Origin of the sequence: Serratia sp. 201 (genome assembly GCF_037027545.1) — a bacterium.
Taxonomy (GTDB): domain Bacteria; phylum Pseudomonadota; class Gammaproteobacteria; order Enterobacterales; family Enterobacteriaceae; genus Serratia; species Serratia bockelmannii.
Genome location: NZ_JAXCHC010000004.1, coordinates 171,567 through 286,212 on the forward strand (window position 1 = coordinate 171,567; position 114,646 = coordinate 286,212).

General features: G+C 58.4%; 104 protein-coding genes and 3 tRNA genes (2 of these 107 only partly in view). 52 read left to right on the forward strand and 55 right to left on the reverse strand.

What is annotated here, in order from left to right:
* Positions 1-1,079, forward strand: partial view of a UDP-N-acetylmuramate:L-alanyl-gamma-D-glutamyl-meso-diaminopimelate ligase gene (gene mpl / locus WA302_RS19590; RefSeq protein WP_033636810.1) — the 3' portion only. It extends 301 nt beyond the left edge of the window; the window shows 1,079 of its 1,380 coding nt (coding positions 302-1,380); its start codon lies beyond the left edge, outside the window; its stop codon occupies positions 1,077-1,079.
* Positions 1,080-1,276: 197 nt separating this feature from the next.
* On the opposite strand, the gene yhcN (WA302_RS19595) is transcribed toward mpl, so the two are convergent.
* The 3 genes from yhcN (WA302_RS19595) to argR all read right to left on the reverse strand — a co-directional run bounded on the left by yhcN (WA302_RS19595) (position 1,277) and on the right by argR (position 2,798).
* A complete protein-coding gene (gene yhcN / locus WA302_RS19595) occupies positions 1,277-1,540 on the reverse strand; it encodes a peroxide/acid stress response protein YhcN (protein WP_025305042.1) in 264 nt (87 codons plus the stop codon).
* Between the two features lie 120 nt (positions 1,541-1,660).
* Complete coding sequence (gene yhcN / locus WA302_RS19600) at positions 1,661-1,924, reverse strand: peroxide/acid stress response protein YhcN (protein ID WP_025305043.1); 264 nt, start codon at positions 1,922-1,924, stop codon at positions 1,661-1,663.
* A 403-nt stretch (positions 1,925-2,327) separates the two neighbouring features.
* Complete coding sequence (gene argR, locus WA302_RS19605; protein ID WP_016929335.1) at positions 2,328-2,798, reverse strand: transcriptional regulator ArgR; 471 nt, start codon at positions 2,796-2,798, stop codon at positions 2,328-2,330.
* Positions 2,799-3,262: 464 nt separating this feature from the next.
* Here argR and mdh point away from each other — a divergent pair, with 464 nt between their 5' ends.
* A complete protein-coding gene (mdh, locus tag WA302_RS19610) occupies positions 3,263-4,201 on the forward strand; it encodes a malate dehydrogenase (protein ID WP_004933569.1) in 939 nt (312 codons plus the stop codon).
* 66 nt (positions 4,202-4,267) lie between these two features.
* Here the strand turns inward: mdh and WA302_RS19615 are convergent, their stop codons facing one another.
* Positions 4,268-4,528, reverse strand: coding sequence for a helix-turn-helix domain-containing protein (locus tag WA302_RS19615; RefSeq protein ID WP_004933567.1), 261 nt, complete (start codon positions 4,526-4,528; stop codon positions 4,268-4,270).
* Between the two features lie 180 nt (positions 4,529-4,708).
* Between WA302_RS19615 and WA302_RS19620 the strand changes: the two genes are divergently transcribed.
* Positions 4,709-5,065 (forward strand): DNA-binding protein, encoded by a 357-nt coding sequence (locus tag WA302_RS19620; RefSeq protein WP_025305044.1) that lies wholly within the window; start codon positions 4,709-4,711, stop codon positions 5,063-5,065.
* A 50-nt stretch (positions 5,066-5,115) separates the two neighbouring features.
* On the opposite strand, the gene ispB is transcribed toward WA302_RS19620, so the two are convergent.
* Positions 5,116-6,087 (reverse strand): octaprenyl diphosphate synthase, encoded by a 972-nt coding sequence (ispB, locus tag WA302_RS19625; protein ID WP_025305045.1) that lies wholly within the window; start codon positions 6,085-6,087, stop codon positions 5,116-5,118.
* Positions 6,088-6,357: 270 nt separating this feature from the next.
* Between ispB and rplU the strand changes: the two genes are divergently transcribed.
* From rplU to cgtA, 4 genes are all read left to right on the forward strand, one after another.
* Positions 6,358-6,669, forward strand: a complete 312-nt coding sequence (gene rplU / locus WA302_RS19630; RefSeq protein ID WP_004933561.1) for a 50S ribosomal protein L21 — start codon at positions 6,358-6,360, stop codon at positions 6,667-6,669.
* Between the two features lie 17 nt (positions 6,670-6,686).
* Positions 6,687-6,944, forward strand: coding sequence for a 50S ribosomal protein L27 (gene rpmA / locus WA302_RS19635; RefSeq protein ID WP_004933559.1), 258 nt, complete (start codon positions 6,687-6,689; stop codon positions 6,942-6,944).
* A gap of 105 nt (positions 6,945-7,049) precedes the next feature.
* On the forward strand, positions 7,050-8,021 hold the full coding sequence (locus WA302_RS19640; RefSeq protein ID WP_261456578.1) for a DMT family transporter: 972 nt from the start codon (positions 7,050-7,052) through the stop codon (positions 8,019-8,021).
* 16 nt (positions 8,022-8,037) lie between these two features.
* Positions 8,038-9,210 (forward strand): Obg family GTPase CgtA, encoded by a 1,173-nt coding sequence (gene cgtA, locus WA302_RS19645; protein ID WP_025305047.1) that lies wholly within the window; start codon positions 8,038-8,040, stop codon positions 9,208-9,210.
* A 36-nt stretch (positions 9,211-9,246) separates the two neighbouring features.
* Here the strand turns inward: cgtA and pmrB are convergent, their stop codons facing one another.
* From pmrB to dacB, 3 genes are read right to left on the reverse strand one after another with little or no spacing between them, the layout of a single operon-like run.
* Positions 9,247-10,308: a two-component system sensor histidine kinase PmrB gene (gene pmrB, locus WA302_RS19650; protein ID WP_025305048.1), complete on the reverse strand. Its 1,062-nt coding sequence runs from the start codon at positions 10,306-10,308 to the stop codon at positions 9,247-9,249.
* Complete coding sequence (pmrA, locus tag WA302_RS19655) at positions 10,305-10,967, reverse strand: two-component system response regulator PmrA (protein ID WP_025305049.1); 663 nt, start codon at positions 10,965-10,967, stop codon at positions 10,305-10,307. The genes pmrB and pmrA overlap by 4 nt, the downstream gene beginning before the upstream one ends.
* Positions 10,968-10,975: 8 nt before the next feature.
* Positions 10,976-12,409 carry a serine-type D-Ala-D-Ala carboxypeptidase gene (dacB, locus tag WA302_RS19660; RefSeq protein ID WP_025305050.1) on the reverse strand — a complete coding sequence of 478 codons (1,434 nt, stop codon included), beginning with the start codon at positions 12,407-12,409 and terminating at the stop codon, positions 10,976-10,978.
* 256 nt (positions 12,410-12,665) lie between these two features.
* Here dacB and greA point away from each other — a divergent pair, with 256 nt between their 5' ends.
* Complete coding sequence (gene greA / locus WA302_RS19665) at positions 12,666-13,142, forward strand: transcription elongation factor GreA (protein ID WP_025305051.1); 477 nt, start codon at positions 12,666-12,668, stop codon at positions 13,140-13,142.
* 112 nt (positions 13,143-13,254) lie between these two features.
* On the opposite strand, the gene yhbY is transcribed toward greA, so the two are convergent.
* Positions 13,255-13,548 (reverse strand): ribosome assembly RNA-binding protein YhbY, encoded by a 294-nt coding sequence (yhbY, locus tag WA302_RS19670; RefSeq protein ID WP_004933536.1) that lies wholly within the window; start codon positions 13,546-13,548, stop codon positions 13,255-13,257.
* 143 nt (positions 13,549-13,691) lie between these two features.
* On the opposite strand from yhbY, the gene rlmE reads away from it, so the two are divergent.
* The 19 genes from rlmE to yedF all read left to right on the forward strand — a co-directional run bounded on the left by rlmE (position 13,692) and on the right by yedF (position 33,267).
* Positions 13,692-14,321 (forward strand): 23S rRNA (uridine(2552)-2'-O)-methyltransferase RlmE, encoded by a 630-nt coding sequence (gene rlmE / locus WA302_RS19675; protein WP_004933533.1) that lies wholly within the window; start codon positions 13,692-13,694, stop codon positions 14,319-14,321.
* A 56-nt stretch (positions 14,322-14,377) separates the two neighbouring features.
* On the forward strand, positions 14,378-16,309 hold the full coding sequence (gene ftsH / locus WA302_RS19680) for an ATP-dependent zinc metalloprotease FtsH (protein ID WP_004933529.1): 1,932 nt from the start codon (positions 14,378-14,380) through the stop codon (positions 16,307-16,309).
* A 92-nt stretch (positions 16,310-16,401) separates the two neighbouring features.
* A complete protein-coding gene (gene folP / locus WA302_RS19685; RefSeq protein WP_025305052.1) occupies positions 16,402-17,238 on the forward strand; it encodes a dihydropteroate synthase in 837 nt (278 codons plus the stop codon).
* Between the two features lie 4 nt (positions 17,239-17,242).
* Positions 17,243-18,580, forward strand: a complete 1,338-nt coding sequence (gene glmM, locus WA302_RS19690; RefSeq protein WP_025305053.1) for a phosphoglucosamine mutase — start codon at positions 17,243-17,245, stop codon at positions 18,578-18,580.
* Positions 18,581-18,800: 220 nt separating this feature from the next.
* Positions 18,801-19,136 carry a preprotein translocase subunit SecG gene (secG, locus tag WA302_RS19695; RefSeq protein WP_004933519.1) on the forward strand — a complete coding sequence of 112 codons (336 nt, stop codon included), beginning with the start codon at positions 18,801-18,803 and terminating at the stop codon, positions 19,134-19,136.
* A gap of 69 nt (positions 19,137-19,205) precedes the next feature.
* Positions 19,206-19,292 (forward strand) — tRNA-Leu (locus WA302_RS19700).
* Between the two features lie 60 nt (positions 19,293-19,352).
* A tRNA-Met gene (locus tag WA302_RS19705) sits at positions 19,353-19,429 on the forward strand.
* A gap of 217 nt (positions 19,430-19,646) precedes the next feature.
* Complete coding sequence (gene rimP, locus WA302_RS19710; RefSeq protein WP_004933515.1) at positions 19,647-20,099, forward strand: ribosome maturation factor RimP; 453 nt, start codon at positions 19,647-19,649, stop codon at positions 20,097-20,099.
* A 21-nt stretch (positions 20,100-20,120) separates the two neighbouring features.
* Complete coding sequence (nusA, locus tag WA302_RS19715; RefSeq protein ID WP_019453340.1) at positions 20,121-21,629, forward strand: transcription termination factor NusA; 1,509 nt, start codon at positions 20,121-20,123, stop codon at positions 21,627-21,629.
* Between the two features lie 23 nt (positions 21,630-21,652).
* Positions 21,653-24,340 carry a translation initiation factor IF-2 gene (gene infB, locus WA302_RS19720; RefSeq protein ID WP_004933511.1) on the forward strand — a complete coding sequence of 896 codons (2,688 nt, stop codon included), beginning with the start codon at positions 21,653-21,655 and terminating at the stop codon, positions 24,338-24,340.
* A 70-nt stretch (positions 24,341-24,410) separates the two neighbouring features.
* Positions 24,411-24,821: a 30S ribosome-binding factor RbfA gene (rbfA, locus tag WA302_RS19725; RefSeq protein WP_004933508.1), complete on the forward strand. Its 411-nt coding sequence runs from the start codon at positions 24,411-24,413 to the stop codon at positions 24,819-24,821.
* Entirely contained in the window at positions 24,821-25,765 is a 945-nt protein-coding gene (truB, locus tag WA302_RS19730; RefSeq protein WP_025305054.1) for a tRNA pseudouridine(55) synthase TruB, read from the forward strand. The genes rbfA and truB overlap by 1 nt, the downstream gene beginning before the upstream one ends.
* A 124-nt stretch (positions 25,766-25,889) precedes the next feature.
* Positions 25,890-26,159, forward strand: a complete 270-nt coding sequence (gene rpsO / locus WA302_RS19735) for a 30S ribosomal protein S15 (protein ID WP_004933502.1) — start codon at positions 25,890-25,892, stop codon at positions 26,157-26,159.
* Between the two features lie 256 nt (positions 26,160-26,415).
* Positions 26,416-28,533, forward strand: a complete 2,118-nt coding sequence (gene pnp / locus WA302_RS19740; protein ID WP_025305055.1) for a polyribonucleotide nucleotidyltransferase — start codon at positions 26,416-26,418, stop codon at positions 28,531-28,533.
* Between the two features lie 128 nt (positions 28,534-28,661).
* Positions 28,662-29,546 (forward strand): lipoprotein NlpI, encoded by an 885-nt coding sequence (gene nlpI / locus WA302_RS19745; protein ID WP_025305056.1) that lies wholly within the window; start codon positions 28,662-28,664, stop codon positions 29,544-29,546.
* Between the two features lie 122 nt (positions 29,547-29,668).
* Positions 29,669-29,743 (forward strand): protein YrbN, encoded by a 75-nt coding sequence (gene yrbN / locus WA302_RS25345; RefSeq protein WP_223182019.1) that lies wholly within the window; start codon positions 29,669-29,671, stop codon positions 29,741-29,743.
* Positions 29,733-31,670, forward strand: coding sequence for a DEAD/DEAH family ATP-dependent RNA helicase (locus WA302_RS19750; protein ID WP_025305057.1), 1,938 nt, complete (start codon positions 29,733-29,735; stop codon positions 31,668-31,670). The genes yrbN and WA302_RS19750 overlap by 11 nt, the downstream gene beginning before the upstream one ends.
* Positions 31,671-31,816: 146 nt before the next feature.
* A complete protein-coding gene (gene yedE / locus WA302_RS19755) occupies positions 31,817-33,031 on the forward strand; it encodes a selenium metabolism membrane protein YedE/FdhT (protein ID WP_049208590.1) in 1,215 nt (404 codons plus the stop codon).
* Entirely contained in the window at positions 33,028-33,267 is a 240-nt protein-coding gene (gene yedF, locus WA302_RS19760) for a sulfurtransferase-like selenium metabolism protein YedF (protein WP_033641662.1), read from the forward strand. Before yedE ends, yedF begins: the two co-directional genes overlap by 4 nt.
* A gap of 38 nt (positions 33,268-33,305) precedes the next feature.
* On the opposite strand, the gene WA302_RS19765 is transcribed toward yedF, so the two are convergent.
* Positions 33,306-34,319 (reverse strand): luciferase-like monooxygenase, encoded by a 1,014-nt coding sequence (locus WA302_RS19765; RefSeq protein WP_025305059.1) that lies wholly within the window; start codon positions 34,317-34,319, stop codon positions 33,306-33,308.
* Between the two features lie 231 nt (positions 34,320-34,550).
* On the opposite strand from WA302_RS19765, the gene WA302_RS19770 reads away from it, so the two are divergent.
* Genes WA302_RS19770 through WA302_RS19780 form a run of 3 tightly spaced genes read left to right on the forward strand, consistent with a single transcriptional unit; the run spans position 34,551 to position 37,797 of the window.
* Positions 34,551-35,522 (forward strand): HlyD family secretion protein, encoded by a 972-nt coding sequence (locus WA302_RS19770; protein WP_025305060.1) that lies wholly within the window; start codon positions 34,551-34,553, stop codon positions 35,520-35,522.
* Positions 35,504-36,658 carry an ABC transporter permease gene (locus tag WA302_RS19775; RefSeq protein ID WP_025305061.1) on the forward strand — a complete coding sequence of 385 codons (1,155 nt, stop codon included), beginning with the start codon at positions 35,504-35,506 and terminating at the stop codon, positions 36,656-36,658. Before WA302_RS19770 ends, WA302_RS19775 begins: the two co-directional genes overlap by 19 nt.
* Positions 36,655-37,797, forward strand: coding sequence for an ABC transporter permease (locus WA302_RS19780; protein ID WP_049203336.1), 1,143 nt, complete (start codon positions 36,655-36,657; stop codon positions 37,795-37,797). The genes WA302_RS19775 and WA302_RS19780 overlap by 4 nt, the downstream gene beginning before the upstream one ends.
* Positions 37,798-37,832: 35 nt before the next feature.
* Here the strand turns inward: WA302_RS19780 and WA302_RS19785 are convergent, their stop codons facing one another.
* Both WA302_RS19785 and ubiU read right to left on the reverse strand, forming a co-directional pair.
* The gene (locus WA302_RS19785; protein WP_099817053.1) at positions 37,833-38,711 is read right to left on the reverse strand and encodes a U32 family peptidase; all 879 of its coding nucleotides are present in this window, start codon (positions 38,709-38,711) and stop codon (positions 37,833-37,835) included.
* An 11-nt stretch (positions 38,712-38,722) separates the two neighbouring features.
* The gene (gene ubiU / locus WA302_RS19790) at positions 38,723-39,718 is read right to left on the reverse strand and encodes a ubiquinone anaerobic biosynthesis protein UbiU (protein WP_025305081.1); all 996 of its coding nucleotides are present in this window, start codon (positions 39,716-39,718) and stop codon (positions 38,723-38,725) included.
* A 258-nt stretch (positions 39,719-39,976) separates the two neighbouring features.
* Here ubiU and ubiT point away from each other — a divergent pair, with 258 nt between their 5' ends.
* Positions 39,977-40,498 carry a ubiquinone anaerobic biosynthesis accessory factor UbiT gene (gene ubiT / locus WA302_RS19795; RefSeq protein WP_025305082.1) on the forward strand — a complete coding sequence of 174 codons (522 nt, stop codon included), beginning with the start codon at positions 39,977-39,979 and terminating at the stop codon, positions 40,496-40,498.
* The gene (locus WA302_RS19800) at positions 40,492-40,995 is read left to right on the forward strand and encodes a GNAT family N-acetyltransferase (protein WP_025305083.1); all 504 of its coding nucleotides are present in this window, start codon (positions 40,492-40,494) and stop codon (positions 40,993-40,995) included. The genes ubiT and WA302_RS19800 overlap by 7 nt, the downstream gene beginning before the upstream one ends.
* Here the strand turns inward: WA302_RS19800 and WA302_RS19805 are convergent.
* The 4 genes from WA302_RS19805 to speFL form a co-directional block, all read right to left on the reverse strand.
* Positions 40,982-41,287, reverse strand: coding sequence for a GIY-YIG nuclease family protein (locus tag WA302_RS19805; RefSeq protein ID WP_139319749.1), 306 nt, complete (start codon positions 41,285-41,287; stop codon positions 40,982-40,984). The two genes, WA302_RS19800 and WA302_RS19805, sit on opposite strands and share 14 nt — an antisense overlap.
* Before the next feature lie 86 nt (positions 41,288-41,373).
* On the reverse strand, positions 41,374-42,690 hold the full coding sequence (gene potE, locus WA302_RS19810; protein ID WP_025305085.1) for a putrescine-ornithine antiporter: 1,317 nt from the start codon (positions 42,688-42,690) through the stop codon (positions 41,374-41,376).
* Positions 42,691-42,752: 62 nt separating this feature from the next.
* Positions 42,753-44,915: an ornithine decarboxylase SpeF gene (gene speF, locus WA302_RS19815; protein WP_261456576.1), complete on the reverse strand. Its 2,163-nt coding sequence runs from the start codon at positions 44,913-44,915 to the stop codon at positions 42,753-42,755.
* Between the two features lie 272 nt (positions 44,916-45,187).
* A complete protein-coding gene (gene speFL / locus WA302_RS19820) occupies positions 45,188-45,292 on the reverse strand; it encodes a leader peptide SpeFL (RefSeq protein ID WP_004933443.1) in 105 nt (34 codons plus the stop codon).
* Between the two features lie 433 nt (positions 45,293-45,725).
* Here speFL and WA302_RS19825 point away from each other — a divergent pair, with 433 nt between their 5' ends.
* Together WA302_RS19825 and WA302_RS19830 are read left to right on the forward strand one after the other, a co-directional pair.
* Positions 45,726-46,166 carry a YhbP family protein gene (locus WA302_RS19825; protein ID WP_141997100.1) on the forward strand — a complete coding sequence of 147 codons (441 nt, stop codon included), beginning with the start codon at positions 45,726-45,728 and terminating at the stop codon, positions 46,164-46,166.
* A 30-nt stretch (positions 46,167-46,196) separates the two neighbouring features.
* The gene (locus tag WA302_RS19830; protein WP_261456575.1) at positions 46,197-46,829 is read left to right on the forward strand and encodes an NAD(P)H-binding protein; all 633 of its coding nucleotides are present in this window, start codon (positions 46,197-46,199) and stop codon (positions 46,827-46,829) included.
* Here WA302_RS19830 and phnP read toward each other — a convergent pair.
* From phnP to phnF, 11 genes are read right to left on the reverse strand one after another with little or no spacing between them, the layout of a single operon-like run.
* A complete protein-coding gene (gene phnP, locus WA302_RS19835; protein ID WP_197837280.1) occupies positions 46,786-47,568 on the reverse strand; it encodes a phosphonate metabolism protein PhnP in 783 nt (260 codons plus the stop codon). The two genes, WA302_RS19830 and phnP, sit on opposite strands and share 44 nt — an antisense overlap.
* Before the next feature lie 13 nt (positions 47,569-47,581).
* Positions 47,582-48,184 carry a DapH/DapD/GlmU-related protein gene (locus WA302_RS19840; RefSeq protein ID WP_049294737.1) on the reverse strand — a complete coding sequence of 201 codons (603 nt, stop codon included), beginning with the start codon at positions 48,182-48,184 and terminating at the stop codon, positions 47,582-47,584.
* Complete coding sequence (gene phnN, locus WA302_RS19845; protein ID WP_261456574.1) at positions 48,181-48,750, reverse strand: ribose 1,5-bisphosphokinase; 570 nt, start codon at positions 48,748-48,750, stop codon at positions 48,181-48,183. Before phnN ends, WA302_RS19840 begins: the two co-directional genes overlap by 4 nt.
* Positions 48,750-49,886: an alpha-D-ribose 1-methylphosphonate 5-triphosphate diphosphatase gene (phnM, locus tag WA302_RS19850; RefSeq protein WP_336064699.1), complete on the reverse strand. Its 1,137-nt coding sequence runs from the start codon at positions 49,884-49,886 to the stop codon at positions 48,750-48,752. The genes phnN and phnM overlap by 1 nt, the downstream gene beginning before the upstream one ends.
* Positions 49,886-50,590: a phosphonate C-P lyase system protein PhnL gene (gene phnL, locus WA302_RS19855; protein ID WP_336064700.1), complete on the reverse strand. Its 705-nt coding sequence runs from the start codon at positions 50,588-50,590 to the stop codon at positions 49,886-49,888. Before phnL ends, phnM begins: the two co-directional genes overlap by 1 nt.
* Before the next feature lie 16 nt (positions 50,591-50,606).
* Complete coding sequence (gene phnK, locus WA302_RS19860) at positions 50,607-51,395, reverse strand: phosphonate C-P lyase system protein PhnK (protein WP_038879071.1); 789 nt, start codon at positions 51,393-51,395, stop codon at positions 50,607-50,609.
* The gene (locus WA302_RS19865; RefSeq protein ID WP_019453317.1) at positions 51,395-52,255 is read right to left on the reverse strand and encodes an alpha-D-ribose 1-methylphosphonate 5-phosphate C-P-lyase PhnJ; all 861 of its coding nucleotides are present in this window, start codon (positions 52,253-52,255) and stop codon (positions 51,395-51,397) included. The genes phnK and WA302_RS19865 overlap by 1 nt, the downstream gene beginning before the upstream one ends.
* Entirely contained in the window at positions 52,248-53,333 is a 1,086-nt protein-coding gene (locus WA302_RS19870; protein WP_060448240.1) for a carbon-phosphorus lyase complex subunit PhnI, read from the reverse strand. The genes WA302_RS19865 and WA302_RS19870 overlap by 8 nt, the downstream gene beginning before the upstream one ends.
* Positions 53,333-53,914: a phosphonate C-P lyase system protein PhnH gene (gene phnH / locus WA302_RS19875; RefSeq protein WP_336064701.1), complete on the reverse strand. Its 582-nt coding sequence runs from the start codon at positions 53,912-53,914 to the stop codon at positions 53,333-53,335. Before phnH ends, WA302_RS19870 begins: the two co-directional genes overlap by 1 nt.
* Positions 53,915-53,917: 3 nt before the next feature.
* Positions 53,918-54,361 carry a phosphonate C-P lyase system protein PhnG gene (gene phnG, locus WA302_RS19880; RefSeq protein ID WP_016929298.1) on the reverse strand — a complete coding sequence of 148 codons (444 nt, stop codon included), beginning with the start codon at positions 54,359-54,361 and terminating at the stop codon, positions 53,918-53,920.
* A complete protein-coding gene (gene phnF, locus WA302_RS19885) occupies positions 54,362-55,090 on the reverse strand; it encodes a phosphonate metabolism transcriptional regulator PhnF (RefSeq protein WP_049208807.1) in 729 nt (242 codons plus the stop codon).
* A 227-nt stretch (positions 55,091-55,317) separates the two neighbouring features.
* Between phnF and WA302_RS19890 the strand changes: the two genes are divergently transcribed.
* The 4 genes from WA302_RS19890 (at position 55,318) to WA302_RS19905 (ending at position 62,624) form a co-directional block, all read left to right on the forward strand.
* Positions 55,318-56,373 carry a permease gene (locus tag WA302_RS19890; RefSeq protein WP_336064702.1) on the forward strand — a complete coding sequence of 352 codons (1,056 nt, stop codon included), beginning with the start codon at positions 55,318-55,320 and terminating at the stop codon, positions 56,371-56,373.
* A gap of 44 nt (positions 56,374-56,417) precedes the next feature.
* Entirely contained in the window at positions 56,418-56,657 is a 240-nt protein-coding gene (locus WA302_RS19895; protein ID WP_323712004.1) for a hypothetical protein, read from the forward strand.
* 273 nt (positions 56,658-56,930) lie between these two features.
* A complete protein-coding gene (locus WA302_RS19900) occupies positions 56,931-61,001 on the forward strand; it encodes an NACHT domain-containing protein (RefSeq protein ID WP_336064703.1) in 4,071 nt (1,356 codons plus the stop codon).
* Positions 61,002-61,013: 12 nt separating this feature from the next.
* Positions 61,014-62,624 (forward strand): LA2681 family HEPN domain-containing protein, encoded by a 1,611-nt coding sequence (locus WA302_RS19905; RefSeq protein WP_336064704.1) that lies wholly within the window; start codon positions 61,014-61,016, stop codon positions 62,622-62,624.
* 183 nt (positions 62,625-62,807) lie between these two features.
* Here WA302_RS19905 and nrdG read toward each other — a convergent pair whose 3' ends face one another.
* The 3 genes from nrdG to WA302_RS19920 form a co-directional block, all read right to left on the reverse strand.
* Entirely contained in the window at positions 62,808-63,272 is a 465-nt protein-coding gene (nrdG, locus tag WA302_RS19910) for an anaerobic ribonucleoside-triphosphate reductase-activating protein (RefSeq protein WP_060448235.1), read from the reverse strand.
* Between the two features lie 168 nt (positions 63,273-63,440).
* On the reverse strand, positions 63,441-65,579 hold the full coding sequence (gene nrdD / locus WA302_RS19915; protein WP_336064705.1) for an anaerobic ribonucleoside-triphosphate reductase: 2,139 nt from the start codon (positions 65,577-65,579) through the stop codon (positions 63,441-63,443).
* A gap of 244 nt (positions 65,580-65,823) precedes the next feature.
* On the reverse strand, positions 65,824-66,738 hold the full coding sequence (locus WA302_RS19920; protein WP_336064706.1) for a LysR family transcriptional regulator: 915 nt from the start codon (positions 66,736-66,738) through the stop codon (positions 65,824-65,826).
* A gap of 105 nt (positions 66,739-66,843) precedes the next feature.
* On the opposite strand from WA302_RS19920, the gene WA302_RS19925 reads away from it, so the two are divergent.
* The gene (locus WA302_RS19925) at positions 66,844-67,368 is read left to right on the forward strand and encodes an NAD(P)H-dependent oxidoreductase (protein WP_025305105.1); all 525 of its coding nucleotides are present in this window, start codon (positions 66,844-66,846) and stop codon (positions 67,366-67,368) included.
* 28 nt (positions 67,369-67,396) lie between these two features.
* Here the strand turns inward: WA302_RS19925 and treC are convergent, their stop codons facing one another.
* The 3 genes from treC to treR form a co-directional block, all read right to left on the reverse strand.
* Positions 67,397-69,061, reverse strand: a complete 1,665-nt coding sequence (gene treC / locus WA302_RS19930; protein WP_197791137.1) for an alpha,alpha-phosphotrehalase — start codon at positions 69,059-69,061, stop codon at positions 67,397-67,399.
* 67 nt (positions 69,062-69,128) lie between these two features.
* Positions 69,129-70,544, reverse strand: coding sequence for a PTS trehalose transporter subunit IIBC (treB, locus tag WA302_RS19935; protein WP_043139193.1), 1,416 nt, complete (start codon positions 70,542-70,544; stop codon positions 69,129-69,131).
* Between the two features lie 137 nt (positions 70,545-70,681).
* On the reverse strand, positions 70,682-71,629 hold the full coding sequence (gene treR / locus WA302_RS19940; protein ID WP_033641688.1) for a trehalose operon repressor TreR: 948 nt from the start codon (positions 71,627-71,629) through the stop codon (positions 70,682-70,684).
* Positions 71,630-72,053: 424 nt separating this feature from the next.
* On the opposite strand from treR, the gene mgtA reads away from it, so the two are divergent.
* Positions 72,054-74,762, forward strand: a complete 2,709-nt coding sequence (gene mgtA, locus WA302_RS19945) for a magnesium-translocating P-type ATPase (RefSeq protein WP_336064707.1) — start codon at positions 72,054-72,056, stop codon at positions 74,760-74,762.
* A 267-nt stretch (positions 74,763-75,029) separates the two neighbouring features.
* On the forward strand, positions 75,030-77,420 hold the full coding sequence (locus WA302_RS19950) for a beta-N-acetylhexosaminidase (protein ID WP_099817041.1): 2,391 nt from the start codon (positions 75,030-75,032) through the stop codon (positions 77,418-77,420).
* 36 nt (positions 77,421-77,456) lie between these two features.
* Here the strand turns inward: WA302_RS19950 and WA302_RS19955 are convergent, their stop codons facing one another.
* From WA302_RS19955 to argF, 6 genes are all read right to left on the reverse strand, one after another.
* Positions 77,457-80,441: a non-ribosomal peptide synthetase gene (locus tag WA302_RS19955; protein ID WP_261456564.1), complete on the reverse strand. Its 2,985-nt coding sequence runs from the start codon at positions 80,439-80,441 to the stop codon at positions 77,457-77,459.
* Between the two features lie 204 nt (positions 80,442-80,645).
* Positions 80,646-81,032 carry a 2-iminobutanoate/2-iminopropanoate deaminase gene (ridA, locus tag WA302_RS19960; RefSeq protein ID WP_004933379.1) on the reverse strand — a complete coding sequence of 129 codons (387 nt, stop codon included), beginning with the start codon at positions 81,030-81,032 and terminating at the stop codon, positions 80,646-80,648.
* 159 nt (positions 81,033-81,191) lie between these two features.
* On the reverse strand, positions 81,192-81,656 hold the full coding sequence (gene pyrI / locus WA302_RS19965) for an aspartate carbamoyltransferase regulatory subunit (RefSeq protein ID WP_004933377.1): 465 nt from the start codon (positions 81,654-81,656) through the stop codon (positions 81,192-81,194).
* Between the two features lie 12 nt (positions 81,657-81,668).
* Positions 81,669-82,604, reverse strand: a complete 936-nt coding sequence (gene pyrB, locus WA302_RS19970; protein WP_049204480.1) for an aspartate carbamoyltransferase — start codon at positions 82,602-82,604, stop codon at positions 81,669-81,671.
* 289 nt (positions 82,605-82,893) lie between these two features.
* Complete coding sequence (locus WA302_RS19975) at positions 82,894-84,462, reverse strand: ABC transporter substrate-binding protein (RefSeq protein WP_049208821.1); 1,569 nt, start codon at positions 84,460-84,462, stop codon at positions 82,894-82,896.
* Between the two features lie 194 nt (positions 84,463-84,656).
* Positions 84,657-85,676, reverse strand: coding sequence for an ornithine carbamoyltransferase (gene argF / locus WA302_RS19980; RefSeq protein ID WP_049294756.1), 1,020 nt, complete (start codon positions 85,674-85,676; stop codon positions 84,657-84,659).
* A gap of 162 nt (positions 85,677-85,838) precedes the next feature.
* Between argF and rraB the strand changes: the two genes are divergently transcribed.
* Positions 85,839-86,264, forward strand: coding sequence for a ribonuclease E inhibitor RraB (gene rraB / locus WA302_RS19985; protein WP_025305115.1), 426 nt, complete (start codon positions 85,839-85,841; stop codon positions 86,262-86,264).
* 178 nt (positions 86,265-86,442) lie between these two features.
* Complete coding sequence (gene miaE, locus WA302_RS19990) at positions 86,443-87,207, forward strand: tRNA isopentenyl-2-thiomethyl-A-37 hydroxylase MiaE (RefSeq protein WP_015376459.1); 765 nt, start codon at positions 86,443-86,445, stop codon at positions 87,205-87,207.
* 15 nt (positions 87,208-87,222) lie between these two features.
* Here the strand turns inward: miaE and WA302_RS19995 are convergent, their stop codons facing one another.
* From WA302_RS19995 to pepA, 5 genes are all read right to left on the reverse strand, one after another.
* Positions 87,223-88,830 carry a GMC family oxidoreductase gene (locus WA302_RS19995; protein ID WP_261456563.1) on the reverse strand — a complete coding sequence of 536 codons (1,608 nt, stop codon included), beginning with the start codon at positions 88,828-88,830 and terminating at the stop codon, positions 87,223-87,225.
* A 227-nt stretch (positions 88,831-89,057) separates the two neighbouring features.
* Positions 89,058-89,561: a GNAT family N-acetyltransferase gene (locus WA302_RS20000; protein WP_004933360.1), complete on the reverse strand. Its 504-nt coding sequence runs from the start codon at positions 89,559-89,561 to the stop codon at positions 89,058-89,060.
* 200 nt (positions 89,562-89,761) lie between these two features.
* On the reverse strand, positions 89,762-92,638 hold the full coding sequence (locus WA302_RS20005; RefSeq protein ID WP_049208824.1) for a valine--tRNA ligase: 2,877 nt from the start codon (positions 92,636-92,638) through the stop codon (positions 89,762-89,764).
* Between the two features lie 12 nt (positions 92,639-92,650).
* On the reverse strand, positions 92,651-93,100 hold the full coding sequence (locus WA302_RS20010; RefSeq protein ID WP_336064708.1) for a DNA polymerase III subunit chi: 450 nt from the start codon (positions 93,098-93,100) through the stop codon (positions 92,651-92,653).
* 84 nt (positions 93,101-93,184) lie between these two features.
* Entirely contained in the window at positions 93,185-94,696 is a 1,512-nt protein-coding gene (gene pepA, locus WA302_RS20015; RefSeq protein WP_004933352.1) for a leucyl aminopeptidase, read from the reverse strand.
* Positions 94,697-94,978: 282 nt separating this feature from the next.
* Here pepA and lptF point away from each other — a divergent pair, with 282 nt between their 5' ends.
* Together lptF and lptG are read left to right on the forward strand one after the other, a co-directional pair.
* Positions 94,979-96,073: an LPS export ABC transporter permease LptF gene (gene lptF / locus WA302_RS20020; RefSeq protein ID WP_043139168.1), complete on the forward strand. Its 1,095-nt coding sequence runs from the start codon at positions 94,979-94,981 to the stop codon at positions 96,071-96,073.
* Positions 96,073-97,143 (forward strand): LPS export ABC transporter permease LptG, encoded by a 1,071-nt coding sequence (gene lptG / locus WA302_RS20025; protein WP_019453290.1) that lies wholly within the window; start codon positions 96,073-96,075, stop codon positions 97,141-97,143. The genes lptF and lptG overlap by 1 nt, the downstream gene beginning before the upstream one ends.
* Positions 97,144-97,204: 61 nt before the next feature.
* On the opposite strand, the gene WA302_RS20030 is transcribed toward lptG, so the two are convergent.
* On the reverse strand, positions 97,205-97,963 hold the full coding sequence (locus WA302_RS20030; protein ID WP_033636877.1) for a DeoR/GlpR family DNA-binding transcription regulator: 759 nt from the start codon (positions 97,961-97,963) through the stop codon (positions 97,205-97,207).
* A gap of 200 nt (positions 97,964-98,163) precedes the next feature.
* On the opposite strand from WA302_RS20030, the gene WA302_RS20035 reads away from it, so the two are divergent.
* On the forward strand, positions 98,164-98,880 hold the full coding sequence (locus tag WA302_RS20035; RefSeq protein WP_033636878.1) for a helix-turn-helix transcriptional regulator: 717 nt from the start codon (positions 98,164-98,166) through the stop codon (positions 98,878-98,880).
* Here WA302_RS20035 and WA302_RS20040 read toward each other — a convergent pair whose 3' ends face one another.
* The 5 genes from WA302_RS20040 to deoC all read right to left on the reverse strand — a co-directional run bounded on the left by WA302_RS20040 (position 98,881) and on the right by deoC (position 104,818).
* On the reverse strand, positions 98,881-99,573 hold the full coding sequence (locus tag WA302_RS20040; protein ID WP_080287126.1) for an acyl-homoserine-lactone synthase: 693 nt from the start codon (positions 99,571-99,573) through the stop codon (positions 98,881-98,883).
* Between the two features lie 1,214 nt (positions 99,574-100,787).
* Positions 100,788-101,180: a VOC family protein gene (locus WA302_RS20045; protein WP_043136290.1), complete on the reverse strand. Its 393-nt coding sequence runs from the start codon at positions 101,178-101,180 to the stop codon at positions 100,788-100,790.
* A gap of 1 nt (position 101,181) precedes the next feature.
* A complete protein-coding gene (fucP, locus tag WA302_RS20050) occupies positions 101,182-102,513 on the reverse strand; it encodes an L-fucose:H+ symporter permease (RefSeq protein ID WP_049271155.1) in 1,332 nt (443 codons plus the stop codon).
* Positions 102,510-104,039, reverse strand: a complete 1,530-nt coding sequence (locus tag WA302_RS20055) for a xylulokinase (RefSeq protein ID WP_049294761.1) — start codon at positions 104,037-104,039, stop codon at positions 102,510-102,512. Before WA302_RS20055 ends, fucP begins: the two co-directional genes overlap by 4 nt.
* 65 nt (positions 104,040-104,104) lie before the next feature.
* Entirely contained in the window at positions 104,105-104,818 is a 714-nt protein-coding gene (deoC, locus tag WA302_RS20060) for a deoxyribose-phosphate aldolase (protein ID WP_212637134.1), read from the reverse strand.
* A gap of 280 nt (positions 104,819-105,098) precedes the next feature.
* Here deoC and WA302_RS20065 point away from each other — a divergent pair.
* From WA302_RS20065 to WA302_RS20075, 3 genes are all read left to right on the forward strand, one after another.
* Positions 105,099-105,183: transfer RNA gene (locus WA302_RS20065), tRNA-Leu, on the forward strand.
* Positions 105,184-105,559: 376 nt separating this feature from the next.
* Positions 105,560-106,021: a hypothetical protein gene (locus WA302_RS20070; RefSeq protein WP_142590963.1), complete on the forward strand. Its 462-nt coding sequence runs from the start codon at positions 105,560-105,562 to the stop codon at positions 106,019-106,021.
* A 275-nt stretch (positions 106,022-106,296) separates the two neighbouring features.
* Positions 106,297-106,470 carry a hypothetical protein gene (locus WA302_RS20075; protein WP_154618042.1) on the forward strand — a complete coding sequence of 58 codons (174 nt, stop codon included), beginning with the start codon at positions 106,297-106,299 and terminating at the stop codon, positions 106,468-106,470.
* An 85-nt stretch (positions 106,471-106,555) separates the two neighbouring features.
* On the opposite strand, the gene WA302_RS20080 is transcribed toward WA302_RS20075, so the two are convergent.
* Positions 106,556-107,467, reverse strand: a complete 912-nt coding sequence (locus tag WA302_RS20080; RefSeq protein ID WP_043136275.1) for a hypothetical protein — start codon at positions 107,465-107,467, stop codon at positions 106,556-106,558.
* A 297-nt stretch (positions 107,468-107,764) separates the two neighbouring features.
* On the opposite strand from WA302_RS20080, the gene WA302_RS20085 reads away from it, so the two are divergent.
* Together WA302_RS20085 and WA302_RS20090 are read left to right on the forward strand one after the other, a co-directional pair.
* Positions 107,765-108,685, forward strand: coding sequence for a WYL domain-containing protein (locus tag WA302_RS20085; RefSeq protein ID WP_043136272.1), 921 nt, complete (start codon positions 107,765-107,767; stop codon positions 108,683-108,685).
* 230 nt (positions 108,686-108,915) lie between these two features.
* Complete coding sequence (locus tag WA302_RS20090; protein ID WP_043136314.1) at positions 108,916-109,716, forward strand: HNH endonuclease; 801 nt, start codon at positions 108,916-108,918, stop codon at positions 109,714-109,716.
* Positions 109,717-109,866: 150 nt separating this feature from the next.
* Here WA302_RS20090 and WA302_RS20095 read toward each other — a convergent pair whose 3' ends face one another.
* The 4 genes from WA302_RS20095 to WA302_RS20110 all read right to left on the reverse strand — a co-directional run bounded on the left by WA302_RS20095 (position 109,867) and on the right by WA302_RS20110 (position 113,932).
* Entirely contained in the window at positions 109,867-110,289 is a 423-nt protein-coding gene (locus tag WA302_RS20095) for a hypothetical protein (RefSeq protein WP_043136269.1), read from the reverse strand.
* Between the two features lie 56 nt (positions 110,290-110,345).
* The gene (yjiA, locus tag WA302_RS20100) at positions 110,346-111,308 is read right to left on the reverse strand and encodes a GTPase (RefSeq protein ID WP_099817653.1); all 963 of its coding nucleotides are present in this window, start codon (positions 111,306-111,308) and stop codon (positions 110,346-110,348) included.
* 21 nt (positions 111,309-111,329) lie between these two features.
* The gene (locus WA302_RS20105) at positions 111,330-111,533 is read right to left on the reverse strand and encodes a YbdD/YjiX family protein (RefSeq protein ID WP_004953088.1); all 204 of its coding nucleotides are present in this window, start codon (positions 111,531-111,533) and stop codon (positions 111,330-111,332) included.
* 218 nt (positions 111,534-111,751) lie between these two features.
* Positions 111,752-113,932, reverse strand: coding sequence for a carbon starvation CstA family protein (locus tag WA302_RS20110; protein ID WP_033648584.1), 2,181 nt, complete (start codon positions 113,930-113,932; stop codon positions 111,752-111,754).
* Positions 113,933-114,368: 436 nt separating this feature from the next.
* On the opposite strand from WA302_RS20110, the gene sfnG reads away from it, so the two are divergent.
* Positions 114,369-114,646 carry the beginning of a dimethylsulfone monooxygenase SfnG gene (gene sfnG / locus WA302_RS20115; protein WP_044029803.1) on the forward strand. 817 nt of this gene lie beyond the right edge of the window, so the window shows 278 of its 1,095 coding nt (coding positions 1-278); the start codon lies at positions 114,369-114,371; the stop codon falls past the right edge of the window.

The following is a 114,646-nucleotide window of genomic DNA, read 5'->3' on the forward strand; positions in this document are numbered from 1 at the left end:
GCGATCGCTGGGTACTGGCGGTCGCCGGCACCCACGGCAAAACCACCACCGCCGGCATGGCGACCTGGATCCTCGAGGCCTGCGGTTACCAGCCCGGCTTCGTGATCGGCGGCGTGCCCGGCAACTTCGACGTCTCGGCGCGCCTCGGCGGCAGCCCGTTCTTCGTGATTGAGGCCGACGAGTATGACTGCGCGTTCTTCGACAAGCGCTCCAAGTTCGTGCACTACAGCCCGCGCACGCTGATCATGAACAACCTGGAGTTCGACCACGCCGATATTTTCGACGATCTGAAAGCCATCCAGAAACAGTTCCACCACTTGGTGCGCCTGGTGCCGGGCAAAGGCAAGATCATCCTGCCGGACAACGACAGCCACCTGAAGCAGGTGATGGCGATGGGCTGCTGGAGCGAACAGGAGCTGGTGGGCGAAGAGGGGACCTGGCGTGCGCAGAAGCTGACGCCGGACGCCAGTCATTACGCGGTGTTCCTCGACGGCGAGCAGGTTGGCGAAGTGAACTGGGCGCTGGTGGGCGAGCACAACATGCATAACGGCCTGATGGCCATCGCCGCGACTCGCCACGTTGGCGTGCAGCCGGCGGACGCCTGCCGCGCGTTGGGCGATTTCATCAACGCCCGCCGCCGCCTGGAGCTGCGTGGCGAAGCCAACGGCGTCACGGTTTACGACGACTTCGCGCACCACCCGACCGCGATCCTGGCCACCCTGGCCGCGTTGCGCGGCAAGGTCGGCGGCACGGCGCGCATTCTGGCGGTGCTGGAACCGCGATCCAACACCATGAAAATGGGCATCAGCAAAAACGATCTGGCGCCTTCGCTCGGCCGCGCCGACGAAGTGTTCCTGTTCCAGCCGCATCACATTCCATGGCAGGTAGCGGAAGTGGCTGATGCCTGTGTGCAGCCGGCGCACTGGAGCGCGGATCTCGACACGCTGGTGGACATGGTGGTGAAAACCGCACAGCCGGGCGACCACATTCTGGTGATGAGCAACGGCGGTTTTGGCGGCATTCACGATCGCCTGCTGGACGCGCTGGCGAAAAAGCAGGAACCGAAGGTGACCTACTGATTGTTCAGTAGCATAAGCCACTCTAAGGGCCGCATTTGCGGCCTTTTTTACGCCCATAAAAAAGCCCTCGCGAGCGAGGGCAACGGGGTTCGTCGGATAGGACGACGAGAGGGTCTCTGGGAAATCGGCGTTTGCGTCAGAACTCGGCAGTGGCAGTGACGAGGGTAATCAGCTCTGCAAAGCCGTTCCCAGAGTTGTTATTTGTAAATCTCGGCGGTGGCGTGGTAGTTGCCTTCGTTACGCGCTTCGATCACGCGGTAGGCGGTCGCGCCTTTAGCGTCGGCTTTCTCCGACAGCGCCTGGCGAATGTCGGTCGGTGCGCCGTCGATACCGCTGACGGTAATGGTGCCGATAGATTGCAGATTGGCGGTCTGATCGTTAGTCACCAACTGGGCGGCAGATGCGCCGAAGGAGATGACGGACAGCAGACCGAGTGCAGCAAGAGTAGTTTTCATGTTCATGATAGCGATCCTTGGTCATAACAGCCTGGAAGGGCTTGGCAGCGATTTTTATTCTTGAAGGCCGTTATGACAGCGTTTGATTCCAGAGATGTATTGCCCGTTGCCGGGTAATGTCGTTACTTATTTGTAGATTTCAGCGGTCGCGTGGAAGTTGCCGTCGTTACGCGCTTCGATCACGCGGTAAGCGGTCGCCCCTTTGGCGTCAGCTTTGTCAGACAGTGCCTGGCGGATGTCGGAAGGCGCAGCGGCGACGCCACTCACGGTGATCACACCGGCGGGTTGCAGTTGTGCGGCCTGTGTTGCATCAACAGATTGTGCTGCGAATGCACCAAATGAAAGCATGGACAGAACGCTCAGGGTTGCAACGGTAGCTTTAATTTTCATTATCTCACCTCATCGTATTCTTTTATCAGTTCCAACGAACTGTGATTCAGTTCACGAAAATGAGTATACAGCTAGTAACGCGAAAAATTAATAGTTCGCTAACAGTTGCTAGTGAAACTTTAACCTTATGATCCTTATTTTTTATAACTGTAAGGAATAAAAAACGCTCATAAAACGATCTTTTGATGTTAAATTTATGTAATTTCAATAAGGTAAGTGCTTTTAACCAAAAGTGCGGAAGATCACAGTGGGTACTGCTGGTTACATGGCGATGTCATGGAAATGTGTTGTTGCGGGATAAAAAAGCAGTGTTAAACGCGGTTAAAGGCCGGGGAGGTAATGCGAGGGTTAAAGAAGTGCTAACAAAATGCGGAAGGTAGCCGCACTTTGTTAGCGCCAGGTTTCACAGCTCTTGCTCAAACACGCCCAGGATCGCTTCATGCAGCTTCTGAGCGGTAAAGCCGCTGGACGGGGTGACGAAAATGGTATCGTCGCCGGCAATCGTGCCGAGGATGCCCTGGGATTTACCCAGTGAGTCGAGCAGGCGGGCGATCAGCTGCGCGGCGCCCGGGCTGGTATGGATCACCACGACGGCGTCGTTATGGTCGACGTCCAGCACCAGATTCTTCAACGGGCTGGTGGTGGTCGGCACGCCGAGTTCGGCAGGAAGGCAATACACCATTTCCATTTTGGCATTGCGCGTACGTACCGCGCCGAACTTGGTCAGCATGCGCGATACTTTGGATTGGTTAATGTTTTCGAAGCCTTCTTCTTGCAGCGCCAAAACGATCTCGCCTTGAGAACTGAATTTTTCTTCTTTCAATAACGCTTTGAACGTCTTGATCAGATCTTCCTGTTTTGCGGGATTACGCATTTTGCACCGTGGAATGTTGATAGTGGAAGTCATGATTATGCATATAGATGAATTTTTATGCAACAAAGGCCGCCCCAAAGAAAATAAAAAAGACCGGGCGGCGAGGAAAGGGCGGCATTTTAACAAAATCCGGCCGCGATGAATATGCCCTTTTGACGACGGAAAATCGGCCTACGGTGGTAAATAAAATGTTATTAAAATGATGTTGTTCTGATGTTGCGTAAGGGTGTAATGTAACGGCCGGTTAACTTGCTCGTGAATAACCTCGCACTATTTTTGATTAGTGTGCGCTATGCCCTTCATGCGCAAGCGATTTAATCTAAAATGGGCGCGACAGCGGCCGTTTTATTACACCTGCAGGCAAGAATTGGCTAATTTATTGTTTTAAAAGGTGTAATGACTCAAGGTCCGTAACCAACACATTCACGGCGCTTTATATATTTAAGATAATAAAGGAGTATAGGATGAAAGTTGCAGTTCTCGGTGCTGCTGGCGGTATCGGCCAGGCCCTCGCCCTTCTACTCAAAACCCAGCTTCCTTCAGGTTCTGAACTCTCTCTCTACGACATTGCCCCCGTTACCCCAGGCGTTGCCGTCGACTTAAGCCACATCCCAACCGCAGTTAAAATTAAAGGCTTCAGCGGCGAAGACGCGACCCCGGCTCTGCACGGTGCGGACGTGGTGCTGATTTCCGCCGGCGTGGCCCGTAAGCCAGGCATGGATCGCTCTGATCTGTTCAACGTTAACGCCGGCATCGTGCGTAACCTGATTGAGCAAGTGGCGAAAACCTGCCCGAAAGCCTGCATCGGCATCATCACCAACCCGGTTAACACCACGGTCGCCATCGCGGCGGAAGTGCTGAAAAAAGCCGGCGTTTACGACAAGAACAAACTGTTCGGCGTGACTTCGCTGGATATCATCCGTTCCAACACCTTCGTGGCCGAGCTGAAAGGCAAGCAGCCGGAAGAGCTGAACGTGCCGGTTATCGGCGGCCACTCTGGCGTGACCATTCTGCCTCTGCTGTCGCAGATCCCTGGTGTGAGCTTCACCGATCAGGAAGTGGCGGATCTGACCAAACGCATTCAGAACGCCGGTACCGAAGTGGTAGAAGCCAAAGCCGGCGGCGGGTCTGCAACGCTGTCCATGGGCCAGGCGGCCGCACGTTTCGGTCTGTCTCTGGTGCGTGCGCTGCAGGGCGAAAAAGGCGTTGTGGAATGCGCTTACGTTGAAGGCGACGGCAAATACGCTCGCTTCTTCGCGCAGCCGCTGGTGCTGGGCAAGAACGGCGTTGAAGAGCGTAAAGATATCGGCACCCTGAGCGCCTTCGAGCAGAAAGCGCTGAACGAGATGCTGGACGTGCTGCACAAAGATATCGAACTGGGCGAGAAGTTCATCAATAACTGATCGATACCGAGAGTCAGCCGATAAACGCCGCCGGACGCTGTTCCGGCGGTTTTTTTTGTTCCGCGTTCACGACTTGATGCGTGCTTTGCGATCCAGCAGGCAATCGCTGTGCGGATCGTAATAACGGCTTGGCCAGATCTCCGATGGGTGAATGCCTATCGCTTCGGCGATCAGCCATTCCCCCTTCGGCCACGGGCGCGACAGCGCATTGGCCAGCGTCGATGAGCTCAATCCGGCCTTGCGCGATACCGCCGCCAGCGTGGTGCCCTGCTTGCGTAGCGCCGCGATGATATCTGCCGGGTGCCAATCTGGGTTCCTTGAATTCATGTTTACATTCCTTTTCTGATTAGCCAAAGTTGCGTTAGTGGTATAACTAACGAGTCAAAGTTAAGCGTTTGAACAACGTGAAACGTTTATTCGGAAACCAGAATACCATTAAATTTCCTAAAAAATACCCAGGTAATTTCCAAAAATGACGTTGCCCACTATTGCCCAGAGATGATGGCCATGAAAAACGAGTGGTTTGCCGCCAAGGAACTGACAGGCATCGCAGGATTACCCTCCTCACCACAAGGAATCAATTTGATGGCCCGGCGCGAAGGCTGGATCAGCCGCAGGCGTAAAGGCGTGCAGGGAAAAGCGTTGGAATACCATATCGATAGCCTGCCTTCAGGTGTGCGTAACCTGCTGGTGCTGAAGGAAGACGGGGCGGCCTATGACGTAGAACGCCAGGATCCGTTGGCGGTCTGGATCGAGTATTACTACCATTTGACGGAGAGCGAGCGCGAGAAAATGGTGGCTTTCCTGATGCGGGAAGGGATTGGCGGCCTGCTGGCGCGTATCGACGAAGAGAGCAATACCTAAGCAGGCCCGCGTACGCGGGCCTGATGAGTGTATTGCGAAATCACGATTTCTTAAAAATCGCGTTGCACCGCTAAATGGGCCAGGCCTTCCAGCGCCGTGCGGTGCTCCGATGCCGGCAACACCTGCAGCGCGGCGATCGCCTTGTCGGCCTCTTCCTCGGCGCGTTGGCGGGTGTATTCCAGCGAACCGCATTGCTGCATCGCCTGCAGTACCGGCTCCAACAAATGACGGCCGTTGCCTTGCTCAATTGCGCCACGGATCATGTCACGCTGGGCGTCGTCGCCGTTGTGCATCGCGTGCAGCAGCGGCAGGGTCGGCTTCCCTTCGTTCAGATCGTCGCCGGTGTTTTTGCCCAGGGTGCTGCCGTCGGCGCTGTAGTCGAGCAGATCGTCGATCAGCTGGAAAGCGGTGCCGAGGTAGCGGCCATAATCTTGCAGCGCCTTCTCTTGTTCGGCGCTGGCGCCGGACAGGATCGCCGACGATTGCGCCGCCGCCTCAAACAGACGGGCGGTTTTGCTGTAGATCACCCGCATATAGCTTTCTTCGCTGATGTCGGGATCGTGCACATTCATCAACTGCAGCACTTCGCCTTCGGCGATGACGTTGACCGCCTCCGACATCAGCGCCAGCACGCGCAGGGATTCCAGGCTGGTCATCATCTGGAAGGCGCGGGTATAGATAAAGTCGCCGACCAGCACGCTGGCGGCGTTGCCGAACGCCGCGTTGGCGGTGGCTTTGCCGCGGCGCATGTCCGATTCGTCGACGACGTCGTCATGCAGCAGCGTGGCGGTATGAATGAATTCGATCAGGGCGGCGACGGTGACGTGCTTGTTGCCTTCATAGCCCAACGCCCGCGCCGCCAGGACGGCGATCATCGGCCGGATGCGCTTACCGCCACCGCTGATAATGTAATAGCCAAGCTGATTGATGAGCGTGACATCGGAATTCAGCTGTTCGAGAATTGTTGCGTTCACGGCCGCCATATCTTGCGCGGTTAACTCGGTAATTTGCTCTAGGTTCATTGTGTTTTTTTCAGCTGTGTTTCTCTTCACCGCGTTGAGATCGCTGCTCACATCGGTACATGGCGGTAACTGTCCCTATGATTGTACTTGAAAAACGGTTCAGATAAACGCCACGAAAGAAACTGCGCTTTTTTTCTTCTTTTTTCTTGTTCTGGTCTTATTCTGCTCTTGTCATACGCTGCTTTTTTGCGTAGAATTCGCGCCCTATTGTGAATATTTATAGCGCGCTCTGAACTAACACAGTCGGGCACGCGGAAAGCGGAGTTTTATATGTACGCGGTTTTCCAAAGTGGTGGTAAACAACACCGAGTAAGCGAAGGTCAGACCGTTCGCTTGGAAAAGCTGGACATCGCAACTGGTGAAGCGGTTGAGTTTGACCAGATTCTGATGATCGCTAATGGCGAAGATATCAAAATCGGCGTTCCTTTCGTCGATGGCGGCAAGATCAAAGCTGAAGTTGTTGCTCACGGTCGTGGCGAGAAAATTAAAATTGTTAAGTTTCGTCGTCGTAAACACCACCGTAAGCAGCAGGGCCACCGTCAGTGGTTCACTGACGTTAAAATCACCGGCATCAGCGCTTAAGTTAGGAGAGCGGATTAATGGCACACAAAAAGGCTGGCGGCTCGACTCGTAACGGTCGCGATTCAGAAGCTAAACGTCTGGGCGTAAAACGCTTTGGCGGCGAAGCAGTACTGGCAGGCAGCATCATCGTTCGTCAGCGCGGCACCAAATTCCACGCTGGTACCAACGTGGGTTGCGGCAAAGACCACACTCTGTTTGCTTTGAAAGACGGTAAAGTCAAATTCGAAGTTAAAGGCCCGAGCAATCGTAAATTCATCAGCATCGAAGCTGAATAATTTTTCGAGCCTTACGAAATAGATGTAAGCCCCGCAATTCGTTGCGGGGCTTTTTACATTTATGGGTTGCCTGAGGGCAGGCCCGTCAGCGTTGGCGAAGGTGATATGGATACGAAGCAGCAGGTCGGCGTTGGCATTTCTCTGGCGTTAACCACGGCGGTTTGCTGGGGCGCGTTGCCGATCGCGATGAAAGAAGTGTTGGTCGTGATGGAGCCGTTTACCGTTGTCTGGTATCGCTTTACCATGGCCGCCATCGGTTTGGGCGTGATCCTCGCGGTACGCGGCAAGCTGCCGCGGCTGACGATGTTCCGCCAGCCGCGTTGGCTGCTGCTGTTGGCGATCGCGACGGCGGGGCTGCTAGGCAACTTTGTGTTCTTCAGCTCTTCGCTGCAATACCTGAGCCCGACGGCGTCGCAGGTGATTGGCCAGCTGTCGCCGGTGGGCATGATGTTCGCCAGCGTGCTGATTTTAAAAGAACGTATGCGCATCACCCAGGTTATTGGCGCCCTGATGCTGATTTGCGGACTGATGCTGTTTTTCAACGTCAGTTTGATAGAGATCTTCACCCGGCTGACGGACTACACGCTGGGCGTTATGCTGGGCGTGTGCGCGGCGATGGTTTGGGTGAGCTACGGCGTGGCGCAGAAGGTGTTGCTGCGCCGACTGGCTTCGCCGCAGATCCTGGTTATGTTGTACGCTTTATGTGCGATGGCGTTGTTCCCTCTGGCCAAACCCGAGGTGATTTTCCAACTGAGCGGCTGGCAATTGGCGTGTCTGCTATTTTGCGGCGCCAACACGCTGATCGGCTACGGCGCACTGGCAGAGGCGATGGCACGCTGGCAGGCGGCGCAGGTGAGCGCGTTGGTGACGCTGACCCCGCTGTTTACCCTGCTGTTTTCAGATTTATTGGCGCTGGCCTGGCCCCAGGCATTCGCTGCGCCGACGCTGAACATCGTCGGCTATGTGGGTGCGTTTGTGGTTGTGGCGGGCGCCATGTTTTCCGCAATTGGTCACCGGTGGTGGCCGCGACGGGCAGAACCCCCCCTGGTTGCTCCTTTGAAGCAGCCCGGTGAATGATTTACGGAGACGGTAAATGAAGTTTGTAGATGAAGCAGCGATTCTGGTCGTTGCAGGCGACGGCGGCAACGGGTGCGTCAGCTTCCGCCGCGAAAAATATATCCCGAACGGTGGGCCTGACGGCGGTGACGGCGGTGACGGCGGCGACGTTTACCTGCTGGCGGATGAGAACCTCAACACCCTGATCGACTACCGCTTTGAGAAGTCTTTCCGCGCCGAGCGCGGCCAGAATGGCCAGAGCCGCGACTGTACCGGCAAACGCGGTAAAGACGTCATCATCAAGGTGCCGGTCGGCACGCGCGTGAAGGATCAGGGCACCGGCGAGATCCTCGGCGACATGACGCGTCACGAGCAGAAGCTGATGGTCGCCAAAGGCGGCTGGCACGGTCTGGGCAACACCCGTTTCAAATCTTCGGTCAACCGCGCGCCGCGTCAGAAGACGCTGGGTACCGCGGGCGAAGCGCGTGACCTGTTGCTGGAGCTGTTGCTGCTGGCCGATGTGGGCATGCTGGGGCTGCCGAACGCCGGTAAATCGACCTTCATCCGCGCGGTGTCTGCTGCCAAACCTAAGGTGGCCGATTATCCGTTCACCACGCTGGTACCGAGCCTGGGCGTGGTGCGTATGGACCACGAGCAGAGCTTTGTGGTTGCCGACATTCCGGGGTTGATCGAGGGGGCCTCCGAAGGGGCGGGCCTGGGGATTCGCTTCCTGAAACACCTGGAGCGTTGCCGCGTGCTGTTGCACCTGGTGGACATCGCGCCGATCGACGAAACCGATCCGGTGGAAAACGCCAAAGTGATCATCAACGAGTTGAACCAATACAGCGAAAATCTGGCGCAGAAGCCACGCTGGCTGGTGTTCAACAAAATTGATGTGATTGGTGAGGAAGAAGCTGCCGAACGCGCCAAAGCGATTGTGGAAGGCATGGGTTGGGAAGGGAAGTACTACATGATCTCCGCCGCCAACCGCGAAGGCGTCAACGCGCTGTGCTGGGACGTGATGAACTTCATCAACACTCAGCCGAAAGCGATGGCGATCGAAGAAAGCGCGCCGGAAAAAGTCGAATTCATGTGGGATGACTACCACCGCGAGCAAATCGCGGAGGTGGAAGCCGAAGCGGAAGATGACTGGGATGACGACTGGGACGAAGACGACGACGAAGGCGTCGAAATCATTTACCAGAAGTAATTCGGTGATAAAGGGCTCAGCAACGCTGGGCCCTTGTTATTTGAGCGCCTTTTCCGGCAACCAGCACTGGGCGTTCAGGCCGCGCGCATCGCGGCGGTTTTCCAGCGTCAATCGCCCCTGGTGCAGTTGCGCGATGCGGATCACGATATTCAGGCCCAGTCCGCTGCCGCCGTAGCGTTGATCCATGCGGCGAAACGCCTGCGTCAGCTCCCCAACCATCTCTTCCTTGATACCCGGGCCATCGTCGATGACCTGCAGCAGATAGCCGCTGTCTTGCGGCGTTAATCGCACCTGTATCGCGCCGCCTTCCGGGCCGTAACGGTGGGCATTTTCGACCAGGTTGCGCAGCAGCAACCGCAGCAGCACCGGATCGCCGTTCACCGCGGCGACGGCCGGCAATTGCCAATCCAGCGTCTGCCCGCGTTGGGCGGTCATTTCGTCGAGTTCTTCGCGCAGCGGTTGGATCACATCGGCCACCCAATCGAAATGCTGATAATGGCCGCTGGCGAAGTCTTGCCCGGCGCGCGACAGCATCAGCAGCTGCTCGACGGTGTGCATCAGTTGATCGATGCGGGCGATCAGCGCCTGGCTGCCCTTGACGCCCTGCTTTTCCATCAGTTCCAGGTGCAGGCGGATGCCGGCCAGCGGCGTGCGCAGCTCGTGGGCGGCGTCGGCAGTGAACAGGCGTTCCTGTTGAATGGTGTTATCCAGCCGTGAGAACAACTGATTGAGTGCATTGGTGACCGCTACCATTTCCTGGCTGTCGCTGGTGATTGGCAGCGGCGTCAGGTTATCGGCAGAGCGCTTTTCCAGCCGCTGCTGCAATTGGTTTAGCGGGCGGATGATCCAGCTGATGGCCCAAAACGACGCCAGCAGCGTGACGACCATCATGATCAGCGAAGGCGCCAGCAGCGACGCGATGGCCTCGGCGATCTCGGTATCGACGCGCTCGGTACGCACTTTGGCGGACAGGGTTTCATCCACCAGGAAACTGATCTGCTCCTGGCTTTCGTGCCACAGCCAGAAGGCGCTGATGAGTTGCGTGACCAGCAGGATCAGCGCCAGCATCAGCAGCAGGCGGCGGCGCATGCTGATCATGACGAGGGTTCCAGGCGATAGCCGATGCCGCGCACGGTGCGGATGCGATCCTTGCCTAGTTTGCGGCGCAGGTTGTGGATGTGCACTTCCAGCGTGTTGGAACCCAGGTCGTCCTGCCAGGTGTAGAGATCCTGCTGCAGGAGTTCACGATTGACCGTCTGCCCGGCACGCATAATCAGGCGCGCCAGAATGGCAAACTCTTTCGGCGTAACCTCCACCGGCTGTTGCTGCAGGTAGACCTGCTGGCTGGAGAGGTTCAACTGCAGGTCATCCACCTGCATCAGATTGTCGCTGTGGCCCTGGTAGCGCCGCAGAAGGGCGCGCACGCGCGCCTGCAGCTCAACCAGCGCGAAGGGTTTGACCAGGTAGTCATCGGCGCCGGCATCCAGCCCGTCGACGCGATCCTCTAGGGCATCGCGGGCGGTCAGGATCAGCACCGGCAGATCGATCTGCTGGCGGCGCCATTGCCGCAGCAGTGTGGCGCCGTCCATGTCCGGCAGACCGAGATCCAGGATCACCATGCTGTATTGGCTGGTGATGAGCAGGCTGTTGGCCTCTGCCGCCGTGGTGGCGCAGTCGCAGACGTAACCTTCGCCGGTCAGCGCCAGTGCCAGCCCCTGTTGCAACAGTTCATCATCCTCAACGACCAGCAGCTTCATGACGATCCTCAGTTGTTTTGGTAAATGTCCCGATACAGGCGGCTTTCGAAGCGCACCAGCGGCGCGCGGCGCTGTTTCTGATCTTCTGGCGGCACGGCGTAGCCGGAGAGATACTGCACGAAGGCCATGCGCTGGCCGCTGGCGGTCGTGATGAAGCCCGCCAGGTTGTAGACGCCCTGCAGTGCACCGGTCTTGGCCGACACCTTGCCGTCGACGCCGGCTTCGTGCAGGCCGCCGCGGTAGCGCAGGGTGCCATCATAGCCGGACAGCGGCAGCATCGAGATGAAGTTCAGCTCGTTGTCGTGCTGAGCGATGTACTGCAGCGCCTGCATCATAGTCGCCGGCGCCAGCAGGTTGTGGCGCGACAGGCCGGAACCGTCGGCGATAATGGTATTGCCCAGATCGATGCCGGCCTTCTGGCGCAGCACCTGCCGCACTGCATCGGAGCCCGCTCGCCAGGTGCCCGGTACGCCGAAGCGCTCGTGGCCGATGGTGCGGAAGACGGTATCGGCGATCATGTTGTCCGATTTCTTCAGCATGATCTTCAACAGATCGTGCAGCGGCGCCGACTGAGTTTGCGCGATCACCGTGCCGGTGATGCCGGGACGCGTCTGGCGTTTCAAGTGCCCGTCGATCTGGATACCGGCCTGGGTCAGTTCGTCTTTCAGGATTGCGCCCGCATAGCTGGCGCCGTCCTGGATGGCGAAGGCCAGCGGCAGCGGTTCGCTGCGTTGCGTCAGGCAGCCGGTCAGGGTAAAGCGGTTCAGTTCGCCCGGCACCACGTCCAGCTCGCAGTACTGCGCGTCTGCTGAGCCGCGCGCCAGGGTGCGCACCTGGCTAAACATATTGACTGGATAATAGGAGGCGACGCGGATAAACGCCATGTCGCCCGGATTCGGCGCGCTGTACAGCGAGACCGAGAAACAGTTGCGATCGACGATGGCGGCGGCCGGCGGCGCGCTGAAGCACTGCGTCAGATCGTTCCACGGCCAGCCGGGCGCCTTGTCATGGCTGGCGAAGACCGAGGTATCGACCAGCACGTCGCCGCTGATTTGGCGCACGCCCTGTTTCTTCAGGACGGCCACCATATTGCGCAGGCTCTGGCGCTTGAAGGTCGGATCGCCGCTGAAGCGGGCGATCAGGTTGCCGCGCAGCACGCCATCGCGGATATCGCCCTGGCTCTCCAGCGTGGTGGTGAAACGGTAATCGGGCCCGAGTTGCAGCAAGGCCGCCAGCGCGGTCAGCACTTTTTGGGTACTGGCCGGCAGCGCCATCTGCTGAGAGTGATAATCGATCGTCGGCGCGCCGGCACCGATTTTCTGAACGACCAGGGCAAGGTTGGCCCCATCAGGCAGATATTGTGTGTACTCTTCAACCGGGGCCGCATTCGCATTCAGAACAAATGCGCAAGCCAATGCACTGACAATTCGTGAAAAACGCATAATCTCGGGATAACAGCTGGATAACGTGCCGTCATACTACGGTGCAATCAGGGAAAAAGTAAACGATGACCCTCAAGGAACTCTAGGCTAAAATGCGTATCAAAATGCAAAACCAATCTTGGCTTGGGCCTCGTTCCGAGTCAGGTTTCTTTTGTTTGTCGCCTGGAGGCGGGTGGCGGTATGCCAACCGTGTTTTCATACGAATACGTCAGGATGACGGTTATTTGAACAGGAAAGATTTAGAGGTATTTATACGATGAACCAAATTCCGATGACCTTGTTTGGCGCTGAAAAACTGCGCGAAGAGCTCGAATATCTGAAAAGCGTGCGCCGCCCGAAAATCATTGCGGATATCGCTGACGCCCGTGAGCACGGCGATTTGAAAGAGAATGCCGAGTACCATGCCGCCCGTGAACAGCAGGGTTTCTGCGAAGGCCGCATTCAGGAAATCGAAGCCAAGCTGTCCAATGCTCAGGTGATCGATATCACCAAGATGCCGAACACCGGCCGGGTGATCTTCGGTGCCACCGTATCGGTGATGAATCTGGACAGTGAAGAAGAAGTGACTTACCGCATCGTTGGCGACGATGAGGCCGATTTCAAGAAAAATCTGATTTCGGTAAACTCGCCGATGGCGCGCGGCCTGATCGGCAAAGAGCAAGACGACGTGGTGGTGATCAAAACCCCCGGCGGCGACGTGGAATACGAGATCCTGAAGGTCGAGTATCTCTGATCGAGGCCGTTGGTCATTAATGCGCCAACGTTTTGTAAAGATAGGAAAAAGGCCGCAAGCGGCCTTTTATCTTCGTCAGGCGCATGGCACCTTTTCGTTAACCTGATGGTTATTAACGCGGTAGACTGATCTTGCGCTCTTTCGACGGGCGGTAAAGAATAAGCGTACTGCCGATAACTTGCACATTGCAGGCGCCCGTTTCACGCACGATAGCGTCGGCGATCAGGGTTTTGGTTTCGCGATCTTCAGCGGCGATTTTTACCTTGATCAGCTCATGATGCTCCAGAGCCTGTTCAATTTCAGCCAGCACCCCTTCGGTAAGACCGTTATTGCCCAGCATTACCACCGGTTTTAACGGATGCGCCAGGCCTTTCAGGTGCTGTTTTTGTTTATTATTCAGATTCATTGTCTTTTTTGCTTAAGTTGGGATTGAAAACGGTACATTCTACCGCCATCTCATGTATATCACCAAATCGGTCTTCACCGGTGTGAGTCTACGTGAGCAGCGACCCTGACATAAGACTCTTTTTATGATAGTTGGAAAACGAGATGGCTAATAAAAAGCGTTCGGCTAGCTCCAGTCGCTGGTTACAAGAACACTTTAGCGATAAATATGTGCAGCAGGCGCAGAAAAAGGGACTGCGTTCCCGTGCCTGGTTTAAACTTGATGAAATACAGCAGAGCGACAAACTGTTCAAACCGGGAATGACCGTAGTTGATCTGGGCGCCGCACCGGGCGGCTGGTCGCAGTATGTGGTCACCCAAATCGGCGGTACCGGGCGCATCATCGCCTGTGATATTTTGCCAATGGATCCTATCGTTGGCGTCGATTTCCTTCAGGGCGATTTTCGTGATGAACTGGTGCTGAAGGCGCTGTTGGAACGAGTAGGCGAGAGTAAGGTTCAGGTGGTCATGTCCGATATGGCCCCGAATATGAGTGGCACCCCGGCGGTCGATATTCCAAGGTCGATGTATCTGGTGGAGTTGGCGCTGGATATGTGTCGTGATGTCCTCGCACCAGGCGGAAGTTTCCTGGTGAAGGTGTTCCAGGGAGATGGCTTTGACGAGTACCTACGGGAAATTCGCTCCCTGTTTACGAAGGTTAAGATTCGTAAGCCAGACGCTTCCCGCGCCCGTTCGCGCGAAGTGTACATTGTAGCGACAGGGCGCAAACTGTAGTACCCTAACGCTGTTTGTTAACACAGTTGTAAGATGAGGTTAATCCCTTGAGTGACATGGCGAAAAACCTAATTCTCTGGTTAGTCATCGCGGTAGTGTTGATGTCTGTATTCCAGAGCTTTGGGCCCAGCGAGTCGAATGGCCGTAGGGTGGATTACTCTACCTTCATGTCCGAACTGACCCAGGACCAGGTTCGCGAAGCGCGAATCAACGGACGTGAAATTAACGTTACCAAGAAAGACAGTAACAAATACACGACCTACATCCCTGTCAACGATCCTAAGTTGCTGGATACGTTGTTAACGAAGAATGTGAAAGTTGTCGGCGAGCCGCCTGAAGAGCCGAGCCTGCTGGCTTCTATCTTTATCTCTTGGTTCCCGATGCTGTTGCTGATCGGGGTCTGGATCTTCTTTATGCGGCAAATGCAGGGCGGCGGCGGCAAGGGCGCGATGTCCTTCGGCAAGAGCAAGGCCCGCATGCTGACGGAAGACCAGATCAAGACCACTTTCGCCGATGTCGCCGGTTGTGACGAAGCGAAAGAAGAGGTGAGCGAACTGGTGGAATACCTGCGCGAACCGAGCCGTTTCCAGAAGCTGGGCGGCAAGATCCCGAAAGGCGTGCTGATGGTTGGCCCGCCGGGGACCGGTAAAACGCTGTTGGCGAAAGCGATCGCCGGCGAAGCGAAGGTACCGTTCTTCACCATTTCCGGTTCCGACTTCGTCGAAATGTTCGTCGGCGTGGGTGCATCCCGCGTGCGCGACATGTTCGAACAAGCGAAGAAAGCTGCGCCGTGCATCATCTTCATCGATGAAATCGACGCCGTCGGTCGCCAGCGTGGCGCCGGCCTGGGTGGCGGTCACGATGAGCGTGAGCAGACCCTGAACCAGATGCTGGTTGAGATGGACGGTTTCGAAGGCAACGAGGGCATCATCGTCATCGCGGCGACCAACCGTCCAGACGTGCTTGACCCTGCGCTGCTGCGCCCGGGCCGTTTCGACCGTCAGGTCGTGGTCGGGCTGCCGGATGTGCGTGGCCGTGAGCAGATCCTGAAGGTGCACATGCGCCGCGTGCCGTTGGCTGCCGACATCGACGCCTCCGTCATTGCGCGCGGTACGCCGGGCTTCTCCGGTGCCGACCTGGCCAACCTGGTCAACGAAGCGGCGCTGTTCGCCGCCCGCGGCAACAAGCGCGTGGTGTCGATGGTGGAGTTCGAAAAAGCCAAAGACAAGATCATGATGGGTGCGGAACGTCGCTCCATGGTGATGACCGAAGCGCAGAAAGAGTCGACCGCGTATCACGAAGCGGGCCACGCCATCATTGGCCGCCTGGTTCCTGAACACGATCCGGTACACAAGGTCACCATCATTCCTCGTGGTCGGGCGCTCGGTGTGACCTTCTTCCTGCCGGAAGGGGATGCGATCAGCGCCAGCCGTCAGAAGCTGGAGAGCCAAATCTCCACCCTGTACGGCGGTCGTCTGGCGGAAGAGATCATCTACGGGCCGGAAAAAGTCTCTACCGGTGCGTCGAACGACATTAAAGTGGCGACCTCCATTGCCCGCAACATGGTGACCCAATGGGGCTTCTCAGAGAAGCTGGGGCCGCTGCTGTATGCGGAAGAAGAGGGTGAAGTGTTCCTGGGCCGTTCCGTGGCCAAGGCGAAGCACATGTCGGATGAAACCGCGCGTATCATCGACCAGGAAGTGAAGTCGCTGATCGAACGTAACTACACGCGTGCTCGTTCGCTGTTGATGGAAAATATGGACATCCTGCATTCGATGAAGGATGCGCTGATGAAGTATGAAACTATCGATGCGCCGCAGATCGACGATCTGATGAACCGCAAAGACGTGCGTCCGCCGGCGGGCTGGGACGATGCGAACAAAGGCAACAGCTCCGACAACGGTGGCACTCCGAAAGCCCCGACGCCGGTAGATGAGCCGCGCACCCCAACGCCGGGCAACACCATGTCCGAACAGCTCGACAAGTAACAGCGGCTGTGTAATAACATCAAACCCCGGTACGCCGGGGTTTTTTTTTGCCCGGCGGGCAGTGAACCAGGCAACAGTAAGGTGGACCAACCATGCAGTTAACCGTGCGCGACATGACGCTCAACCTCTCCTATCCGCAGGTGATGGGTATCCTCAATGTGACGCCGGATTCGTTTTCCGACGGCGGCCGTCACAACACCCTGAACCAGGCGCTGCTCCACGCGCATGCGCTGATTTCGGCCGGTGCCACGATGATCGATATCGGCGGCGAATCGACAAGGCCGGGGGCAGCTGAGGTGAGTGAAGAGGAAGAATTGGAACGGGTCGTGCCGGTGGTGGAAGCGCTGGCGCAGCGCTTCGAAGTCTTCATCTCGGTCGATACCTCGAAAGCGGGCGTGATCCGCGAATCGGCGCATGCAGGCGCACATCTGATTAACGACATTCGTTCGCTGCAGGAGCCGGGTGCCCTGGCGGCGGCGGCGGAAAGCGGTCTGCCGGTCTGTCTGATGCATATGCAAGGGCAGCCGCGCACCATGCAGCAGGCGCCGCATTACGATGACCTGATTACCGATGTTCAGGCGTTTTTCGAGCATCATATTCAGCGCTGTAACGAGGCGGGGATAACAAATCAGAAATTGCTGCTCGACCCAGGCTTCGGTTTCGGTAAAAATTTGGCGCACAACTATCAGCTTCTGGCACGGTTGTCGGAGTTTCATCGTTTCGGTTTGCCGCTATTGGTCGGCATGTCGCGTAAATCGATGATTGGGCAACTGCTGAACGTGCCGCCGGATCAACGGGTTATCGGCAGCGTGGCCTGCGCGGTAATCGCGGCGATGCAGGGTGCGCAGATTGTCAGAGTGCATGACGTTAAAGAAACCGTCGAGGCGATGCGTGTCGTCGAGGCAACACTTTCAGCTAAGGGACAGTAGAGACATGAGCGAGCGCAAATATTTTGGCACCGACGGCATCCGTGGCAAGGTCGGGGACAGCCCCATCACGCCGGACTTCGTGCTGAAGCTGGGCTGGGCGGCCGGTAAAGTGCTGGCGCGTCACGGTTCCCGCAAGATCATCATCGGTAAGGATACGCGCATCTCCGGCTATATGCTGGAGTCCGCTCTGGAAGCCGGTCTGGCGGCCGCTGGATTGTCCGCCTCCTTCACCGGGCCGATGCCCACGCCGGCGGTGGCCTACCTGACGCGTACCTTCCGTGCCGAAGCAGGCATTGTCATTTCCGCTTCGCATAACCCGTTCTATGACAACGGTATCAAGTTCTTCTCAATCGACGGCGCCAAACTGCCGGACAACGTCGAAGAGGCAATTGAAGCCGAGATGGAAAAACCGCTGACCTGCGTGGAGTCCGCCGAGCTGGGTAAAGCCAGCCGTATCATCGACGCCGCCGGCCGTTACATCGAATTCTGCAAAGGTACCTTCCCGAGCGAGCTGAGCCTGAAGGGGCTGAAAATCGTGGTCGACTGCGCCAACGGGGCGACTTACCACATTGCGCCGAGCGTGCTGCGCGAACTGGGCGCCACGGTGATCGCCATCGGTGTTGAGCCGGACGGTATGAATATCAACGAAAAATGCGGTGCTACCGACGTGCGTCAGCTGCAGGAGCGCGTGCTGCAGGAAAAAGCGCACGTTGGCCTGGCGTTTGACGGCGACGGCGACCGCGTGATGATGGTGGATCACCTCGGCAACAAGGTGGATGGCGATCAGATCCTGTACATCATCGCCCGCGAAGGCCTGCGTCAGGGGCAGCTGCGCGGCGGCGCGGTCGGTACCCTGATGAGTAATATGGGGCTGGAGCTGGCGCTGAAACAGCTGGGTATTCCGTTCGCTCGCGCCAAAGTGGGCGACCGTTACGTGCTGGAGAAACTGCAGGAACTGGGCTGGCGCATCGGTGCGGAAAACTCCGGCCATGTGATCCTGCTGGACAAAACCACCACCGGCGACGGCATCGTGGCCGGGCTGCAGGTGCTGACTGCCATGGTGCGCAACCACATGAGCCTGCATGACCTGTGCAGCGGCATGAAGCTGCTGCCGCAGATCCTGGTCAACGTCCGCTTCGCCGGCGAGCATAATCCGCTGGAATCTGAAGCGGTGCGTAAGGTCACCGAGCAGGTGGAAACCGAGTTGGCCGGCCGTGGCCGGGTGCTGCTGCGTAAATCGGGCACCGAGCCGCTGATCCGCGTGATGGTGGAAGGCGAGGACGAGCAGCAGGTGACCGCGCTGGCGCATCGCATCGCCGATGCGGTGAAATCAGCAGGTTAAAACAGACAGTTAGCCATCGGGCTTGGCATCGCTGAGCCCGAATAGATGATTGTTGGCGTTTTTTTCCGCAAACGCGCCGGCGGCAGCAAATTGCCCTTGCGTGGGTTGGCGGCTTTGGTTAGTATTCACACCCGCTTCAGTAGGCAGTTTGTAAAAACGCCTGCTTGATGAGTGTGAAGCATTTGGCATGCGGTGAGGCCGCAAGGATACGGGTACTACTATGTACGAAGCTCTTCTGGTAATTTTCCTGCTGATCTCAATCGGGCTGGTTGCTCTGATTATGCTACAGCAAGGTAAAGGCGCTGATATGGGAGCCTCTTTCGGAGCAGGTGCATCAGGCACATTGTTCGGTTCGAGTGGTTCCGGTAACTTTATGACCCGCATGACTGCTGTGCTGGCGACGCTGTTCTTCGTCATCAGCCTGATTCTGGGCAACCTCAGCAGCAACCAAAGCAAGAAAGGCAGTGAGTGGGAAAACCTGGGTCAGCCAGTGAAAACTGAGCAGACGACCGCGCCGGCAGCACCAGCTAAGCCGAGCAGCGACATCCCGCAGTAAGCCGCAAAAAGTTTGTAAACGGTGGTTGTGAACTCGAAGGAACAACGGCCGTTAGCAGTAAGAATCCGTACCGAGGTGGTGGAATTGGTAGACACGCTACCTTGAGGTGGTAGTGCCCTAACGGGCTTGTGGGTTCGAGTCCCATCCTCGGTACCAAATCCCAGAGATAACTTGCAATTTTGCGATTATCGGCGTAGTATTTGCCACGTTTTCGGACGCGGGGTGGAGCAGCCTGGTAGCTCGTCGGGCTCATAACCCGAAGGTCGTCGGTTCAAATCCGGCCCCCGCAACCACTTTCCTTTAAGTGTTTATTTTCAAATACACTTTTCGATTGAAACCCGCTTTTCTCGATCAACATTTGAAAATGACACTTGCTCGAAAGTTGTACCGAGGCCGCCTAGCGGCAAACAGGGTCCAGTTGCATAAAGCCCCGATTTTTCGGGGTTTTTTGTTATTTGGCAACAGAATCACTGGGCTATTTAGCCCTTTTTTTATGTCTTGGGGGTGGGCTTGTCCACATTAGAGCAACAGTTAACAGAGATGCTTTCGGCACCCGTAGAAGCGTTGGGCTTTGAGCTTGTAGGCATCGAATTCATTCGTGCGCGCCAATCGACGCTCCGCATCTATATTGATAGTGATAACGGCATCAATGTTGATGATTGCGCTGATGTCAGCCACCAGGTCAGCGCTGTATTGGACGTCGAAGATCCAATCACGGTCGCTTACAACTTGGAAGTCTCCTCTCCTGGCCTTGATCGCCCGATGTTCACCGCAGAACACTATACGCGTTACCTCGGTGAAGAAGTCAGCCTGGTCCTGCGCATGGCGGTACAGAACCGTCGCAAGTGGCAGGGTATTATCAAGTCTGTCGAAGGCGAGATGATCACGGTTACTGTGGAAGGGAAAGATGAAGTGTTCGCGCTGAGCAACATCCAGAAAGCGAACCTGGTACCCCACTTTTAAAGTTTGGAAGAGGCAACTAGGATGAACAAAGAGATTCTGGCTGTTGTTGAAGCAGTTTCCAATGAAAAATCCCTTCCGCGCGAGAAGATTTTCGAAGCGCTGGAAACTGCATTAGCCACCGCAACCAAGAAAAAATACGAGCAGGAAATCGACGTGCGCGTCAGCATTGACCGTAGAACCGGCGATTTCGACACCTTCCGCCGTTGGGTCGCCGTAGACGAAGTGACTCAGCCGACGCGTGAAATCACGCTGGAAGCCGCTCAGTTTGAAGATCCGAGCATCGAGCTCGGCGGCTACGTCGAAGATCAGATCGAATCTGTGACCTTTGACCGTATCACCACCCAAACCGCCAAGCAGGTTATCGTGCAGAAAGTACGTGAAGCCGAGCGTGCGATGGTGGTCGACGCTTTCCGTGAACACGAAGGTGAGATCGTCACCGGCGTGGTGAAGAAAGTGAACCGTGACAGCATCGCGCTGGATCTGGGCAACAACGCCGAAGCGGTGATTGGCCGTGAAGACATGCTGCCGCGCGAAAACTTCCGTCCGGGCGATCGCATTCGCGGCGTACTGTACGCCGTGCGTCCTGAAGCTCGCGGCGCGCAGCTGTTCGTCAGCCGTTCCAGCTCGGAAATGCTGAAAGAACTGTTCCGCATCGAAGTGCCGGAAATCGGCGAAGAAGTGATCGAAATTAAAGCGGCAGCCCGCGATCCAGGCTCTCGCGCGAAAATTGCAGTGAAAACCAACGACAAGCGCATCGACCCGGTCGGCGCCTGCGTAGGTATGCGCGGTGCGCGCGTTCAGGCCGTGTCGAGCGAGCTCGGCGGCGAACGCATCGACATCATCCTGTGGGATGATAACCCCGCGCAATTCGTCATCAACGCCATGGCGCCGGCCGACGTCGCGTCGATCGTGGTAGACGAAGATAACTGCACCATGGATATCGCCGTTGAAGCCAGCAACCTGGCACAGGCGATCGGCCGTAACGGCCAAAACGTGCGTTTGGCTTCCCAGCTGCTGAAACAACACCGCGGCGACGATCGTTGGGAACTGAACGTGATGACGGCGGACGACCTGCAGGCCAAGCACCAGGCCGAGGCTCATGCCGCTATTGATACCTTCACCAAGTATCTTGATATCGACGAAGATTTCGCCACCGTACTGGTTGAAGAAGGCTTCTCCACGCTGGAAGAGCTGGCCTACGTGCCGATCAAAGAGCTGTTGGAAATCGACGGTCTGGATGAAGATACGGTTGAAGCATTGCGCGAACGCGCCAAAGCTGCATTGACCACGCTGGCCCTGGCACAAGAAGAAAGCCTGGGCGACAACAAACCGGCCGACGATTTGCTCAACCTGCCGGGTCTTGAGCGCAGCATGGCCTTTAAACTGGCCGCGCGTGGGGTTTGTACGCTGGAAGATCTTGCCGAGCAGGGTGTTGACGATCTGGCTGATATTGAAGGGCTTAGCGATGAGCAAGCCGGTGAGCTGATCATGGCTGCACGCAATATCTGTTGGTTTGGCGACAACGCGTAATAACTGTAGCAGGAAGGAACAGCATGACGACAGATGTAACCGTAAAATCGCTGGCAGCAGAGATTCAGACTCCGGTTGATCGCCTGGTACAGCAGTTTGCTGATGCAGGGATCAACAAGTCCGAGTCGGACTCTGTTACCCAGCAAGAAAAAGAAACATTGCTGGCGCACCTGAACCGTGAACACGGCAGCGCGCCAGGTAAACTCACTTTGCAGCGCAAAACGCGCAGCACCTTGAATATCCCGAGCACCGGCGGTAAAAGTAAATCGGTGCAAATTGAGGTCCGCAAGAAACGCACTTATGTAAATCGCGATACGCAGGAAGCCCAGTTGGCTGAAGCGGCAGAGCAGGCACAGCGTGAAGCGGAAGAGCAGGCACGGCGCGAAGCGGAAGAGCTCGCAAAACGCGAAGCGGAAGCGAAGCGCGCAGCCGAAGAGCAAGCCAAACGTGAGGCCGCGGAGATTGCTAAGCGTAATTCAGCGGAAAAAGAAAAAGTGACCAATCAACATACCGACGAAATGACCAAGCCAGCTCAGGCGGAAAAAGCACGCCGTGAAGCCGAAGCCGCTGAACTGAAACGTAAAGCGGAAGAGGAAGTGCGCCGCAAGGTTGAAGAGGAAGCCAAGCGCGTGGCGGAAGAAGCCCGTCGCATGGCCGAAGAGAACGGCGAGAAGTGGGCCCAGGCCGACGCGGCAAGCGCTGCGGTTGAAAGTGCCGACTATCACGTGACCACCTCTCAGCATGCGCGTGCCGCAGAAGACGAAAACGACGCCAAAGTTGAAGGCGATCGTCGTAGCCGCACCCGCGGCGGCAAAGCGACCAAGCAGAAGAAAGGCAACAAGCTGTCCGAATCCAAAGCGGATCGCGAAGAAGCGCGTGCCGTTACCCGTGGCGGTAAAGGCAAACGCAAGCCTAGCGCTCTGCAGCAGGGCTTCAACAAGCCGGCGCAGGTGGTTAACCGTGACGTGGTGATCGGTGAAACCATCACCGTGGCCGAGCTGGCCAACAAGATGGCGGTAAAAGGTTCTCAGGTCATCAAAGTGATGATGAAGCTGGGCGCGATGGCCACCATCAACCAGGTTATCGACCAGGAAACCGCACAGCTGGTTGCCGAAGAGATGGGCCACAAAGTTATTCTGCGTCGTGAAAACGAGCTGGAAGAAGCGCTGATGAGCGACCGTGATACGGGCGCTGCGGCTGAGCCGCGCGCGCCGGTCGTGACCATCATGGGCCACGTTGACCACGGTAAAACCTCTCTGCTGGACTACATCCGCTCCACCAAAGTGGCGGCGGGCGAAGCCGGCGGCATTACCCAGCACATCGGTGCCTACCACGTAGAAACCGAGAACGGCATGATCACCTTCCTGGATACCCCGGGCCACGCCGCGTTTACCTCGATGCGTGCTCGTGGTGCTCAGGCGACTGACATCGTGGTTCTGGTGGTGGCGGCCGACGACGGCGTGATGCCACAGACCATCGAAGCTATCCAGCACGCGAAAGCGGCGCAGGTGCCGTTGGTGGTTGCGGTGAACAAAATCGACAAGCCGGAAGCCGATCCGGACCGCGTTAAGCAGGAACTGTCTCAGTACGGCGTTATGCCGGAAGAGTGGGGCGGCGAAGCGCAGTTCGTTCACGTGTCCGCGAAAGCCGGTACCGGTATCGACGAGCTGCTGCAGGCTATCCTGCTGCAGGCCGAAGTTCTGGAACTGAAAGCGGTACGCAGCGGCATGGCGAGCGGCGTAGTGATCGAGTCCTTCCTGGATAAAGGTCGTGGCCCAGTGGCTACCGTACTGGTTCAGGAAGGTACGCTGAACAAGGGCGACATCGTCCTGTGCGGCTTCGAATACGGCCGTGTGCGTGCGATGCGCGACGAGCTGGGCCGTGAAGTGACCTCTGCCGGTCCGTCTATCCCTGTGGAAATCCTGGGTCTGTCCAGCGTGCCTGCAGCGGGTGACGAAGCGACCGTGGTGCGCGACGAGAAGAAAGCGCGTGAAGTGGCGCTGTATCGTCAGGGCAAGTTCCGCGAAGTCAAACTGGCGCGTCAGCAGAAGTCCAAGCTGGAAAACATGTTCGCCAACATGACCGACGGCGAAGTGTCCGAGCTGAACATCGTACTGAAGTCCGATGTGCAGGGTTCTTGCGAAGCGATCAGCGACTCGCTGCTGAAACTCTCTACCGACGAAGTGAAGGTGAAGATTGTCGGCTCCGGCGTAGGTGGGATCACCGAAACCGACGCGACGCTGGCTGCGGCTTCCAACGCCATCATCCTGGGCTTCAACGTGCGTGCCGACGCTTCTGCGCGCCGCGTGATCGAAGCGGAAAGCCTGGATCTGCGTTACTACTCCGTGATCTATAACCTGATCGACGAAGTGAAGCAGGCGATGAGCGGTATGCTGGCGCCGGAATACAAGCAGCAGATCATCGGCCTGGCCGAAGTGCGCGACGTGTTCAAATCGCCTAAGTTCGGCGCTATCGCCGGCTGTATGGTTACCGAAGGGACCATCAAGCGTCACAACCCAATCCGCGTACTGCGCGACAACGTGGTTATCTATGAAGGCGAGCTGGAATCCCTGCGCCGCTTCAAAGATGACGTTAACGAAGTCCGTAACGGCATGGAATGTGGTATCGGCGTTAAGAACTATAACGACGTGCGCGTCGGCGACATGATCGAAGTGTTCGAAATCATTGAGATCCAACGCACCATCGCTTAACGATTGCACATCTGCTTATATCTGTTTACGGGGGGCCTTTGTGCCCCCCGATTTGTCTGGAGAATCCAAAATGGCAAAAGAATTCAGCCGCGGTCAACGCGTGGCGCAAGAGATGCAGAAAGAGATTGCGATCATTCTGCAGCGTGAAGTTAAAGATCCGCGCGTCGGCATGGCGACCGTTTCCGGCGTGGAAGTGTCCCGCGACCTGGCGTATGCCAAGGTTTACGTCACCTTCCTGAACGTATTGACCGAGAACCACGATCCGGATCTGGTCACCAACGGCATCAAAGCGTTGCAGGACGCTTCCGGCTATATCCGTACCCTGCTGGGCAAAGCGATGCGCCTGCGCGTGGTGCCGGAGCTGACCTTCGCTTACGACAACTCCCTGGTGGAAGGCATGCGCATGTCCAACCTGGTGACCAACGTGGTGAAGAACGACGCCGAGCGCCGTTCCGCCTCAGGCGATGACAAGGAGGATTAATGAGTCGCCCTCGTCGCCGCGGCCGTGACATCCACGGCGTGCTGTTGCTGGACAAGCCGCAGGGGTTGTCGTCCAACGATGCGCTGCAAAAAGTAAAACGTCTGTACAACGCCAACCGAGCGGGCCATACCGGCGCGCTCGATCCGTTGGCGACCGGCATGCTGCCTATTTGCCTGGGCGAAGCGACCAAGTTTTCGCAATACCTGCTCGATTCCGACAAGCGCTATCGGGTGATCGCCAAGCTGGGGCAGCGTACCGATACCTCCGACGCCGACGGCCAGATCGTGCAGGAGCGCCCGGTGAATTTCACCCAGGCGCAGCTCGACGCGGCGCTGGACACCTTCCGCGGCGACATCCAGCAGGTGCCGTCGATGTATTCGGCGTTGAAATACCAGGGCAAGAAACTCTACGAGTATGCGCGCCAGGGGATTGAAGTGCCGCGCGAAGCGCGCAGCATCACGGTGTACGAGCTGCAGTTTATCCGCTGGGAAGGGGATGAGCTGGAGCTGGAGATCCACTGCTCGAAAGGCACCTACATCCGCACCATCACCGACGATCTCGGCGAGCTGCTGGGCTGCGGCGCGCACGTGATCTATCTGCGCCGCCTGCAGGTGGCGACTTATCCGATTGCGCGCATGGTGACGCTGGAACAGCTGAACGCTTTGCTGGCGCAGGCGCAGGAACAAGAAATCGCGCCCGGCGAGCTACTCGATCCGCTGCTGATGCCGATGGATAGCCCGGTTGAGAACTATCCGGAAGTGAATTTGCTGCCGGTGGTTGCGGGTTACGTCAAGCAGGGGCAACCGGTGCAAGTCGCCGGCGCGCCGGCTTCCGGCCTGGTGCGTATCACCGAGGGTGAAGAGCGAAAATTCATCGGCGTTGGCGACATCGCCGAGGATGGTCGCGTGGCGCCGCGCCGCCTGGTGGTCGAGCATTTCGACTGACGGCGGGGCACTGCGTCGCCTTGCGATCGCACTGCGCTAAGAGTAGAATGGCGCAGCTTATGCATTGGGTTGCTGAATTAGAGATCGGCGCCTGTTTTTATTATCTATAATCTGGAGTATTACAATGTCTCTAAGTGTTGAAGCTAAAGCTCAAATCGTAGCTGATTTCGGTCGTGGTACTAACGACAGCGGTTCTACCGAAGTTCAGGTTGCCCTGCTGACTGCGCAGATCAACCATCTGCAAGGCCACTTCTCCGAGCACAAAAAAGATCACCACAGCCGTCGTGGTCTGCTGCGTATGGTTTCTCAGCGTCGTAAGCTGCTGGACTACCTGAAGCGTAAAGATGTAGCACGTTACACCAGCCTGATCGAGCGTCTGGGTCTGCGTCGCTAATCTAGCAAGTTTCAGTGGAAAGGGGCCTATTTGGGCCCCTTTCTTCTAGGAAGCATAAGCAAATCAGGTTAATGTATTACTGATGTTTCCAAACAGGTTCTTCCGTTACAGAGGTTCGCGCGGCTAATGAGAGGCTTTATCTCCTGCCTGAGATAAGGATTGTCATTAGTCGCGAGGATGTAGTGAGAAGGCAAATCGAGTCACAGGCGTGTCGAGTCGTCAATGCGATTGCGCGCCGCTAATCAAGGATATAATTTTGCTGACACCGATCATTCGCAAATTCCAGTATGGCCAGCATACCGTCACCATCGAAACCGGTATGATGGCTCGTCAGGCCACCGCCGCCGTTATGGTGAGCATGGATGACACCGCCGTATTCGTTACCGTCGTTGGCCAGAAAAAAGCCAAGCCGGGCCAGAGCTTCTTCCCGCTGACCGTTAACTACCAAGAGCGTACTTACGCCGCCGGCCGCATCCCGGGCAGCTTCTTCCGTCGCGAAGGCCGTCCGAGCGAAGGCGAGACCCTGACTTCCCGTCTGATCGACCGTCCGATCCGTCCACTGTTCCCGGACAGCTTCCTGAACGAAGTTCAGGTGATCGCGACCGTGGTTTCCGTTAACCCGCAGGTGAACCCGGACATCGTCGCGATGATCGGCGCCTCTGCCGCCCTGAGCCTGTCCGGTATTCCGTTCAACGGCCCAATCGGCGCAGCGCGCGTAGGTTACATCAACGATCAGTATGTGCTGAACCCGACAACTGACGAGCTGAAAGAAAGCCGTCTGGATCTGGTGGTTGCCGGTACTGCAGGCGCGGTGCTGATGGTTGAATCCGAAGCGGAAGTGCTGAGCGAAGATCAGATGCTGGGCGCCGTGGTGTTCGGCCACGACCAGCAGCAAGTGGTTATCGAAAACATCAACTCCCTGGTTGCCGAAGCCGGCAAGCCGAAGTGGGATTGGCAGGCCCCTGCGGTCAACGAAGCGCTGCACGCGCGCGTGGCTGAACTGGCAGAAGCTCGCCTGGGCGACGCTTACCACATCACCGAAAAACAAGAGCGTTACGCTCAGGTTGACGCGATCAAAGACAGCGTGGTTGAAACCCTGCTGGCGCAGGACGAAACGCTGGACGCCGGCGAAATCCAGGACATCCTGGGCAACGTCGAGAAGAACGTGGTGCGTAGCCGCGTACTGCGTGGCGAGCCGCGTATCGACGGCCGTGAAAAAGACATGATCCGTGGCCTGGACGTGCGCACCGGCGTACTGCCGCGCACCCATGGTTCCGCGCTGTTCACCCGTGGCGAAACTCAGGCGCTGGTTACCGCGACCCTGGGTACCGCGCGCGACGCACAGAACCTGGACGAGCTGATGGGCGAGAAGACCGACAGCTTCCTGTTCCACTACAACTTCCCTCCGTACTCCGTAGGCGAAACCGGCATGGTCGGTTCTCCTAAGCGTCGTGAAATCGGTCACGGTCGCCTGGCGAAACGCGGCGTATTGGCTATGATGCCTAAACCGGAAGATTTCCCGTACACGGTTCGCGTCGTGTCTGAAATCACCGAATCCAACGGTTCTTCTTCCATGGCTTCCGTGTGCGGCGCATCTCTGGCGCTGATGGACGCCGGTGTGCCAATCAAGGCTGCCGTTGCGGGTATCGCGATGGGCCTGGTGAAAGAAGCCGATAACTTTGTGGTTCTGTCCGACATTCTGGGTGACGAAGATCACCTGGGCGACATGGACTTCAAAGTGGCCGGTAGCCGCGACGGTATCACCGCGCTGCAGATGGACATCAAAATCGAAGGCATCACCCGCGAGATCATGCAGGTGGCTCTGAACCAGGCCAAGGGCGCGCGTCTGCACATCCTGGGCGTGATGGAACAGGCTATCAGCTCCCCACGCGGCGATATCTCCGAATTCGCACCGCGTATTCATACTATCCGCATCAACCCGGATAAAATCAAAGACGTGATTGGTAAGGGCGGTTCCGTTATTCGCGCACTGACCGAAGAGACTGGCACTACCATCGAAATTGAAGATGATGGTACAGTTAAAATCGCTGCGACCGACGGTGAGAAGGCGAAATTCGCTATCCGTCGTATCGAAGAGATCACGGCAGAGATCGAAGTGGGTCGTATCTACCAGGGTAAAGTGACCCGTATCGTTGATTTCGGCGCATTCGTCGCTATCGGCGGTGGTAAAGAAGGTCTGGTGCACATTTCTCAGATCGCCGACAAGCGCGTTGAGAAAGTGACCGACTATCTGCAGATGGGTCAGGAAGTGCCGGTTAAGGTACTGGAAGTTGACCGTCAGGGCCGCGTGCGTCTGAGCATCAAAGAAGCGATGGCGCCGGAAGCAGGTTCACCTGCGCCTGAAGCAGAATAACTGTATAGATAGTTTTACAGCTCCCCGCCATGGGGTTGGGAGCTGTTCGTATCGCGCGGGTAGGATACCCGCGTTTTAGCAAACGGAGGACAGGACGTTCATCCAATGTTTGTCTTCGGGAGTGGGAAATGAAGCCTTTCTTGCGCTGGTGTTACGTTGCGACAGCACTCATGCTGGCAGGATGCAGCAACCATGATTGGCGTAAAGACGAAGTTTTGGCAATCCCGTTGCAGCCTACGTTGCAGCAGGAAGTGATCCTGGCGCGCATGGAACAAATTCTTGCCAGCCGGGCACTGACGGATGACGAACGCGCACAGCTTTTATATGAGCGCGGTGTGCTGTATGATAGCCTCGGGTTACGTGCATTAGCGCGCAATGATTTCTCGCAGGCGCTGGCGATACGTCCCGACATGCCGGAAGTTTTCAACTACCTGGGCATTTACTTAACGCAGGCAGGCAATTTTGATGCTGCCTATGAAGCGTTTGATTCTGTACTAGAGCTTGATCCAACTTACAATTACGCGCGTTTAAACCGGGGCATCGCACTGTATTATGGCGGCCGCTTCCCGTTGGCGCAGGATGATCTGCAGGCGTTTTATCAAGACGACCCAAACGATCCCTTCCGTTCGTTATGGCTGTATCTGGTGGAGCGAGAAATCGATCCCAAGAAGGCCGAAGTAGCGCTTCAGCAGCGCTATGACAAATCGGACAGAGGGCAATGGGGATGGAATATTGTCGAATTCTACCTGGGCAAGATCAGCGAAAAAACGCTGATGGAACGCCTCAAGGCAGATGCAACGGATAACACTTCGCTCGCTGAGCATCTCAGTGAAACTGACTTCTATTTGGGTAAACACTACCTGAGTCTGGGGGACAAGGACACCGCTTCGGCGCTGTTCAAACTGACGGTGTCTAACAACGTTCACAACTTCGTTGAGCACCGCTATGCATTGTTGGAATTGGCGCTTTTGGGCCAAGAGCAAGACGACCTATCGGAATCGGACCAGCAATAGCTGACGAACACCTATCAGCCTGATGAACATTGGTTTTTAACCAAAGTTATCGCCTTAACGGGCGAGGGCTTTTTTGTTCGTTTTATAATCTAATTTGAGCCGGTTCACACTTTTCAATGAAAATGACTGAAAATTTTCTCGACGAGTTATGTAGACTGGCTGCCATTATTAATGAGGCACGTGTACATGACGACTGAGTTTGAAACCTCTTTTGCTGATCTGGGGCTGTCTGCTCCAATCATTTCCGCCCTGAACGATCTGGGCTATGAAAAACCATCTCCGATCCAGGCTGAGTGTATTCCTCACCTGTTGAACGGCCGCGACGTGCTGGGCATGGCACAGACCGGTAGTGGTAAAACTGCAGCGTTCTCGCTGCCGCTGCTGCACAACCTGCAGGCAGACCTGAAAGCACCTCAGATCCTGGTGCTGGCACCGACCCGCGAACTGGCGGTTCAGGTTGCTGAAGCGATGACCGATTTCTCCAAACACATGAACGGCGTCAACGTGGTAGCCCTGTACGGCGGCCAGCGTTACGACGTACAGCTGCGCGCTCTGCGCCAGGGCCCGCAAATCGTTGTGGGTACCCCAGGTCGTCTGCTGGACCACCTGAAGCGCGGCACCCTGAACCTCTCTAACCTGAGCGGTCTGGTGCTGGATGAAGCCGACGAAATGCTGCGCATGGGCTTTATCGAAGACGTAGAAACCATCATGGCTGAGATCCCGGCAGAACATCAGACCGCGCTGTTCTCCGCCACCATGCCGGAAGCGATCCGTCGCATTACCCGCCGCTTCATGAAAGAGCCGCAGGAAGTGCGCATCCAGTCCAGCGTGACCACCCGTCCGGACATCAGCCAGAGCTACTGGTCGGTCTACGGCATGCGTAAAAACGAAGCGCTGGTGCGTTTCCTGGAAGCCGAAGACTTTGACGCGGCGATCATCTTCGTTCGTACCAAGAACGCGACCCTGGAAGTGGCCGAAGCGCTGGAGCGCAGCGGTTACAGCAGCGCCGCGCTGAACGGCGACATGAACCAGGCGCTGCGTGAGCAGACCCTGGAGCGCCTGAAAGACGGTCGTCTGGATATCCTGATCGCGACCGACGTTGCGGCCCGTGGCCTGGACGTTGAGCGCATCAGCCTGGTTGTCAACTATGACATCCCGATGGACTCCGAGTCTTACGTTCACCGTATCGGCCGTACCGGCCGTGCGGGTCGCGCCGGCCGTGCGCTGCTGTTCGTGGAAAACCGCGAACGCCGCCTGCTGCGCAACATCGAACGCACCATGAAGCTGACCATCCCTGAAGTGGAGCTGCCAAACGCAGAACTGCTGGGCGAGCGTCGTCTGGCCAAGTTCGCCGCGAAAGTTCAGCAGCAGCTGGAAAGCAGCGATCTGGATCTGTACCGCGCACTGCTGACCAAACTGCAGCCGGAAGAAGAGCTGGATATGGAAACCCTGGCCGCAGCGCTGCTGAAAATGGCTCAGGGCGAACGTCCGCTGATCCTGCCGCCGGATCCGGTCTTCAAACCGCGCCAGCGCCGCGAGTTCAACGACCGTGACGATCGTCGCGGTGATCGTGGCGACCGTCGCGACAGCCGCGATAGCCGTGACGGCGACCGTCCGCGTCGTGAACGTCGTGACGTTGGCGAAATGCAGCTGTACCGTATCGAAGTGGGCCGTGACGATGGCGTTGAAGTCCGTCATATCGTTGGTGCTATCGCTAACGAAGGCGACATCAGCAGCCGTTACATCGGTAACATCAAGCTGTTTGCTTCCCACTCCACCATCGAGCTGCCAAAAGGCATGCCGGGCGAGATCCTGAATCACTTCACTCGCACTCGCATCCTGAACAAGCCGATGAACATGCAGCTGTTGGGCGATGCACAGCCGTTCGAACGTCGCGAGCGTCGTGACGGTGGCAACGGTGGCGAGCGTCGTGGCAACGGTAACGGCCGTCCGTTCAACGGTGAACGTCGCGAAGGCGGCCCACGTCGTTCCTTCGGAGAACGTCGCGAAGGCGGTAACGGCGGCGAGCGTCGTGGCGGTAACTACAACCGTGACGGCAAGCCGGCGCCACGCCGTGATGACAGCGCACCGGCAGCACCACGTCGTCGTTTCGGCGACGCGTAATCGCTGATTCACCGTTCGCGGTGAAGCACTCTGAAAAACCAGCCTGCGGGCTGGTTTTTTTATGCCTGAAAATTGCCGTCAAACGCCCCTGAATGGCGTATCATTCATAAGGTTTTTTCTTATGGATGATATGCACGGGAGATGCCATGAGTTGGCAGCAGTTCAAATCTCAATACCTGGTGCGCTTTTGGGCGCCGCTGCCGGCGGTGATCGCCGCCGGGATCCTTTCTACCTACTACTTCGGCATGACCGGCACCTTCTGGGCGGTGACCGGGGAATTCACCCGCTGGGGCGGCCATGTGCTGCAGTGGTTCGGCCTGCACCCTGAGCAGTGGGGCTATTTCAAGGTTATCGGCCTGCAGGGCACGCCGCTGGAGCGCATCGACGGGCGCATGATCATCGGCATGTTCGCCGGCTGCATCGCCGCCGCGCTGTGGGCCAACAACATCAAGCTGCGCCAGCCGCAGCACCGCATTCGCATCGTGCAGGCGCTGCTGGGCGGCATCATCGCCGGTTTCGGCGCGCGCCTGGCAATGGGCTGTAACCTGGCGGCCTTCTTCACCGGTATTCCGCAGTTCTCGCTGCATGCCTGGTTCTTCGCGCTGGCGACCGCCGCCGGCTCCTACTTCGGCGCCAAATTCACGCTGCTGCCGATGTTCCGCATCCCGGTCAAATTGCAAAAGGTGAAGTCCGCCGCGCCGTTGACGCAGAAGCCTGAGCAGGCGCGCCGCCGCTTCCGGCTGGGCATGGCGGTCTTCGGCCTAGCGGTGGCCTGGTCGCTGTGGACGCTGTTCGATGCGCCGAAGCTCGGTATCGCCATGCTGTTCGGTATCGGCTTCGGTTTGCTGATCGAACGCGCGCAGATCTGCTTCACCTCGGCGTTCCGCGATCTGTGGATCACCGGCCGCACTCACATGGCGAAAGCCATCATCATCGGCATGGCGGTGAGCGCCATCGGCATCTTCAGCTACGTGCAGCTCGGCGTGGCGCCGAAGATCATGTGGGCCGGCCCGAATGCGGTGCTGGGCGGCTTGCTGTTCGGCTTCGGCATCGTGCTGGCTGGCGGTTGCGAAACCGGCTGGATGTACCGCGCGGTGGAAGGGCAGGTGCACTACTGGTGGGTGGGGCTGGGCAACATCATCGGCGCTACGCTGCTGGCCTATTACTGGGACGATCTGGCGCCGGCGCTGGCGACCGACTACGACAAGATCAACCTGCTCGATACCTTCGGCCCGATCGGCGGCCTGCTGGTGACTTACCTGCTGCTGGCGCTGGCCTTCGCCGCCATGCTGTGGTGGGAGAAACGCTTTTTCCGCGCCCGGCCTGAGGCGCAGGTGGTGAATTTGAGGAGCATGCCATGAAAGCGACGACGATAGTGCCGGACTACCGGCTGGACATGCTGGGTGAGCCTTGCCCGTACCCGGCAGTGGCGACGCTGGAGGCGATGCCGCAGCTGAAACCGGGGGAGATCCTGGAAGTGATCAGCGATTGCCCGCAGTCGATCAACAACATCCCGCTCGATGCGCGCAACCATGGCTATAAGGTGCTGGATATCCAGCAGGACGGGCCGACCATCCGCTACCTGATCCAGCGTTAACGCCGAGGCGGTGGGGTTCCCCACCGCCTTTTCGCTTTTTATCCCTTCACGATGTCGCCCTTCACGCCGGCAACAATCTCGAACGAACGCAGCCGCGCCTGGTGATCGAAAATCTGGCCGTTGACCATGATCTCGTCGGCATCGGTTTCACGCAGCAGCGTTTGCAGCCCGTGGCGCACCGTTTTTTCATCGCCGACGATCGACATCCGCAGCGCCTGTTCGACGCCGTATTGTTCACCGGCGGTCCACAGCGCGTGGATGTTATCCACTGGCGGCGGCAGCGGACCGGGCGAACCGCGGCGCAGATTGATGAACTGCTGCTGCATCGAGCTGAACAGGAAGCGCGCATCGCTATCGCTCTCGGCGGCGATCACGTTGACGCATACCATGGCGTGCGGCTGCGCCAGCTGTTTGGACGGTTTGAAGTTCTCGCGGTACAGCTGCAGCGCCTGGAACAGCATATCCGGGGCGAAGTGCGAGGCGAAGGCGAACGGCAGGCCGAGCTGTGCCGCCAGCTGCGCGCTGTAGAGGCTGGAGCCGAGCAGCCAGAGCGGCACGTGCAGCCCCTGGCCCGGCACCGCCTGCACCGGCTGGCCGGGCTGCGCATCGCAGAAATAGTTTTGCAGTTCCTGCACGTCGCGCGGGAAGGTATCCACATCGCCTGACAGGTGGCGACGCAGCGCCATCATGGTGCGCTGATCGGTGCCGGGCGCGCGGCCCAACCCCAAATCGATGCGCCCTGGGTAGAGCGACTCCAGCGTGCCGAACTGCTCGGCAATCACCAGCGGCGCATGGTTCGGCAGCATCACACCGCCGGAGCCGAGGCGAATGCTTTGGGTGCCGGCGGCCAGATAGCCCAGCAGCACCGAGGTGGCGGCGCTGCCGATGCCGGTCATGTTGTGGTGCTCGGCCAGCCAGTAGCGCTGGTAGCCCCAGCGTTCGGCGTGCTGCGCTAAGTCCAGCGAACAGTGGAAAGCGTCGCGCGCTTTGGCCCCTTGCGGGATTGGCGATAAATCCAGTACCGACAGCGGTACCGCAGTGTGTTCAGTCATGACATCGTCCATCAGAGAGTGGATCGCTTAAAGGGCGATTGCAGGAGTCTGCATACCAAAAAGCCGAAAAAAGATGCTTTTTAGTGTTAAAAGCATAATCCAATTTATAGTTATAAAAGAGGAGATATGTGCTTGTGATATCCTCATGAGAGCAATGGTGTTTTTTGGAGCAATTTGAGACATGGAAATGATGATCCCCGCCCGCCGCTTACCGTTCCGGGAGCTGACATAATGAAAAAAAAGACGCTGTTTACCCTGTTGCTGATGTTGGCGGCGATCGCATTGGCGATCCTGTTCCGCGCGCACAATCAGGATCTGTTGCTGCAGGGTGAAGTGGATGCCCCCGAAGTGATCGTCGCATCCAAGGCGAAAGGCCGGGTCGTTGAACGCCTGATCGAACGCGGCGACGACGTGAAAAGCGGCCAACTGATCATTCAACTCGATAGCCCCGAACTGATGGCGCAGCTGCGTTCCGCACAGGCGACGCGCGACGAGGCCAAGGCGCAGCTCGAGCTGTCGCTGCACGGCACCCGTGAAGAGAGCATCCGCAACCTGCGCGCCAACCTGGCGCAGGCCGAGGCGCAGTACCGCAATGCGCAAAATGACTACAACCGCAACCTGAGCGTGGCCGGCAAGGGCTATATCTCGAAGTCCGAGCTGGACGCTTCGCGCCGGTCGCGCGACACCGCCTTCCAGCAGGTACAGGCCGCCAAGGCCAATCTGGATGAAGGCATTAACGGCGACCGCGTCGAGCAGCGGCAGCAATATGCGGCGGCGCTGCGGGCGGCGGAAGAGAATCTGCTGCAGATCCAGGCGCAGAGCGACGATCTGCAGGTGAAAGCGCCGGTGGACGGCGAAGTGGGGCCGATCCCGGCCGAAGTGGGCGAATTGCTGAACGCCGGCAGCCCGCTGGTGACGTTGATCCGGGTGCCGGACGCCTACTTCGTGTTTAACCTGCGTGAAGACATCCTGGCCCACGTGCGCAAAGGCGACAAGGTCACGCTGCGGGTGCCGGCGCTGAAGGACAAAATGATCGACACCGAGGTGCGCTACATCGCGCCGCTGGGGGATTACGCCACCAAACGCGCCACCCGCGCCACCGGCGACTTCGACCTGAAAACCTTCGAAGTGCGCCTGTATCCGTCACAGCCGGTGGACGGCCTGCGTCCGGGGATGAGCACCTTATGGCAATGGAAAGAGTAAGGGCCGGCTGGCGCTGCTTCAGTCACGCGTTCGACAAAGAGTGTCGCGTCGCCTTTCGCAGCCCGGTGGTGCACTGGCTGAGCTGGATCTTTCCGCTGATCCTGTTTGCGCTGATCAGCAGCAACTTCTCCGAAGGCACGCTGCTCGATCTGCCGGTCTCGGTGGTGGACAGCGATCACAGCCCGCTGTCCAAATCGCTGACGCGGCGGCTGGACGCCGGTTCGCATGCCCACGTCGAGGCATATGGCGGCGGGCTGCCGGAGTCGCTGAGCCGCCTGCGCAGCGCGCAGGATTACGCGTTGCTGTATATCCCGCCGGACTTTGAGGCCAACGCGCTGTCGGGCAAACAGCCTAGCGTAGTGATGTACTACAATGCGTTGTTCTACGGCGCCGGGCTGTACTCCACCCAGGACTTTGGCGGCCTGATGAACGAAATCAACGCCAGCACCCGCAGCATCATCGCCACCGAGATGGGTAAAACGCTGCCGCCGTTGGCGGACGTGACGCTCTCCTACGGCAGCCTGTTCAACGCCAGCGGCAGCTATATCTATTACCAGCAGTTCGCCGCCACCATCCACCTGCTGCAGCTGTTCGCGGTGACCTGCATGATCTACGTGCTGGCGCGCAGCAAGTCGCTGCTGCAGGCCAAGCCGTTCAGCCTGGCGCTGCTCGGCAAGCTGGCACCGTACACGCTGTGTTTCACCACCCTGCTGATGGTGGAGATCGCGGCGCTGGTGGGTATCTTTGACGCCCGCGTCAGCGGCAATCCGCTGTTTATGCTGATGATCGGCCTGTTCTACGTGATGGCGGCGCAGAGCATCGGCCTGCTGCTGTACACCTTTACCGGCAGCACCATCACCGCCTACAGCCTGATTGGTATTTTGGTCAGTATCGCGATGACGTTCTCCGGCATGGCGGTGCCTGAGCTGTCGATGCCGCTGCCGGCGCGCATCATTTCCAACATCGAACCGCTGACCCACGCGCTGTACGCGATGTTCGACGTGTTCCTGCGGCAGGTGCACGCCAGCGCCATTTTCAGCGTGTGTGCGCTGCTGGCGGTCTATCCGCTGGTGGCCGCGCTGCTGGTGCGCAATCGCCTGCCGGCGCGGCTGGCAAAAGAGGGGGAGGCCGGATGAAGCTCTATTGGCAAACCTTCGTTAAGGTGCTGCTCGGCATGCTGGAGCGGCCGGTGTGGCTGATGCTGATCCTGTCGCTGTGCATCATGAGCCTGGTGTACGCCAACCGCACGGTGTGGGATCTGCCGGTGGGGGTGGTCGATCAGGACCACAGTACCGCCAGCCGCCAGCTGATCCGCCAACTGGACGCCACCTCCAAGATCGCGATTGAAACCTACGACAGCCTGGAACAGGCACAGCGCGATCTCAGCTGGCGCAAGCTGTTTGCGGTGATCATCATGCCGGTGGATCTGGAGAAGAAGATCCTCAGCGGGCAGAACATCGTGGTGCCGGTGTACGGCGACGCCACCAACCGTCTGGCCAACGGCCAGATCCAACAGGACGTGGTGGCGGCCTATCAGCAGTTGCTGACGGAGTACAACAACGGGCTGCTGCTGCGCAGCGGTTTCAGCGAACGGCAGGCGCAGATACTGCTGACGCCGATACTGGGGCAAACGCTGGACGTGTTTAACCCCGGCATCAGCTTCGCGGCGATCATCTTTCCCGGCCTGTTGGTGATGCTGTTGCAGCACTCGCTGCTGATCGCCTGTATCCGCGTCAATATCGCCATGAAGAGCATGCCCGGCGGCAAAGCGCCGCTGGCGGCGCACCTCGGCGGGCTGACGGCGCTGCTGCCGATCTGGCTGTTCCTGTCGATCGTGCTGTTCGTGCTGTGGCCGTGGGTATTGGGCTATCGGCAGACGGCGAACATCGCCGAACTGCTGCTGCTGACCTTCCCGTTCCTGCTGGCGGTATTGGGGCTGGGCAAGCTGGTGACCGAGTGCCTGCGCAGCGTTGAGATGATCTACCTGACGCTGGCGTTTATCACTACGCCGGTCTTCTACCTGTCCGGCACCATCTGGCCGTTGCAGTCGATGCCGGCCTGGGTGCGCGCCATCTCGTACAGCATTCCCTCCACCTGGGGCACCAAGGCGATCGCCGGCGTCAACCAGATGGGGCTGTCGCTGAATGAAGTGTGGGGCGACGTGATGATGATGCTGGTGCTCGGCGTGGTCTACACCCTGCTGGGCTTCGGCGTCGGCTTCTTGCGCAACAGCGTGGCGCTGCGAGGGATGTTCAGGAAACGGCGGGCGAGTTGATTGAAAACTCCCCTCGGTGAGGAGGGGAGCGAGGATCACCCCACCAACTCCAACCCCGCCACGCGGCGCCAGTAGCCGTTGCAGTCGACGTGGTTGGTCAAGGCCAGCGGCTGCTCGCCGCGCTCGTTGGCGCGGAAGGCGTCGATCTGTGCCAGCGTCTCGGCGCCCTGCGGCGACAGTCGCACGATGTCCACCAGCCCCTGCATGCTTGGCAGCTCGTTGCCGAGGTTGTAGCAGTAACCGCTCATGGTCTGGATGCCGTTGAGTACGAACACCTGCTGCTGTTCCTGGGAGCGCATCATGCGGCCCTGCGGATACTTGATGCAGCAGGTTTCGCACTCGTCCTTGCCGCGGTTTTCCGAGCGGGCGGTGAAGCAGCGCGCCGAATAGGCCAGCGGCAGATGGCCGTAGCTCAGCACCTCCACCTCGAAGTCGTGGCGGAAGCCCAGCTCGTCGCACTGCGTCAGCAGATTGGCCAGCCAATCGCGTGACAGCTCGACCGGCATGCACCAGCGCATCATGCCCTGGCGGCGCAGCAGGCGCAGAGTATAGGCGTTGTAGCAGTTCAGCGCATGGCCGGCGACGAACGGCAGACCGCGTTCCGCCGCCATGTTCACTGCGCCCAGATCGTTAGCTTCAAACAGGAACTCGCCGTTCTCCACATAGCGTTTCAGCTCATTCAGTTCGGACGGCGCCTGCAGCAGCGCCAGCGTGGAGATCACCACCTGCTTGCCGCTGCGGGCGATGTCGCGCGCCAGCGCCAGCCAATCGCCGACCTTCATCTCGCGCCGCTTGGTGCAGACGCTCTCGCCGAGATAAATGATGTCGGCGTTACTCTCCGCCGCCTGCTGATAGAACGCCGCGATGTCGTTTTTCGGCCAGTAGTAGAGTACCGGCCCCAGTGCGTATTTCATGTTTCCTCCGGCTACTGCCATTTGCGGTGATAGGCGCCCAGCGTGGTCTGGGTGCCCTCGGACATCGCGCCCAGCGTCTCCATCCAGGCGGCGTCGGCGCGGTAGGCGGCCGGATCGGCCTGGCAACGGTCGATCGCCTGGCGCCAGACGCGCGCCACCTGGCTGACGTAAGCCGGGCTGCGCTGGCGGCCTTCGATCTTCACCGAGGCGATGTTGGCGGCCAGCAGCTCCGGCAGCAGCTCCAGCGTATTGAGGCTGGTGGGCTCTTCCAGCGCGTGGTAGCGCACGTCGTCCACCAGATAGCGGCCCTTGCACAGCGTCGGGTAACCGGCGTTTTCATGGTCCTGGTAGCGGTCGATCAGCACGTCGTTCAGGCGCGACTCCATGCCCTGCGGGGTTTGCTGCCAGCGCACGAAACGCGCCGGCGAACAGGCGCCGACGGTGTTCGGCGACTCGCCGGTCAGGTAGGAAGAGAGATAGCAGCGCCCCTCGGCCATGATGCACAGGCTGCCGAAGGCGAACACTTCCAGCGGCACCGGGCTGGTGCGCGCCAGCTGTTTCACCTGATGCATCGACAGCACGCGCGGCAGCACCACCCGGCCGACCTCGAAGTTGCGCTGGTAAAAACGGATCGCTTCCTCGTTGGTGGCGGAAGCCTGCACCGAAACGTGGCGTTCCAACAGCGGATAGCGCTGGGCGGCGTATTCCAGCATCGCCAGATCCGCCAGAATCAGGGCGTCGGCGCCCAATTGGGCCGCCATATCCACCGCGCGCTGCCAGCGGGCGTAGCCGTCGGGATGGGCGAAGGTGTTGATGGCGATATGCAGTTTGCGGCCGTGGCGATGCACGTAATCGACCGCTTCCTGCAGCTTTTTCTCGGTGAAGTTGAGGCCGGCGAAGTGGCGCGCGTTGGTATCGTCTTTCAGACCGATGTAAACGGCATCGGCGCCGTTATCCACCGCGGCCTTCAGGGCCGGCAGGTTGCCGGCGGGACAAAGCAGCTCCATAGATTTATCCTGGCTTAGCCGTGCGCCCGGCCGGGCGCACGCTGTCTTTAAAGGTTGCCGGTGGCGGTGTTCCGCCGGCAAATGCGAATCGGGGAGGTCATTTTAGGCAATGGGGCACACACAGGTTTTGATTTGAGGCAGCTTATGGCGTATTGATAAACATGGCGGTGAAATGCACTATTTGTTGATATAGACCGCTGAAGCCGCGCGTCAGTGTGGCAAAATAGCGGTAGTCCGTATTGAAAGGAGTGGATGACCGTGTTGGAACAACTACGAGCACGCCTTGTGCGCCAGGGGCCGTCGCTGCTGCGCATCCCGCTGAAATTCACGCCGTTCGCTCTGCAGCGTCAGCTGCTGCAACAGGTGCTGAGCTGGCAGTTCCGCCAGGCATTGGCGGATGGGGATCTGGAGTTTCTCGAATCGCGTTGGCTGAAGATCGAAGTTCGCGATCTGGCGCTACAATGGTTTATGACGGTAGAAAACGACAAACTGGTGGTCAGCCAGCACGCCGAAGCGGACGTCAGCTTCAGCGGCGACGCCAACGATCTGATCCTGATCGCGGCGCGCAAGCAAGATCCGGATACGCTGTTCTTTCAGCGTCGGCTGCAGATTGAAGGGGATACCGAATTGGGCCTGTATGTGAAAAATTTGATGGACGCCATCGAGCTGGAAAGCATGCCTGCGCCGCTGCGCATGGGGCTGTTGCAGTTGGCTGATTTTGTCGAAAAAGGGTTGCAGGAGGGCACGGCGTCGGCTTCCCGTGTGGCGGTATCATGCTGATTCGCGTAGAGATCCCGGTAGACGCGGCGGGCATCGACGCCTTGCTGCGCCGCGCCTTTGGCCGCGACGACGAAGCCGATCTGGTGCAGCAGCTGCGCGAAGACGGCCTGCTGACGCTGGGCGTGGTCGCCACTGACGACGAAGGCGGGGTAGTGGGTTACGCCGCGTTCAGCCCGGTAGACGTGGCCGGCGAAGACCGCCAATGGGTGGCGCTGGCGCCGCTGGCGGTAGACGAAAGCCTGCGCCGCCAGGGGCTGGCTGAAAAGCTGGTGTACGAAGGCCTGGATTCGCTGAACGAATTCAGCTACGCCGCGGTGGTGGTGCTGGGCGATCCGGCCTACTACGGCCGCTTCGGCTTTAAACCGGCCGCCACCTATGGCCTGAACTGCCGCTGGCCGGACACGGAAAGCGCGTTCCAGGTGTATCCGCTGGCGGAAGACGCCCTGAATGGCGTCAGCGGCGAAGTGGCTTTTTCGGCGCCGTTTAATCGCTTTTAACGACCGGCAATAGATACTCCAACGACAGCGGCGGGTGATTCACCAGCCGCTCTTTTTGTATTTTGCTCAGCTGTTTGACGCGGTATTCCAGCTTCAGCGCCGTTGAGCGATCCCCCACCTGGCAGTGAAACGCCAATGTCAGTTCCCCTTTACCGCGCAGCGCCTTGGCGCCTTTGCCGGCTTGGTGCTGTGCCAGGCGGCGCGCCACGTCGGTAGTGATGCCGGTATACAGCATGCCGCTCGGTAAACGCAGCATATAGAGGTGCCAGGGAGTGGGGGTAGTGTCGGTCATCGTACGCCGTTTCGGTGGCCAGGGTCGGCGTATGATGGCATGTTCGCCATCACAATCCCATCCCCGGCCGCCGGAGCCTTACCGCTTTACCCCTTTTTTCCCGCCAGCTCGAAGCGCGGCGAGACGATGCCGTACAGCGTCCAGCCGAGGAAGGTGGCGATGGCGCCCCACATCATCGCTTCTTCACCGGAGCTGTAGAGCGCATAGAAGCTGTACAGCGCGCCGATGCCGGCGATGATATTGGCGATGCGCGCCTTGTTGTCCGGCACCTTCGCCACTTTCTGAATAATGACCAGCGCCGCCATCGACAGGATGTAAGGGATGATGTTGGTCACCACCGCCAGGTTCACCAGCACGTTGAACTGCTTGTTCAGCGACGGGCTGATGGTCATCAGGGACAAACCACTCTGGATGACGACGATGGTCAGCATGCCTTTAACCGGCGCGTCGGCCTTGCTCAGCTTGGAGAAAATTTTCGGGAAGAAGCCGCTGTCGGCGGAGGATTTGAACACCTGAGCGATGGTGAACTGCCAGCCGAGCAGCGAGCCGACGCAGGACATGACCATCAACGCCATGATGATCTTGCCGACCGTCGGGTTGAACATGTGGGAGAACGCCAGCCCGAACGGGGCGGTGGAGTTGGCCAGATCCATGTTCGGCACGATGCCGGCGATCACGTTGGTCGAAATGATATAGATCACCGCCGCGCTGAGGGTGCCGCCCAGTACGGCGATCGGCACGTTGCGCTCCGGGTTTTCCACCACGTCGGTGTTGGCGCAGGCGGATTCCAGCCCCAGGAACGCCCACAGGGTCATTGAGATCGAGGCGCCGATGGCTTCGAAGGTCGGCACCTGATGCGGGTTCCAGGCGGCGACGTAGGCGCTGCCGCTGAACCAGTACCAGCCGATGACCGAGATGCCCACCACCGGAATGATCACGCCCCAGACGGTGATGCCGCTGATTTTGCCGGTGATGCGCGCGCCGCCGAAGTTAGCGACGGTCGCCAGCCACAGCACGCCGATGGTGGCGATACAGATCCCGAGCGGGCTGAGCGTGGTGTCGAACAGCTCGGTGCCGTAGCCGACGGCGGAAATGGCGATGGCGATATTGGCGATCAGCAGCGAAACGCCGTAGGTGTAGTTCGCCATAAAGTTGCCTGATTTACCGAAGGCGTATTCGGCGTAGCCGCCCATGCCGCCGGATTTACGGCTGAACATGCCGCATTTGGCGAAGGCGTAGGCCAGCGCCATCGAGCCGACGGCGGTCACCAGCCAGGAAACGATCGAAATCGTGCCCACTTCGGCCAGCTTGGTCGGCAGCATAATTATGCCGGAACCCATCATATTCACGGCGGTCAGGATCGTTAATTGCACGACCCCCATTTTATTATTGGACTTACTCATGATCATTTTCTCTTTTAGGATGCGATCCGGGCGGCGGGAATCATCGCCGCCCCGTAAGGTGATTAATTTTTCATGACGTAGCCGTAAGCACGGTTCCAGCCGTCCTCATCCTGTTGGATATAAACGCCCTGTAATTCCGGCGCGAATCCTGGCAATAAATTGATGCCTTCTTCCAGTGCCAGGAAATAACGCTGCGCGGCGCCGCCCCAAATTTCACCGGGCACCACGCACAGCACGCCTGGTGGGTAAGGCAGGGCGCCCTCGGCGGCGATGCGGCCCTCGGCCTTGGCCAGCGACACCAATTCCACATTGCCGCGTACGAACTCGGTATTGGCATCCTGCGGATTCATTACCACGCGCGGGAAATAACTTTTGCGGAACATCTCTTTTTGCAGCTCTTTAACGTCATAGCTGACGTAAAGATCGTGCATTTCCTGGCACAGCTGGCGGATGGTGTAGTTTTTGTAGCGCTGCTGGTGGTTTTTATAGACCGCAGGCAGCACCTCGCTGAGCAGGGAGTTTTGCTCGATGTGCTTCTCGAAGCGGGCGATCAGGGCCACCAGGTGCTGCATCTTGGCGATGTCTTCCGCCGGCGTCAGCAGGAACAGGATCGAGTTGAGATCGCATTTTTCCGGCACGATGCCGTTTTCGCGCAGGTAGTTGGCCAGAATGGTCGCCGGAATGCCGAACTCGCTGTAGCTGCCGGTCGCGGTATCGATGCCCGGCGTGGTGAGCAGCAGTTTGCACGGATCGACGAAATACTGCGATTCGGCATAGCCTTCAAAGGCGTGCCATTTCTCGCCGGGCACGAAGTTGAAGAAGCGCAGATCGTTGGCCATCGCCACGGTGTCATAGGCCTGCCACGGCTTGCCGTCGATCTGATCCGGCACGAACGGTTTGATCATCGTGCAGGTGTCCAGCAGCATTTTGCGCGCTTCGATGCCCACGCGCACACATTCTTGCCACAGGCGTTGGCCGCTCTTGCCCTCGTGCATCTTGGCGTTGACGTCCAGCGCGGCGAACAGCGGATAGAACGGGCTGGTGGAGGCGTGCAGCATAAAGGCGTTGTTGAAGCGCTTATGGTTGCAGTAGCGGCTCTGTCCCTTGATGTGCTTGTCTTTTTTGTGGATCTGCGAGGTTTGCGAGAAGCCAGCCTGCTGTTTGTGCACCGACTGGGTGACGATGATGCCGGGATCGTTCTCGTTCAGCTCCAGCAGCAGCGGCGAGCAGTCTTTCATCATCGGAATGAATTGCTCATAGCCCACCCAGGCGGAGTCGAACAGGATGTAATCGCACAGGTGGCCAATCTTGTCGACCACCTGGCGGGCGTTGTAGATGGTGCCGTCGTAGGTGCCGAGCTGGATGATCGCCAGGCGGAACGGGCGGGCTTCGTTGGCGCGTTCCGGCGCCACTTCGCGGATCTGTTGGCGCAGGTAGCGCTCGTCGAAGCAGTGCGCGTCGATGCCGCCGATAAAGCCGAACGGGTTGCGCGCGGTTTCCAGATAAACCGGCGTGGCGCCGGCCTGGATCAATGCACCGTGGTGGTTGGATTTATGGTTGTTACGGTCGAACAGCACCAGATCGCCGCGCGTCAGCAGGGCGTTGGTCGCCACCTTGTTCGAGGCCGAGGTGCCGTTGAGCACGAAGTAGGTCTTGTCGGCGTTGAACACCTTGGCGGCGTGCTGCTGCGCGGCGCAAGGCGCTCCTTCGTGGATCAACAGATCGCCCAGTTTGACGTCGGCGTTGCACATGTCGGAGCGGAAAAGCGTTTCGCCGTAGAAGTCGAAGAACTGGCGGCCCGCCGGGTGTTTGCGGAAGAACTCGCCGCCCTGGTGGCCGGGGCAGGCGAAGGTGGCGTTGCCCATTTCCACATACTGCGTCAGCGTGTTGAAGAACGGCGGCAGCAGTTCGCTCTCATATTTGGCGGCGGCGGCCTCCAGCTGTTTGCCGTAGAACTGGGTATTCTTGCCGCACAGTTCAAACACACCGTGCAGCGCCGGCAAGACGGCGTTATCCAGCTCTTCTTCGCAGCAGACGGCGACGAACAGCGGAATGTTCAGGCCGTGTTCTTCGATGCGCGCCACCATGCCTTGCGTGACGTCGTCTACCGACAGCACAATGGCGGCGACGTCATTGAAATCGCTGTGGTGCACATCGACGATGTCGCGTTCAGTTTCAAAGCAGCCGAGGGTTTGGGTGTTGGCGGCAATTTTTAATTTTTTCATTTTTCTCATTCTTCAGGCAAAGGCATTCCGCCGGCAAATAATTCCATTTGCCGTTAACGCCTTCACGAAAATAAAGGTGTGCGAGAACCCAGTGATGCCGAAAGGCATTAACTGTGTTCGCTGTTTTATTTAGCTTGGATGCGCTTGGCCGAAATTAAAAATGAATTGCGTGTCCTTCCCGGTTAGCGAGAAAGAGATATTATCACCGGCGTGCGGAGAATAAATAAAACGCAATGACACTCTTATCAACGGCGTAAGAGCGAGGGGGAGGGTTATCTGTAGTTGAAGAATGCGAAACTAAAGCAGCTGCGATGAGCCATCATCATAATATGGGTTGTGCGCCTGATGTGCGCCATTTTTCGGTTATTGTTTTCCATTTTCTAATCCACCTTGCTGAGTGAAAAGATGGCGCTATTTTAACGCAAGATGGGCTAAAAATCGTGATGAAAGTCACATAAATGCCGGTGTTTATAAATAACTATTCACCTGTTATGCAATGAATTGCATAAGTATCATCCGGGTCCAGAGGTTGGCATGTAAATGAATTGCTAATGCTCGCGGCCCTTAAGCGCTTAATTTCAATGGCGCTCGGAAAGGAATAAAAAAAGCGGTCAAATAACCGGCTGCATAACGATCAAATAAATCCGCTTTGTGTTTTTTATGTTATCAATCTGCTTTATGCAAAAATAAATAAAAATTCATTATTGTTGTGTTTATATTCATGTGTGATTTTTGATGATTATCGTTATTTGTGACTCGCCTCAACAACGCAGGGTAAGATGAAGTGAGTGAACCGGGAGGCGAGTAACCTTGAATACCTCAGAACAACGGCAACAGATTGCGGATTTCATCGGCAAGCAACATGTCTTAACGCTGTGCGCCGGCGACGGCCTCGACATGTGGTGCGCCAACTGTTTTTACGTGTTCGACGCCGCGACGATGGCGCTGTGGCTGATGACCGAACCGCACACCCGCCACGGCGGGCTGATGCTGAACAACGGCCGGGTGGTCGGCACCATCGCGCCGAAACCGAAAAGCATCGCGCTGATCCGCGGCGTGCAGTACCGCGCCGAGGCGGTGCTGCTGAGCGGCGAAGAGGCCGAGGCGGCGCACGCGCGTTACTGCAAGCGCTTCCCGATCGCCAGGGCGATGAAGGCTTCGGTTTGGCGGCTGGACCTGCACGAGGTGAAGATGGCCGACAACACCCTCGGCTTCGGCAAGAAGCTGCATTGGGCGCGGTCTATACTTTAAGTCGACGTATTGATTACAACGGGAGATTGCATGGCGCGAGCACTGTTAGTCGGCGCAACCGGGCTGGTGGGGCGCGAGTTGCTGCAGTTGTTGCAAAGCGATCCGCAGATAACGGCCATCGTGGCGCCGACGCGCACGCCGCTGCCGCCGCACGGCAAGCTGACCAATCCGGTCGGCGACGCGCTGTTCGAGCTGCTGAGTAGCCTGCAGCAGCCGGTCGATCTGGTGTTCTGCTGCTTGGGCACTACCCGCCGGGCGGCGGGCAGCGCCGATGCCTTCCGCTACGTCGATTACCAACTGGTGGTGGAGAGCGCGCTGACCGGCCGCCGGTTGGGGGCGCAGCACTGTCTGGTGGTAAGCGCGCTGGGCGCCAACGCGGATTCCACCTTCCTGTATAACCGCACCAAAGGCGAGATGGAGCAGGCGCTGCGCGAACAGCACTGGCCGCGCCTGACGTTGGTGCGGCCTTCCATGCTGGTGGGGGATCGCCCCACGCCGCGCCTGATGGAGCGCCTCACGCTGCCGCTGTTCAGGCTGCTGCCCGGCAAATGGCGCGCCGTCTCCGCCAAAGACGTGGCGCAAACGCTGCTGCAGCAGGCGTTCACGCCGGGCGAAGGGATCAGGGTGCTGGAGTCGGATCGGCTGCACTGCTACCGAGGCTGACGCTGAGGTGATCGAACGCCAGCTCCAGCCCGGCGGGCAGTTCGTTGTCCAGCAGCCATCGATCGAGATGATGGCTGATGTGCGTCAGCAGCGTGCGCTTGGGCTGCAGCAACTGCTGCGTCTCCTGCGCGCGGGTCAGGTCGTTGTGGTTGCGCGGCGCCTGCGGCTGAGGCGGCAGGCTGCAATCGAGCACCAGCAGATCCAGCGCCACGTTCTGCAAATAGTCGGCGGTGGCCGGCGGCAGGCCGACGGTGTCGGTCAGGTAGGCCAGCGCAGCGCCCGCCGCCTGGATCAGATAGCCGTGGGTCAGTTTGGAGTGTTGCAGCGGCAGCGGGGTGATGCGCATGCCGCCCAGTTCGACGGTGGCGAAGGGCGCCAGCGGCGGCTGAAACGCCAGAATGCCGGGGTGTTTGAACAGGTCGTCGCAGCCCTGTTCATCCGGCGGGCCATACACCGGAATGGAATTTCCGCACCCCCAACGCAAAGGAAATAACCCCTGAACGTGATCCATGTGGTAATGTGTCAGTAAAAAACGTTGAATTTGCCCCGCCGAAAATCGCCGCTCCAAAGCCGGCAATCCCGCATCCAATAAGGTCGTTTCTCCCTGATAGTTAAGCATGGCGCTGCACGCTCGCCGCCGAAATGCCGGCTCGCGCCGCGCCCGTTGGCAGCTCAGGCAGTCGCAGCCGAACACCGGCACCTGCTGCGCGCCGCCGGTGCCGAGAAAGGTCAGTTGCATCGCTTCCCCTCCGTTAAAGGTACTTCTGCGCAAAGCGGTGGATGTCGCGAAAATCCGCCAGCCGCGCCTGCAGCGTGGCGTGATCCCAGTGCCACCACTGGCTGCGTTCGATGCGTTCTATCAGCGCATCGTCGAAGCGCATGCCGATCTTTTTGGCCGCCACGCCGGCGACGATGCTGTAAGGCTCCACGTCCTTGGTGACCACCGCCGCGCTGCCGATCACCGCGCCGTTACCGACGCTGACGCCCGGCATCAGGATGGCGTTATGGCCGATCCACACGTCGTGGCCGACGGTGACGTGGTGCTCGCGCCGCCAGTCGAAGAACGCCGCGTCGTCTTCCCCCAGCCCGTATTCGGAAGCGCGATAGGTGAAGTGGTGCTGCGCGATGCGCTGGTAGGTCGGGTGGTTGCCGGGATTGATGCGCGCATAGGAGGCGATGGAAACGAACTTGCCGATAGTGGCGTAAAAAATCTGGTTGTGCCCGGCAGTGTAGGAGTAGTCCCCCATCTCCACCTCTTCCAGGATCGCATCGTCGGCCAGATGCACATACTGGCCGAGCCGGGTGCGGTTAAGGGTCACGTTGTCGCCGATTTTCGGCTGGGCAAAGTCGTTCATGGCGTCGCATCCTGAGCTTGTCGGGTGGCGGTTGGCAGCAGCGCCAACAGCGCCGCCAGGGTATCGTCGAGTGGGCCGTCGTTGTGCAGCACCCGGCAGCCGGCGGGCAGACTCTGCTGATATTCCGCCGCCCGCGCCAGCCGCTGCTCGATCTGTTCAGCGCTTTCCCGTCCGCGATCCTGCAGGCGCCGGCGCAGGATCGCGGTGCTGACCTGCAGGCATACCGGCAGCAGCTGCGCGCCGTAGCGCTGCTGCGCCTGCGGCAGGTGGGCGCGCGAACCGTTGACCGCCACGTCGATCCCCTGCAGCAGCCAAAGATCCACTTCGATCCCGAACGCGTAGCGCTGCTGGTGGGCCTGCCAGTCGAGCGCGAACAGCCCCTTGGCGCGGCGGCGCAGAAATTCGGGTTCGCTCAGCGCGATGTGATTCTCGCAGCCGGCATCCGCCGGCCGGGTGATGTAACGGTGCGCCACCAGCGGCGCGCGGTCGGCGTCGGCCCGCAGCGCGGCCAGCAGACTGTCCTTGCCTGCGCCGGAAGGCCCCATCAGATAGATGAGCCGCGCCATCAGAATACCTGCCTGCCCTGGCGCCACACGTTCTGCACGTAAACGTGCTCGCCGTGCGACCGCGCCAGCACCAGATCCGCCCGCAATCCTTCGGCGATGGCGCCGCGATCCTGCAGATCCAGCGCCCGCGCCGGGTTGCGGGTGATCATGCGCACCGCCTGGGGCAGATCGTAGGTGTTGCGCTCGTCCGCCGCGAGGCGAAACGCCGCATCCAGCAGGCTGGCCGGGTAATAATCGGAAGAGAGAATATCCAGCACTCCCAGCGCCGCCAGGTGGTGCGCCGCCACGTTGCCGGAGTGGGAACCGCCGCGCACGATGTTCGGCGCGCCCATCAGCACCTGCAGGCCCTGCTGGTGCGAGGCGCGGGCGGCCGCCTCGGTGGTGGGGAACTCGGCGATGGCGCTGCCCAGCGCGCAGGATTCGGCCACGTGCGCGGCGGTGGCGTCGTCATGGCTGGCCAGCGAGATGCGGCGTGCGCGGCAGTGGGCGGCGATCGCCTCGCGGTTCGGCGCAGCCCAGCGGGCGGACAGGGCGACCTGCTGCTCCTCGTACTCGCTCATCTGCTGGTCGTTGAGGTGGTATTTGCCCTGATAATATTCGCGGTACTTTTCGCGCGAGGCGAACTGGCGCTGGCCTGGCGAGTGGTCCATCAGCGACACCAGCGACACGCCCGGCTTGTCCATCAGCTGTTCGAACAGCGGCAGGGTGCTCTCGTGCGGCAGCTCGCAGCGCAGATGCAGCCGGTGCTCGGCGCGGTTCACCCCGGCGCGCTGGCTGTGGAACACCGCGTCGATCATTTTCTGCAGGTTTTCCAGCCGGTGGCCGCCGTCGCGCACGTCGCCGATCGCCACCGCGTCCAGCACCGTGGTGATGCCGTTGGCCACCATCAGCGCATCGTGGCTGCTCATCGCCGAATGGGCCGGCCAGTCGACGTTCGGGCGCGGGGTGAAGAACTTGTCCAGGTTGTCGGTATGCAGCTCGATCAGCCCCGGCAGCAGCCAGCCGCCGTCGCCGTCCAGCGCCTGCGGCAGCCGGCTCGGGCCGTCGGCGAAGCTGCGGATCACGCCGTCCTGCATCTCCAGCGAGCCTTGCACCACCTGGTCATCCAGCACCAGCTTAACGTTATTGACGATCATCAGAGGGCCTCCAGCGCCTGTGGCGCCTGCATATCATAAAGCCGGTCGGCGACCTGTTGGCGGACGCCTTCATCATGAAAAATGCCGACGATCGCCGCGCCGCGCGCCTTGGCGCGTTCGATAAGCTGCACCACCGCCGCGCTGTTGCGGCTGTCGAGCGAGGCGGTCGGTTCATCCAGCAACAGAATGGGGTAATCGACGATAAAGCCGCGCGCGATGTTCACCCGCTGCTGCTCGCCGCCGGAGAAGGTGGACGGCGCCAGCGGCCACAGGCGCGGCGGCACGTTGAGCGCAGCGAGCAGCGCTTCGGCGCGGTCGCGGCACTCGGCGCGCTCGACGCCCTGTTCCAGCAGCGGCTGCATCACCACCTCCAGCGCGCTGATGCGTGGGATCACCCGCAGGAACTGGCTGACCCAGCCCAGCGTATGGCGGCGCACCGCCAGAATTTGGCGCGCATCGGCGCTGGCCATGTCCAGCCAGTCGCCCTGGTGGTGGATCCAGATATGGCCGCTGTCCGGCAGGTAGTTGGCGTACAGCGAACGCAGCAGGGTGGATTTGCCGCTGCCGGAGTGGCCATGCAGCACCACGCATTCGCCGCCGTGGACCATCAGGTTGGCGTCGTGCAGCACCGGCAGGCGGGTGCCGTACTGCTGATGCAGCACAAAGGTTTTACTGAGATGTTCAACTCGGATTTGCATAGTCATCTGTTATCGCCTTGGGTTACGACAGCACCGAAGAAACCAGCAGCTGGGTGTAAGGATGGTGCGGATCGTCCAGTACTCGGTCGGTCAGGCCGCTCTCCACCACTTCGCCCTGTTTCATCACCAGCAGACGGTGGGCCAGCAGCCGCGCCACGCCGAGATCGTGGGTGACGATCACCGCCGCCAGCTGCATTTCCACCACCAGGTTGCGCAGCAGATCGAGCAGGCGCGCCTGCACCGATACGTCCAGCCCGCCGGTCGGCTCGTCCATAAACACCAGCTTGGGGTGGGTGACCAGGTTGCGGGCGATCTGCAGCCGCTGCTGCATGCCGCCGGAGAAGGTGGTCGGCAGATCGTCGAGGCGCGACAGCGGGATTTCGACGTCTTCCAGCCACTGGCCGGCCTGACGGCGAATGTCGCCATAGTGGCGCTGGCCGATGGCCATCAGCCGCTCGCCGATGTTGCCGCCGGCGGAGACCTGCGGCCGCAGCCCGTCGAGCGGGTGCTGGTGCACCACGCCCCAGTCGGTGCGCAGTAGGCGGCGGCGATCGCTCTCCGCCATGGCGTACAGATCCTGTTCCTGGCCCGCCTGCGGGCGGTAAAGGATCTGCCCGCGCTGCGGCGCCAGCCGCGCGGAGATCGACTTCAGCAGCGTGGTTTTGCCGGAGCCGGATTCGCCGACGATGCCCAGCACTTCACCGGGGTAGATGTCGAACGACACGTCGCTGAAGCCCTTGCCGGGGGCGTACAGGTGGGTGAGCCGGTTCACCGACAGCAGCGGGGTGGTGCTCAAAGGGGTGGAAGTCATCAGTGCTGCGCCTCTTGCGAAGATTGCGCCAGCTGCTGCCGGCAGTAGTCGGTGTCCGAACAGACGAACATGCGGTTGCCCTGATCGTCGAGCACCACCTCGTCCAGGTAGCTGTGGCGCGAACCGCACAGCGCGCAGGGTTCGTCCCACTGCTGCACGCTGAACGGATGGTCGTCGAAGTCCAGGCTCTCCACCTTGGTGAACGGCGGCAGGGCGTAGATGCGTTTCTCGCGCCCGGCGCCGAACAGCTGCAGCGCCGGCATCATGTGCATTTTCGGGTTGTCGAATTTCGGGATCGGTGACGGATCCATCACGTAGCGATCGTTGACCTTCACCGGGTAGGCGTAGGTGGTGGCGATATGGCCGTAGCGCGCGATGTCTTCATACAGCTTCACCTGCATCACGCCGTACTCTTCCAGCGCGTGCATCTTGCGGGTCTCGGTTTCGCGCGGTTCGATAAAGCGCAGCGGCTCCGGGATCGGCACCTGATAGATCAGGATCTGGTCTTCGCGCAGCGCGGTTTCCGGAATGCGGTGACGGGTTTGGATCAGCGTGGCCTCCGGCGTGCGTTCGGTGGTTTCCACCCCGGCGACGCGCTGGAAGAAGCGGCGGATCGACACCGCGTTGGTGGTGTCGTCGGCGCCCTGGTCGATCACCTTCAGCACGTCGGCGCGGCCGATAACGCTGGCGGTGAGCTGGATGCCGCCGGTGCCCCAGCCGTAGGGCATCGGCATCTCGCGGCCGCCGAACGGCACCTGGTAGCCGGGGATCGCCACCGCTTTGAGGATGGCGCGGCGGATCATGCGCTTGGTCTGTTCGTCCAGATAACCGAGGTTATAGCCGGTCAATACTTCACTCATCGCGGGCCTCCTGACGCTCGCTGTATTCCTGCCGCAGCCGCTTGAGCAGCGCCAGTTCGGCCTGGAAGTCGACGTAGTGCGGCAGCTTGAGATGGGAGACGAAGCCGGCGGCCTCGACGTTGTCGGCGTGGGCCAGCACGAACTCTTCGTCCTGCGCCGGGCCGGCGACGCCTTCGCCGTAGTCGGGGCTTTGCAATGCGCGATCCACCAACGCCATTGCCATCGCCTTGCGTTCGGCGCGGCCGAACACCAGCCCGTAGCCGCGGGTGAAGTGCGGCGGATGGTCCTTGGGATCGACGAAGCCGTTGACCATTTCGCACTCGGTCAGCAGGATCTCGCCAATATCGATGGCGAAACCGAGCTCTTCAGGCACGATCTCCACCGAAACGTGGCCGGTGCGGATCTCGCCGGCGAACGGGTGGTTGCGGCCGTAGCCGCGCTGGGTGGCGTAGCCGAGCGCCAGCAGAAAACCTTCGTCGCCGCGCACCAGCTGCTGCAGGCGCGCCGAGCGCGAGCAGGGGTAAACCGGCGGGTTGCGGGTGATGTCGTCCGGCGCGCTGCCGTCGTCTTGTTCCTCCCGCGCCAGCTGCTGGCGACACAATAGATCGAACACGTGGCTGCAGTTGTCCGGCAGCGGTTCGTCGGCCTGCGGCGCGCGCGGCGCCTCGCCTTCCGCCAGCAGCGCGAAGTCCAGCAGCCGGTGGGTGTAGTCGTAGGTCGGCCCCAGCACCTGCCCGCCGGGCAAGTCCTTGTAAACCGCCGAGATGCGCCGCTCCAGCCGCATGTTTTCGCTGGCCAGCGGCTCGCTGACCGCCAGGCGCGGCAGGGTGGTGCGGTAGGCGCGCAGCAGGAAGATCGCCTCCACCAGATCGCCGCTGGCCTGTTTGATGGCCAGCGCCGCCAGCTCGCGATCGTAGATGCCGCCTTCGGTCATCACCCGATCCACCGCCAGCCCCAGCTGCTGTTCGATTTGTTCCGCGCCGAGCGCCGGCAGCGCGTCGTCGCCGCGCCGCAGCTGTTCCTGCAGCTGATGGGCGGCCTCAATGGCTTTTTCGCCCCCTTTTACCGCTACGTACATCAGCACACCTCCACGCGGGTGGTCCGCGGGATCGCCAGCAGGCGATCGCCGCAGGTCAGCAAAATATCCAGCCCCAGCGGGAAGCGCTGCGGACGGTTGACCAGGTAATCGAGCAGCGCCGGCGGCAGACGCGGCGCAATCAGGCGATGATTCTCGATGCCGGGGCCGGTCAGGCGCAGCGCGGTGCCGTTCTCCAGCTCAGCAAGCTGCACCACCACCGTGGCGCCGCATTCCGGCGAGATTTCAGTGCCGTGCGGCAACGCCTGCAGATCGGCGGCCTGCAGCTGCTCATCGAACAAGGCAAAACAGACCTCCTGCGCCGTGGCGGCCAGCGGCGCGCCGCTGTGAAAACGAATGTTGGTTAGCACTCGCTCACTTTTGAGCGCAGCGCACAGCTGCAGCGGCGTTTCCTGATCGGCCAGCGTCAGCAGCGCGGCGGTGCTGGCGGCGTTCAGCGGCGCCCAGGCCGGGCCGGTCGGCAGCGTCACCCGGTGGCCTGGTTCGCTCAAGGCTTTAAGAATCAAACGGAAAGCGTGCTGCGATTGGTCTATCGGTTGCTCAAAACCGGTCAATAAACTCATGGCTTAATCCCCTCGCACCAGCGTAAAGAAGTCCACCCGGCTGGCGGCGATCGCCCGGGCGCGCAGCTGGCGCTGTTCGTGCTGCAGCGCGGCCAGTGGCGCGATCAGCTGTTGTTGCAGGCGTTCGCCGTGTTCCGGCTGTTGCAGCAGCGCATCGGCCAGCGCGCACAGCTCGGCGTGCGCCTTGTCGCGCCCGGCGATGTAGCTGTAGCCGTAGCCGCCGTTGTCCAGCTGCACCACCGCGCGGGTGACCGTCATGTCCCCCAGCACGAAGCGGCGGCCGGTGGCGCCCATGCGCCCTTGCAGCTGGGCCAGGCCGATCTCCGGCGCGCGGATGCTGCGGTAACCCGGGCTGAGGTTCAGCGCCTGCCAGTGGCTGCGCAGCTGCTCGGGCCGGCTGTGCGCCAGCACCGACATCCAGCGTTGTCTCGACTCTAAGGCGTGCATTCAGTGCTCCATCGTCAGTTCAATCATGTCGGCGCGGGCCAGGCTGACGGAGTATTCCGCCACGTCTTCGCCGCCGCTGCGGACGTTAAGGGTGCGCACGCACAGCAGCGGCGCGTGGGTGGCGATCTCCAGCAGCCGGCTCTCTTTGGCCTGCGCGCGGCGCGCGCTGATGCGCGTCTGGCGGCGGGTCAGCGGCTGCCGGAGGTGCTGTTCGATAAACTGGTGCAGCGAACCGCTGTGGAACTGCTGCAGCGCCGGCCACCACTCCAGATCGGGCAGATAGTGATCGATCACGCTCATCGGCACGCCGTTGACCCGGCGCAGGGTGCGCAGGTGGATCACCATTTCGCCTTCTTCACGCGAGAGCGCGCTGGCGACATGCCCATTGCACGGGCGCAAAACAGCGAGTAAGCGCTCACTGGTGGGGTGGCTGCCCTGTTCGAACAGGTTCTGACTGAAGCGGGTATTGGCGTGCAGCGGGTAGTCGTAAGGCCGCATCAGCACCAGAATGCCGACGCCGTGGCGGCGCTGCAGCCAGCCGCGCTCTACCAGCTGATCCACCGCGCGGCGCAGCGTGTGGCGATTGACCTGGTAACGTTCGGCCAGCTGCTGTTCCGAAGGCAGGTAGTCGCCGCAGCGGTATTGCGTGCGCAGCTCCTGTTCTAGCTGCGCGGCGATCTGCTGATAGCGGGTGGGGTAAGTGGTCGGATGTCTAGATAACTCCATCATAATAAAAACCTCGTCATACCGATGGCTGTGCGATGAAGGCGGAAGCGGTGCGTTTCATCGGGCGTCTACCCTGTGGTTTTCACGTTGGCATCATGGTGCCGGGCGCAGATGACAATCGCGTTACGCGTCGGTGGCGAACAGATGAACTATTTAGGACAGCCCGGGCGTGCACGGGCGGCGACGGCGCGCTATGCTGGCGCCTCTGTTGACTGACTCTGGCCGCTACCATGCCGCAACCTCTGAACGCCCCTGAACCCGCCCCACGCGCCTGGCCGCTGTGGAAACCGATCCTGTTTCTGCTGGTGGTGGCCGTCGGCCTCTACTACGTCAAATGGCAGCCTTACTACGGCAAGGCGTTCGTGGCGGCGGACAGCCACTCGATCGGCAAATCGATCCTGGCTGACGGCGCCGCGAGCCCCTGGCTGGCGGCCTGGCAGTACGCGCTGGTCTACTTCACCGCGGTGTGGAAGGCGGCGCTGCTCGGCGTGCTGTTAGGCTCGCTGGTGCAGGTGCTGATCCCGCGCGACTGGCTGGCGCGTACGCTCGGCCACCGGCGTTTTTCCGGCACCGTGCTGGGGGCGCTGCTCGCACTGCCGGGCATGATGTGCACCTGCTGCGCCGCGCCGGTTGCCGCCGGCATGCGCCGCCAGTCGGTATCCAGCGGCGCCGCGCTGGCCTTTTGGCTCGCCAACCCGGTATTGAATCCGGCGACGCTGGTGTTTATGGGATTTGTGCTCGGTTGGCCATTCGCCGCCATCCGTCTGGTGGCGGGCGTGGTGATGGTGCTGGGCATCGCCTGGCTGGTGCAGCGCGTAACCGCCCAGGACCCGCAGCCCGCCGCGCCGCAGCCGCCGGTGATGACGGCGCAGAGCGACGAACGGCCGTTTCTCGCCCGCTGGGGCAAAGCGCTGTGGGCGCTGTTTTGGTCGACCATCCCGATCTACGTACTGGCGGTGCTGGCGTTGGGCGCGGCGCGGGTCTGGCTGTTCCCGCACGCCGACGGCGCCGTCGACAATAGCCTGCTGTGGATCATCGGCCTGGCGATCGTCGGCTGCCTGTTCGTTATCCCCACCGCGGCGGAGATCCCGATCGTGCAGACCATGATGCTGGCGGGCATGGATGCCGGCCCGGCGCTGGCGCTGCTGATGACCCTGCCGGCGGTCAGCCTGCCTTCGCTGCTGATGCTCAACAAAGCCTTCTCCGCCCGGGCGCTGTGCCTGACGGCGGCGCTGGTGGTGCTGTGCGGCGTACTGACCGGCGTGGTGGGGATGGGGTTGTTGTAACTTACCGCTGCTGCTGAGTGGTTCGGTGCTGTCTCAAGGAGGAGATGGAAATGGAGCAGCGGAATAAACCTGAAATGGACGTAGAGGCGATGTTGCTGGAGCAAGCGTTGCGTGAAAGGGTGGATGCCGCCTTTGAACGCTTAAGAAACGGCACCGCGGTTTATCTAAGCCATTCGGAGGTAGAAAAACGAATGGCTGTATTCAAGAAGAAAATCCGGGAACGTTATCGGTGGGGATGTTTAGGAGTGGTTCAGGGCTGGGCTGACGGTCTCTACGGGGAGTAGGTCACAGGTCGTCAGTTTTGAGCGACATGCAGTCCATGTAACGGAGCCAGCGTCATCCCGGATCCTATCAATGTTTGAATGGTATCAGCACTCGACGTCCTAGCAGCCAGTTCTGCTCACTATGAGTCTGTCATGTAAACCAAAACGTGACATCATAGCAACCATGGTGGGTTAGATGGTTTACTGTATCGGCTGAAAGTCTATGATAAATTTGGAGTAAAACCTGCCATACAGATTTGGTAGAACAAAAATAGATACTCAGGAACCTATATAATGCTAACCAGGCAAGTCAGGCAAATCTATCCTCTACAGGAAAAAGATACCCAAACTGTGGTATTTAGTGATTATTTTCACTTTCCGAATATTGTACTGCTTGGTGATCCTGGTGCTGGAAAAACGCACCTCTTCAAACAGTTTGCGGCATTGCAAGAGGCAAAATATCTGACAGTACGTCACTTCTTAAGTGGCGTACCTATTGATAATCAGAAAACGTTGTTCATCGATGCATTAGATGAGAAGAGGAGTGCCAGTAACAGTAGTGACGTTGTAGATGACATCGTCCGTAGGCTTTTTTCCCAAACGCCACAAAATGTCAGAATTTCTTGTCGCTCTCAAGATTGGTTAGGCGAATCAGACTTGTCAGCATTTTTACCCTATTTTGAGCAGACGGGAGGCTATGTTGTTTTACATTTGCAGTCACTCTCAAAAGAAGAGCAAACTGCAATTCTACAAGCTAATGGTGTAGAACACCCCGAAGCGTTTCTGGCTGAAGCAGAAAAACATGATGCCAGCGAATTTCTTTACAACCCACAAAATCTGCTAATGCTGGCTGAAGCCGTTAAAGAAGGAAACTGGCCCCGAACAAGGTCTGAACTTTTCCACTCTGCGACACAGTTCCTTTTAACTGAACATAGCCAAGAGCATACGCGGCTAACTTCAGGAATTTATACCTGCGACGAATTAGAGTATCCTGCTGGATCAATTTGCGCGTTGCGCATATTGAGTGATGTTTCCGGGGTTTCTCTACTTCCGAACGATATCCGACCAGAATACCCCAGTTACAGAACCATCTCGTTCTTCTCACATGAAATAATTAGAGCGGCGTTATCGAGGCGGGTTTTTTCTGCCGGAGATGAGCTTGAAACTGTTGAGTACAGCCACAGGACAATTGCTGAGTATTTAGCGGCAAAATGGTTAGCCGGGATCGTTGACAAAGGGCTACCCATGGGGCGTTTGAGAAGTATGCTGGGATTTGAGGGGTATCCGTCTTCAGAATTGAGAGGTTTACACGCATGGTTAGCGGTCTTTTTACCGCAATACGCCCAGGTATTCATTGAAGCCGATCCTTATGGCGTTCTGACCTATGGCGATGCAGCTTCATTACCGATAGCGGAAAAACAAAATCTACTTGTGGCGCTGTCAAAACTTTCAGAACGTGATCCCTGGTTTAGAAATCACGGTCTCAATTCATATCTGAATGGCTTTGCGACAGTAGAAATGGAAACTCTGTTACGACAGATAATCCGCGATCCTCATTCGTCATTTTCTCTGCGCATGATCGTTTTGGAATCCTTATCGGTAACAACACCGATAGTCGCATTGAGTGATGACTTAATCAATATTGTCAAATCAGAGGATTCCTCGTATGCGGAAAAAGAAGAAGCAATAACAGCATTAATCCATTTTGGAGTACCTGGCCAGAAATTTTCGGTGCGTTTATTTGCGGAGTTAAAAGACAAAAATCACGATAGCATCCGGTTGCGTAACCATATCATTCAGTTGCTTTATAAAGATTACTTTACACCGCAGGATATAGCACAACTGCTGGTTGATACATTAAACATAACCAGTGAGCGATTACCGATAGGCGCATTATGGCGACTGAATGATATTGTACCGACAGCTGATCTGCTCGCTATATTTGAGTATCTTGAACAGTACCATAACGATCACAGTAAAGATTGGGATTCCTCACCTAAGAATCAATATGAAATTGTGCATTTTCTCGAAGCTGGCTTATTGCACATACTGAGCAAGGATAGTAATTATAGTGCGGATCAGATATGGTTGTGCCTAAAAACGTTCTATAGCTACTCCCGTTATCACCACTATCGCAGTTATGATGATTTGCAGAAATCTATCGTTCATGAGATAAAAAATCGTAGCTGGCAATATGAAGATATTATAGATGCCGCCATTCTCTCATTTACACGCCATGATACTCGATACTTGTTCTTACATGAATTTACTGAAAGCACCTTTCATCTTGTCCCTGATGAGCTTTTGCTGGCTCGTTTTATCCACTATTTATCCCATGCTGACGCTGGTTCAGATAAAACTGAATGTATTTATCGACTGACATTTGCGGTCCTTTACCGATGTGCCAAGCCATCCCAAGAAGCGTTTGAGTTTCTTTCCGCGTACTGCCATTTAAATGTAAAGTTGACGACTGTGTTTGAGACCTCCATCGTCTGCGAGATTGACGATTGGCGAGTAAAACATAATATTAGACAAATAGCGTATGAGAAAGAACGAAACGCGGCGCGTTATGAAGATAGGCACAGTTTCGAGTTATGTCGTCAGGAAATTGTGTCGGGCCAACATTTGGGGTGGCTCAAACATATTTCCTATATTTACTATTCGAAATACAGCGATGTTGATGACAAATTGACGCCAGTGCAGCGCTGTGAAGACATATTAGGTGCCGAAAACGTCATTGATGCGATATCCGGTCTTTTAGCGATTTTAAATCGTTCAGATCTGCCCACTATTGACGAGTTGAATTGTGCTTTGCTGAAGAGGGAGTATTACGGATGGTGGTATGCAGTACTGGCAGGAAGCGATGAGTTATTTAAAAAACATCCTGATGTTACACAATGGAACGAAGGTTTATTAACAACGCTATTGACTCTGGATGTTATACTAGCACTTTTCACCAAAGACAATAATGTTGTAAGTGATTATTCATTACCGTGGAAAAGGGATGTGATACTTAACAAAACAGCATTTTTCATCAAAACCTATTACCACATTATCAATTTCTGCATTAGTAATCAGTTGCAACATATCCGTGCACTTAACTATCTGTTAAATGATACCTGCATTCCAATCGACTATACCGTTCCTTTAGTTATGAGACTCGCTAAAGAGCACCCTGATGATGTTCTCCACTTACAAAACCTGGTGGAGTGGTTGTTAGCGCATCCTGAGAGTCATGCAGAGTTATTGCAGTTATCTGAGTTGATGGTAGCGCAACCCTCAAAACTCAAAAATCCAAGTTATCAAATTTGGCTGGTATGTACTTATTTATTCGTTCCAAACCAGTGTCAGGATCTATTTTTATCTGAATCAAAATCCGCGCCGGAAATGATAGCGCTCCTTCGTCAACTATCAGGTAAGGCGAAAAGAGGCCGTGGTAGTAGTGAGCAGCGTTTATCACTAACACAATTGGAAGCGATCATCACTGTCTCTGCTACTCATTTTCCTAATGCAGATCGCGTTGCAAGAAACGACTCTAACTCAGCAACCAATTGGGAGTATGCTGATTTTATCAAAAGATTGATTGATGACGTTTCTTCTTTTTCCTCATACGATGCCGGTGAAGTATTTGAACGTTTATTATTACTGCCAGAATGTACAAGTTACCGGGATTATCTCTTGCACGCCCAAAGCAACCAGAAGGTGCGGTATCGGGAATCACAGTTTCAACACACTAACTGGAAGCAAGCGTTGAATACGCTTAAAAATCAGACCCCAGCTAATGTAATGGATCTCTATGAGTTATTGTTAGATCATTTGCGGGATATCGCTAACCGAATTACTTATGAAAATACCGATATTTATAAACAGTTCTGGAATGAGAATGGCAATGGTCAAATTTTAGTGCCTAAGCCTGAAGAGAGCTGTCGGAATTTTTTTCTGGAGCTGCTTAGAGCACGACTCCATCCGTTACAAATAATCTGTGAGCCAGAAGGCCACATGGTTTCGAGTAAAAGGACTGATATCATCATTTCACTTCCAGGAATAAAGATCCCCATTGAGATAAAGCGTGATTATCACCGGGACGTCTGGAGAGCACTTAACGAGCAACTTGACCAACTTTATACTACCAATCCCGATGCCGCAGGCTACGGCATCTATCTTGTGTTCTGGTTTGGTGCTTCTCGACCAAACGCTATCCCTCGCCCGGAGAAAGACACACCACCCCCAGTAAACGCCACGACAATGGAGGACATTCTTAATGAAGCTGTGCCAATGGTTAAGCGAAACCGCCTGTCTGCGATAGTAATTGACGTATCAGGTGAGGCTCATTCGACTATTGAAACGCAAAAATCATCTATGTAAGGAAAGTGGATCATGATTACAAAAGAACTTGTAGATGAAAGTCTCAATATTCACCGACTGGTTGATAGTGGTGATTTTGACCTGGCATACCAGCAATCCGTTGTATTCCTGGAAAAACTGGGGGAAATAACGGTCAAAGGTGAAAATTATTTTATTGTGCTGGGGAATGTGGCTGGCAGTCTTGTTGATATTGGGCAAATGAGCAACCATAAAAATGCAGCAGAGCTTGGTTTTAAGCTGATGGATGATAACAAGGAAGCATTAGCACATGTACAAGGAGAGAGCCATTTTTATTATAATTATGGTAATGCCTTGTCTAATAAGATAAGTGTCGATAATCCTCACGACCACACATTCCAGTCAATAGAAGAACTTGTTTCGTTAAAAAACATCTACTGGCGAGCCTTTAGATTCTCCTCACAAGAGAGCGAAGAGTTTCAGGCGGAACTGTCCGTTAATCTGGCCAATTCGCTAAGAAGCCAATTTAGGCTGAGTGAGGCACTGAGATATTATGATCTCACTAATCGCAAGGGATTAGATATACCACAGTCTTGGGTCAATCGTTCTGCCGCGCTCATTGAGCTAAACCTTGTTTCATCTTCATACTCCATTAAGCAACTGAAGGAGATACGAAAAGGTTATATTAATGCATCTGTTTCCAAAAAAATTCCTCCACAATGGGAATCATTTTATCTTGGTCGTATAGCACAAATGAACGATAAAATAGAAAAATGTGTATCAGCAGACGGCGAAACGGACGAGCATGATGACATGCTCACGCAACAGGAGTTTGGCGCATTAAGTGCATATAGGCAATTCTGCCTAATAAATTATCTGACGCTGTCCGAGCACGGTCTTTATTGCCCCTGCGTGGGGAGTGCCACCGATGATCTTGTCATCTCTTCTTCTGGTGTAACCGGTGATTTTATTATTCCAATGGAGATGGCATTAAACCGCTTTAAATCGGAGTTTTCACTTGCCCGCCATCTCTATTTTGATTACCTTTATCCTCAGGATACGGATGCTATCAAAGAAGAATGCCATTTTCTGGAGTTACATAATGACGAGATCTTAGGAATTGATATTGAGAAGATCAGAACGGCATTTCGTCTCTGCTTTGGTATTCTCGATAAGATTGCGTTATGTATCTGTGAACTTCACAAAGTTTATCCACCTGCAAAGAAGGGTGGGTTACAGAAAAATATCTATTTTCAAAGCTTCTGGCAGTTAGACGTTGATAACAGAAGACAACGGTTTGAAGATATAAAGTCACCTGGACTTTTAGCATTGTACAGCATTGCTACTGACCTGAATAAAAATAAAGGTGGCGAATTGGCTTTTTATAAAGAGTGGCGAAATGGTCTAGAGCATAAATTTTTGGTGGTACATAAAAGTGATAAAGCAGAAGATCTTTATCAGTCTTATAAATTGATTAAAGATATTCTTTTTATCAAAGAGGATGAGTTTATTCACCATTTCGGTCAGTTGATTCAGATTACCCGTTCAGCAATATTTTCATTTGCTTTTATGGTTAGACATGAAGGTAAGAAACAAAAAAAAGAGAATGTTCCTTATATTACCAATGAACTGCATATGAGAAAGTATTCGTCAGAACCTAAGTAAAAGGCAGCAAGCGAAGCGCAATGTAAACACCCCTGCAAAACTACCCATCCACTATTAGAGAGTCTTTGGCACTCCAGCTTCCGCTTTTGGCACAAAGCCGCCTATCAGATCAGGTTTAGCTCTGTGCCGTAGCCGTATCATGCCGACTTTGGATTAACACATGTCGACACACGTACCGTTAACTCATCGCAACCTATGCACCACCTGGTTGCTGCTGCCGCGCCAGATCAGCGCCGGGTCTTTTAAATCCTGCACGAACTTGCCGTCGACCAGCACGTTGATCCTGTCCACCACCTGCATTTGCTGCGCGTCCAGCTCCGCCAGCCGGTAGCCGGTCCACAGCCAGATATCCTTGCCGGGGCACTCGGCGCGCACCCGTTTCACCAGCGTTAAGATGCTTGGCACGTTGGCCGGATGCAGCGGATCGCCGCCGGAGAGCGACAGCCCCTGGCGCGGCACGCGGGTATCGTTCAGATCGGCGATGATGCGGTCTTCCAGCGCTGGGGTAAACGGCTGGCCGGAGTTGAGCCGCCAGGTGCTTTTGTTGTAGCAGCCGGGGCACTGGTGCACGCAGCCGGCGACAAACAGCGTGCAGCGGGTGCCGGGGCCGTTGACGACGTCGATCGGGTAATACTGGTGATAATTCATGTGAGGCCTGCCCATCAGGCTATTTTACTGGCCATTTTGCCTCCGGGCAGGGCTCCCAATCCTCACGTACTGCGTGTACGCTGCGGTTGGTGTGCGCTGGCCGAAGGCAAACTGGCTGTGACAATCACGCCTGATGAACAGGCTTCTGCCTAGGCTGCACGGCGCTTTTCAGCCGAGCTGCCCGTTGCCGAGGTGTTTCACCCGGCGTTTCACCTCTTCCTGCTTGCCGGCGTTGAACGGCCGGGCATCGGGGCTGCCGAGATAGCCGCACACCCGGCGGGTGACCGAGACCTTGGCCGAGTCGTGGTTGCCGCATTTCGGGCAGGTGAAGCCTTTGCTGGTGCAGGAGAATTCACCGGTGAAGCCGCATTCGTAGCACTCGTCGATCGGCGTGTTGGTGCCGTAGTAAGGCACCCGGGTGTAGCTGTAGTCCCACACGTCTTCCAGCGCCTTCAGGTTGTGCTGCAGGTTCGGGTATTCGCCGTAGCAGATGAAGCCGCCGCTGGCCAACGGCGGGTAGGGCGCTTCGAAGTCCAGCTTGTCGTACGGATTGACCTTCTTCTCCACGTCGAGGTGGAAGCTGTTGGTGTAATAGCCCTTGTCGGTGACGCCCGGCACCACGCCGAAATCGGCGGTGTCCAGCCGGCAGAAGCGATCGCACAGGTTCTCGCTCGGCGTGCTGTAGAGGCTGAAGCCGTAGCCGGTCTCGTCTTTCCAGGCGTCGACGGCGGCGCGCAGCCGCGCGACGATCGCCACCGCTTTGGCGCGCAGCGCCTCGTCGTCATACACGTGGTTCTCGCCGCCGAACAGCGCATTGATGGTCTCGTGCAGGCCGATGTAGCCCAGCGAAATTGAGGCGCGGCCATTCTTGAAGATATCCGCGATGTTGTCGTCGGCCTTGAGCCGCACGCCGCAGGCGCCTTCCATGTACAAGATTGGTGCCACCCGCGCCTTGATGCCTTCCAGCCGGGCGATGCGCGTCATCAGGGCCTTTTTCGCCAGCTGCAGGCGCTGTTCCAGCAGCGCCCAGAAGCGCGACTCATCGCCCATCGCCTCCAGCGCGATGCGCGGCAGGTTGAGGCTGATGACGCCGATGTTGTTGCGGCCGTCGTGCACCAGTTCGCCGTCCTGCTCGTAGGTGCCGAGGAAGCTGCGGCAGCCCATCGGCGTTTTGAACGAGCCGGTGACTTTAACCACTTGATCGTAGTTGAGGATGTCCGGGTACATGCGCTTGCTGGCGCACTCCAGCGCCAGCTGCTTGATGTCGTAGTTCGGATCGCCGTACTGGTGGTTGAGGCCGTCGCGGATGGCGAACACCAGTTTGGGGAACACGGCGGTCTTGCGGTTTTTGCCCAGCCCGGCAATGCGGTTTTTCAGGATCGAGCGCTGGATCAGGCGCGACTCCCAGCTGGTGCCAAGGCCGAAGCCGAAGGTGACGAACGGCGTCTGGCCGTTGGCGGTGTGCAGGGTGTTGACCTCGTACTCCAGCGACTGGAAGGCGTCGTAACACTCTTTCTCGGTGCGCGCCATGGCATAGCCTTTGGCATCCGGGATCTGCCATTCTTCCGCCACCTGCAGGTGTTTGCGGAAGCTCTCGTCGACGAACGGCGCCAGAATTTCATCGATGCGGTTGATGGTGGTGCCACCATAAATATGGCTGGCGACTTGGGCGATGATCTGCGCGGTCACGGCGGTGGCGGTGGAGATCGACTTCGGCGGCTCAATCTCGGCGTTGCCCATCTTGAAGCCGTTGGTCAGCATGCCTTTCAGATCGATCAGCATGCAGTTGAACATCGGGAAGAACGGCGAGTAGTCGAGATCGTGGTAGTGAATTTCGCCGCGTTCATGGGCCAGCACCACGTCGCGCGGCAGGATGTGCTGCTTGGCGTAGTGTTTGGCGACGATGCCCGCCAGCAGGTCGCGCTGGGTGGGGATCACCTTGCTGTCCTTGTTGGCGTTTTCGTTCAGCAGCGCGCGGTTGCTCTGCTCGACCAGGCCGCGAATTTCCTGGTTCAGGCGGCCGCGCAGCTCGCGCGCCACGTCGCGATCGTGGCGGTATTCGATATAGGCGCGCGCCAGCTGTTTGTACTCGCCGGCCATCAGCTGGTTTTCCACCGCCTGCTGGATCTCGTGGATATCGACGCGCGGCTGCAGCTCCATGCGCTGAGCGACCACGCGGGCGACGGTAGCGCAGTAGTCGGCGTCGACCACGCCCACCGCCAGCGCGGCGCGCTCGATGGCCTGCGCGATGCGCGCTTCGTCAAAAGGTACCTGGCAACCGTCCCGCTTAATCACTACTGGTTTCACGTTGTACTCCTTGTTCCCCGAGGGAGCGTTCATACCCGCCTGGCATGGCGAGCAACCGTCAAATTTCGCTTATCCACAGGGCAAAGCCGCAGCGCGCAAGGGCTGTGGCGGCGTGTGGATGATTTTGTGGATAACTACTATATATAGGCGTTCGCAATTCTTAATGCACTATATATAGATATTGGCGCGATTCTTTTGATGTAGAACAAGGAAAACGGAAGAGCGTGTGCAAGCTGAACAGACGTCAATCGCCGGCTGGCCGATCGCGAAAATGTTCCAGCAGAAAATCGACCCAGACGCGCACCCGCGGCGGCAGATCCGCCGAAGCGTAATAGAGCCACAGCTGCACCGGACGCGGCCAGCATTCCGCCAGCACCGGCCGCAGCGTGCCCTGTTCGAAGTGCTTATCGAGGTACCAGCGCGCCAGGTTGACGATGCCCAGCCCGGCCAGCGCCGCATCCAGCAACATCTCCGGGCGGCTGACCACCAGCCGGCCGTTCAGATCCAGCGCCAGCGTTTCGCCCTGATGGCGCAGCTGCCATTTGACGTGGCGGCCGTTGGCCGGGTTGCGGTGCAGCAGGCAGTCGTGCCGCAGCAGATCGTGCGGCGTTTGCGGTTCACCGCGCCGCGCCAGATAGTCCGGCGACGCCGCCAGCACCATGTGCATCGGGTAGAGCGGGCGGGCCACCAGCCGGCTGTCGGGATCGACCCGGCTGCCGATGCCGACGTCGAAACCTTCGCCCACCAGATTCACCACCCGGGCATCCAGCGACAGATCGAGATCGATCTGCGGGTAGCGTGCCAGAAATTGCGGGATCAACGGCATCAGCATCTGGCGGCCGAAGCCGGGGATCATCGTGACGCGCACCACGCCGGCAGGCGCCTGCCGTTCGCCGCCGGCGCTTTCCAGCGTCGCCGCCAACGCCTGCCACAGCGGCGCCACCTGTGCCAGCAGCGCTTTGCCCTCGTCGGTCAGCAACACGTTGTGGGTGTTGCGCTGAAACAGCCGCAGCGCCAGCTTTTCTTCCAGCGCGCGGATGTTTTTGCTGACCGCCGCCGGCGTCACGCCCAGCTGGCGGGCGGCGGCGGAGAAATTTTGCGCCTGCGCGGCGGCGAGGAAGGCCGGCAACAGGCGATGCACGTCAAAGGGCAGCGACATAGTGGTTGATACTTTCGGTTGAAATTGAAGTGACCTCTAACAGCCTACACCCGAAGCGGCGGAAATGGAAAAATGCCCTCATCTTCTTATGACCGAGGAATCGTTATGCCACGCATTTTAGTGTTAACTGCCCACCGCACCCCCGACGAGTCGCGCATTAATAAGGCGCTGATCGAGGCCGTACGCCCGCTGCCTAACGTTACCGTACATGAGCTGATCCGCGCGTACCCGGATTATCGCATCGACGTGGCGCGCGAACAGGAGTTGCTGCAGAGCCATGATGCGGTAGTGATGCTGTTCCCGTTTTACTGGTACAGCTCGCCGGCGATCCTCAGCGAATGGCAGGATGCGGTATTAACCTACGGTTTCGCCTACGGCAGCGAGGGCACTAAACTGCACGGCAAGCCGTTGCAGCTGGTGGTGAGCACCGGCGGTAACGCGCAGGCTTATACGGCGGAAGGGTACAACCGTTATCCGGTGCAGGATCTGCTGCTGCCGTTCCACGCCATGGCCAACCTGACCGGCATGGATTACCTGCCGCCGCATTTGGTGCAGGGTGTATTCGACATGAGCGACGAACGCCTGGCGCAAGAGGCCGCCGGGGTGGTGGCGCTGCTGGGGAAATGGTAGGGCGCAGCGCTCGCCGCGCCCTGCGGGGTTAGTCTTCGAGTAGCCACCACACCGCTTCGAACGGCCGCAGCGTCAGCGCCTGCGGCTGGTCCGCCGAATCGGCGTAGTTGCTCATCAGCGGGCGCCATTGCGCGGAGGCTTCCACGCCTTCCGCCGCCCAGGCCAGCGGTTCGCGGCTCAGGTTGGCCACCACCAGCAGGCGCTGGCCGTTCCAGCTGCGCTGATAGCACCACAGCGCCGGGTGTTCCGGCGCCAGATCCTGATAGTCGCCGTGGGTCAGCAGCGGATACTGCTTGCGCAGGGTGATCAGCTGGCGGTAGGCGTAAAACACCGAGTCGAGATCGGCCAGCGCCGCGTCGGCGTTGATCTGCGGGTAGTTCTCGGCGCAGCCGATCCACGGCGTGCCGGTGGTGAAACCGGCGTGGGGCGCGGCGCTCCACTGCATCGGCGTGCGGCCGTTGTCGCGCGATTTGTCGGCCAGGATCGCCAGCAGCTCCGCGTCGCTGCGGCCCTGGGCGCGCAGTTCGGCGTACATGTTCAGGCTTTCCACGTCGCGATACTGTTCGATGGCGCGGAAGCCGGGGTTGGTCATACCGAGTTCTTCGCCTTGATAGATATAAGGCGTGCCCTGCATGCCGTGCAGCACCATCGCCAGCATTTTGGCGGCCGGCACCCGCAGTGCGCCTTCATCGCCGAAGCGCGACACGATGCGTGGCTGATCGTGGTTACACCAGAACAGCGCGTTCCAGGCGCGGTTATGCATCCCTTGCTGCCAGTGGCGGAAGATCTGCTTCAGTTCCACGTAATCCGGCGCCGCCCGCGTCCATTTTTCACCGCCGGCGTAGTCCACCTTCAGGTGGTGGAAGTTGAAGGTCATCGACAGCTCTTCGCCGCTCTGCGCCGCGTACTGCTGGCAATGCTCAAGCGTGGTGGAGGACATCTCGCCCACCGTCATCAGGCCGCGTGGTTGGAACACCTCGCGGCTCATCTCCTGCAGGAACTCGTGAATGCGCGGGCCGTCGGTATAGAAGCGGCGGCCGTCGCCCTGGCTGTCGGACGGGAAGTCCTGCTGCTTGGACACCAGGTTGATCACGTCGAGGCGCAGGCCGTCGACGCCTTTGTCCGCCCAGAACTGACACACTTTCTTCAGCTCTTCGCGCACCGGTGGGTGTTCCCAGTTGAGATCCGCCTGCTCGGCGGCGAACAGGTGCAGGTAATACTGGCCGCTGTCGGCGTGCCATTGCCAGGCGTTGCCGCCGAACTTGGAGCGCCAGTTGTTCGGCGGCGTTTCACCGTCGCCGTCGCGCCAGACGTAGAACTGACGATACGGGCTGTGGCGATCCTGCGCGGCTTTGAACCACGGGTGCTCGGTCGAGGTGTGGTTGAACACCATGTCCATCACGATGCGGATACCGCGCTGGTGGGCGGCGGCGATCAACTGCTCGAAGTCGGCCATCGTGCCGTAAGCCGGATCGATGGCGCAGTAGTCCGCCACGTCATAGCCGTTGTCTACCTGCGGCGATACGTAGACCGGCGTCAGCCAGATGGCGTCGACGCCCAGTTCCTGCAGATAGTCCAGCCGCCGGGTCACCCCGGCCAAATCGCCGTAGCCGTTGCCGGTGCTGTCCTGAAAACTCTTCGGATAAATTTGGTAGATGACGCCGTTCTGCCACCAGGGGGTTGGGTTGCTCATAGTTCAATACCTTTGAATCGTGACAACGAGCCCGCGTGAGCGGGCCCCTACATTCATCTTGCGTCAATCAAACCGGCAGCTCGCCGCGGGCGGCCTTGCGTTTGTAGACCATGATGGTCAGCACCAGCGGGATGACGATCGCCACCAGAATCGCCAGCGAGTAAATCAGCCAGAACTGCGGCTTGATAGACAGAATGCCCGGCAGGCCGCCGACGCCGATGCCGTTGGCCATCACGCCGTCCAGCCCGCAGATAAGGCCCGCGATCGCGGAGCCGATCATCGCGCACAGCATTGGGAAGCGGTATTTGAGGTTGATGCCGTACATCGCCGGTTCGGTCACGCCGAGGTAGGCGGAGATCGCCGCCGGCACCGAGATTTCACGCTCGTTGGCCTTGCGGCTGATGATGATGATGCCGAGCACCGCCGAGGCCTGCGCGATGTTGGACAGCGCAATCAGCGGCCACACCGGGGTGCCACCCATGCTCTGGATCATCTGCATGTCGATAGCCAGCGTGGTCTGGTGCACGCCGGTGATCACCAGCGGCGCATACAGGAAGCCGAACAGCGCGGCGCCCACCGGCGCGAAGCTGCCGGTCATCACCGATTTCACCGCCCAGGCGACGCCGTCGCCGATCATGCGGCCGAACGGCCCGATCAGCGCGTGTGCCAGGAACACCGCCAGCAGCAGCGAGACCACCGGCACCACCACCAGATAGAGATAGTCGGGAACGATCTTTTTCAGCCGGGTTTCGATCCAGCCCAGCGCCATGCCCGCCAGGATCGACGGGATCACCTGCGCCTGATAGCCCACTTTCTGGATCACGAACCAGCCGAAGTTCCACACTTCCGGCGTTTGCTGGCCGAGCAGGTAGGAGTTCATCAGCTGCGGCGACACCAGGGTGACGCCCAGCACGATGCCGAGCACCGGCGTGCCGCCCATCTTTTTCACCGTCGACCAGCAGATGGCCACCGGCAGGAACATGAAGATCGCTTCACCGAGCAGCCACAGGAAGTCGTAAACGGTTTTCCACGCCGGGTGCATCTGCGCCAGCGTTTGGCCGTCGGACATCGGGATGTCGCCGATCACGTTGCGGAAGCCGAGGATCAGACCGCCGCTGATCAGCGCCGGCAGCAGTGGGAAGAAGATCTCGGCGAAGTGGGAGATGGTGCGCTCAGTCCAGGTCATGTTCTGGCGCGCGGCCACCTTGGCCTGCTCCTTGTCGGCCTCGTTGACGCCGGTGCTGGCGATCAGCGCCTGATAGTAGTCGCCGACGTCGGTGCCGATCACCACCTGGAACTGCCCGGCGTTGGTGAAGCAACCCTTGACCATCGGCAGCGCTTCGATCTCTTTCGGTTTCGCCTTGTTGGGATCGTTGAGGACGAAACGCAGCCGGGTAATGCAATGGCTGACGGTGGCGATGTTCTCGCGGCCGCCGACCAAAACAATCAGGCGATCAATATCCTGCTGTTTTACTTTGCTCATTATGGGATACCTGCAGAGGTGTTGACTGAGTAATGATCAAAGCTTAGCCACTCGGCTTTTTGAATGAAATGGGAACGTTCCCGGATTGGGGCGAGGATCACAAAATGACAAAAAATGGTCAACTTCTCATCAGGTCGTCAGGAAAGTTTGCTGGGCACCACCAGGCGGCGGATCCCCTGTTCGCCACTGAGCTGTGCCAACAGCTGCTGCGCCGCCAGCAGGCCGGCGCTGCCGTAGCCGAACTCCACCGACAGGGTGTCGGGGAACAGGAAGCTGAGCAGCGGGGTGTTGCCGATGGCGCATACCTGGATGGCGCGCGTCGGCTGTTGTTGCAGGTATTTGATCGCCCCCAGGGCGATGCTGTCGGAGGCGCAAATCAGCGCGCTGGTGTGCGCGTCAATCACTTCGGCGGCGTGCTGGAAACCGCTCTGGTAGCTCAGTTCGCCCAGCGTGGCGCGCGGCGTGAGCGTGAGGCGTTCACAGGCGTCGAGATAGGCCTGGTAGCGGCGTTGGCCGGTGGTGGCGTCGCTGAGCTGCACCCCCAGATAGCCGATATGCCGATGCCCTTGCCGATACAGGCGATCCATCAACAGGTTCACCGCGCCGGCGTCGTCATAGCAGACAGACGAGAAGCCGTCGTATTCGCGCACCATCACCACCATTTTTTCCTGCCACGGCTTGAGCATCGCCGCGGTCAGGCCGGTGAAGCCAAACAGGATCACGCCGTCGACGTTGCGCTGATGCAGCACGTGCAGATGCTCCTGCACCAGGCGAGTTTCGAACTGGCTCTCCATCACGATCGGATCGAAGCCCTGCTGGTACAGCAACGGCAGCATGGTGCGCACCGCCTGGTTTTCCGACGGCGAATCGAGACGGGAAACGATAATGCCCACCACTTTGTCGCTCTGGCCGCGCATGGCGCGTGCCGACTTGGAGGGGGTAAACCCTTGCTGACGGATCACCGCTTCCACCCGTTCACGGGTTTGCGGGCTCACGCTGCCTTCATTGTTCAACACGCGTGAGACGGTGGATTTACCTACGCCGCTCAGGCGTGCGATGTCCTTGATGGTCAGCCGGTTTTGCATGGTTTACTTTTCGTTGAAGTGGACAGGCGTAACATAACGGCCTGTAAAACAATGCCCGTCAGCATAGCTCATTTTCCGACGCGGATCTTGATGCAAAACGGGATTGTTGCACTGCGCTGAACGGCCGCTCCTGCCGCTCTGTTTTTCCCTTTACCGGAGGTGATCCCCCATATGGACCCCGACCCGACTGCTTTAGACACTCACTCGGTTCTCCGGTAAAACCTCTCCGCCTGGCGCTGCTGTTTTACCGGTGAAGTACATCACGGTAACCGGTAGCGCGCGCTTCGTCGTTCGCTCCTGCTGCTGAAAAAAAATAATAAGGATCTGCGTTGGCAGAGGCTTTTGGCGCACCCGCCATCCGCCCGGCCGATGACGATCCCCGTTTACCCGCTGCCGTGAGGCACCGGGCGACGAGGTGCGAACCATGAAACTGAAAAAACTCCCCCGCCAGCTGCTGGGCCTGTTCGCCCGCGGCCTCCCGCGCCGTTTGGTGCGTCGCGACAGTCTGCTGGACAGCGTCGGCGGCGCTGCGCGCGATATGCCGGCCGGCCTGGCTCAGCAGCGGCTGGCATGCGCCGCCGCAGAAACGATGCAGCTGTTTGAGCGTTTCCACAGCCACCCGGAAGGCATTACCGCCCATGAGGCGGAGCAGGTGCGCCAGCGCTGCGGCGAGAACGTCATCGACGATCAGCAGAAAGAGGCCTGGTGGCAACACCTCTGGCACTGCTACCGCAACCCGTTCAACCTGCTGCTGACCGCGCTCGGCATGATTTCTTACGCCACCGAGGATCTCACCGGCGCCTTGGTGATCGCGCTGATGGTGCTGATCTCCACGCTGCTGAACTTCATCCAGGAGGCACGATCCAACCGGGCGGCCGACGCACTGAAGGCCATGGTGAGCAACACCGCCACGGTGATCCGCAGCGATGCGCTCACCGGCAAGAGTGAGCACGTGGAGCTGCCGATCGCGCAGCTGGTGCCGGGCGACATCATCAAGCTGGCGGCCGGCGACATGATCCCGGCGGATCTGCGCGTGCTGTCGGCCAAGGATCTGTTCATCAGCCAGGCGGCGCTGACCGGTGAATCGCTGCCGGTGGAAAAATCCGCGGCGCCGCAGGCGTTGGCGGCCGATCCGCTCGACTGCCAGAACCTGTGCTTCATGGGCACCAACGTGGTCAGCGGCACCGCGCTGGCGATGGTGATTGGCACCGGCGGCGGTACCTATTTCGGCCAGTTGGCGCAGCGCGTCACCAGCCAGGATGAGCAGCCGAACGCCTTCCAGAGCGGCATCAGCAAGGTCAGCTGGTTGCTGATCCGATTTATGCTGGTGATGACGCCGATCGTGCTGCTGATCAACGGCTACACCAAGGGCGACTGGTGGGAGGCGGCGCTGTTCGCGCTGTCGGTGGCGGTCGGGCTGACGCCGGAGATGCTGCCGATGATCGTCACCTCGACGCTGGCCAAAGGGGCGGTGAAACTGTCGCGCCAGAAGGTGATCGTCAAACGTCTGGACGCCATCCAGAACTTCGGCGCGATGGACATTCTGTGCACCGACAAGACCGGCACCCTGACTCAGGACAAGATCGTGCTGGAGCGCCATACCGACGCGTTCGGCGCCAGCAGCGAGCGGGTGCTGCGCTACGCCTGGTTGAACAGCTTCTACCAGACCGGGCTGAAAAACCTGCTCGACGTGGCGGTGCTGAGCTGCGCGGAGCAAAATCAGCAGCCGCAGGCGCTGCAAAACTACCGCAAGGTGGATGAGATCCCGTTCGATTTCGTCCGCCGCCGCATGTCGGTGGTGGTGGCCAAAGACAACGAGTATCACGAGCTGGTGTGCAAGGGCGCGCTGGAAGAGATGCTGGCGATTTGCAGCCACGTGCGCCACGAAGACGAGGTGATCCCGCTGAGCGAGGCGCTGCTGGCGAGGATCCGCCGCATCACCGACGATCTCAACCAGCAGGGGCTGCGGGTGGTGGCGGTGGCCAACAAGATCCTGCCGGCGCAAACCCATGAATACGGCGTGGCGGACGAGTCGGATCTGATCCTCGAAGGCTACGTCGCCTTCCTCGATCCGCCGAAGGAAAGCACCGCGCCGGCGCTGGCGGCGCTGAAACAGAACGGCGTCACGGTGAAGATCCTCACCGGCGACAACGAGCTGGTGGCCGCCAAAGTGTGCCGTGACGTCGGGCTCGAGGCCGATCATCTGCTGCGCGGCAGCGAGATCGAGCAGATGGACGACGAGCAGCTGGCGCAGGCGGCGGCGCGTACCACGGTGTTCGCCAAGCTGACGCCGCTGCACAAGGAGCGCATCGTCAAACTGCTGCGCCGCCAGGGGCACGTGGTGGGCTTTATGGGCGACGGCATCAACGACGCGCCGGCGCTGCGCGCGGCAGATATCGGCATCTCCGTCGATTCGGCGGTGGACATCGCCAAGGAAGCGGCGGACATCATCCTGCTGGAAAAAAGCCTGATGGTGTTGGAGCAGGGGGTGATCGAAGGGCGCCGCACCTTCGCCAACATGCTGAAATACATCAAGATGACCGCCAGCTCCAACTTCGGCAACGTGTTCAGCGTGCTGATCGCCAGCGCCTTCCTGCCGTTTCTGCCGATGTTGCCGCTGCATCTGTTGATTCAGAACCTGATGTACGACATCTCGCAGATCGCCATCCCGTTCGATAACGTCGACGACGATCAGATCACCCAGCCGCAGCGCTGGAATTCCGCCGATCTGGGGCGGTTTATGGTGTTCTTCGGGCCGATCAGTTCAATTTTCGACGTGCTGACCTTCAGCCTGATGTGGTGGGTATTCAAGGCCAACACGCCGGAAATGCAGACGCTGTTCCAGTCCGGCTGGTTCGTGGAAGGGCTGCTGTCGCAAACGCTGATCGTGCACATGATCCGCACGCGCAAAATTCCGTTTATCCAGAGCCGCCCGTCCTGGCCGCTGTGCATCATGACGCTGGCGGTGATCGCCACCGGCATCGGCCTGGTATTCTCGCCGCTGGCCGGCTTCCTGCAGCTGCAGGCGCTGCCGCTCGGTTACTTCCCGTGGCTGGTGCTGATCCTCGCCGGTTACATGGTGCTGACCCAGTGCGTGAAAGGCTGGTTCGTGCGCCGCTACGGCTGGCAATAACCCGTTCGCCCCCTCCGGCCGGGAGGGGGCAACTGTGATCCCGTCCGCTTTTTCACCGCAACGGTTGGACATCTGTTCTGTGCTGAGTCTTTATCTACAGCGTTGGCTGTTTTCCCCTGCGCCTTTCAAGCCACCGCGTTGTTGGCTGTACGCCCGCCCCCCAGTGACTTAGCAGACCTAAGCGCCTGGGGATGCGGGCGCTTGCCGCCTAGCGGTGGTTTGAAATTCATTGGGGATATTTTGTTTTTTTCCTCTGAGGAATTTCCGATGCACAGACCTTTCCGTTATACGCTACTGGCTTCATCGTTATGGTTTTCTTGCGGCGCGCTGGCGCAGCCGGCGGGTGATTTGCCGCTGATGCCCTGGCCGCAGCAGGTGGAAGTGACGCAACCGGCGGGCAAGCTGGTGCTGGATCGCCGATTGTCTCTGACGCTGCAGGGTGATGATTTGGGCGACGCGCTGCCGCGCTGGCGCCAGCGCATCGAGTTGCAGACCGGCTGGACGCTGGCGCTGAGGGAAGAAGCAAACGGCGCGGCGATCAAAGTGGTGATCAAGGACCGGGTGGCGGCGCAGCCGCTGCCGGGCAGCGATGAGAGCTACCGGCTGGCGGTCACGCCGCAGGGCGCCACGCTGACCGCCAACACTCGCTTTGGCGCGCTGCGCGGCATGGAGACCCTGCTGCAGCTGCTGCAGACCGACGGGCAAAACACTTTCCTGCCATTGGTGGATATTCGCGACGTGCCGCGTTTTCCGTGGCGCGGCGTGCTGCTGGATTCGGCGCGCCATTTCCTGCCGCTGCCGGACATTCTGCGCCAGCTTGACGGCATGGCGGCGGCCAAGCTCAACGTATTCCACTGGCACCTGACCGACGATCAGGGCTGGCGCTTCGCCTCCGAGCATTACCCCAAATTGCAGCAGCAGGCCAGCGACGGCCAGTTTTACACCCGTGAGCAAATGCGGCAGGTGGTGGCTTACGCCACGGCGCGCGGCATTCGCGTGGTGCCGGAGATCGACATGCCGGGGCACGCCTCCAGCATCGCGGTGGCCTATCCCGATCTGATGAGCGCGCCGGGGCCGTATCGCATGGAGCGCGAGTGGGGCGTGCATAAGCCGACGCTCGATCCGACCCGCGACGAGGTGTATCAGTTTGTCGATACGATCGTCGGCGAGCTGGCGGCGATCTTCCCCGATCCTTATCTGCACATCGGCGGCGACGAAGTGGACGCCAGCCAGTGGCGGGCATCGCCGTCGATTCAGGCGTTTATGCAGCAGAACGGGCTGGCGGATACCCATGCGCTGCAGGCCTACTTCAACCAGAAGCTGGAAAAGATCCTCGAGAAGCACCAGCGGCAGATGGTCGGCTGGGATGAGATCTACCATCCGTCGCTGCCGCGCTCGATCGTCATTCAATCCTGGCAGGGGCAAGACTCGCTGGGCGCCAGCGCGCAGGACGGCTATCAGGGCATCCTCTCCACCGGTTTCTACCTCGATCAGCCGCAAAGCACCGCCTATCACTACCGCAATGAAATTCTGCCGCAGCCGCTGGGGGTTGAGACGGCGGTGCAACCCGGCGAGCAGGCGCAAAGCTGGCGTTTCAGCATGCCGCGTCTGAAGGGTAGCGCGGTGGAGGGCAGCTTCACGCTGATCGAGGGCAAGCAGGGCTGGCGCGGCTTTATCGATTTCAACGGCAAGTCGCGCCGCGCGGTGCACGACATCGTCTGGCGCACGCCGCAGCAGGTGACGTTCCGCGTCGATACCTGGATGGGCGACACGCGGCCGGTGGTCACGCTGCAACAGGACAAGCTCAGCGGCTATACGCTGGTCGGCAACGTGCGTTACCCCACCAGCGGCGACAAGCTGGCGGCGGCGCCGGCGGGCAAGATGCCGGTGGTGCCGGACGAGAAAGGGCAGGCCAATATTCTCGGCGGTGAAGCGGCGCTGTGGGCGGAAAACGTGCGCGCGCCGCTGATCGATCTCAAGCTGTGGCCGCGCGCCTTCGCGGTGGCGGAGCGGCTGTGGTCGGCGCAGGACGTTACCGACGAAAGCAACATGTACCGGCGGCTGGCGGCGATCGACGCCTGGTCGGTGGTGTCGGTCGGCCTGCAGCAGCATGCGGAAACGGCGCGCGAATTCACCCGGCTGAGCAACAGCGTGCAGATCGCGCCGCTACAGATCCTGGCCGAGGCGGTGGAACCGGCGCAGTATTACACCCGGCAGCACCTGAAGTTCCAGGCCGGCAACTATCATCAGTTCGAACCGCTGAACCGCTTTGCCGATGCGCTGCCGCCGGAGAGCGGCGCGGTGCGTGACATGCATGCCCAGGTTGCGGCTTTGCTGAAGGATAAGCGCGATAAGGCGGCGGCGCAGGCGCTGCGCGAACGGCTGCAGCGCTGGCAGGCGAACGGCGCGGCGCTGCAAACGGCGATCGCGGGCAACCGCACGCTGCGGGAGCTGGCGCCGGTGGCGCAGGACGTCGATGCCCTGGCCGTATTGGGGTTAACGCTGCTGGATCGCCATCAGCAGGACAAACCGCTGAGCCGGGCCGAGGCCGAACAAGCGCAGCGCCGGCTGGATGCGGCGGCGCAGACGCGCGACGAAGTGGTGATTGCCGCGGTGTACCCGCTGGAGGCGCTGCTGCGGGGGCTTAAAACGGAGTGAGGGTGACGGGGCTCGGCCAGTTGAGCCCCGGTTTCATTACGCCTGTAGCGACAGCGGCGCATACCCGATGGCGTGCTGCAGGTAATTCAGCAGCAGCTGGCGGGTGAAGCGCGGCTCATCGATACCGCTGCCCTGCAGGAAGCGTTGCAGGTTGCTGCAGTCCCACCGATAGGTGTCTTGATAGAGCTCCACCGTCGATAGCTCGTCCACCATAGGATCCTTGAACAGGCTGAGCAGCGGGTACAGCGGCGCGTCGCTGTCGTTTTCCCATTGGGCCCGCCACTGTGCGAAGGGCAAGGGACGAAAACGATAACCGAACTCGCGCTCCAGCAGGCTGAAAAACTCACGCAGCGTCAGATTATTGTCACCTTGATGGATCAGGTTGAATTTCTGCCCCAGCGCCTGCGGATTGCGAGAGACGTGGGCGATGGCCCGGGTCATGTAATCCACCGTGGTCAACCCTTCGCGCATATCCCGTAAATCCGGCACCGTGCCGCTGCTGATGCAGGTTTTCACCAGCCGTCCCCACCATTGATAATCGGCGTTGACGCCGGTACGGCTGTGGCAGGTGGCGTAGCCCAGGCGGAAGGTCATCAGCGGCAGGCCTTGCGCCGCCGCCAAATCGGCAATTTTCTCCATCACCCATTTGCTGCGCACGTAGCCGATATCGCGGCTGACCGCCGGCAGGTTTTGGTCGATATCGTCGCTTTCCCGCATCACCCGCTTGCCGGTGTGCAGATGCCCCCAGCTGTATACGGAGATGGTCGACAGCAGCATCAGCGGCTTGGTGCGGCTATGCGCCGCGAAGCGAATGATTTCCCGCAGGCCCTGCACGTTGTCGCGCTTCATGTAGGCGTAAGGCTGGATAAAATTCACCGCGCTGGCCGAATGGTAAATCAGATCGATATCTCGGCTTAACGCCCTGTAGGCCGCCGGCGTCAGCGAAAAGTCGTGTTCCGCTACGTTGCCAGGCACGATATGAATGCGCGCGTGCTGGCTGGCGTTCAGCGCGATCCGGTAGCGCTGCAGCACCGCCTCCAGCCGCTGTCTCGGCGGCAGTTTGGCGCCGTCGCGCACCAGACAGTACAGCTCGGCGTCGGTGGTGCGCAGCAGATCGGCCAACAGATGCGCGCCGACGAAGCCGGTGGCGCCGGTCAGCAAAATGGCGCGCGGCGCGCTGATTTGCCGCGGATCGAACGTCGGATCGATGACGAGATCCGACGGCAAATAAACATCATCCTGCAAGGCACGCGCTTCGCCTTGCCGCTGTGTCGGTTGCCGGTCTCTGCGTTGTGCCAGTGCCTGCGCCAGGGCGCCCAGAGTGGGATATTCATAGATGTCGTGCACCGAAGTCTCGACGGCAAATGCCTCGGCCAGCGCCGCCATCAGTTTGGCCGCCAACAGCGAATGGCCGCCCAGCGAGAAAAAATCATCGTCGGCTGCGGGCTGTTCCACTTTCAGCAGCGAGCGCCAGAGATCGGCGACGACGCGCTGGTCGGCGGTCAGCGGCTGCGCAACGTCGACACTGACGCTGACCGATTGGTAATGCGCCAACAGAGCCGCTTTGTCGATCTTGCCGTTGTTGTTCAGCGGCATGTGTTCCAGTAAACGATAATCGGCGGGCAGAAATGCGGTGGGCAGCGTTTCTTTCAGTTTCTGTCGGACGCGTGCGGTCACGTTTTCGCTGTCACTCTCCGCGATCAGAAACGCCACGATTTTCTTGCCCAGCGGATCGTCAGCCATTGCCACGGCGGCCACCGCTTTACGGACGCCCGCAACCTGCAGCATGGCGTTTTCGATTTCGCCCAGTTCAATGCGATTGCCGCGGATTTTGACCTGATCGTCGATACGGCCCAGATATTGAATGCGGCCATCCGCCAGCCAACGAGCCCGATCGCCGCTGCGGTACAGGCGCAATCCGGCGAAGTGAGGCGGGGTGATGAAGCGCTCGGCGGTCAACGCCGGATTGTTCAGGTAGCCGCGGGCCAGACAGCGGCCGCTGACATACAGCTCGCCGGGGCGATCGCCGATCACGGGCTGCAGTCGGTCATCGAGGATGAAGATTTCGGTATCGCCGATGGGCCGCCCAATGCTGGCGGGCGGGTTTTGCGTGGCGCAAGCCACCCGGTTGCAGGTGGCGAATATGGTGGCTTCCGTCGGGCCGTAGTAGTCGATCAATGAATAATCGATGCCGCGCAGATCGACCGGATGAAGTTTCTCCCCTGAGCTGAACAGATACCGCAGCGCCAGATTGGCCGGTTGCGGCGCGCCGACCACTTCGGCAACCAGTACGGCGGGCAGGCTGGCGTGGGTAATGCCCTGTTCGGCAAAGTAGGCCAGCAGGACTTCCGGCTGCAGGCGAGCGTCTTCCGGGGGCAGATACAATGTGCCGCCGCTGGTCAGAGGCGACCAGATCTCCCATTGCGCGACGTCGAAACTCAAGCCGGCGATCAGCGTAGAACGACTTTCGGCATCCATGGCGAATTGCTTGTTATGCCAGAGAATTAAATTCAGCAGTGACTGATGTTCTATCAGCACACCTTTCGGTTTGCCGGTGGTGCCTGAAGTGAAAATGAGATAAACGATGGCATCGGGAGACGGAGAAATTAACGTTATATTCTCCTGCGAAGAAGTTGATATATTATCAATATAAATAATATCCTCGCTGAAGTTATTTTCCGAAAGCGCTATCGTCGCGTTGCTGGCGAGTATTAAAGGGGAACCGCTTTGCGTGACGATATCCTGTATTCTTTTTTCCGGGTAACGGGCGTCGATGGGAATATAGCCTGCGCCGGCTTTGACGATCGCCAACATACCGATCAGCATTTCCGGCGTGCGCAGCGTGACGAGCGGCACATAGCTGCCGGGCGCCACGCCCCGCCGTAGCAACAGCGCGCACAGTGCGCTGCTGGCTTCATCCAATTGACGGTAGGTCAGGTGTTTATTATCGCCGACGACGGCGGTTTTTTCCGGATAACGGGAAACTTGTTGGATAAAATAATCCAATACGCTAGGTGCCATGGTTATCTCCTGTCATTATTCACGAAGTGAACGAAATGAAACAGCAATGACCCGGCCGGGTGAAAAACAATTATAGGCGTATTTTTATTAGGGAATTGTAAATGTGAACGATATTACGCTATCGCTATAAATTAATTGGGTTAATAAAATGATTATCAATAAAAACGGCCAGTCTGCACTGGCCGTGATTCGCATGCGTGTCGATTAACGACGCACGGCGATGGCTTCGATTTCGATCTTCACGTCTTTCGGCAGACGCGCCACTTCTACGCAAGAGCGGGCCGGGAACGGCGCGCTGTGCTCGGTGAAGAAGGCTTCGTACGCGGCGTTGACGGTGGCGAAGTCGTTCAGGTCTTTCACGAATACGGTGGTTTTCACGATGTCGGCAACGATCAGGCCGGCGGCTTCGACGATCGCTTTAACGTTTTCCAGCGACTGGCGCGCCTGTGCGGCGACGTCGTCGGCGACGGCGCCGGTTTTCGGATCGACCGGGATCTGGCCGGAAGTGATGATCATGCTGCCCAGATCAACGCCCTGCACGTAAGGACCAATGGCTGCCGGGGCGAGTTCAGTGCTGATATTACGTGACATGTTTTCTCCTGATAGACCCGTTGTCTTTCACGCCGCCGCGCGGTCGGCCGCAGCGTAAAATTCGGTGGGTAGCAACGTGGGTAGAGTAATTTTCAGAGGACCCATTATAGGGCGTCACCGGGAGAATGACAGCGCCATCTCCCGGCGCCCATGCCGGGCTTAGTCTGCCTGCAGTACCACCTGATGCTCGAACTCTTTTTCGCAGTAGCGGCATTTCAGGTGCACTTCGCCGCCGCGCGATTTGACGCTGAAGCTCGACGCCACCGGCTCGCTGCGGCTGATGCAGTTGCCGTTCGGGCAGGTCAGCACGCCGTCGATGTGGTCCGGCAGGCTGAGGGTCAGCTTGCGTACCACTTCATAGTTGTCGATGCGGTTTACCGTGGCCTTCGGCGCGTACATCGCCAGCTGGTTAGCCTGCTGCTCGGTCAGGAAGGTGTTCTCGATCTTGATCAGATCCTTGCGGCCCAGCTCGTTGGAGGGCAGGTTCAGGCCGATGGTGATGCGCTGGTCGGTGGCGGTCAGCTTGAACAGCGTCAGCAGCTTGAAACCGATCTGCGCCGGAATGTGGTCGATCACCGTGCCGCATTTGATCGCTTCGACCTGCAGTTTGTTGTCGTGAGTCATGGCGGTTCCCCCTTAAAGAGCCAAATCTGCGTTGAGCACCAGCGCCAGCAGCGCCTGACGGGCGAAGATGCCGTTGCCCGCCTGCTGGAAGTAGTAAGCGTGCGGCGTTTTATCCACGTCGGTGGCGATCTCGTCGATGCGCGGCAGCGGGTGCAGCACCTTGAGGTTGGCGCGCGCGCCGGCCAGATCCGCGGCGCGCAGCACGAACTGCGCCTTCACGTTGGCGTACTCGGAAGGATCGAGGCGCTCTTTCTGCACCCGGGTCATGTAGAGAATATCCAGCTCCGGCACCACTTCTTCAATGCTGCTGTGCAGGCTGTACTCGATGCCTTTCTCTTCCAGCATTTTCAGGATGTAGGCCGGCATCGCCAGCGCGTCCGGGGCGATGAAGTAGAAGCGGTTGCCTTCGAATTTGGCCAGCGCCTGGGTGAGCGAGTGCACGGTGCGGCCGTATTTCAGGTCGCCGACCATGGCGATGCTGAGGTTGCTCAGGCGCCCCTGGGTTTCCTGGATGGTGAACAGATCCAGCAGGGTCTGGGTCGGGTGTTGGTTGGCGCCGTCGCCGGCGTTGAGCACCGGCACGTTGCCGGAGAATTCCGAGGCCATGCGCGCTGCGCCTTCCTGCGGATGGCGCATCACGATGGCGTCCACATAGGTGCTGATCACCGAGATGGTGTCGGCCAGGGTTTCGCCTTTTTTGCCAAGCGAGGTGTTGCTGCCGTCGGCGAAACCGACCACCGAGGCGCCGAGGCGGTGCATCGAGGTTTCGAACGACAGGCGGGTACGGGTCGAGGCTTCAAAGAAGCAGCTGGCGATCACCTTGTGTTTCAACAGTTCCGGCTGCGGGTTGGCTTTCAGACCGGCGGCGGTGCGCAGCACCAGCTCCAGATCCTCGCGGCTGAGATCGTTAATAGAGATGATGTGTTTGTGATACAGCGGGTTGGCCATTTTTCACTCCTCCTCGACGCGTGCCCGTGGCGCGGGACTTTTTAAGGCAAAAAAAAGCCCCTCAATGAGGGGCTTGAAACGATCGGTTTAGCAACAGGAGAAACAACGGCAGCTGGCCGCCGATAGGCAGTCGGTTTTGTCGATTGCGGCTAACAAAACAAACGTCGTTTTTCATGCTTTCTCCTGGCAAATTGTGGCGCATTATACTCGCGCTTTTCGCCACTGCAAGCGTTAAAACGCCGTTTTTTGCCGCCCCGCAATCGATTGGCCGGCGATGGCCGCTCGCCGGCTATTTGCTGACGCGATCGTAGTAGACCATGTCGGCGTTCAACCCTTGTTGATAGCCTTTGACGTTGTCGCGCAGCACCACTTCGGTTTTAGCCTGATCGATAAACACGTACGGCGAACTGCGCTGCAGCTCCTGCTGCATGGCGGTGTACAGCGCGCGGCGCTTGGCTGGATCGGCTTCGGCCAGCGCCGCCAGCGTCTGCTTATTCAACTGCGGGATCTGCCAGCCGTTCAGCCCGGCCACCGTGCTGCTTTTGCCGTCGTTGTAGGCGAAGGCGCTGGCGTTGGAGTGGGCGTCGAAGTAATCCGGGATCCACAGCCGGATCGCCGCCTGATGCTGCCTGGCGCGCACGCGTGAGTAAACCTGGCTGCCCGCGGCCGGCAGCAGTTCGATCTTCACACCGGCGGCGGCGAAGCTGCCCTGCAGCGCCTGCGCGATGGTGATGAACGGCGGTTTGTTCTCTACGTCCAGCGTAAAGGCGGCGTGGGTGATGCCCGCCTTGGCCAGGATGGCTTTCGCTTTAGCCGGATCGTAGCTGAATGGGTTGGTCTCCAGCGCGCCCGGCAGCCCGACCGGCAGGAAGCTCTGGTGCACGAAGTATTGGCCCTTCAGCAGATCCTTCGTGATGCCCTGATAATCCACCAGATAGCGCGCCGCTTCCCAGAAGGCCGGGTTGTTCAGCAGCGGATTGGCGCCGTTGCCGGTGTTGAACACCAGGTAGTTTTGCTCGGCGGACGGGATCTCCAGCACCTTGACGCCCGGCTGGTTCTTCAGCGTGTCGGTCTGATCGGCGCCGAGTTCGCGGGCGATATCAGCGTCGCCCTGCTGGATCAGCAGGCGGCGGGTGGCCGGATCCGGTACGTTTTTAATGATGATGTTTTTCAGCTGCGGCTTGTCGCCCGGCGAGGTGGGGTTGGCGTCCAGCACGATCGCCTGATGCGGCTGATAGACGCGCATCTTGAACGGGCCGCTGCCGGCGGAGTGCATTTTCAGCCAGGCGTTGCCGAAGTCGCCGTCTTTGACGTTGGCCAGCGCCGCCTTGCTGTCGACGATCGAGGCGATCGGCGTCGAGAGGATATTCAGCGCCACCGCCGGGCTGACGTCCGCCGTCCAGCGCAGCTGCACGGTATGGTCGTCGATCTTCTTCAGCTGCGCGTCGATGTTGTCCGGTTGCCAGCCGAGCACGTTGAGGATGAACGCCGGCGACTTGTTCATTTTCACCGCGCGGCTGTAAGAGAAGATCACGTCGTCAGCGGTCAGCGGATTGCCGGAGGCAAACGCCGCCTGCGGCCGCAGTTTCACCGTCAGCGTTTTAGCCGCCGCATCGCCCTGCCAGCTTTCCGCCAGCACCGGCGCCACCTTAGCCGGATCGTCGCGATCCGCCTGCACCAGACGCTGATACAGGCTGGGCACTGTCTGGATGCTGGAGAGTTCGTTGGCTTCCGCCGGATCGAGGCTGACGATGTCATCCAGCGATTGCACCACCACCAGCGTATTCGGCGGCGTGGCGGCTAACGTGGCGGTGGGCAGGGCGGCGAGCAGGAACAGCGGCAAGAGTTTGGCTTTCATCGGTGTGTATCCCCTGAAGGCGCCGCAAGGCGGCGCTGAGAACGGTTTGTTATCGTTGGTTTTTACGGCGCGGGCGCCGTCGGCCTGTCACGGTAGAACCTTTGCCGGCGGCGGGCAAAGGCCAATCCGCTATTTGATATTCCAGGAATATATTAGCCGCCCTGGCCGGGGGTGCCAGGGCGGAGGGGGAACAATCAGAGGGTTTCGCTCAGCGTGGCGACCAGCACCGCCTTGATGGTGTGCAGCCGGTTTTCCGCCTGATCGAACACCACGCTGTGCGCCGATTCGAACACCTCGTCGGTCACTTCCATGCCGCCGTGCAGATCGTACTGCTGCGCCATCTGCTTGCCGAGCGTGGTTTGGTCGTCGTGGAAAGCCGGCAGGCAGTGCAGGAACTTCACGTTCGGGTTGCCGGTCAGCTTCAGCATCGCCATGTTGACCTGATACGGCCGCAGCAGCGCGATACGCTCTTGCCAGGTTTCTTTCGGTTCGCCCATCGACACCCAGACGTCAGTGTAGAGGAAATCGGCGTCTTGCACCCCTTCGGCAATGTCTTCGGTCAGGGTGAGTTTCGCGCCGGTTTGCTGCGCCAGCGCCTGGCATTCGGCCACCAGCTCCGGCTGCGGCCAGCAGGCCTTCGGCGCCACCAGCCGCAGATCCATGCCCGCCAGCGCGGCGGCTTCCAGCAGCGTGTTGCCCATGTTGTTGCGCGCGTCGCCGACGTACGCCAGCTTCACCTCGCTCAGCGCCTTGCCCGGCAGGTGTTCCTGCACGGTGAGCAGATCCGCCAGCAGCTGAGTGGGGTGGAACTCGTCGGTCAGGCCGTTCCACACCGGCACGCCGGCGTGTTCCGCCAGGGTTTCCACCAGCGCCTGGCCGTAGCCGCGGTATTGAATACCGTCGTACAGGCGGCCCAGCACCCGGGCGGTGTCTTTCATCGACTCTTTATGGCCGATCTGGCTGCCGCTTGGGCCGAGATAGGTCACCTGCGCACCCTGATCGAATGCGGCAACTTCGAAAGAGCATCGCGTGCGGGTCGAGTCTTTTTCGAAGATGAGCGCAATGTTTTTGCCCTGCAGCCGGCGCTGTTCCTGCCCCTGCTTCTTGGCCTGTTTCAGATCGGCCGAAAGCCGCAGCAGCGCCTGCAGCTCGGCGGGGGTGAAATCCATTAACCTCAGAAAGTGACGTTGGTAGAACGCATTGCCGGTGCTCATAGTCCGATTCCCTGATTGTGTAATTGAATTAAAATTCACTTTATATGTATGAATATTCAATTTCAACCCCAGCGAGGAAATCTTTCACGTTTATCGTGGAAGCAATGTCGGCGGTGTGTGAAAATAGAAGGAATGAAGGCCATTTGACTTGAGGATATAGGCATGGCAAACCGCGAATTGCTGGAAGAACAACGTGAAGAGACCCGCCTGATCATCGAAGAACTGCTGGAAGACGGCAGCGATCCGGACGCGCTCTACACCATCGAGCACCATCTGTCCGCCGAGAAATTTGAGGTTCTGGAGCAGGCCGCCGTTGAAGCCTTCAAGCTGGGCTACGAAGTGACCGACGCCGAAGAGCTGGAAGTGGAAGACGGTTCGATGGTGATGTGCTGCGACGTGATCAGCGAAGTCGGCCTGAACGCCGAGCTGATCGACGCCCAGGTAGAACAGCTGGTGGCGCTGGCGGAACGCTGCGGCGTCAACTACGACGGCTGGGGCACCTACTTCGAAGATCCGAACGGTGAAGACGGTGAGGATGACGAAGACGGCGACTACATCGACGAAGACGACGACGGCAAACGCCACTAATTAACCTCGCTTATTCACATGGGCCGGTTCTCGCCGGCCCCTGATATCCCCGTCGTCTTTCAAGCTGCAGCGTTGTTGGCTGCACTCTCTCACCCCAGTCACTTACCTGAGTAAGCTCCTGGGGATGAGTGAGCTGGCCGCCTAGCTGCGACTTGAAATACATAGGGCAATGAAGCCGATGACATACCAATCCCTGTTAGCCCCGATTTTAAGCTTCCTGCACTGTGAAACTCCCGACGCCTGGATCGACGCCGCGCGCCGTCCGGAAAACCTGCAGCTGTTGCTGACCGACCACCTGGTGTGCGAGCTGAAAGCCGCACAGACCGGCATGTGGCTGATCCGCCGCTACGTGGCGGACAAAGAGAGCGGCGACGCGCTGTTGGCGCTGCTGCGGCCCTACGAGGCGTTTCTGCACGAGGCGCAGGGCGCGCCGGACACGCTGTTCCGCCAGGGCCAGTTCACCCGCAAGATCCTGCCGAAAAACGGCTCGGCCTACGGCCAGGATCTGGCGGATCGCATGGTGCTGTTGATCAAGGAAGAGTTGCATCACTTCTCGCAGGTGCTGGAGATCATGCAGGCGCGCGGGATCCCGTATCGCAAGATCACCGCCAGCCGCTACGCCAAGGGCATGATACGCGAGATCCGCACCCACGATCCGGCGACGCTGATCGACAAACTGATCTGCGGCGCCTACATCGAAGCGCGATCCTGCGAACGCTTCGCCAAACTGGCGCCACACCTGGACGATGAGCTGAACCGCTTTTACGTCTCGCTGCTGCGATCCGAAGCGCGGCATTATCAGGACTACCTGACATTGGCCGAGCAGATCGCCGGCGGCGACATCAGCGAACGGGTGGCGCATTTCGGCCGCCTCGAAGCCGAGCTGATCCTGTCGCCGGACAGCGAGCTGCGTTTCCACAGCGGCGTGCCCGCCGCCGCCTGACGTTGAAGCGCGCCCTTACTGCGGCGCGCCCAGCAACAGATCCACCGCCTTTTCCGCCAGCATGATGGTTGGCGCATTGGTGTTGCCGCTGGTGAGCTGCGGCATCACCGAGCAGTCGATCACCCGCAGCCGTTCAAAACCGTGCACCCGCAGCTGCGGATCGGTCACCGCGTCCTGTGGCGACGGCCCCATGCGGCAACTGCCCACCGGGTGATACACCGTCTTGCAGAAGTTGCGCACGAAGGCTTCCAGCTGAGCTTCGTCGCGTGTCCACTCCGGCTGCGGCATCAGCAGGTCTTTGATCAGCGGCTTCAGCGCCGCGGTTTGCAGGAAATCCAGGCCGAACTTCACCGCGCGCACGCTGCCGGCCAGATCGTCCGGGTGGCCGAGGTAGTTGGCGTGCAGCTTGACCGGATCGCGCGGGTTGCTGCTGCGCAGCTGCACTTCGCCGCGCGCCTTCGGCTGCAGGTAGCCGACCTTGAGCGTGAAGCCGTGAATGTTCGGCAGCGGCTCGCCGGGCACGTCGTCCCAGCTGTCCAGCAGCGGCAGGAAGTGGATCTGCACGTCCGGCCGGCCGTCGCCCTGGCTGTCGGTGAAGGCGGCGCCTTCCAGCACGTTGGATGAGAGCACGCCGCTGCGAAACGCCAGCCACTGCGCGCCGTGGCTCAGCGCCTGCAGACCGCGATCGGCGCCGAACAGGCTGATCGGCTCGCGGGTGCTGACGTTGATCGACATGTGCAGATGGTCGTGGAAGTTTTTGCCCACCGGCAGATCCGCCCGCACCTCGATGCCCAGCTGCTGCAGGTGGTCGCGCGGGCCGATGCCGGACAGCATCAGCAGCTTCGGCGAACCGACCGCGCCGGCGCTGACGATCACCTCTTTGGTGGCGAGTGCGGTCACTTCGGCGCCGCCGTTCTGGCTGTAGACCACGCCGGTGGCGACGTTGCCCTCGAAGGTCAGCCGATGCGCCAGGGCGTTCAGTTTCACCACCAGCCGCCGTTCGTCGCGCACCGCCTTCAGGTAGGTGCGGGCGGTGCTGGCGCGTTCGCCGTTGTGGGTGGTGGTTTGGTAGAAACCGACGCCGTGCTGGCTGTCGCCGTTGAAGTCGTTGCGATAGGGCAGGTTCAGCTCCTGGCCGGCGCGGATAAACGCCATGCTCAGCGGGTGGCGGTAGCGGTTTTCGCTGACCGGCAGCAGCCCGTCGGCGCCGTGGTAGTCGTCGGACAGGCTTTCATTGGCCTCGGCGCGTTTGAAGTAGGGCAGCACATCCCGGTAGCTCCAGCCGGCGCAGCCATAGCGTTCGGCCCAGTCGTCGTAGTCCTGCGGCTGGCCGCGCAGGTAGATCATGCCGTTGACCGAACTGCTGCCGCCCAGCACCTTGCCCTGCGCGATCTGCATGCGGCGGTTATTTGCATGAGGTTCCGGTTCCGTCTCGTAGGGCCAGCTTTTTTTGGCGATGATCTTGGCCACCCCGGCCGGCATCTTGATAAACAGGTTATTGTCGTCGCCGCCGGCTTCCAGCAGCATCACCCGCGCCTGGGTGCGGCGGATCAGCTGCGCCGCCAGCACGCAGCCGGCGGATCCGGCGCCGACGATGATGTAATCAAAGGTATTTTCCGACATGACAGCTCTCCGTGCGCGATTGGGATACTGGCAGAGTAGCGCGGGGGGAAAAACGGTCAATTTGCGATCGTTAATTTATTAACGAACTTCACATTAAATTTACATCATGGTTTTTAACGTCAGTTTATCTGCTTGAAAAACGGCGTTATAGCGAGTTTTACTGATTGATTGCGATATTAATAAAATGGCGCAGCACGCTGCGCCATGATAGAGAGACGGGGGGACGATTACAGCGTTTTCAGCATGGTGACTTCGCAATCGACGTGGCCGGTGGCGCCCATCGCGTGGTCGATGTGTTCGAAGCCCAGGTGTTCGTACAGTGCAACTGCCTGCGTCAGGCTGGCGGTGGTCTCGAGGTAACAACAGCGGAAGCCGTGCTGGCGAGCGAAATCCAGCGCCTGCAGCGCCAGGCGTTTCGCCAATCCTTTGCCGCGCAACACCGGCAGGAAATACATCTTCTGTAATTCGCAAATATCGTCTGCGCCGCCCTGCAGCGGCGCGATGCCGCCGCCGCCGGCGACCTGGCCGTCCACCTCGATCACCCAGTAAGCGCTGCGCGGCAGGCTGTAGAGCTGATACAGGGCGTCCAGATTGGGATCGGAGACGGTATAGCCTTTATCCGCCGTCAGGCCGTGCTCGGCGGAGACTTCGCGAATGACGTGAGCAATGGCGGGATTGTCTTCCGCCGTGATGGGGCGCACCAGCAGGCGCGCCGGGGTTGCTGTTGTCATGTTTACACTCGCCATTGAAAGAGACCACGTTCGTTTTTCGTTTTTATCGCAGCACGAAACGCGCCGGGGATTATTTCCCGGCGGCGTCCCTGCAGCAGTAATATCTTGTAATAACATCTAACCCGGCCCGGATGCAACGGCGATAAAAAAACAGCGGGGAAGACCCCGCTGTTTTTCAGGCGTTGGCGTGAGCCGGTGGATTACAGCGCGGCGATGGTCGCCTGCTGTTCCTGCAGCTTCACTTTGCCTTCTTTGCAGGCCGCCAGACGATCGCGTTCTTTGGCAACCACCGCCTCCGGCGCGCGCGCCACGAAGCCTTCGTTCGCCAGCTTGCCTTCGATCGAAGCGATTTCCGCATCCAGCTTGCCCATCTCTTTGGCCAGACGCGCGATCTCGGCGTCCTTGTCGATGAAACCGGCCATCGGGATCAGCAGCTCGGCGCCGTCCACCAGCTTGGTGACGGAGACCGGGCCTTTCTCACCGGCTGGCAGCAGCGCGATGGATTCCAGGCGCGCCAGACGGGCGATAAAGCTTTGGTTCTCCTGCACGCGGCGCTGGGCGTCGGCGCTGCAGTTGCGCAGCAGCACGTCTAGCGTTTTGCTAGGCGCGATGTTCATCTCGGCGCGGATGTTGCGCACGGCGATGATGGTTTGCTTGATCCACTCCAGATCGTTCAGCGCCTGCTCGTCTTCCAGCGCGGCGTCGTAGGCCGGGAACGGCTGCAGCATGATGGTGTCTGCGGTCGTGCCGGTCAGCGGCTTCACGCGCTGCCAGATGGTTTCGGTGATGAACGGAATGATCGGGTGCGCCAGGCGCAGCAGCGCTTCCAGCACGGTGATCAGCGTGTGGCGGGTGCCGCGCTGTTCCGCTTCGCTGCCGTTGCTCACCACCGGCTTGGTCAGTTCCAGATACCAGTCGCAGAACTGGTTCCAGGTGAATTCGTACAGGATGTTGGCCGCCAGATCGAAGCGGTAGGTATCCAGCGCTTCGCGGTAGGCTTTCACCGTGCGGTTGAATTCGGCCAGGATCCAGCGATCCGCCAGCGACAGCACTTTCTCGCCGCCGTTGAAGCCGCAGTCGTGCGCTTCGGTGTTCATCAGCACGAAGCGGCTGGCGTTCCACAGCTTGTTACAGAAGTTGCGGTAGCCTTCCAGGCGCTTCATGTCCCAGTTGATGTCGCGGCCGGTCGAAGCCAGCGCCGCCAGGGTGAAGCGCAGGGCGTCGGTGCCGTGCGGCTCGATGCCGTTCGGGAACTGCTTCTCGGTGCGCTTGCGGATTTTCTCCGCCAGCTGCGGCTGCATCATGTTGCCGGTGCGTTTTTCCAGCAGATCTTCCAGCGAGATGCCGTCGACCATGTCCAGCGGGTCGATCACGTTGCCTTTCGACTTGGACATCTTCTGGCCTTCGTCGTCGCGGATAAGGCCGGTCATGTAGACGGTCTTGAACGGCACCTGCGGCTTGCCGTTTTCATCCTTGATGAAGTGCATGGTCAGCATGATCATGCGCGCGATCCAGAAGAAGATGATGTCGAAGCCGCTGACCATCACGCTGGTCGGGTGGAAGGTTTTCAGCGCCTCGGTCTGCTCCGGCCAGCCCAGGGTGGAGAAGGTCCACAGCCCGGACGAGAACCAGGTGTCCAGCACGTCTTCATCCTGGGTCAGCACCACGTCGGCGCCCAGGTTGTTCTCGCTGCGCACTTCTTCTTCGCTGCGGCCCACGTAGACTTTGCCGTTCACGTCGTACCAGGCCGGGATGCGGTGGCCCCACCACAGCTGACGCGAGATGCACCAGTCCTGAATGTCGCGCATCCAGCTGAAATACATGTTTTCGTACTGCTTCGGCACGAACTGGATGTCACCCTGTTCGACCGCTTCCACCGCCACTTTGGCCAGCGGCGCGGTGCGCACGTACCATTGGTCGGTCAGCATCGGCTCGATCACCACGCCGCCGCGGTCGCCGTAAGGCACCGTCAGGTCGTGCGGTTTGACCTCGTCCAGCAGGCCCAACTGATCGAAGGCGGCAACCACCGCTTTACGCGCGGCGAAGCGCTCCAGGCCGCGGAACTCGGCCGGGATCTCGTTGCAGTAGTCGGTGCAGACTTCGCCCAGGGTGTTGAACACTTCCGCTTCCTGACGGATGTCGCCGTCGAAGGTCAGAATGTTGATCATCGGCAGGCCGTGGCGTTTGCCGACTTCGTAGTCGTTGAAATCGTGCGCCGGGGTGATCTTCACGCAGCCGGTGCCTTTTTCCATATCGGCGTGTTCGTCGCCGACGATGCGGATGCGGCGGCCGACCAGCGGCAGAATGATCTCTTTGCCGATCAGGTCTTTATAGCGTGGATCTTCCGGGTTGACGGCCACGCCGGTATCGCCCAGCACGGTTTCCGGACGGGTGGTGGCGACCACCAGATAGTCTTTGCCCTCGGCGGTTTTCGCGCCGTCGGCCAGCGGGTAGCGCAGGTGCCACATGGAACCTTTGGACTCGCGGTTTTCCACTTCCAGATCGGAGATGGCGGTGCGCAGCTTCGGATCCCAGTTCACCAGGCGCTTGCCGCGGTAGATCAGGTCTTCTTTGTGCAGACGGACAAACACTTCGCGCACCGCGTTCGACAGGCCTTCGTCCATGGTGAAGCGCTCGCGCTCCCAGTCCACGGAGTTGCCCAGACGGCGCATCTGGCGGGTGATGGTGCCGCCGGATTCCGCCTTCCACTGCCAGATTTTGTCGATGAACGCGTCACGGCCGTAGTCGTGGCGGGTTTTGCCTTCTTCCGCGGCGATCTTGCGCTCCACCACCATCTGGGTGGCGATGCCGGCGTGGTCGGTGCCCGCCTGCCACAGGGTGTTTTTACCCTGCATGCGCTGATAGCGAATCATGGTGTCCATGATGGTCTGCTGGAACGCGTGGCCCATGTGCAGGCTGCCGGTGACGTTCGGCGGCGGGATCATGATGCAGAAGCTTTCCTGGCTGGTGTCGCCGTTCGGCTTGAAGTAACCCTGATTCTCCCAGTGATCGTACAGCTTCTGTTCGATCTGTTTTGGGTCGTATGCGGTGTCGAGCTGACTGTTTGTCTTTTCCATTCTTTATCGTATTCAGTGAGTTGGCGGCGTAGCCGTGGTCAAATGGAAGCCGACGCTGCGATAGGCCTTGTAACGGTCGCGCGCCAACTGTTTCAGAGTGTCTTCGTAAGGAACGAAGTCTACCACTTCATGGAAAGCGGTAGCAAAATCGGCAAACTGCGGCAGCAGGGCGATCAGCAGATCGCGCGGGGCGTTGCCGCGCTTGCCGGGCCAGCACAGTTCCACCGGCGCGCCGTAGTGCGGCCCTTCGCCGGCCAGGTTGTGCGGCACGAATTCATGCGGCTCGCGCTGCCACAGCGCTTCGTCCAGCCGCTGGGCCTGCTCCTGGCTCTCGCAGGCGATCAGCACCCGCTTGCCGGCGCGGAAGCCGTTGGCGGCAACGGCGCAGGCCACGGCCTCATGGGCGCTGAGCGCGCCTGACGGTTCCGCGTTGTCGAGCAAATAAAACGTCGCCTTTTTCATTAAGGATCCACCGCTGCCGATAAAAAAATGTAGGGGCACAGCATGCTGTGCCCCTTGGGATTATACCTGAATTACCGCTCAGATTTAATCGTCGCCGTTCAGACCTGCACGGTTGAGCAGGAACTGCGACAGCAGCGCCACCGGGCGGCCGGTCGCGCCCTTGGCTTTACCGGAGCGCCAGGCGGTGCCGGCGATATCCAGGTGTGCCCAGGTGTACTTGCGGGTGAAGCGCGACAGGAAGCAGGCGGCGGTGATGGCGCCACCAGGGCGGCCACCGATGTTCGCCATGTCGGCGAAGTTGGAGTCCAACTGCTCGTAGTACTCGTCGGCCATCGGCAGGCGCCAGGCGCGGTCGCCGGCCTGCTCGGAAGCGCCCAGCAGCTCGTGCGCCAGCGGGTTGTGGTTCGACATCAGGCCGGTGATGTGGTGGCCCAAGGCGATCACGCAGGCGCCGGTCAGGGTGGCGATGTCGATCACCAGCTCCGGTTCGAAGCGCTCGACGTAGGTCAGGGTGTCGCACAGCACCAGGCGGCCTTCGGCGTCGGTGTTGAGCACCTCGACGGTCTGGCCGGACATGGTGGTCAGCACGTCGCCCGGACGATACGCCCGGCCGCCCGGCATGTTTTCACAGCCGGCCAGCACGCCGATCACGTTCAGCGGCAGGTTCAGCTCCGCCACCACGCGCATCACGCCGTACACGGTCGCCGCGCCGCACATGTCGTATTTCATCTCGTCCATGCCGTCGGCCGGTTTGATCGAGATGCCGCCGGAGTCGAAGGTCAGCCCTTTGCCTACCAGCACGATCGGCTTAGCGTCCGGATTTGGGTTGCCCTTATATTCCATCACCGACATCAATGATTCGTTCTGCGAACCAGCGCCGACCGCCAGATAGGCGTTCATGCCCAGCTCTTTCATCTGCTGTTCGCCGATGACGCGGGTGGTGATGTTGGTGCTGAAGGCGTCCGCCAACTGACGGGCCTGCGAGGCCAGGTAGCCGGCGTTACAGATGTTCGGCGGCATGTTGCCGAGATCTTTGGCCGCCTTGATGCCGGAAGCCACCGCCAGGCCGTGCTGGATAGCGCGCTCGCCGCTGGTGAGCTCACGGCGGGTCGGCACGTTGAACACCATTTTGCGCAGCGGACGACGCGGTTCCACCTTGTTGCTTTTCAGCTGATCGAAGGTGTAGAGCGTCTCTTTGGCGGTTTCTACCGCCTGACGCACTTTCCAGTAGGTGTTGCGGCCTTTCACGTGCAGTTCGGTCAGGAAGCAGACCGCTTCCATCGAGCCGGTGTCGTTGAGGGTATTGATGGTTTTCTGGATCACCTGCTTGTATTGGCGCTCATCGAGCTCGCGCTCTTTGCCGCAGCCGATCAGCAGGATGCGCTCGGAGAGAATGTTGGGCACATGGTGCAGTAGCAGCGTCTGCCCGACCTTGCCTTCCAGTTCGCCACGGCGCAGCAATGCGCTGATATAACCATCACTGATTTTGTCGAGTTGTTCTGCGATAGGGGACAGGCGGCGCGGTTCGAAAACGCCGACTACAATACAGGCACTGCGCTGTTTTTCCGGGCTACCGCTTTTTACACTGAACTCCATGCACTCTCCTGAATCTTAAAGACAAAGGCGGACGCTACGGCTAGAATAACCGACTCCGTAACGATCTCCTGCCATTTGAGTTAACGGATTATGTTAACCTGAACGGCATAAATTGCTCTGTTTTGGCGACTATAAGCAAGTTCCTATAGGACACCCAAACGGCTTGATGTTGTAATACTATTTTAGCTGTGAAGGTTGCCATATGATGAGAATAAATGGCGGATTAACGATGAAATTATCGATTTTCCTGCAAAAAGACAAGTTTTCACAGGCGTAATAAGCGTGATCATCATAAGATATCTGGTACGGGAAACGCTCAAGAGCCAAATCGCCATCCTGTTCATCCTGCTTCTGATCTTCTTTTGTCAGAATTTGGTCAGGGTGTTGGGCGACGCGGTGGACGGCAATATCCCGACAAACTTAGTACTCTCTCTGCTCGCGTTGGGCGTGCCGAAAATGGCGCAGCTCATCCTGCCTTTGAGCCTGTTTCTCGGCTTGCTGATGACGCTTGGGCGGTTGTATACCGAGAGCGAAATCACCGTTATGCACGCCTGCGGGCTGGGCAAGCGCACCCTGATTATCGCCGCCATGATCCTGGCGCTGCTCACCTCTGCGATCGCGGCGGTGAACGTGTTTTGGGCCGGCCCCTGGGCTTCGCGTTATCAGGACGTGGTGGTGAACGAAGCCAAGGCCAACCCGAGCATCGCCGGGCTGGCGGAAGGGCAGTTCAAACCCTCGCAGGACGGCAACGCGGTGCTGTTTATCGGCAACGTGAAGGGCAGCACCTTCAACGACGTGTTCCTGGCGCAGCTGCGGCCGAACGGCAACCAACGCCCGTCGGTGGTGGTGGCCGAGCACGGCAACATCGTGCAGCAGAAAGACGGCTCGCAGGTGGTGACGCTCGACAAGGGCACCCGCTTTGAAGGCACCGCGCTGCTGCGCGACTTCCGCATTACCGACTTCACCGATTACAAGGCGGTGATTGGCCACCGCACCGTGGCGGCGGACAACACCGAATCCGAACAGATGTCGATGCAGACGCTGTGGGAGTCCGACGATCCGGACGCGCGCGCCGAGCTGCACTGGCGCCTGACGCTGGTGGTCTCGGTGGCGCTGATGGCGCTGCTGGTGGTGCCGCTCAGCGTGGTGAACCCGCGCCAGGGCCGCGTGCTGAGCATGCTACCGGCCATCCTGCTGTATCTGATCTTCTTCCTGCTGCAGACCTCGCTGCGCTCCAACGCCGGCAAGGGCAAGCTGGATCCGATGCTGTGGCTGTGGCTGGTTAACGGCGTTTACTTCGCGATCGCGCTGGCGCTGAACCTGTGGGATACCGTGCCGATGCGTAAGCTGCGCGCACGCCTGAGAGGAGCGGCCTGATGTTTGGCGTATTAGACCGGTATATCGGTAAAACGATTTTCAACACCATCATCATGACGCTGTTCATGCTGGTGTCGCTGTCCGGCATCATCAAGTTTGTCGATCAGCTGCGCAAGGTCGGCCAGGGCGAGTACACCGCGCTGAGCGCCGGCATGTACACCCTGCTGAGCGTGCCGAAAGACATCGAGATCTTCTTCCCGATGGCGGCGCTGCTTGGCGCGCTGCTCGGCCTGGGCCAACTGGCGACGCGCAGCGAACTGGTGGTGATGCAGGCTTCCGGCTTTACCCGCCTGCAGATCGCCGGCTCGGTGATGAAAACCGCCATTCCGCTGGTGCTGCTGACCATGGCGATCGGCGAGTGGGTAGCGCCGCAGGGCGAGCAGATGGCGCGTAACTACCGCGCCCAGCAGATGTACGGCGGCTCGCTGCTCTCCACCAAGAGCGGGCTGTGGGCGAAGGACGGCAATGACTTCATCTACATCGAGCGCGTCTCCGGCGATAAAGAACTCTCCGGTGTGAACATCTACCACTTCAACGATCAGCGTCGCCTGGAAACGGTGCGCTATGCCGCTACCGCCAGCTTCGAGAACGGCCTGTGGCAGCTTTCGCAGGTGGACACCTCGGATCTGACCAACCCGAAACAGGTGACCGGCACCCAGACGCTGACCGGCGAATGGAAAACTAACCTAACCCCGGACAAGCTGGGCGTGGTGGCGCTGGATCCGGATTCGCTCTCCATCAGCGGGCTGCACAACTACGTGAAGTACCTGAAGCAGAGCGGCCAGGAATCCAACCGTTACCAGCTCAACATGTGGAGCAAAATCTTCTCGCCGCTGTCGGTGGCGGTGATGATGCTGATGGCGCTGTCGTTCATCTTCGGCCCGCTGCGCAGCGTGCCGATGGGTATCCGCGTGGTGACCGGCATCAGCTTCGGCTTCCTGTTCTACGTGCTGGACCAGATCTTCGGCCCGCTGAGCATGGTCTACAGCATGCCGCCGGTGCTGGGCGCGCTGCTGCCGAGCATGCTGTTCCTGCTGATCAGCGTGTATATGCTGCTCAAACGCAAGTAGCGGGGCGATTGGCAGTGAAGAAAGGCGTGGCCGCGGGGCCGCGCCTTTTTTGTTGGGAGGATTAGCTAACGCTCAGCAGCGCGATGCCGGCATCCTGATAGGCCTGCGCGTCTTCCGGCAGGCGATCCAGCACCAGGGTATCGATCTGTGCAGGGGAGGCGAACTGCGCCAGCGAGGTGTTGCTCAGCTTGGAGTGATCGCACACTACGATCACTTGATTGGCATGCTCCACCATCGCGCGCTTGGTTTCGGCCAGCATGATGTCGGCCACACAGGCGCCTTGTTTCAGCGACAATGCGTTGGCACCCATAAACGCCTTGTCGATGTTCAGCGTATCCAGCAGCGAACGGCCGTTGATGGCGACCGCGCAGTGATAACCCTTTTTGACGATGCCACCCAGCAGGATGATCTGGATCGATTCGACGTCTTCCAGACTCTTGGCGATCATGAAATCGTTGGTGACCACGGTCAGGTTGCGGCGCTGGCGCAGATGGCGGGCGATCTGCAGGGTGGTGGTGCCAGTATCCAATACGATGATGTCGCCGTCTTCCACCAGGCCGGCGGCCAATTGACCGATTTGCTCCTTGGCGCTGAGGTTCACCTCTTCACGCTGATCGGAGCCGACCTCGAAGCTGGCGCGGGTGCGCAGAATGGCGCCGCCGTGGGTGCGTGTCAGCATACCGGCGTCTTCCAGAATGCGCAGATCGGTGCGGATGGTGGCGCCGGAGACGTTAAAGCGCGAGCTCATTTCTCCCACGGAGAGCTTGCGCTTCTCCTTGAGAATGGCGAGGAGTTTTTCCTGGCGCTCTTCTGCGAACATGCTCACTCATTCACTCCTGACAGGCACAATGGACGTGCGGCTAATATACCCCGCGTATCGGCGGCAGGCAAAGCGCTTGCCGGCCACCGAGGACAATATTCCACCGGGCATTATCCGTGCGAGATGTGAAGGTTACGGCGCGTCGATCCTTTTTGGTATAGTCTACCCAGCAGCGTATTGGGTAGCGGGGCAGGCAGTTAATGGAATATGAAGAGAATATCAGTCACATTATCAGCAAGCATCTGGAAGCGGCATTAGGCGATTTCGGCGAGCTTATCTGGGCCTACGTGGTGTTATCCAAGAAAGATATGTCATGTATCTTTGGCGTTACCAATTATCCCGGTGAATGGGTAAAGCAATATAAAGAACAAGGGCTACAATATACCGATCCGGTAGTCATTACGGCGCTCAATCGCCTGACGCCTTTTGCCTGGGATGAAAATCTGATGGCCGGTGCCGGCTTCCGCTTTTCTGAGTTGTTCGAGCAAGCACGCGAATTCGGCGTAGCCGACGGCTATACCTTCGTGTTGCATGATTTTAATAATAATCTGGTGACCCTTTCCTTTACCCTCGCTGCCGAGCGCAAGGCGGAAACCATGCAGATGCTGAATCAGCATAAAGGCGATATTTCGTTGCTGCTGGCATCGACCCATGAGATGTATTTGACGCTGACTTCACTGTCCGAAAAAAACACCGCGCGCCAGGAAAAAAACGCCCGTTTTACCGAGAGAGAAAACGAGATCCTCTATTGGGCCAGCGTAGGGAAAACCTACCAGGAAATGGGTATGATCCTGGGGATCAAAACCTGCACCATCAAGTTTCATATGGGGAACATTGTCAAAAAGCTGGGGGTGGCGAATGCCCGGCATGCTATCCGTTTAGGGATGGAACTTCAGCTGATTAAACCGGTGGGGTGATTAGAATGCAGGTTCGTCGCTCAACGGCCAGGCGTTTAGCATGTGCTCGTCTTGCGTATTCAACTTTTTGAATATTTTGTTTTTTAATGCCTCCTGGCTCTGACGATCAACGTGGCCCAACAGCAAATGAACGGGCTCGTTCTTTTCCGATATGCCTGTCTTCAGCAGCGTGACGTTCCAGCCGGAGCTTTTGATGATATGCAACATCGGATGGCTGGAGACGGCCAGTATGCCGTCATAGCCGTGTTGCCGCGCATAGTTGATCAGCGATAAGAACAGCGCCAGAGTCACAGGGAACCGGCGACCCAGCAGTGACTGGGTTCTTTCTTTATCGACGAAAAAGCGTGTGGATTCGATGAAATTCCCTTCTGGAATGACGATGTCATGAAAGAAAGAGGAAAATGCGCTGTTCAGCATATTCTTGTGTTTCATATCAATCATCCTGGTACCACAAACTATCATGTTGTCCTTTACGCCAAATATATAGTTTGTCTTATCATTATCAAACTCATCCAGCTCCTTGCCGTCTGAACAGTTCACGGCCCATTGCAGCCTGTCTTTAAAGACATTTTTCCTTAAAACATAAAGATCTGCTGATTTTTCGGTGCTCATTGATGCGTAGTTGGTGCTGTAAATATTAAACATAATGTTACCTTTGAATAAATTAAGAGAAATAACTTTATCCAGTAACATCAGCGAAGTTTCACTACGAGCATGCCGGTGCGTGAGAATGATAAGGCTTTTTAAGCGATCGGCGCTAACCTTATTATGCCGTGCCGCGAGGCAGTTTCAGGGCAATGGTACAGTGAACACAGCAGGCCGGCGAAATTGAACGGCCTGGCCGATTAAAGACAGGAGAGGATTCCAGAATTGCTATCATGGGCTGCCCGGCCTTGTCTGCCATGGCGAAATATTAACTGGTGATTTTATAATGAATGGTGTCTTAATTATTTTAATAGTGAATTGGTGATATTTTCCTACTGAAGATTTGCCTATAAGGCATGACTTCGTCGTCCCACAGAGGAATAAGCGTGAAAATGGCGGCCAGTGTGATTTTTACAGTATGTCCTCGGACCCGTACTCCTGCGTGACCAAGTCCGCTCTTAAAAAATATCTGATAGAGATCACATTATTGTAATGACAGGAACGGTGCTATTTCGTGATGGTTCTGCGGGTATGTTGGGCTGCTGGGTGAAATGAGCAATGTGTGGTGGTCTTGATAGAACGCCGTGGCGGCTGAGATACAGAGCGAAAAATAGTGCTAGCACCCGATTTCCGCTATGTGAAATAATAACCCAACTGAACTGATGAAGGTCTAGTAGGGTACTATACTTTAGTCTAACTAGCTTCTAACTCCCTAAGGCGATACACTTTTCTAGTCAATTTTTGATGAAAAAAACATAAAAAAAACCTGACCTCGTAGGGTCAGGCTGCCAAGATCGGCCAACACCAGGGAAAATTTTCTTACACCATCTTAAAGCTATCAACTCAGCAGAGGCAAGTGTTCTCTGCTGGTTTTTAGCTTTGGGTTGCTGTTTTGTTACGTATGCACGCTATTTTCTGTTGGTTCTAGATAAAATCCCATATCAAGAAATAACATCTCTCCCCTGACAACCCTGTTCCCATTGACTTATTCCAGTTATGACTGCCGTAGATGAAAAAATAGTGTTGTCGAAATGTTGTGCAAACATATTTTTTATTGGCTGAATTATTGTGATGCAATTATTTTCAGCATTGTTATCCCGGTTCGGGATTATTTGGCATCGTTTACATAGATCGGGGGAGTAACAAGCATAACCCGACAAGCGGCGAGCCAAGGTTATAAAGACGCGTGAGCTGACAAAAAAGCGAATGAGGCCTGATGGCTTATAACAGCCATCGGGCCTTGTGCTATGTGGGAAGAAACATTACAACGGTTGGCTGAACTCCACCCGCTCACCGTCCGGCCCGGCGATCATCAGATAGCGCACGCCGTTGGCGCCGCTGGGCTGCAGCGTCGGCCCTTCAATCACCGGATAGCCCAGATCCGCTAGCCAGCGTTGCGTGGCCGCCAGATCGGTGACCCGCAAAGCGATGTGGTCGATACCATAGGCGCTGGCGGGGCGAGTCAGCCCTTCGGCGGGTAGCTGGTATAACTCCAGCGTTAACTCACCCAACTGCAAAAACTGTACGGTGACGGGGCCGCTGAGCGCCAGCGTTTGCCGGGGTTCGAAACCGAGTGAACGATAGAAGCCGGCGGCTCGTTCGATATTGGCGCAGCGCAAACCGACGTGCATCAGCCCGTTAATCCGATGTGCCATATCAAATCCCCTTGCGCGCGCAGTAGAAGCCATAGAAGGCGACGTAGGCGAAGCAGACCAGCGGCACCGCGAAGGCGATCTGCATATCGCCGCCGTTGAGATCGGAGATGATGCCCATGATTAACGGCACCACCGCGCCGCCGATGATCGACATCACTACGATCGAACCGGCCACCTGAGTTTCTTCGCCCAGCCCTTTGATCGTCAGGCCAAAGTTGGTTGGCCAGCACAGCGCCATGCAGAAGTTGACGCCCATGATCGCCACCACCGCCAGCAGGCTTTGGATGTTGACGGCCAACAGCAACAGCAGCACGCATACCGAGCAGAACACGCCGAGCAGCCGCGCCGGGCTGAACTTTTTCATCAGCGCGGTGGTGACCACCTTGCCGGCCGAGTAACAGACCAGCGTGGCCAGCAGCCAGTAGGTGGCTGAATGCTCGGTTGCTCCCTGTTCAATCATCTGCACAAAACGAATGGTGAAACTCCACAGCCCTACCTGCGCGCCGACATACAGGAACTGCGACAGCACTCCCAACCGGAAGCGCGGCAGCGCCAGCAGGATCTTCAGCGATTGCATCAGCGGCTTGCCCGCTCCCTGGTGCGAGCGCTGGGTTTTGCAGGCGGGGAATTTCACCGCCACGAAGATCAGCGCCAGCACGATCAGCACGCTGCCGATGATCAGATAAGGTGTGACCACCTGTGACACCATCTGGGTGCGTGCCGCTTCGGCCGCCGCCGGTGGCATCTGCAGCAGTTCGGCGTGGCTGGGATCGTTTTTGCCGAACACCAGCTGCTGGCCGATCAATACGCCAAAAATGATCCCCAGCGAGTTGAAGATCTGCGAAAAGTTGATGCGCTGGGTGGAGGTTTCCAGCGGCCCCAGCAGGCTGGAGTAGGTATTGGCGGAGGTTTCCAGGAACGACAGCCCGGTGGCGATCACCCCCAGGCAGGCCAGGAAGGCGCCGTAGGTCATGATCTGCGCTGCCGGGATAAACAGGAAACAGCCGAGCGCGTACAGGCACAGGCCGATCACGATCGCCACCTTGTACGAGTAGCGTTTGATCACCGCTGCGGCGGGCAGCGCCATCACGAAGTAGCCGAGGAAGAAGATCGACTGCACCAGTGCGGTTTGGGTATCCGACAGATCGAAGCCTTTTTTGAACTGGGCGATCAGAATATCGTTCAGGTTGCCGGCCATGCCCCACAGGGCGAACAGGCAGCAGACCAGCATCAGCTGCAGCCAGGGCGTGGCGGGCAGATAGGCGCTGCGGTCGATACTTTCGGCCGCGGCGTGCTGCGCGATGTCGCCCTTGTTAATCAGAGAGTCGCTCATTGCGGTGTTCCTTCATCCGGAGAAAAAGAGAACGAGCTAATAACGTCAAGCTGTTCGTAGAGGGGTTGCGCCTGGCGGTAGAGCTGTTCGAACAGCTCGAAGCAGCGCAGGTAGTGCTCGTGCTGGCGTGGATCGGGAGTAAATTCGCGCTCGATGCTGACGGTGCGGCTCACCCCCTGGGCGAAACTGCTGAACAGCCCGACGCCGACCCCGGCAACGATCGCGCAGCCGGTGGTGCCGTTCTCCTGATTGCGCGTCTGCAGCAGCGGCAGGTTATAGACCGAGGCTTTGATCTGCAGCCACAGCGGGCTGCGTGCGCCGCCGCCGGAGGCGATCATTGCCTCCGGCTCCTGTGCGTGGCGCCTGAGCTGCTGCAGATTACGCAAGGAGGCCAGCGCTACGCCTTCCAGCACCGCGCGGTAGAGATGCGGCTGCCCATGCTTGCGCTGCAGGCCGAAGAACTGCGCGCGCGAGTTGGTGTGTTCCGCCAGCCGCTCGCCGGTCAGGTAGGGCAGGAACAGCAGCCCCTCGGCACCCGGCGGCACCTCGGCCGCCATATCGAGCATCTGTTGGTGGCTGAGTTGGCCGGCGCTTAGCGCCGAACGCGCCCAGCGCATGGCGTCGCCACCGGCATCGAGCAGGGTAAAGCCGCCCCAGGCCGAGTTGGCCAGGTGCAGGTTGTTGACGCTGGCAGAGAGCAGCGGGTGTTCCGAGACCACGGTGAGCAGCGTGGAGGTGCCGGTGCTGTCGGAGGCGATGCCAGCCTGATAGACGCCGGAACCGAGCAGGGTAGCGGCCATATCCGCCGTGCCCGCTACTACCGGCACGCCCGGCGGCAGACCGGTAACGCTTGCCGCTGCGGGCGTAATGTGGCCAATCACCTCGCTGGAGAGGTGGATGGCGGGCAGCTGATCGGCGCGCAGCCCGAACTGCCGCAGCGCCTCTGGCGACCACTGCAGCGTGGCGCTGTCCATCAGGTAATAGCAGGAGGCTTCACTGTAGTCGGTGGCGCGTACGCCGCAGAGCCGGAAATTGACGTAATCCTTAGGCATCAACACCGTGGCGATGCGCTCCCACTGCGATGGGTGATGCTCACGCAGCCAGGCCAGCTTGAACGCCGGCCAGGCGGCGGTGGGGGGATTGTTCAACAGTTCGAGCCAGGGCTGCGGCGGCTGTTGGTGGCTAAAGCGCGCCACCTGCGGCTGCGCGCGTTTGTCGTTCCACAGCATGGCGCGATCGACGACCAGCTCGCCGTCGGCATCGAGCAAGACCGTGCCGTGCATCTGCCCGCAGGCGCCGACGGCGGCGATACGCGGCCAGTATTCGGCGTAGCGTGCGTACAGCTCCTGCGTACACTGGCAGACACTCTGCCACCACAGTGAAGGCGGTTGTTCCGACCAACCGGCCTGCTGCGTGATCTGTTCGTACTCACGCTGGGCGAAGCCAAGGATTTCCCCGGTGTTGGTGACCAGCCCGGCGCGGGTGCTGCCGGTGCCGATATCAAGGGTAAGAAGTAAATCTTTCATTGTTATCACTCCCGTGGCGGATGGTGCGGGCCACCCGCAGAAGCGTGCGCTGGGATCGCGCAAGATTAGTTATCGTTCAGCTCTGGGAACAGGCCTGGCTCCTGTTCGAGCTGCTCCAGCACGCGCTGGGTGGCCGCCGCGCTCATGCCAAAGCGGCGTACGCCCAGCCGATACAACGCGCGCACCGTGTCCAAATCGCGAATGCCGCCGGCCCCTTTGATCTGGATGCGGCCACGCAACTGATCGGCGATGATCGCCACTTTCTCTACCGTGGCGCCGGTCGGTGCCCAGCCGGTGGAGGTTTTCACCCAGACCATGCCGACTTCGACGGCGATATCGCACACCCGACGGATCTGCTGCTCGTTCAGATAGTGCGTCTCCAGAATGACTTTGGCTGGCACCGGTGCGGCGGCCTCGACTACTCGGCGCAGATCTTCACGCACGTAGCCGTAATCCCCCGACAGCACCTTACCGATGTTCACCACCATATCGACCTCGCGCGCGCCCTCGGCGATCAGCTGGCGCACCTCCTGCACCTTGAGATCGGTGGTCTGCCCACCGCCGGGAAAGCCGACCGGCCCGCCAATCATCACGTCCGCCTGGCCGTGCTCCGGCAGCAGGGTACTGAGGAAACGCGTCCAGCACGGCAGCACGTGCACCGAGATGATGCGATAGCGGCTGGCCAGCGCGGCGCAGTGGCGCACGTCTTCCTCGGTATTGGTGGCCTGCACCGCGCTCAGATCGATCAACCTGGCCATGCGTCTGGTTGTTTCATTCATTGCGATTATCCTTCTTTTGTTTTCATTTGATTTTATTTGTTCACCTTATTCTCTTTCATATAGCTTTAAAATCAGCATTTGGTGAAATTGTGATCGGTTCTGCGGTTTTGTTATAGGGGGTATGAAAGTGCGGGAGGAAGATGCGGCAAATGCCGCAAGTAAGAGGGTAAACGGGGATTGTGACGCTTTTTTCGACATTTAACTCATTGAATGCCTGATAACTCTTGCGCACCGATCGCGGGAAGGTATAATGCACCCGTTTTCCGCATACTACTTCAGTGCCGAAGTGGCGAAATCGGTAGACGCAGTTGATTCAAAATCAACCGTAGAGATACGTGCCGGTTCGAGTCCGGCCTTCGGCACCATTAAGTACCGCGTGAACAAGAAGCCACCGAAAGGTGGTTTTTTTGTGCCTGGAATTTGGTTGCGAACAGTCCCCCGCCTTTGTTCCTTGCTAACTCATAAGTAGAGTTATGTGTTTTGGGGTCATTCATATATCGCGATACGCCTTGGCTCAGTGCCATTGAGACTGATTTGACCGAGATTTGCTGATGCGACTGGCATGATTGCTGCCCAGTGAGAGGGCTCATAATCGATCTGATGAAATAGCTTATCTAGCGCATCAGTTGGCAAATTCGTGTAGAGATGCATCATTCATGTGATATTGATATTCATTCTCAATAAAGTGTATCAGTGATATGATAAGCACTTCCAAAATAAAGCCAGGGATGCTTTGATTAAATGTCTATTAAACCTCTATTTTTTATGTCCTTTCTTGCTTTGTCAGCCTGCAGTACGAATAAAGTCGTGGATACTTTTTCGGGAACACCGGGTACAGCAGGAATGGCATATTGTGTACGAGACTTATGGGAGAATGATGCCATTGCCAATAATTATCCCAGCGGTCCAATCCGTATACTAGAAAATCGTAGTGGCACTGGCAGTTACTATGTTTTTGATGAGAAAGGGGAGGAGATGGTACAGGCCAAAGGTACGATTGGCTTGTGGTTTGGAGACAAGCCAGAAAAAATTGAAGTTAATTTCGTTATTCCCCAGGATAAGTCGATGACCGTTAGGGCAACACGCAGGCTAGAACTGAGCAAACAGTGTGCGGTTATCCCAACCAAGGTGCGAGAGGACAAATACTTACCGTCGGTGATTTGCACAGATAAGACCGCTTGCAACTTCAGGCGCGATATTTAAAAACACGCTGAATGTGTGACTACGTCAGTGAAGATGAGGGCGGTAGCCCATCATCTGGCAGCGTTAGTACAGTGCGAACAAGAAGCCACCGGTAGGTGGTTTTTTGTGTTAGGGATTTGCCCTGTATGGCTCATTTCAATTATCAGCCACGGGGTGATGCGCTTTTCACTTTAGTAAAAACCAGATCGTCCTGATGCTTTCATAACGCATATATAATTGACATTAAATGAAAAAATTGCATTTCATTGAACTCTTTCAGAACAAGGAGTTCCAGGATGGAGCCACAACAGAAAGAGATCACGCGGGCGTTAACGCCGGGCGAAGTCAACCTGGCGCGTTCAGCGTTTGGTAACACTATTTTCTATCTGAGCGTGGTGGTGCTACCTGTTTTTGGGCTGCAGAATCAGTACACGGCGATGAGCTCGCACGGGGAGTTGGGCCGTATATAAAAAATTATGCGAGCTAGGATCCTGAAGTGCGGCATCTTTTTATTCATGAGGGAAGTGCCAGTAAGAGAGCTTACGCTTTCTTGTTTTATTTTTTCTTTCCCCATGGAAGGTAATATAAATAGGTTAAATCGTCTAATTTGAAATTGATATAATCACCAACATTGCTTTTAACGGGCGGTAACTCGCTAAAAATAAATAAATATAGAGGTCTTGGTGGCGTGGCCATCGCAAGCTCATCCAGCTTCTCTCGTGAGGTTCTACGGTATTCGGAGCTATCAACAAGGCGAGAAGGGATAAAAAATGTTGGTTTATATTTTATCATTCCTGCTTTCATCTCATTATCGAAACGGACCAAGTAGTAGTCATCTTTACGGTTAATCCACGCTTTACCATAGTAAATTCGTGGCTCATCGATATATGTGCTTAAGTCTTTCCTGTCATTAATACTGATGAAGAAATCCCTTAAGTGGAGCTTACCTTCAGCTGTATTTAGGAAGAAATTCTCTTTTGCAATAAACGAATTAACCAAACCAGAAAGTCGTTTTCTGGAGTGACGACGTTGGTTATTATCTTCTTGCTCCTCACCCGCTATTTTTCGTTGACGCTTTGTTATGTCTTCTTCATCCCCTGAAGAGGGAATATCACGAATAAAACGCATATTTAGTGGAGACAAGTCAATGTCAACAATATCATCTCGTATAAAAGGAAGGGCTTCAGGGTCTTCTCTGACTGATTTTACTCGTCGTAGGTCTTCGTCCGTTTCGGCTTCAAGTTGGCAACCAGGGCTATGCTCGGAAACAAACTTAAAATAAGGATCGCGTTTGCGCAGTCGTTTTGGTCTGTCCAGGTTGGCACATGTGACTTGAGCTAAGCAATTTTTTTCAGGGCATTTAAATAGATGCTTTGATGCTACGATCTTTTCAGCGAATAATTTGTCAGCCTCTTCTGCTGTAATATCTTTTCCTAATTCAATGCTATAAGCCCGTTCGATTCTCATGCATTATCCTAATTTGAAGGTTGATTATACTTTGTTCTCTCTTCGCATCGCATGCTTGTAGATGTTTATCACTGTATAAACATGATTCGTCTTGATTTAGTTTCACAAAGTTGCAATTTTATGTCTCTACAAAGGTATTCCAAAATCCAGTCGATAAAGGTAAAGTGAGATTTCTTTGTTGAAGTTATATAACACATTGTTTTTTCTAACCTGAATGTTGTGAATAGAACCAGTATATTAGATGTTGAAAGATATTCCGATACTGGTTAGTTGAACATGTCGCATTTCGGAGCATATATGGCTATGGTTGGGCTAACTTGGGATCAGACTCTACGTTTTCGCTTGCTTGAGATCGTGTTGCAATGGGAGGGGCGGTTGACGACTAACCACCTTTGTACTGCTTTTAATATAGGCCGCCAACAGGCATCACGAGATATCAATTGGTATATAAATAATTATGCGCTGAACGGCGTAGAGTATGATTCTAAGCTAAAGGGATTCAGGCCGACCGCGCAATTTGTACCAAAGTTCAGTGAAGGGAAAGTTGATGAATACCTGATGCTGCTGCATCAGGAAAAACAGCAGACGAATGAATGCTTTGATAAGGGAGCTACTCTGCCATTAATGGATCTTCGATATGGTCATATCGAAATCTTGAGCGTCCCAACTCGTCATGTTAACCCAATAATGGTACGCGGATTGGTGCAGGCGGCGCGTTATCAATTGAGAGTGGATGTTGATTATGTTTCCCTCAACTCTGGGGAGCAAAGTGGCCGCAACATTGTTCCGCACACATTGGTTTATGATGGGATTCGTTGGCATGTTCGAGCTTATTGTGAGAAAAAAGGGAATTATTTGGACTTCGTCATGAGCCGTTTTCGCGGTATTCCTGAGTTGCTTGATGCCTCGGACAGAGGGCGGGATAAAGATAGTGAATGGAACACTTTTGTGACAGCCATTGTCGTACCGAATCCAGAGCTGAATGCTGCTCAACGCGCGATTATTGCCAGTGATTATGCGATGAGAGATGGGCATTTGTTGATTACTCAGCGGATGCCTTTGCTTCATTATGCTTTGGAGCGTTTGCAGGTAAATTTCACCGGGGAACATAGGGAAAATCCGTTGTTACATCCGTTGGTACTAAAAAATCGCCATGATTTGGTCTTGCAGGGGTGCTATTTCAAACTTACTGGCAGAGATTTTTCCATGGAGGAATAGATTTCCTTTAAGACCCAATGCGGTTGATATTTTGAATACCCTCAGAGTTTTTGCTGAATAATCAACCGCATTGTAACTGTCTATTACTATTTCACGGCTAATAATGTTGGTTGTTATCTTTATCGGTTTCTCTAATATTTAATCTGAAAAATATTTCATCTCTTAAAATATTTAATAAATCAATGGATTTGGATATATTCACATGGTTTACTTTTTATGTGGATATCCGTATGCCGTTTACCGTAATCGCAGAAATGGATGAGTCAAAGTGGGATGATAAGCCCGGTGAGGAGTATCACTTCCCTAAGCGTTACACCGCTATGCTTACTCCTGGTACTCGAGTGGTTTACTACAAAGGTAAGTTGAGAGATAAGCTCTACCGAGATGAACGAATGACGGATGAACCGCATTACTTTGCGGTAGCTACTATTGCCTATGTTTATTCCGATCCAAATGCGCAGAATGGGGAATTATACGCGATAGTCGAGGATTTTCAGCCTTTCACTAAACCGCTGTTGGCAAAGACCGCCACAGGTTATTTCGAGGTGATCCCGGCAAGTCGCCAATCGAACTATTGGCGTGATGGCGTGCGGCCAATCACTAAGGACATTTATCAGGCAATTGTGGCACAGGCGGTACTTGGCCCGGTGATTGAGTCTGTGATTGAAGAAGAGGATTACAACCAAAGTCTAGAATCTGCGGACACTCCTCAAGAAGGGGCAAAGATTGGTTATTTCACCACCAAATATGAGCGTAATCCCAAGTTAAGACGTGCAGCCCTGAAGTTACACGGTTCAACTTGCTGTGCTTGTGGTTTCAACTTTGAGGCCTTTTACGGGGACTATGCTGAAGGGTTTATCCATATCCACCACGTGGTGCCGGTCTCGGAATTTGGCGGAAAGAAAACAGTAGATCCTCAAACCGATCTGGTGCCCGTTTGCGCTAACTGCCATAGCATCATTCATCGTAAAAAAGATAAAACGCTTTCTATTGATGAGCTTAGAGAAATGATTGAGCGGCAGAAAGTATAGCGCTAATCTTTCAGTTCAAAAAAGAAGACGGTAGTTATGCAGTCTTCTTCACTGCAAGAAATACCCTATTTGCGTGAGTTATATGATGAGGTTTTACTTGGAAATTGAACTAGCCATTCTTAAATAGCGCCTTCTCGACCATCTCAGACACTACAACGCTTGAACACACCTCCTCGATAAAGCAAAAATCCCCAGCGCGCTGCCCAATGCCAGGGCGCTGGCGGCTGCCGTGGATAGCGCGAACTCGCGCGTGTAGGGCAGCAGCAGGCCAACCGCAGAGAGGCTGCCCAACAGCAGGCTAAAGAACAGCGCTTTTTTACGATAGGGCGCCTTTAGGTTGAGATAGGCGGCGACGGCGCAGACGATAAGGGGGCCACCGACGACGACCAACAGCGGCAGAATGATGAGCGCCCCGGCGAGGAGATTGGACAGCCCAACGTCCTCTACGCCGGCGTAAGAGACAATAAGAAACATGATGCCGATGGCTAACACCGTGCTCAGTTTGATGACGATATAGGCGCTCGCGCACAGGTTAAGCGCCTTTAATCCTACTATCATCACGTTGTTTGCCATCGTTCATCCTTGAGTTTGCTGGATATGGGCCGTGTTGGCCTGGGGAATGGTTTATCTTACCCCAACCCCCCAATCCTTCCCCGAATCTCCTCCTCCGGCAGGTCCACACCGATAAACACCAACGTGCTCTTGCGCTCTTCCTCAGGCAGCCATTCCCGATCCCAGTCGGCGTTATACAGGCGCTGCACGCCCTGGAACAGCAGGCGGCGCGGCTCGTCTTCGATAGACAGAATGCCTTTGTAGCGCAGCAGGTTGTCGGCGTATTCCAGCAGCAGGCCTTCCATCACGTCGGAGATTTGCATCAGCGGCAGCGGCCGTTCCAACGTTACCACGATCGAGCGGATGTCGCTCTGCGGCTGCGGGATGCGGCGGAACAGCGGGGCCGGCGGCGTCAGGTTCAGTTTGTCGTTCAGCGTAAAGCCTTCGATGTCGAACAGCACGCTCAGATCGATATCGCCGTGAGTCACCTTATACACCGGCGCGCGGGCGTTCATCCGCTGCAGCCGCTGGATCAGCGCCTCGCAGTCCGGCGCCACGTCGGTTTTGGTCAGCAGGAGGCGGTCGGCGTAGCCCACCTGCGCCTGGGCGATGCTGAACTGGCTCAGCTGCTGCTCGGCGTGCGCCGCGTCCACCAGGGTGATGATGCCGTCCAGCAGGAAGCGCTCGCACAGGATCTCGTGCGAGAAAAAGGTCTGGGTAATCGGGCCGGGATCGGCCATGCCGGTGCATTCGATGATCAGCCGGTCGAACGCCAGCTGGCCGCTGTCGACGCCGTCCAGCAGATCCAGCAGCGCGTCCGCCAGTTCGTTGGACTTGCTGCAGCAGATGCAGCCGTTACTCAACGTGGTGATGCGGCTGGCACGATCGCCGATCAGCGCATCGTCGATCGGCACTTCGCCGAACTCGTTCTCGATGACCGCGATTTTATAGCCGTGTTCGGCGTTCAGGATGTGGCGCAGCAGGGTGGTTTTGCCGGCGCCCAAAAAGCCGGTCAGGATGGTGACTGCAATGGGTTTCATACGGGTCCTTGTGACTGCGGGTTAACAGCAGCGCATGCCGCCTTTGCCGTCGCCGCCGTAGCGCGCTTGTTGGCGCTCGCGGAAAAATTCTTTATAGGTCATCACCGGCTTGTCCGGGTGGTTGTCTTTCATGTGCTGGACGTAGGTATCATAGTCAGGCACGCCCACCAACATGCGCGCCGCCTGCCCGAGATACTTCCCCGCCTGGCCGAGATTTCCGAACATAAGCCTTCTCCAACTTTACCCTGCATCACTACAGCGCTTGTTTAAGCCTGATATTAGGGGAAGCCGGGGGATGGGGTTCCCGCAGGGATGCCCCACCTCCGGGTCGCCCCGGGTATCTCGATTGCATCGCGCCGCACGCCTGGCATCTTGCGATACGCAGGCCGTGCGGCTTTGGGTACTACTTAACGTTTATTATGCAGGGTATCCGTTAAATCACATCAATGCTGGGTCGAAACTTTGACCTCCCCCTCAGTTACGCCGTCGGCGGGCGCGGCCTGCGGCACTGGTACGTAAGGCGTTTCCTGGTCGGTGCGTTTCGGGTTTTTGTGCGCCGCCATCGCGGTTTTCACCCCGTAGAAGATGATGCTGTACACCACCAGCAGGAACAGAATGCTCAGCCCGGCGTTGGTGTAGTTGTTCACCACGATGTGGTTCATGTTGGCGATCTGCTGGGCGCTCAGCTCGGCGCCGCCCTCGGCGATTTTGCGTTTGTACTCGCCGGCCAGGAAGAAGAAGCCTTCCAACTGCGGGTTGTCGCTGAACAGCTTCAGGCCCAGCGCATAGGTGGTGCAGATCAGCAGCCACACCGCCGGCAGCACGGTCACCCAGATGTATTGGGTGCGCTTCATCTTAATCAGCACCACGGTGCCCAGCACCAGCGCCACGGCGGCCAGCATCTGGTTGGAGATGCCGAACAGCGGCCACAGGCTCTTCACGCCGCCGAGCGGATCCACCACGCCCTGATACAGCAGGTAGCCCCACAGCCCGACGCAGCCGGCGGTGCCGACGATGCCGGCCACCAGCGAGTCGGTTTTCTTCAGGAACGGCACGAAGTTGCCGAGCAGATCCTGCAGCATAAAGCGGCCGGAGCGGGTGCCGGCGTCCAGCGCGGTCAGGATGAACAGCGCCTCGAACAGAATGCCGAAGTGATACCAGAAGCCCATGTTGGCGCCCGGAATGATCTGGTGGAACACGTGGGCGATGCCCACCGCCAGCGTTGGCGCGCCGCCGGCGCGGTTCAGCACCGAAGGTTCGCCGATGTCGGTGGCGGTCTGCAGGATCTGTTCCGGGCTGATGACGAAGCCCCAGGAGCTGACCGCCGCCGCCGCGTGCACGGTCACGTCCTTCAGCGAAGCCATGATCATCGGTGCGTCTTCGGTGCCCAGGCGGTGCAGATCCGGCATGGTGATGCCCAGCGCCGCCGGCGGGGTGTTCATGGCGAAGTACAGGCCCGGCTCGATGATGGAAGCCGCCACCAGCGCCATGATGGCGACGAAGGACTCCATCAGCATCGCGCCGTAGCCGATAAAGCGCGCGTCGGTCTCATTGGCCAGCAGTTTCGGCGTGGTGCCGGAGGCGATCAGCGCGTGGAAGCCGGAGACCGCGCCGCAGGCGATGGTGATGAACAAGAACGGGAACAGCGTGCCTTTCCACACCGGGCCGGTGCCGTCGACGAACTGGGTCACCGCCGGCATTTTCAGCTCGGGGTTGAGGATCACGATGCCGATCGCCAGCCCGACGATCACGCCGATTTTCAGGAAGGTGGCCAGGTAGTCGCGCGGCGCCAGGATCAGCCACACCGGCAGCAGGGCGGAGACAAAGGCGTAGCCGATCAGCGTGAAGGTGATGGTAGTGTCTTTAAAGGTCAGCGCCGGGCCCCAGTACGGGTCGTGCGCCACCACGCCGCCGAACCAGATGGCGGCCACCAGCAGCACGATGCCGATGATTGACACTTCACCCACGCGGCCGGGGCGCAGGTAGCGCATGTAGATGCCCATAAACAGCGCGATCGGCACGGTGGAGCAGACGGTGAACACGCCCCACGGACTTTCCGCCAGCGCTTTCACCACGATCAGCGCCAGCACCGCCAGGATGATGATCATGATCAGGAAGCAGCCGAACAGCGCGATGGTGCCCGGTATCGGCCCCATCTCTTTTTTGATGATCTCACCGAGCGAGGCACCGTTGCGGCGCGAGGAGATGAACAGCACCATAAAGTCCTGCACCGCCCCCGCCAGCACCACGCCGCCCAGCAGCCACAGCGTGCCGGGCAGGTAGCCGACCTGCGCGGCCAGCACCGGCCCCACCAGCGGCCCGGCGCCGGCGATGGCGGCGAAGTGGTGGCCGAACAGCACGTTCTTGTTGGTCGGCACATAGTTCAGGCCGTCGTTGTTGACCACCGCCGGGGTGGCGCGGCCGGCGTCCAGCTTCATCACCTTAGTGGCGATGTACAGGCTGTAGTAGCGGTAGGCCACTAGATACACCGCCACCGAAGCGACGACGATCCACAGCGCGCTGATGTGTTCGCCGCGGCGCAGCGCCACCACGCCGAGGCAGGCTGCGCCGAGTATCCCCAGCAGCATCCACGGAATGTGCTTTAAAATCCCCTCTCGTTTCATGAGGTATCCTTAATTCCAGTCTGCAAAATATGAATGAACTCATCCGCTTGTAAGAGATGTCAGAGTGGCGCGGTGAGCCGTAGCGTCTTTCCCGAGGTAAGGCGGGTTTAGGAACAGCTCATCATCGCCGGGGGTAAGGGGGGAAGACAGGCGTATTTCGGTCAGCGGTCAGATCCGCCGGGTGAACGGTTGGATTGGCGGGGTAAGCGGTTTGTTGCATAACCAACAGCCGCCCGTCAGCCGCTGTTGCCAATGCAGCACCCGCCCGAACTCGCTGGCTTTAAACTCCCGGTTTTTCAGCCAGATGCCTTAATACGGCGGTTGGCACGCATCCTGCTATCGGTTTTATAACCAAAACAATGTTTTCAATATTTGGAAGTCAATAATGGTTATATGCGCGCCGCATAACGGCGCCGACGGTCAGAGGGAGAGAAGCATGTCAGCAGCAAACCACTCGCAGCAGCCGATTCAGTTCGCCTACTGGGTGCCGAACGTTTCCGGCGGCCTGGTGATCAGCAATATCCCGCAGCGCACCGGTTGGGACATCGGTTATAACCGCAAGCTGGCGCAGATCGCCGAGCGCGCCGGTTTCGACTACGCGCTTACCCAGATCCGCTTCACCGCCGGTTACGGCGCGGAAAACCAGCACGAGTCGGTGTCGTTTTCGCAGGCGCTGCTGGATTCTACCGAGAAGCTGAAGGTGATCGCCGCGCT

Coding starts and splice junctions, on each gene's coding strand:
- rpmA (WP_004933559.1), top strand. CDS start 6,687: ATGGCACACAAAAAGGCTGGCGGCTCGACTCGTAACGGTCGCGATTCA.
- WA302_RS19890 (WP_336064702.1), top strand. CDS start 55,318: ATGCCGCAACCTCTGAACGCCCCTGAACCCGCCCCACGCGCCTGGCCG.
- potE (WP_025305085.1), bottom strand. CDS start 42,690: ATGAGTAAGTCCAATAATAAAATGGGGGTCGTGCAATTAACGATCCTG.
- WA302_RS19770 (WP_025305060.1), top strand. CDS start 34,551: ATGAAAAAAAAGACGCTGTTTACCCTGTTGCTGATGTTGGCGGCGATC.
- WA302_RS20090 (WP_043136314.1), top strand. CDS start 108,916: ATGCCGTTTACCGTAATCGCAGAAATGGATGAGTCAAAGTGGGATGAT.
- miaE (WP_015376459.1), top strand. CDS start 86,443: ATGACATACCAATCCCTGTTAGCCCCGATTTTAAGCTTCCTGCACTGT.
- rlmE (WP_004933533.1), top strand. CDS start 13,692: ATGGCTAATAAAAAGCGTTCGGCTAGCTCCAGTCGCTGGTTACAAGAA.
- phnK (WP_038879071.1), bottom strand. CDS start 51,395: ATGACTTCCACCCCTTTGAGCACCACCCCGCTGCTGTCGGTGAACCGG.
- ftsH (WP_004933529.1), top strand. CDS start 14,378: ATGGCGAAAAACCTAATTCTCTGGTTAGTCATCGCGGTAGTGTTGATG.
- argR (WP_016929335.1), bottom strand. CDS start 2,798: ATGCGTAATCCCGCAAAACAGGAAGATCTGATCAAGACGTTCAAAGCG.
- WA302_RS19975 (WP_049208821.1), bottom strand. CDS start 84,462: ATGAAAGCCAAACTCTTGCCGCTGTTCCTGCTCGCCGCCCTGCCCACC.
- WA302_RS20000 (WP_004933360.1), bottom strand. CDS start 89,561: ATGACAACAGCAACCCCGGCGCGCCTGCTGGTGCGCCCCATCACGGCG.
- WA302_RS20095 (WP_043136269.1), bottom strand. CDS start 110,289: ATGGCAAACAACGTGATGATAGTAGGATTAAAGGCGCTTAACCTGTGC.
- WA302_RS19925 (WP_025305105.1), top strand. CDS start 66,844: ATGCCACGCATTTTAGTGTTAACTGCCCACCGCACCCCCGACGAGTCG.
- WA302_RS19805 (WP_139319749.1), bottom strand. CDS start 41,287: ATGACCGACACTACCCCCACTCCCTGGCACCTCTATATGCTGCGTTTA.
- WA302_RS19950 (WP_099817041.1), top strand. CDS start 75,030: ATGCACAGACCTTTCCGTTATACGCTACTGGCTTCATCGTTATGGTTT.
- WA302_RS19905 (WP_336064704.1), top strand. CDS start 61,014: ATGATTACAAAAGAACTTGTAGATGAAAGTCTCAATATTCACCGACTG.
- pyrB (WP_049204480.1), bottom strand. CDS start 82,604: ATGGCCAACCCGCTGTATCACAAACACATCATCTCTATTAACGATCTC.
- WA302_RS19920 (WP_336064706.1), bottom strand. CDS start 66,738: ATGTCGCTGCCCTTTGACGTGCATCGCCTGTTGCCGGCCTTCCTCGCC.
- cgtA (WP_025305047.1), top strand. CDS start 8,038: ATGAAGTTTGTAGATGAAGCAGCGATTCTGGTCGTTGCAGGCGACGGC.
- argF (WP_049294756.1), bottom strand. CDS start 85,676: ATGAGCACCGGCAATGCGTTCTACCAACGTCACTTTCTGAGGTTAATG.
- WA302_RS20045 (WP_043136290.1), bottom strand. CDS start 101,180: ATGGCACATCGGATTAACGGGCTGATGCACGTCGGTTTGCGCTGCGCC.
- WA302_RS19995 (WP_261456563.1), bottom strand. CDS start 88,830: ATGTCGGAAAATACCTTTGATTACATCATCGTCGGCGCCGGATCCGCC.
- WA302_RS20010 (WP_336064708.1), bottom strand. CDS start 93,100: ATGAAAAAGGCGACGTTTTATTTGCTCGACAACGCGGAACCGTCAGGC.
- treC (WP_197791137.1), bottom strand. CDS start 69,061: ATGAGCAACCCAACCCCCTGGTGGCAGAACGGCGTCATCTACCAAATT.
- WA302_RS20030 (WP_033636877.1), bottom strand. CDS start 97,963: ATGTTCGCAGAAGAGCGCCAGGAAAAACTCCTCGCCATTCTCAAGGAG.
- ubiU (WP_025305081.1), bottom strand. CDS start 39,718: ATGGAGCTGCTTTGTCCCGCCGGCAACCTGCCGGCCCTGAAGGCCGCG.
- folP (WP_025305052.1), top strand. CDS start 16,402: ATGCAGTTAACCGTGCGCGACATGACGCTCAACCTCTCCTATCCGCAG.
- glmM (WP_025305053.1), top strand. CDS start 17,243: ATGAGCGAGCGCAAATATTTTGGCACCGACGGCATCCGTGGCAAGGTC.
- WA302_RS19780 (WP_049203336.1), top strand. CDS start 36,655: ATGAAGCTCTATTGGCAAACCTTCGTTAAGGTGCTGCTCGGCATGCTG.
- yjiA (WP_099817653.1), bottom strand. CDS start 111,308: ATGAAACCCATTGCAGTCACCATCCTGACCGGCTTTTTGGGCGCCGGC.
- WA302_RS20005 (WP_049208824.1), bottom strand. CDS start 92,638: ATGGAAAAGACAAACAGTCAGCTCGACACCGCATACGACCCAAAACAG.
- yhcN (WP_025305043.1), bottom strand. CDS start 1,924: ATGAAAATTAAAGCTACCGTTGCAACCCTGAGCGTTCTGTCCATGCTT.
- ridA (WP_004933379.1), bottom strand. CDS start 81,032: ATGTCACGTAATATCAGCACTGAACTCGCCCCGGCAGCCATTGGTCCT.
- WA302_RS19840 (WP_049294737.1), bottom strand. CDS start 48,184: ATGAACGACTTTGCCCAGCCGAAAATCGGCGACAACGTGACCCTTAAC.
- nrdG (WP_060448235.1), bottom strand. CDS start 63,272: ATGAATTATCACCAGTATTACCCGATCGACGTCGTCAACGGCCCCGGC.
- phnP (WP_197837280.1), bottom strand. CDS start 47,568: ATGCAACTGACCTTTCTCGGCACCGGCGGCGCGCAGCAGGTGCCGGTG.
- truB (WP_025305054.1), top strand. CDS start 24,821: ATGAGTCGCCCTCGTCGCCGCGGCCGTGACATCCACGGCGTGCTGTTG.
- mgtA (WP_336064707.1), top strand. CDS start 72,054: ATGAAACTGAAAAAACTCCCCCGCCAGCTGCTGGGCCTGTTCGCCCGC.
- dacB (WP_025305050.1), bottom strand. CDS start 12,409: ATGCGTTTTTCACGAATTGTCAGTGCATTGGCTTGCGCATTTGTTCTG.
- nlpI (WP_025305056.1), top strand. CDS start 28,662: ATGAAGCCTTTCTTGCGCTGGTGTTACGTTGCGACAGCACTCATGCTG.
- WA302_RS19830 (WP_261456575.1), top strand. CDS start 46,197: ATGGCGCGAGCACTGTTAGTCGGCGCAACCGGGCTGGTGGGGCGCGAG.
- WA302_RS19800 (WP_025305083.1), top strand. CDS start 40,492: ATGCTGATTCGCGTAGAGATCCCGGTAGACGCGGCGGGCATCGACGCC.
- WA302_RS20110 (WP_033648584.1), bottom strand. CDS start 113,932: ATGAAACGAGAGGGGATTTTAAAGCACATTCCGTGGATGCTGCTGGGG.
- deoC (WP_212637134.1), bottom strand. CDS start 104,818: ATGAATGAAACAACCAGACGCATGGCCAGGTTGATCGATCTGAGCGCG.
- WA302_RS19870 (WP_060448240.1), bottom strand. CDS start 53,333: ATGTACGTAGCGGTAAAAGGGGGCGAAAAAGCCATTGAGGCCGCCCAT.
- WA302_RS19750 (WP_025305057.1), top strand. CDS start 29,733: ATGACGACTGAGTTTGAAACCTCTTTTGCTGATCTGGGGCTGTCTGCT.
- WA302_RS20035 (WP_033636878.1), top strand. CDS start 98,164: ATGGAATATGAAGAGAATATCAGTCACATTATCAGCAAGCATCTGGAA.
- WA302_RS20070 (WP_142590963.1), top strand. CDS start 105,560: ATGTCTATTAAACCTCTATTTTTTATGTCCTTTCTTGCTTTGTCAGCC.
- rbfA (WP_004933508.1), top strand. CDS start 24,411: ATGGCAAAAGAATTCAGCCGCGGTCAACGCGTGGCGCAAGAGATGCAG.
- WA302_RS19615 (WP_004933567.1), bottom strand. CDS start 4,528: ATGAATTCAAGGAACCCAGATTGGCACCCGGCAGATATCATCGCGGCG.
- WA302_RS20105 (WP_004953088.1), bottom strand. CDS start 111,533: ATGTTCGGAAATCTCGGCCAGGCGGGGAAGTATCTCGGGCAGGCGGCG.
- rplU (WP_004933561.1), top strand. CDS start 6,358: ATGTACGCGGTTTTCCAAAGTGGTGGTAAACAACACCGAGTAAGCGAA.
- rraB (WP_025305115.1), top strand. CDS start 85,839: ATGGCAAACCGCGAATTGCTGGAAGAACAACGTGAAGAGACCCGCCTG.
- rpsO (WP_004933502.1), top strand. CDS start 25,890: ATGTCTCTAAGTGTTGAAGCTAAAGCTCAAATCGTAGCTGATTTCGGT.
- phnM (WP_336064699.1), bottom strand. CDS start 49,886: ATGATCGTCAATAACGTTAAGCTGGTGCTGGATGACCAGGTGGTGCAA.
- ispB (WP_025305045.1), bottom strand. CDS start 6,087: ATGAACCTAGAGCAAATTACCGAGTTAACCGCGCAAGATATGGCGGCC.
- phnH (WP_336064701.1), bottom strand. CDS start 53,914: ATGAGTTTATTGACCGGTTTTGAGCAACCGATAGACCAATCGCAGCAC.
- WA302_RS19955 (WP_261456564.1), bottom strand. CDS start 80,441: ATGGCACCTAGCGTATTGGATTATTTTATCCAACAAGTTTCCCGTTAT.
- WA302_RS20040 (WP_080287126.1), bottom strand. CDS start 99,573: ATGTTACTGGATAAAGTTATTTCTCTTAATTTATTCAAAGGTAACATT.
- pepA (WP_004933352.1), bottom strand. CDS start 94,696: ATGGAGTTCAGTGTAAAAAGCGGTAGCCCGGAAAAACAGCGCAGTGCC.
- WA302_RS19900 (WP_336064703.1), top strand. CDS start 56,931: ATGCTAACCAGGCAAGTCAGGCAAATCTATCCTCTACAGGAAAAAGAT.
- yhcN (WP_025305042.1), bottom strand. CDS start 1,540: ATGAACATGAAAACTACTCTTGCTGCACTCGGTCTGCTGTCCGTCATC.
- phnF (WP_049208807.1), bottom strand. CDS start 55,090: ATGATGGAGTTATCTAGACATCCGACCACTTACCCCACCCGCTATCAG.
- WA302_RS20055 (WP_049294761.1), bottom strand. CDS start 104,039: ATGAAAGATTTACTTCTTACCCTTGATATCGGCACCGGCAGCACCCGC.
- infB (WP_004933511.1), top strand. CDS start 21,653: ATGACGACAGATGTAACCGTAAAATCGCTGGCAGCAGAGATTCAGACT.
- yedF (WP_033641662.1), top strand. CDS start 33,028: ATGAAAGCGACGACGATAGTGCCGGACTACCGGCTGGACATGCTGGGT.
- mdh (WP_004933569.1), top strand. CDS start 3,263: ATGAAAGTTGCAGTTCTCGGTGCTGCTGGCGGTATCGGCCAGGCCCTC.
- speFL (WP_004933443.1), bottom strand. CDS start 45,292: ATGGAAAACAATAACCGAAAAATGGCGCACATCAGGCGCACAACCCAT.
- WA302_RS20080 (WP_043136275.1), bottom strand. CDS start 107,467: ATGAGAATCGAACGGGCTTATAGCATTGAATTAGGAAAAGATATTACA.
- treB (WP_043139193.1), bottom strand. CDS start 70,544: ATGAGCAAAGTAAAACAGCAGGATATTGATCGCCTGATTGTTTTGGTC.
- WA302_RS20075 (WP_154618042.1), top strand. CDS start 106,297: ATGGAGCCACAACAGAAAGAGATCACGCGGGCGTTAACGCCGGGCGAA.
- phnN (WP_261456574.1), bottom strand. CDS start 48,750: ATGGCGCGGCTCATCTATCTGATGGGGCCTTCCGGCGCAGGCAAGGAC.
- WA302_RS19865 (WP_019453317.1), bottom strand. CDS start 52,255: ATGAGTGAAGTATTGACCGGCTATAACCTCGGTTATCTGGACGAACAG.
- pyrI (WP_004933377.1), bottom strand. CDS start 81,656: ATGACTCACGACAACAAACTGCAGGTCGAAGCGATCAAATGCGGCACG.
- WA302_RS20085 (WP_043136272.1), top strand. CDS start 107,765: ATGGCTATGGTTGGGCTAACTTGGGATCAGACTCTACGTTTTCGCTTG.
- yhbY (WP_004933536.1), bottom strand. CDS start 13,548: ATGAATCTGAATAATAAACAAAAACAGCACCTGAAAGGCCTGGCGCAT.
- WA302_RS19620 (WP_025305044.1), top strand. CDS start 4,709: ATGAAAAACGAGTGGTTTGCCGCCAAGGAACTGACAGGCATCGCAGGA.
- pmrA (WP_025305049.1), bottom strand. CDS start 10,967: ATGAAGCTGCTGGTCGTTGAGGATGATGAACTGTTGCAACAGGGGCTG.
- fucP (WP_049271155.1), bottom strand. CDS start 102,513: ATGAGCGACTCTCTGATTAACAAGGGCGACATCGCGCAGCACGCCGCG.
- treR (WP_033641688.1), bottom strand. CDS start 71,629: ATGCAAAACCGGCTGACCATCAAGGACATCGCACGCCTGAGCGGCGTA.
- greA (WP_025305051.1), top strand. CDS start 12,666: ATGAACCAAATTCCGATGACCTTGTTTGGCGCTGAAAAACTGCGCGAA.
- WA302_RS19775 (WP_025305061.1), top strand. CDS start 35,504: ATGGCAATGGAAAGAGTAAGGGCCGGCTGGCGCTGCTTCAGTCACGCG.
- nusA (WP_019453340.1), top strand. CDS start 20,121: ATGAACAAAGAGATTCTGGCTGTTGTTGAAGCAGTTTCCAATGAAAAA.
- phnG (WP_016929298.1), bottom strand. CDS start 54,361: ATGCACGCCTTAGAGTCGAGACAACGCTGGATGTCGGTGCTGGCGCAC.
- WA302_RS19765 (WP_025305059.1), bottom strand. CDS start 34,319: ATGACTGAACACACTGCGGTACCGCTGTCGGTACTGGATTTATCGCCA.
- yedE (WP_049208590.1), top strand. CDS start 31,817: ATGAGTTGGCAGCAGTTCAAATCTCAATACCTGGTGCGCTTTTGGGCG.
- WA302_RS19640 (WP_261456578.1), top strand. CDS start 7,050: ATGGATACGAAGCAGCAGGTCGGCGTTGGCATTTCTCTGGCGTTAACC.
- WA302_RS19895 (WP_323712004.1), top strand. CDS start 56,418: ATGGAAATGGAGCAGCGGAATAAACCTGAAATGGACGTAGAGGCGATG.
- secG (WP_004933519.1), top strand. CDS start 18,801: ATGTACGAAGCTCTTCTGGTAATTTTCCTGCTGATCTCAATCGGGCTG.
- WA302_RS19785 (WP_099817053.1), bottom strand. CDS start 38,711: ATGAAATACGCACTGGGGCCGGTACTCTACTACTGGCCGAAAAACGAC.
- speF (WP_261456576.1), bottom strand. CDS start 44,915: ATGAAAAAATTAAAAATTGCCGCCAACACCCAAACCCTCGGCTGCTTT.
- pmrB (WP_025305048.1), bottom strand. CDS start 10,308: ATGATCAGCATGCGCCGCCGCCTGCTGCTGATGCTGGCGCTGATCCTG.
- phnL (WP_336064700.1), bottom strand. CDS start 50,590: ATGACTATGCAAATCCGAGTTGAACATCTCAGTAAAACCTTTGTGCTG.
- lptG (WP_019453290.1), top strand. CDS start 96,073: ATGTTTGGCGTATTAGACCGGTATATCGGTAAAACGATTTTCAACACC.